This is a genomic window from Gordonia sp. SMJS1 (genome assembly GCF_029866425.1).
Lineage (GTDB): Bacteria > Actinomycetota > Actinomycetes > Mycobacteriales > Mycobacteriaceae > Gordonia > Gordonia hongkongensis.
Map to the genome: position 1 here is coordinate 3,396,257 of NZ_CP123381.1, position 113,566 is coordinate 3,509,822.

The following is a 113,566-nucleotide window of genomic DNA, read 5'->3' on the forward strand; positions in this document are numbered from 1 at the left end:
CATCGACTTGTTGAGGTAGCAGTGTCTGACGAACTTCACATCTGCTTCGTGTGTACGGGCAACATCTGCCGGTCACCGATGGCGCAGAACATCTTCCGAACGGCACTCGACGACGCCGGACTCGGCGGCAAGGTGCGTGTGTCCAGTTGCGGGACGAGCGGCTATCACATCGGTGAGCCGGCCGACAATCGCGCGCGAACCGAATTGGTCGCGCACGGCTACTCCGACGCACATGTCGCCGCGTTGATCGGACCTGAACATTTCGAGGCCGACCTTCTGCTCGCGATGGACGAGGGCCACGTGCGCGAACTCGAACGCAAACGTCTCGGCGACCGCACACGACTGCTGCGCTCGTTCGATCCGTCCGCGCCCGCCGACGACCTCGATCTCGCCGACCCGTACTACGGCACCCCCGACGACTTCGTGGTGACACGCGAACAGATCGAGGGTTCGATGCCGGGCCTGATCGACTGGGTGCGGGCCGAAATAGGGGTGTCCTGATCCGAAAGAACCACAAAACCGCCGGTCTGTCCTCTGCTCCCTGAGGAGCGCTCGGAGCTTGCGGAGGGCGCGTCACGAAGGGTCTGCCGACCGAGGTTGCGAAGACCCTCGTGACGCTCGCAAGTGTCTCGCGTACCTGCGCCGATTTGTGACCGACAGACTTCAACTCGACCCCTGGACCTCGATCGAAGTCTAGGAGTCGAGTTGAAGTCTGCCGGTCGCCGGCAACGCCCTCTCCTCAGCGGCCAAGCAGTGCGGGTGCCGGGAGCCCAGATCTCAAGCCGCCGGCGCGATGAGATTGTGCACGAAGCGGATCTTGGTCAGAACCGTCTCGGGCAGCACGAATGGGTAGAGGTCGGGATGGCCCATCGACCGGTTGATCTGGTTGAGCGCCCACGTCAGCGGTAGCCACTCGTCGATGACCCGGTCGAATCCCACGTCCCCGGGCGGCACCCCGTCGAAGGTCGTGCCCGCGGGCGCCATGGCGAACGCCGCTGCGGTGTCGAGCGTGTCGCGGATGTGCAGGTAGTGCGCGAACGTCTCCGCGAAATCCTCCGCCGGGTGCATCGTCGCGTATGAGGACACGAAGTCCTGCCGCCAGCCCTCGGGAGCGCCCTCGCTGTAGTGGCGGTCGAGAGCCGCCTGATAGTCGTCGTCGGGGTTTCCGAACAGCTCCTCGAAGCCCGCTCGTCGCTCGTCGGTGATGAGGACGAGTTGGTAGTAGTGGCCGATCTCATGCCGGAAGTGCCCGAGGACGGTCCGGTACGGTTCGGCGAGTTCGACGCGCATCTGTTCGCGGTGGACGTCGTCCCCCTCGGCGAGGTCGAGGGTGATGACGCCGTTCGCATGACCGGTGATGACCGACTGCTTCGCACTGGAGAGCAGGTCGAAGGCCAGCCCGGACTCCGGGTTCTCCTCCCGGGTCTCGATGGGGAGCCCGAGTTCGTCGAGTTCCAGGATGAGGCGACGCTTGGCGGTCTCGGTCTGGCCGAAGATGACCAGCGCCTCGGGATCGTCGTCGCCGGGACGGGTACGGGTGAGGCGGCACGACTCACACATGGTCGGCTTGCCGCTCCACTTCACCAGCCAATTGCATTGCGCGACCTTGGTATTGGCACAGCGTTCGAGCAGCACGCCGTCCACCTCCACGCGCGCCTGGTCGTCGAGGACGTGGATGGTCCTGGTCTTCAGCCAGAAGCCGAGCGGGCTCCGGCAGTTCAGACACAGACTGTTCTCGAAGGAGAGACGCTGACCGCACTTCAAGCAGAGGAAGTCTCGCATTTCGATCAGGCTACCCCCGCTCGGTAGCCTGGGCGGTGTGCACGTACTGCGAACGATCCTCCGGCCCGGGTGGATTGCCCTCGGTCTCGTGGTCGCGGCGTTCGCGGTGGCCTGCTTCACCCTGCTCGCGCCCTGGCAGCTGGGCAAGAACTCCGACACCGAACGCCGCAACGACCTGATCCGCACTGCCACGTCGATCGAGACGGCACCGTTGGCGGAGGTGGCGCCGTCGTCGACCTTCGTGCCGTCCTCGGAGTGGCGTTCGGTCGCGGTGACCGGGCGGTACCTGACGGACCGGCAGGCTCTCGTCCGGCTCCGCAACGTCGATCAGCGCCCCGCGGTGGAGGTGCTCACCCCGTTCGCGGTCAGCGGGTCCGACCGGGTCATCCTCGTCAACCGCGGTTTCGTCCGCCCGGTCGAGGGAGCGGTCCCCGACATCCCGGCCCCGCCCGTCGGCGAGCAAACCGTCGACGGCCGCATCCGGGCCGCCGAGAGCGTGAGCACCGACCGCGGCACACGCGTCGAGAACGGCGCACTGACCGTCGCGACCATCAACCCGGGGCTGGTGTCCGCGGCGACGTCCACCCCGATGGACGACTTCTACCTGCAGCTCTCCCCCGACCAGCCGGGCTCGCTCGGCGAGATCCCGCTGCCCCAGCTCGACACCGGCCCCTACCTGTCGTACGGCCTGCAGTGGCTCGCCTTCGGCGTGATGGCCCCCCTCGGCGTCGGCTACTTCCTCTACTCCGAGATCCGCGCCCGTCGCCGGGCTGCCGCTGCGGCCACCGAGACATCGGCGACCGCGGCCGCCGGCACCGCCGTCGACCAGCCGTCCGACCCGGTCGCCGCTGCCACCACGACCGTCGAGTCCCGCTCCCAGCGCCGGCAGCACCGTCGAGAGGAATTGCGGGCCGCCGCCGGGACGACGGTGACCCAGCAGGTCGGCGACATCGGCCATGGCCCGCGCGCCGGTGACGAATCCGGCGACGTCCGCGACAAGCTCACCCGGCGATACGGCGGCTGAGCCGCCTCGCCGCGGCTCCGACGCCCGGTCGTACCACGGCGACGACCGCGCAGGTGAGCACCGTCGCGCGTTGCACGCGCCGCGACAAGGCGACCGCGGCTCGGAGATCGGCCGGCCCCGGCGCCGGTCCGGAACCGAGCGTCGGACGCATCTCGACGCCGTACGGGTAGACGGTCCGACCGCCCAGCTGCACCCCCAGCGCCCCGGCGAACCCGGCTTCGACGACCCCCGCGTTCGGACTCGGGTGGGCACTGCTGTCCCGGCGCCACGCCGCGATCGTCCGCCGCGGGGCGCCGCCGATCACCACCAGCAGCGAACCCGCCAGCCGCGCGGGCAGCAGGTTCACGAGATCGTCGAGGCGCGCGGCCGCCCAGCCGAAGTTCCGGTAGCGCTCACTCCGATAGCCGACCATCGCATCGAGCGTGTTGACCGCCCGATACCCCAGCACTCCGGGGACACCCGCCAGTGCACCCCACACCAGCGGACCGACGGTCGCATCGGAGGTGTTCTCGGCGATCGACTCGAGAGCTGCACGGCAGAGCCCCGCCTCGTCGAGTGACTCCGGGTCCCGGCCGCACAGGCTGGGAATGAGCGCTCGCGCACCCTCGAGGTCCTCGGCCTCCAACGCTTGCGCGACCGCATCGCCGACCCGACACAGCGACGTGCCGCCCAGCGCCACCCACGTCACGCCGCGGTCACCGCGACGTCGACAACGCCTGCAGATCGCCGACCGGGCAACGCCGCGAGCGCCACCGTCGAACCGACCATCACCCCGACCAGCCCGACGCCCGCCGCCCGCGAGTCCCGGTACATACGCCGCTCGACCGCACCCGTCAGCCGTCCGAATCCGGCCACCGGGTGACCGCGCGACGGATCACCGAACAGCTCGTCGAGCACGAACCCGGCCACCAACCCCGCCGCGGTGACGTCACCACGACGGCGATCGGGGTGCGGACTACGGAAACGCGACGGTCTGGGCACCGCGCGATGGTATCCACCCGGGCTCGTGTGCCTCCGGCCCGCTCGCTTCGCTCCCGGCGCCGGCACCCATTCGGCCCGCTCGCTTCGCTCCCGGCGCCGGGCCCGTGCCACACTTGGCCCCCGTGGCCCGGACAACCGCACACCCGACACCCGGTCGGTACGACATCGACACCGGCGTCGCCGAGTTGAGCCCCGACACCATCGCGGGCGGGTGGCTGCTGACCATCAACGGGGCGCACAGCTCGCACATCCACCCCGACGACCCGACCGCGCTCGACTTCGAGTACCTGCGGCAGATGGCGGCCGTCATCGACGAACGGCACCCCACGACCGATCGGCTACGGGTCCTGCATCTCGGTGGGGCCGCCTGCGCGCTGGCGCGCCACCTCGACCACCGCTACCCGGACGCCCGCCAGGTGGCCGTCGAGATCGACGCCGAACTCGCACGCCTCGTGCGGGAGTGGTTCGACCTCCCGCGGGCGCCGAAACTCCGGATACGGGTCGGCGATGCGCGGCAGGTCGTCGAGTCGCTGCAGCCGGGCACCCGCGAGGTCGTCGTGCGGGACGCGTTCGCCGGCGACCGCACGCCACGGCACCTCACGACGCACGAATTCACCGAACGCGTCCGCGACGTCCTCGTCCCCGGCGGCCTGTATCTCGCCAACTGCGGCGACAGCCGGGACCTCGCCGGCGCCCGCGCCGAAGCCGCGACCGTCGGATCGGTGTTCGGCCATCTCGCGCTCGTCGCCGACGCCGCGATGTTCAAGGGTCGACGCACCGGCAACATCGTGATCGCGGGCAGCGACACCCCGCTCGATCCGTCGGCCTCCCTCGTCCGCACCCTGCTCAGCGATCCGCTACCGGCGCAAATCCTCTTCGGTGACCGGGCCCGCGAGTTCGCCCGCGGCGAGGCCCTGACCGACGAGCCGTGAAGCACCGGGGTGGTCGCGCGGCCGCCCGCCGGACGCGGTGTCGTGACCCGGCTGCCGGCACACGCTGCACACCTGTCGTCGCCAATGGATAGGGTTGGGTTCGATCCCGACGCCGAGGAACCGAGGATGACGTGAGCGATCCATCGTCGCGTGCGGGTACGACGCTGGGTCCGTACCGCATCGACAGACTCCTGGGTCGTGGCGGTATGGGTGAGGTCTACGAGGCCTACGACACCGTCCGGGAACGCCGCATCGCCCTGAAACTCCTGCCCCCACACCTGGTGCACGACAAGGACTTCCGCGAGCGCTTCGAGCGGGAGTCGAAGACCGCGGCGAAGCTCTCCGACCCGCACGTCATCCCGATCCACGACTGGGGCGAGAAGGACGGCGTCCTCTTCATCGACATGCGACTCGTCGACGGGCAGGACCTGCGCAAGCTGCTCGCCGCCGGTCCGCTGCCCGCCGCCCGGGCGGTTGCGATCCTCGGCCAGGTGGCGTCGGCTCTCGACGCCGCGCACCGCAACGGCCTCGTCCACCGAGACATCAAGCCGGACAACATTCTCGTCGACGCCGACGACTTCGCCTACCTCGTCGACTTCGGCATCGCGCAGGGCGCGAGCGACAGCCGCCTCACCCAGATCGGGACCGCGCTCGGGACACTCGCCTACATGGCGCCGGAGCGGTTCGGCGACGACCCCGCCGGGCCGAGTTCGGACAACTACGCGTTGGCCTGCGTGTTGTACGAATGTGTCACCGGTCAGACCCCGTATCCGGTGAAAACCGATCAGGGTCTGATGGCCGCGCACATCACCAAGGAACCGCCGACGATGGGCGGTCCGCTCGACCCGGTCATCGCGCGCGGACTCGCCAAGGATCCGGCGCAGCGCTATCCGACGGCGCGCGAACTGATCCGGGCCGCGGCGTCGGCGCTGACCGAACCGCCCGCGTCGTCGGCACCGCCGACGGTGACACCGCGCATCGTGACACCACCCCCGATGGCCCCGCCCACCTACGCGCCCGGAGGGCCCGGCTCGGACGCGTTTCGCAAGCCAGGGAGTCCGGTCCCCTCGGATCGGACGGTCATCTCGCCCGGCACACCCGCGCCCGGACAGCCCGGCGGCGCCCCCGGTTTCGGGCCACCGCCGGGACAGTCCGGCCCGCAACGACTTTCGAGCCCCCAGGCTTATTCGGGACCCCAGTCCTATTCGGGCGCGCGTCCTACCCGGGTCCCCAGCGCTCGGGTCCCCAGTCCTATTCGGGCCCCCAGCACTCCGGCCCGCAACAGTTCTCCGGCCCGCAACAGTTCGCGGGCCCGGGCCAGTGGGGCACCCCGACCGCCCCGCCGCGGAAATCGAACACCGGACGGAATGTGGCCATCGCGGTGGGAGCCGGGCTGGTCGTGATCGCGCTGGCGGTCACCGGCATCATCGTGGTCCTGGCCGGTTCGGGCGATGAGGACCCGGCCCCGCCGAGCACGTCGACCAGTGCGATCCCGGCGGGCACCGTCGCGTGCGACTACCCGACACGAACCGCGGTCGGCGGCATCACCCAGCCCGCTCCCGCCCCAAGCCAACCGAACACCGGAACGGTCGACGCGCAGATCCCCATTGCCGGCCAGGGCACGATCGACCTGACGCTCGACCGTGCCGAGGCGCCCTGCAACGTGGGGGCGATGGTGTCGTTGATCGAGTCCGGTTTCTACGACAACAGCAAGTGTCACCGCGCGTCGCGGCAGTACCTGATCTGCGGCTCGTCCGGCGGCCGGGAGGGCACCAACCCGGGCTGGACCAGCCCGGACGAGCTGCCCGAGAATTTGCCGTCGGCCGGCACCGACGACGACGGCGTACCGCAGGTCACCTACCCACGCGGCACCGTCGGCATCCTCGATCTGCCAGACGACGAAGGCGCGACCGGCTCGACGACGTTCTTCCTGCTCGCCGACGACACCGACCTCCCGCTGACCTACTCGACCGTCGGCACCATCGACCCGTCCGGACTCGCCGTCCTCGACAAGGTCCTGGCAGGCGGTTTCACCCCGAATGCCCCGGGCGCGGCGTCGGGCCGCCGAAGCAGAACCTGCTGATCCAAAAAGCGACCGTCGGCGGGTGACCCGAGGAGTCCATGTGGATCCAGTTGCGGTTTGTCCCGGCAACCGGGACAAACCGCAACCGGAATTCTGGGCCATCACCGATCGGCGCGCGCACAGGCACGGATCGCGGTGCTCTCCGTGAGCTCGACGCCGCGTTGGGTGGGGTTGCCGCCGCTTGGTGGTTGGGCCTCCACCCGAAAGAACCTCGAAAACACCTGGTGTTCACCGGCTCTCACGGAGCGCATTCGCGCTCGTCGGCGACTGCGGTGGTCCGGCACCGCCGCCTGACCGACGCCGACGTCACCACGCACGCCGACCTCAGGGTCACCGCAGCGGCGCTCACCGTCCTCGACGCCTCCGCCGAACTCGGAATCGCTGTCCTCGATTCGGCGCTTCTCTCCGCCTCGGTGAAACTCGCCGACCTACAGGCCGCGCACTTGCGCTACCCCGGGCGGCATGGTTCTCCGGCCATCACTCAGCACTTGCGACTTCTCGGCGACGGCGCGCGATCGGAGGCGGAGCGAATCGTGGCCACGTTGTTTCGCGAGTCGGGCATAGTGAGCTGGACACCGAACGCGGGCGCCGAGGGATACGTCATCGACGTGGCCTTCACCCGGGAGAAGCTGGCTGTCGAAATCGACGGATTCGCCTACCACCGCGATGTCACGACGTTTCAGCGAGATCGGACAAAGCGCAATGCGCTCATCGCCGCGGGCTGGACCGTCCTGAACTTCACCTGGGCCGACATCGTCGAACGCAGTGATCAGGTGGTGACCACGGTGAAAAATGCGTTGAGCCGTTCGGCCGCCTGATCCGGTTGCGACTTGTCCCGCAAAGCGATACAAACCGCAACCGGATCAGCACGAGCCGCAAAGGGCCACCCGACTAGATCACGTAGTTCATCCGGCTCAGGATCGCCTGTCCGAGAGCCTGATCGCCATGCAACTCCACCGCAGACGGATCGGCATCCCGTCGGCCACCGGCGTACCGCGCGAGATTCGTCGCATCCAGCCGGATACGCACGTCGGCGGCGTCGTCGCCGCCGTCGAACTCGTCGACGACACCTGCCCGGTCCGCGACGGCGATTCGCACGGTCCGCGGAGACACCCCGGTGATGTCGAAGAGGACGGTGCTGCCCTTCGGTGCATCGGCTCGCTTCCCGACGACGAAGGGCAACGACGCGCCGATCTCGTCGAGTGCGAACGACGCCGGGCCCCGCTCGGCCACGGCGGAACGATCGGTGCCGTCACGCAGGTCGATCTCGTGCACCCAACAGTCGAAGATCCGAATCCGCATGAATCGCCCGTACGTGTCCGGCCCGGCAGGCGTCATCGCCTCGGCGTCGAAGTCGTTCTGCGACATGGCTTTCAGCGCCTCGGTCCGGACGCCGATGATCTCGTCGAGGGCGGCGACCACCTCGGCACGCGGCTTCGGGCGGTAATGGTCGACCCACTTCTCGTTGAGTTCGCCGATCGGGTTACGGACGTGGTCGAGGGCGCTGACCGTACGGGTGGCCTCGACGTCGCGGCCGTCGAGCATGCTTTCGGTCCCGACGATGTGGGCGACGATGTCGGCATTGGTCCAGCCGGGCAGAACCGACGGCGCCGACCACGCATCGTCGTCGAGCGCGCGGGCCAGTTCGCCGATCACGCCCCACTGCGCGATCAGAGCCTCGGTCACCTCGTCGATCGGCAGGATCGTCGTCGCCATCGTTTCTCCTCGGGTCTGGATCGGCGATCAGGTCGCCGGCGGGTCACTCGGTTCAACCGTATCGGGGACCGTTCGGCGGATCCCGGGACCCGCCGAACGGAGGACACTGCGCGGTGTCGGCCCCGGCGAACGACCCGGGCACCCTACGCTTGTCCGCGTGTCTGCATCCGTGCGCGCCGGCGACCGGCTCGGTCCGTACCTCATCGACGGGTTGATCGGCCGGGGCGGAATGGGCGAGGTGTACCGCGCGACCGACACCCGCAAGGACCGGGTCGTCGCCCTGAAGCTGCTCAGCCCTCAGGTCGCCGACGACCCGGCTTTCCGTGACCGGTTCCACCGCGAGTCGCGCGTTGCCGCCCGCCTCAACGATCCACACGTCATCCCGATCCACGACTGGGGAGAGATCGACGGGCGCCTGTTCATCGACATGCGCCTGGTCGACGGCCGCGACCTACGCACCCTGCTCCTGCAGGACGGACCCCTGCCGGCTGAACGCGCGCTGCGGATCGTCGGTCAGATCGGTGACGCCCTCGATGCTGCGCATCGATCCGGCCTCGTCCACCGCGACGTCAAACCCGACAACATTCTCGTCGACGATCGCGACTTCGCGTACCTCGTGGATTTCGGTCTCGCACAGGCGGACACCGACACACGGTTCACGAGCACCGGCACCGCGGTCGGTTCCTTCGGCTACATGGCGCCGGAGCGGTTCGGCGACGATGCCGTGGGGCCGCCCGCCGACATCTACGCGCTGGCGTGCGTGCTGTTCGAATGTCTCGCCGGAGTGCACCCGTTCGCCTCGGCGACCACCATCGAGCGGTTGATCGCCGCCCACCTCACCGCCCCGCCGCCGCGCCTCGGTGCCGCGATCGATCACGTCATCGCCCGCGGGATGGCGAAAGATCCGTCGCAGCGCCAGCTCTCGGCGGCAGCGCTGGTCGCCGACGCCGGCGCCGCCCTGCGGTCGGAGCCTCTCGGCGGCACGCCGACGATCATCCCGGCCGGACCCCCCACCGTCGTCCCCGTCACCGCGTCGGCATCGACACCCGCCGGTCCGCCCGGGCCGTGGGACGCCACCCGGGCCGCGGTCTGGACCACACCGCCCCGCCGCCGGTCACCTCTGGTTCCCATCGTCGTGGCGACGTCCGTCGTGCTGCTGATCTGCGCCGGCGTCGTCGCCTGGGCGATCATCACGACCGAGCGGGACAACCCGGCGACCACAGCCGCCGACGCATCCGCAGTGTCCACGACCACCGAGGCGGCGCCCCAGCCGACGACGCCGACGCCGGCCGAACCGACACCCCTTCCCGGACCGACTTCGCAACCGGGCCCCGCGTCGCAGCCGGGTCCGGCACCCCGGCCGTCGGCGAGTCCTCAACCCGCAATCGTCCCCGGCGATCTCGGTCTCACCGTGCCGATGACCCGACCGGCGTGTGACGGCACCGGAATCGTCGTGGTCGCGAACGCGATCGCGCCCGGAAACTACCCCGGTGAAGTGCAGTCCTATCTGAACCAGCACCCGGGTGCGGCCTACCTACGCACCGATCAGTCGTGCCCGTCGCTCAAGCAGGAGAGCGATGTCGGCACTCCGATCTATGCCGTCTATTACGTCGCGGGCCGCAGCCTCGAGGACATCTGCACGATGCGCGATCAGATCGGCGGCGATGCGTACGGCCGCTGGCTCGACTACACCACCGACCCGGAATCGCAGATCACCTGCTGACCGCGCCCCTACAGGGACGACGCGACGAACAAGGACCGGACCTGTCCGCATCGTCGGGCAGGATGAGCACATGTTGGAAACCTCCGCGCGATTGCTTGCGTTGCTGTCGCTACTGCAGACACGACGCGAGTGGTCGGGTCCCGAACTCGCCGAGCGCCTGGACATCACCACCCGCACCGTCCGGCGCGACATCGACAAATTGCGCGAACTGGGCTACCCGGTGGACGCCAACGTCGGCTCGCGCGGTGGCTACCGACTGGGCGCCGGCGCGGAGATGCCGCCGCTGCTGCTCGACGACCAGGAGGTCCTCGCGGTCGCCCTAGGTCTCGACGCGGTGACGACCGGTGCGGTCGCCGACATGGCGGAGGCCTCGGCGGGCGCGCTCGCGAAGCTGCGTCAGGTCATGCCGTCGAGGCTGCGCCACCGGCTCGACGCCCTGCGGATCGAGGCCGTCCCGCGTACCGCACCGGCGAGCGCGGTGTCCGCGGACCGGCTCACCGAAATCGCGACCGCATGCCATCGGAACGAGCGGCTGCGGTTCGACTATCGGCGCAACGACGGGGAGGAGAGCCGACGCGAGATCGAACCCTATCGACTCGTCCGCAACGGGAACCGTTGGTATCTGGTCGGTTTCGACATCCAACGCGGCTCCTGGCGGTCGTTCCGGGTCGACCGGATGGAACCGAAGGTGCCGACCGGACCGCGTTTCACCCCGCGCGAACCACCCGAGGGCGGCGCGGCGGCGTTCGTACTGCGCGGTCTCGGGTCCGTCTACCGACGCGTCACGGCGCGGGTGCGTATCCATGCCTCGCTCGACGCGGTGTCGGCGATGGTCCACGAATCGTGGGGTGCACTCGAGTCCGGCGACGAGCACAGTTGCGAGATCACGCTGTACAGCACGTCGCTCGCCGAGATCGCTCGCTGGCTGTACGCCTTCGGCGCGGATTTCACCGTGATCGAACCGGTTGAACTCCGGGCCGAGTTGGTGGCCGCCGCGGAGTACCACGACCGGGTCGCCGAACGGTACCGACGGGCAGTCGTCGCGCAACCGTGACCGTCACCGACGCCGTTACCCGACCGTGACATCGGCACCGTGTCTGTCACATGGACGCTCCCGAGCCGACCGACTCCGCCGATTTTCTCTACCGTCGGTGTCATGCGACTTCTCATCACTGGCGCCACGGGGTACGTCGGTTCCCGCTTGGTGTGCGCACTGCTCAAGCAGGGACACGACGTGGTCGTCACGTCGCGGGACACCCGGAAGCTGGCCAAGTTCGGTTGGTCGGACCAAGTCAGCATGGTGACCATGGACGCCGACGACCCGGCTTCGGTCCAGAAGGCGATGTCGGACGCCGGCCAGATCGACGCGATCTACTACCTCGTCCACGCCATCGGCCAGGCCGACTTCGCGAACGGCGACCGCGACGCCGCACGCAACGTCGCCGAAGCCGCACGCGACGCCGGAGTGGGACGGATCATCTATCTCGGCGGTTTCGTGCCGTCGGACGACAAACTGTCCACCCATCTGCAGAGCCGCGCCGACGTCGCCGACGGACTGGTGGTCGACGGCGGGCCCGAACTAGTGTGGCTGCGCGCCGCAGTGGTCATCGGCGCGGGTTCGACGTCGTTCGAGATCATTCGCTACATGGCCGACCGACTGCCGGTGATCCCCGAACCCGACTGGATCACCAACGAGATGGATCCCATCTCCATCCGCGACGCGGTCCACTATCTGGCCGCGGCGTGCGACTCGTCGGTCCTGCCCGCCGGGAACTACGACATCTCCGGCCCCGACAGCGCGCGCTACATCTCGATCCTGCACGAGTACGTGTCGGCGATCCGGATGCCGAGGCTGCGGCTACCGGTCTTCGGGATCTCGACCCGGCTCGCGGGCCGGGTCGGCGGCATGCTCGTGCCGGTCCCGGCGTCGCTCACCGAGGAGCTCGTCACCTCGCTCGACCATCCGATGACGGCGTCCGAGCACCGCATCCGCGATCTCGTCCCGCCGCCGGCGGGCGGACTGACACCGATGCGCGAGGCCGTCCACGCATCCGTGCGGTCGCCGTATCCCCGCTCGGTGTGCGACCTCGACGACCTCCACCACCTCGCCGACACCGACCCGGCCTGGGCCGGCGGCGACTGGTTGCGGGTCAAGCGCAGCGTCGTCGAGACGATCGGCACGTCCCTCGGGGTGGCCACCAAGGTCGTCGGAGTCCTCCGACCCAGTCGCGCCGATGTAGCGTCGTGAGCGGTGACCGTTAGTCGACCGACTCCCTGACCGATCGAACTAGGTGGTGATGTGCTGGTGACCTCACTGGCGCGCGACCTGTACGACTCCGTCGCCGCGGACCGCGACCCCGATCCCGGCGCCCACTACATCCGACGACGCTGGCTGGTCGGCGTCTTTCTCGTCATCGGTGCGGTGGTTCTCGGCATCTCCCTGCGCGTGGAGCCGGGTGACGCCGCGTTCTACCCGCTGACCATCGGCCTGGCGGCGGTGTGGATCGTCGGTGCGTTCGTCTCCGGACCGCTGCGGCTCGGCGCCTTCAGCCCCACCCCCTCCCGCCCGCCCGACCGGATCGGAGCGATCGGACTCGGCGTCGTCGTCGGCCTGGCCGTGGGCGGCGCGTTCGTGGTCGGCGGCCTGGCGGCACGGATGATCCCCGGCGTCAGCGACCTCGCCAACCAGGTGCTGGCCTTCGCCGACTTCGGCAGCCTCGCCGTGGTCACCGCGATCACCATGCTCAACGGCCTCGCCGAAGAGTTGTTCTTCCGCGGCTCGGTCTACTCGGCGGCCCGCCCGCACAATCCGATCCTCGTGTCGACGGTCATCTACGTGCTGGTCACCATGGCCAGCGGCAACGTGATGCTCGGCTTCGCCGGCGCGGTCCTCGGCACCGTCTGCGCCATCCTGCGGCGCAGTACCGCCGGCGTCCTGGCCCCCGCGATCACCCACGTCATCTGGGGCGCGGTGATGGTCCTGGCCCTTCCGCCCGTCTTCGCCTGACCCTCCGCTCCCCGATCCGCGAGAAGCGACCGCCATTGCTCCCTGAGGTGCGAGGAGCGAAAGCGACGAGCCTCGAAGGGCTGGCGACCCGACCACCCAGACCCGGTTTGAGCGACAGGCATCGGAGCGACTAAATTCGTGTGCGCAGCGCCACGTTCGTCAGCGCGGCACGCGCGTATAGCTCAGCGGTAGAGCTCTGGTCTTACACACCAGCGGTCGTAGGTTCAAATCCTACTGCGCGCACTCTAAAACCGCAGGTAGATACCCTTCTAGGGTATGCGGCTCGTCGAGTGGGACCGCAGTGGGACCGCAGGACCTTAGAGGGGTCGGGTCGATGTCTGCGGTCTCTGCGGTCTCATTGCCAAGGCCTGAGTCTCTTCGTGCGTGAGTGTGAGGGCTGTTGGCCTGTGTGTACCGGCTGCCCTAGCTCTGGGCTCTGTAGGCGCGTGAGGGCTGTACTGGGCTGTGGGTGGTGGGGCTGGTGGTGCGTGGGTGCGCTTGTGTGCGTGGTGGTGCGTAAGCGTGTGGTGGTGCGCTGGGGTTGGGGGTACTGGGCCTAGTACTGGGCCGGTACTGAGTGCCCCTATACGCGAGGGTAGGTGGGGGTTGGCGCTGGGGTGGTGTCGAATCGGGGCGCCTCCTCTACCTCTAGGCCGCGTTCCTGCCGGTACTCGTTGAGTTCGATGAGAAAAAGCGCTGACCGGCGGATATGCGCCCACATAGACCGGATCTCGTATTCGGTTGCGCTGGCCGGATGGACAAGTCGCGGTGAGATGAACGGCGTTGCGCTGGCCGAGGGGCTGTGGTCGATGGCCAAACCGACGAGGTGGTCGGCACGGTCGAGAATCGCGGGCAACCAATCGACGCTCCGCTCGGGCGGTTCGCTGATCTCGCATGCGCGGGCGGCAGAGCCGATGTCGAGGTGAAGCGCCGAGGTGGTCGCGCGGAGTAGGCGGGCATCGTTGCTGACCAGCAGAGATGAGTACACAAAGCGGGTGGTCGTCATGCCGGGGTCTCCTCGGTCGGTTGTGCTGGCGCTGGCCGTTGTCGTGAGAGGACCCGTTGACGGATGTCGTCGAGGTTCGGCGCGTCGAGGCGGCGCAGCTCTTCTACAACCTCGGCGACACCTTTGGCCGCTGGCGCAACAACGATGCGCTGGTCGTACGCGGACGGTCGCGCGGAGGGCGTCCCGATTGCCCATGAGGACCGTGTCGACTCGCTCGGGCGCCACCTGATCGGGCCGTAGAGCGCTTCGGCCTGCTCTTTGGCGCTGGCCATGGTCGGGAACACTTCGGCGCTGGTCGTCGAGGCGACGAGGGCTCCGGCGGTGCCGAGGGTGAGGGTTGTGACTCTGACGGTGGTGGCCATAGTGCTCCTCGTCGGCGCTGGTGGAGGGTTCGGTGCCGGGTTGTGTTGTGCGGCAGCGTATTCCACTAATTGACTAATTGTTTGCGCTGGTAGGCGCGTTTTTCGCAGTATGCCATGACTCCGAGGGGGTGCGTGTTGGCGTCGCGGCGGGTGTCCTCGGGCGGGTCGAGGGGGCGGCGCTGGCCCGGATGACGGTGGCGCTGGCGCTGGCCCTCGGGGTCGGCGAGGTGGTCGTGCTGAGCGGTGCGGTCATCGGGGCGAGGGGGGTCCTCGGGGGCGGGTGGACGTCCTCGGGGTGTTCGGGATCGGTCGGTTGTGCGGGGCGGCGCTGGCGGTCGAGAGGGTCGGGGGCACCTCGGCGAGCGCGTGCGGCGGGGTGCGCTGGGGCGCCGGGGGCGGAGGCTTCTTAGCGCGTGCGCGCGCGAGGGAGGTGCGGGTGCGCGGCCTGAAAATCCACTCCGAGGGGGTGGACAAATTAAGGGGGGTGGACAGGGTGGACACGTGGACAGGGGGTCTGGGTCAAAATTTGAATCCGTATGAGGGTGACCTAATAACCCCAGGTAGTTATATATATGTATGTAAATTCATCTTCTAAAAGGATTCCACCATTCACCCACACCCATTTTTGGTGTCCACCCTGTCCACCTGTCCACCCCTGCCTTGGTCGGGTGGACGCTCATTGTGGGTTGGTGGTGTACCCGTCGGTGTCGTTGCCGGTGATCCACCCGTAGCTAGCGGCGAGCTTGATGGCGGGTTCGTAGGCGTCGCGGTCGCGTGAGTTAAGGGCCTTGCGGAGGTCGCCGCGCTTGATGGGTTTGCCTTCGGCGGTTGCTTGGCTGATCTTGTCGCGGAGGGTTTCGGCGACTCGTTCGGTGCGGTCGTTGTTGCGGACTTTCTCGGCGGCGATCTCTTCGTGGCCTCGGGAGGTGCCTCGGGCGGTGGCGGCGCGTTGGCGTTTGGCTCGGAGGGCGGATTCGATCTTGGTGCGTTGTTCGTCGGATTTGGCCATGACGATGGCGGAGAGGTTCCAGTCTTCTTGGTTCATGTGTCGGCGACCGTCGAGGATGGCCAGCGCAATGGCGACCTTTTCGCGGGCTTGTGCGCGGTGGCCGTCGAGGCCGACACCGCCGAGGATGGCGTCGAGGATTTCTTCTTTGATGTTGGCGGGTACGGGGAACTCGTTGGGCCAGGGTGAGGTCCAGGGGCCTCCGAGGTGGTTGAAGACGCTGCGGTCGAATCGGGGCGGAATCGGCGGCGGGCTGGTCTTGAGGCCGAGGGTTTCGATGCGGCGTTTGTCGCGGGCCTCGGCGAAGATGAAGCGGTGCGGTGTGCCCCCTGCGCGGGCGTCGTCGGTGAAGAGGATGCCGCCGCGTTCGGGCTGGATTCCGACAAGCATCGTGAGGCGATAGGCGTTGCCGGGGACGATGACGCGTTTGTCGTTGGCGGCGACTCCGAATCCGAGTTGTTCGCCGGACCATCCTTTCTTGAGGACTTCGTCGAGGGTTGCGCCGCCGCGTTCGGCGAGCTTTTCGAGGGTGCCGACTTCGCTGGCGTCGAGGTTGACTGCGCGGCGTGCCCATTCGTAGGTGTCGGAGCCGTTGACGTAGGAGTCGATGATGAGGCCGTCCTTCTTGATCTGGGCGGCTCGGGTGGGCGTGATCGGGCGCATGAACTGTTTGACGAGTCCTTCGCCGGTGCCGATGGGTACGTCTTGGTCGCGGTTATGGCCCATGAAGTCGGCTCCGACGCCGGTGGCTTGGCCCTTGCCGCCGCCGGGTTCGGCGACGATGGCGCCGAAGAAGTTGAGACTGCCGGGGCTGCCGACGCGTCCGATGCGTGGGAGGGCGACGGTGTGGGGGACGTCGTGGAGGGCGAAAACCATGCAGCACAGTAGGACTCCCCACGGGGAGGCATAGCCGTTATCGGCGTAGTCGCGGATGTTGCGGAGCGATTGGCGGCGGTCCCAGAACTGCGCGTCCTCGTCGGCGTAGATCGCTTTTGCGGCGGCGGTGTGCGTTGTGGGGTCGGTGAAGGGCGTGGCGGGGTCCTCGGGGTCTTCCGGGTCGGCTGCGGTGGTGTCCGCGTCGGCGTTGTCAGGGGCGTCCATCGCGTCAGCCTCGTCCGTGGTGGTGTTGCTGTCGTCGGCGGTGTCCTGGGGGCCTTCGTCGGTCTCGGGTTGATCCTCGGCGTCCTGGGGGCCGTCGACGGGTGCGGGTTCGTCGGGCTCGTAGTCCGGGACTTCGAGGGGCGCCGGGTCCGGCGTGATGCCGAGGACGTTGTTGGGGAGGACGCTTTTGCCCTCGGCCATCCAGGGGGGCATGTCGACGGTGGAGTCGGTGTTCTCGTCGTCGAAGTCGTCGTTGTAGGCGGGCTCGGCGGTCATTGCGCGCTCGATTCTGTTGCGGTGGACCAGCGGGGCGGGACGAGGCTGGCGGGGCTGGGGCGGAGGTCTCCGCTGTCGATGTCGGCTGCGAGCTTGTCGACGGCGTTGGCGAACTGTCGGTTGAAGTCGCCGAGGGCGGTGGGAGTCGGCTTCGCGTCTAGGAACGCTTCGGCGAGCTTGGTGAGGGCCTTTTGTCCGCCGGGGTGTCCGGGCCACTCTTGGCTGCCGGTGGCGGCGCGGAGGAGGGCGTGCGTGCCCTGGAGGGCTGTGAGGTGACGGCTACCGGCGCCGAGGTCGGTGATGTAGCGGTTGGCGAGTTCGCTGATGTACTCGTCGGGCTCGGAGGTCCAATGCGCGATGTTCTCGGCACACCATGCGTCGGCTGTGTCGGCGCGCTCGGCGTAGGTGGCGCCGCCTCCGCTGGGTTCGCCTGGTGGGCGGAGGTTGGTGCGGCGTCGGGTGTTCGGTGGCTTGATGAGGTATGCGGCCCATGGGTCGGGTAGTTCGGCGAGGGTGTCGACGTTGGGGATGTCGAGGGGGTCGATGACGGTGCCGTCGGTGGCGTGCCAGGTGTAGGTGAGTCCGTCGGCGGTGGTGGGTGCGACGGCGGCGTAGCGGTAGGAGAACGCGATGGTCTCGACGTGCGGGGGGATGTCGCGGAGTTGCAGGAAGTGGTGTCCACGGCGGCTGTAGTACCGCAACGTCCGCTCTCGGAGTCGGTAGAAGCGGATGCCGGTGCGGTGGTGGGGTGCGTCGCTTTGGGGTTCGCGGCGGGTTGACCAGAGGGTTGGGGGCAGTGGCCCTAGCTCGGTTTCGAGTCGGGTGATGGTGGTGCCGCCGCGCTTGTGGACCAATCCGCCGGCTGTTTGAACGTCGTAGGTGTCGATGTCGATGCCAATGATGTTGGCGGGCAGTCGGATTCCTAGTTGGTGGGTGTCGTCCATGGCTGCGATGTGTGCGGCCATGGTGGCGGGTTCGGGGAGGGCGACGGCGCCGGTGGTGCCGGTCTCGGGGATGCGGGCGCCGTCGTGGGCGTAGACCTTGATCGGTATGACGCCAAGGGCCGTGGCGTAGTGGAGGGCTGTGGCCTGCGTGATGTTCGCCGGGGTTACCAGTGCCGCGACCTCCGCTCGCCAGTCAGCGTCGGTGCGGGTGCGGGGATGCGTTAGTGCGTGCGGTTCGATCTTCACTCTGTGTCCTGCCTCTGCCGTTGCGGTGGTGCCTGCTAGCGGTTCGGCGGGTAGAATCGACCGTGCGAGGTGGTGATTCGGTCCCAGACCGTTCCGCTATTTGAAGGCCCGTCGGATGTCTCTCCGGCGGGCTTTCGCTTTGTCTGGGAGGTCTGGGAGGCCTGGGGGTGGTGGGAGTGAGCGGCGGAGCTGCTCGGGCTAGACGGGCACGCGTCCGTTGAAGACGTGCTCTAGTGCCGCCGGGGCGCTATCGGCGTGTACTAGGGCCTCGTCGCGTGCGAAGAGCTTTGCGAACCAGAGGTTGTCCTGTGGGCATGTGCAGTAGCGCGCGGCGCAGTTGGTTCCGATGACGATTCGCTTGTCGAGCGCGGCGGCGTAGCCGATCTCGCTGAGCGTTCCGTATGCGCTGAGTGCGTCGTCGTGGCCAAGCCAGGCGAAGAACAGGTCACAGTCTCGGATGGCCTGGATGCATCGGCCCTTGATGATTCGACGCATGGCTGTGGGGCTATCTGGTGCGAGCAACAGGAGTCGGTGCCGTTGCCGTGCATGCTGCTGCCGTGGGCGCAACCGTGGTCGTCAGAGGTCATGTAGGGGCCGACGTAGGCGTAGTGATCGTTGATCGGGAGCGTTGGCCATGTCGGGAGGTCATAGTGCCGGTCGCTCTCGTAGTAGGTCGCGCCATGTAGACCTGGGACAACGTCGTGTCGCCAGTCGTTCTTGTCAATTTTTCCTGCGAGGTAGATCCGCGTGCGTGTCGTCATGCTGCGACCTCGGTTTCGGTCTCGTCGATCACGGTCGCACCGGCGAGGAGGGCGAAGAACCGTCCGCGCTCGGTCTCGGTCATCGCCAGGTCGGACAGGCCTTTGTCGAGGGCGTTGAGGGCGCGCAGCACCTTCACCTGCCGTCGGAGTTCGTCAGCGTCGGGCCGACCGTGAGCATTCGCGTAGTGGCTGTGGGCAAGCCGTAGCTCGCGTTCGATTGGCGTGGTGGGGGCTCGCATGGGCATTTCTGATCGTTCCTTGTCTTGTTCGGGCTTTCCTTGGACAGTACGCCCGGTCTCATCGGGTTTCAATCACCAGAGTCGTTGTGCGCGTTGGCAATTAATCAAACTCAGGACACTATGCACTCAGTCGATGATCGCGTGCGGATCGGGCGGTAGGCCTTGGTCGCGGCGTTCGGCTTCGGTGCCGATGAGGCCGACCACGATGTCGGCGGCGATGGCGGCGACGGGCACAAGGCGTCGTGCGATGAGGTCGTCTCCGAGGTCGGTGGGGGCGCCTCGGAGGACGGTGAGAATGGTCATCGCGGCGAGAAGCATGTCGCGGCGGTCGAAGTCGCGGGGTGCGTTCTTGCATGCGGCGCGCAGGGCGGCGATGACGCGGAGCTGGTTGCGCGTCGGGGCGTCCTGGAACTCTTGACGTAGGCGCTGGAGAAGCGCGACGAGTACCGGGCGGAGCCGCGTCGGGTCGTCGACGTAGTCGTTGGGGCGGGCGAGTTCGTAGTGGTCTTCGCCGTCGTCGCGGTATGACGAGGTGGTGTCGTCGGCCCACCACACAAGCTGCGACGCGATGGAGTAGTCGACGTCCTGGGGCGGTTTGCTCTTGTCGGTCATCGGGTGATCTCCCCAATGGTCGAGGCCAGCGCAACGGCGGCGCGGGCGGGGTCGGTGGCGGCGAGCGCTTCGTCGAGGCGGGCGCGCAGGTCGGCGAGTACCTCGGGCGCGCCGGTGATGCGGACGACGCTTCGGGCGGATTCCTGACGGCGGCGGTAGGTCGCCGAGTCGACTCGGGCGAGATCGACGAGGTCAGTTGCTACAAGGGCTGATACAATCGGGTGGTCGTTGCGCATGACGGCTCCTGCGGTCCGCGCTTCCCTAGGGGGCGCGGGCCGTTTCATTAGGCGGGCTTCTTCGATGACGTCTTCGGGTACCAATGTGACCGAAACCGTTGTCCCGCAACCACACCGTGAAACGAATTCGTCGGTTGGGATTGCGCCCAACGGCGGCATGCGGCCAGGACTGGACAGCGGGCGCAGGTGGCTTCGGCGTTGGCCAGGCGCTGTCGCCGCTGCCATGTGGTCTCGCCTGGAAGGATGTCAAGGTCGAATCGGTCGGCGTGGCCGATGCAGCTCCCGTTGGCGGACACGGCACGCGGCGGAGGGGTCCGGGCGCGGCGGTTGTAATCCGGCACTCCCCGGCGCCTCAGGCCTCGGTGACGAGGGTCGAGGTGTACGTCTCGGTCAAGTAGTCGCGCAAATCCCCCAGCCGGTATACGAGCTTGTGGCGCAGCACGAAGCTCGGCGGGCCAGACTTGCGGTTGCGCATGGTGCGCAGGGAGCCGACGGAGAAGCCGGTGAGCGCGGAGGCGACGTCGACGGAGACCATCCGCGAATCCGGGGTGTTGTCGTCGACCTCGTCGGGGTCGGTGATGACGGGCCGCGCGATGATCGTCGGTGTTGGGCGTTTGTCGTTGTGTCCCATGCTTTTACAACTTCCTAGTTGGTTGGTGTTGCTCTGTTGTGGGGACATGTTTACGCCTGACTGTGCGAGTTTGTCCAGCACCAAAACCACCTCTGACCAGGCACTATGTCCGGGGCTTGTGCAACTAGCCGTTGTGCTCCTGGGGATTTGGCCTTTAGTTGGCTATTTGCAGCGTCGGTGGAGGGTTCGAGATTTGTTTGAGACCGCAGTAACACCAGCGGTCAATGTGAGGTATTCTGTGGACAACCAAGCAACTCCGGTGCAGACGATGGGGATCCCGATGGCTACGAAGACGACGGCGGCGAAGACCAAGCGCAACGTGAGAAGCGGTGTGCTGGACCGCTGGCACTCGCGGACAGCACTGCCAGAGGGTGAGCGTTGTGGTGGGGCTTGTGCGTCGAAGTTCTCCCCTACTGCGCGGCACGGTAAGGGGCTTCGCTGGCAGGCACGTTTCGTTGCGCGGGATGGTCGTGAGGTGGGTAAGGGGTTCGCGACCAAGGGTGACGCTCAGCGGTGGTTAGACGATCAAATGGCTGACGTGACTCGGCATGAGTACGTGCGCGCGGATCGCAGTGCGATGACGGTGGCCGAGTTCGCCGAGGACGTGTGGTTGCCGTACTTGGCGACGAAGGCGGCGTCGACGGCGTCGAGTTACCGCAATCGCTACAACGCGCACATTCTGCCGCGCTGGGGTGATGTGGCCTTGGTGGATCTCGACTTCGAGGGCATCGCGGCGTGGGTCGGTTCGTTGTCGAGCGGTCGTGCGGCGACGGTTACCGGGGACAAGGGGTTGAGTCGGTCGTCGGTCTCGGAGTGCTTGGTGGTGCTGTCGGGTATCTGCAACGCTGCGGTCAAGGCGGGCCGTCTGCGCCGCAACCCTTGTCGAGATGTCGAGCTGCCGAAGGCGAACCGCGAAGCGATGGAGCGCCGGGTATATCTGACGTCGTCTCAGGTGTTCGAGTTGGCGGCGGCGATGGTCGGTGAGGATGGCGACACGGAGAATGAAACCCTGCTCCTCCTACTCGCCGAGGTGGGCTTGCGTTTCGGCGAGGCGGCGGGTTTGCAGATCGGGGAAATTGATTTCGGCGGTCGGACCGCGTGGATCCGGTTGAACGCGGTGGAGACCTCAGAGGGTGTGAAGCTCGGCTCCCCCAAGTCTGGCAAGCCGCGCCAAGTCAGCCTCTCGGCGTTCATCACAGACCGGCTGCGGGCGGTGTGCGGGGGCCGGAGTCCGCAGTCCTTCGTGTTCCAACAGGGTGGTCGTAAAGCAAAGGGCGAATCGAAGCCACTACGACGAAAGAACTGGGCGACGCGACGCTTTGCGCCTGCGGTGATTGCGGCGGGATTCGTTGATGCCGAGGGTGATCCGCTCATCACTCCGCATGATTTGCGGCATACGGCGGCAGCGGAAATGGTGCGACGAGGGATGCACGTTCACCAGGTCCAACGGCAGTTGGGACACAGCCGCGCGAGCATCACCCTCGACATCTACTCGGACTTGTTCGCGGAGGATCTAAGCCTGATCGGTGAGTCGTGGGATCGCGAGTACGTGAAGCTCATGGGCGAGCGCGCGGGTGGGCAAGTTCTCGTGGTCACTAAGGGCTCGGCGGTTGACACAAAGGTAGATACAATCGGCGCATGACGGCTGAGAGTTTCCTAGCGCTGGCCGGGTCTTCGGACCCGGTCAGCGTTCTGCGTTGTGCGGGGGCCGCTGTGGCGGGCGGTTGGCGTCATGGGTGAGCTGACACGCGGCGACGCCGCGATGCTGGCCCGGATGCGCGCGGCGCAGAACCGGGGCACACCATCCGGTCATCGGCTACCTCTGCCCGATGGCGTCTCGTTCGCCGATGGGAGCGTCCACAAGGCGTTGCGGGCGCGGGGCTATACAGGGTCGTTCCGGGTGGCCAGCGACGACGAGGGCGGGCGGTATGCGGTTCTCGTGGACTTCGACAAGCCGGACGCCTGGCGATGGGATGCGGCGACATGAGCGGGCCAGCGCCGACGTCGGCGGGCGTCGGCCCGCGTGACCGCGTCTTCGCCCTCGTCCATGCGTCGGACGAATCCCTTGTGATCGGCATGGTGAAGGTTGAGCCTGGCCCGGTCATCTACAGGCGTCGCGGCGGTGTCTGGACGCTGGATCGGGCGTTGCGTGCGCAGTTGGGCGCCCGGTCGCGGTCGCGGCGGCGTCCGGTGCTCCGTGAACTCACCGTGCGGTCGATGATCGCTCAGGAGGTCGCGCGCTGGGACGCCGAGGAAGTTCGGCGACAAGCTGCGGCTTCGGGTTTATGCGACGAGCCGGTCGAGCGTGCGCGTCCTTCTGTGCCGTCGAGGGCGGCTGTCCTCGGTGCGCGGCGGATCGCTCGCGCCACTCGGCGTGATGTTGTCGCGGCGCGTGAGGCTGAACTCATCGAGGAGATTTTGGCGGAACGGCGGAGGTCGAGGGAACTGACGCCGATCATGGCCAGCGCCTCGAAGATGACCGGCGAGATGCAGCGCGCGGCCATACTTGAAGAGATGCGTCGGTCGCGGGCGTCTATGGACCGGATGAGCGCGGTTCACGCGGAGTTGCGGGCGGGTGTTCGTTGATGAAGGTGCGTCAGGACTGGGATCACATGCGGCGCTGGCTCATTGAGAGCCTCGAAACGATGGACGACGGCGACATTCTCGACATCGGTGACGGTGAGGCTGTCGAGGATGACGAGCTTGTTGACTGCGCGGATGTCATGCGGGTTGAGGGTGGTTGGATTCTGCGGTTGTCGAGGGTGGCTCTCGTCGATGAGGTTGTCGTCGAGGACCTGGAGCCGGATACCTGGTCCGTAAATGACTTGGCCTCGGATGGCGTGCTCTTGAGTGCCGACGTCGGTCTCGTCGGTGATGCGGTGGTCTGTTGGTTCCGGGATCGGCTTGGTGTCGTGGGTCCGGGGGCTCTGGGGTTCTGCTACTCCGAGGCTGTCTAGCGCGGCTGTGGATTGATCTATCCACAGGCACGCGACTTGTGCATCGTTCTGTGGGTGTGGCCGGACATACTCAATTGCATGACAGAAGAAACCGACGAGGTCGTCCATCCCAGTAATCCCGCCACCGCTCTCTACCGGATCGCAAAGACCGTCTATCTGAAGAACAACGGTGCTTCGTTTTACGCGTCGATGGTGAGTGCCTTCGGGGATGTGCCCTTTGGTTCGACGGAGTTTCTCAGGTGTCACGCCCAGACTCTCAACTTGCTCGATCACGTGAGGCTGATTGTGCAGAGCGATCCGAACCTTAGCGAGCACTTCGATGTCTACCTACCGTCGTGGCACGGGGCGTTCGCGCCGAGTCAGGACTGGTCGTGTGCCGGGAAAGAGATTGCGGGTCCGAATGAGATCCGACCTCTCGGACATCTGGGGACCACCCTTGAGGCCATGCGCGTCGGAGGCGGTCGGTGGGACGCGACGACCCAGAGGGGTTTCGCTGGAATCTTGGAGCATTGGAATGCGGTGCTCACCGACGCGGGCTTACCGGAGCCGGTCGTGCGCGATCTACGGCGGAAGATCGAAGAGCTGCAATGGCTGATGGAGTCCGTTGGCTTGTTCGGGGTTGCTCCGGTCAAGGATGCGGCGGGGAAGCTGGTGACGGCGGGGTCTACGGAGGCGATGAAGCCGACGACCGGGCCTAGTGCGAAGGCGAAGTTGGTCTACGCGGTGGGGATCACCCTGACTTGCTTGGCCACCGCTGATGATGTCGTGAGTGGGTTCGCTGGGGTGCTGGACAGCGCTAACACGGTGGTGACAGAGGTGCGCGAACTTGGCGCGAACCTGTCGAAGTTCTCTTTACCTCCGGTGGCCGAGGATGTCGCACCTGAGCAGTTGCCATCCGACGATGTCATCGACGGCGTGATCGTCGACGAGGAACCGGACGAGGCTGCGTCGTGGTGAGAAGGGTGAAAGTTACTCCACGCGTGTGGTTTTGGTGAGGTCGAATTCGACGGAGACAAACCGGCTGAGTTCGATCTGCTTGCGATTCACGTCGATCTGCACGGAGGCGGTGCTCTCGATGGGCGACAAGAGGATCTTGAGCGACTCGCGGTCGGTGACGGCGAGACCGTTGAGCGGGTAGGCCGGTGAGGTGACCCAGGGGATTCCGCTGCTGTTGAGCGCGAGCGCTAGACGGAGGGCCATGGCGGTGCCTACGTGCAGGACCGGGGCAATCCACGGATGGCGCGCGTAGGCGGCGTTGATGAGGGCGGCGACGGTGTCGACGGGGTCGGCTTGTGCGGCGATGGTCTGGACGTCGGTGTGTGCGATGAACGGGTCATCCGCGTCTTCGACGTCGCTGCCGTGCCAGAGGAGTTTCGCGGCCTGGTACGGGGTCGAGCGGGCCATCGCGGTCGTGACGGCGGCTTCGTACTCGGCGGGCTCGCACCGGGTCGGCACGACCGCATACGCGAGTGCGGCAATGGGGCGCGCTTCGTCGCCGAGGGGCTCGGGCTCTTCGATGACCGGAAGCGGGTACGCGGGTGAGCAGACGTCGACGAGGGCGGTCGAGATGTTGCGGTCGGGGCGGTCGATGACGCGCGGGCCTCGGGTCCATGGGCCGCTGCCCTCTTCGATGGTTAGTGCGTCGAGGATGTCGGCCATGGTGGCTCCTAAGTTGCTAGTTGTCAGGCTGTCGCCTGGTGGAGGGTTTGGCCCGCCGCCTGACCGAGGGTGAGTGAGTTACTTCGGTTAGCTGTCCGCCCCGGAGAGGTGGGGTTTGGCACGCACTCGGTTCTATTGGCCAGGCGACGGGGCTTGGAAGGGACGACCGCAGGGGACGTCGAGGGCGAAGGTCGATAGGTACCGCCCAAGCTGCCGGGACGCGGGCTGCGTGGTCGCGTCTGGCGCTGGCCCCCTTACAGGTTCGTCGGTCCCGTTGACGTGGCCCGCGAACCGGAGGAACGGTCGTCCCAAGTTCTCAGTTGGCCATTGCGGGGGCCTCCTTGTGTGCCGAGACCGCTTCGGCGGCAGTGCGGATGGTCGGCCCGGATCCGGCGATGATGCCTTGGCACAACCACAGGACGGTGCGGGCGCCGACGGAGGCGGCGTCGGCGAGCTTGGTCGGGTCCTGGAAGTAGAGCGAGGCCGATGTCGCGGTGGTTTGCTCGGGGTCGAGGTCGGGCAGGATTCCGCGTCGGCGCAACTCGTCGGTGACGTTGGTCAAATGTTCGAACTCGGCGACGAGTTGAATCGCGCGGAGTCGCCGGTACTCCAGCGAGTGGCGGCTCGGCATGCTGGTCCAGCGTCGGATGTCGTCGGCCATGATCGAGTGTTCCTGCCGGAATTCCTCTGCGGCCATGATCCCCTGCCACTTCCCCGCGACGACGTGGTCGGCGATTGTGTGGGGCTCCTCGGTTAGCTCGGTGACGATGGCCAGCGCCCACGGTCGGAGGAGGTCGACGACGAGAGCGTCGCCAAGGCGGTGCAGGTGATTATGGGCCTCGCGGGCGCGGCGGAACTTGTTTTGGTTGCGCATTTTGGTCAGTTGCCGCGCGGTCTGTGGCGTCGCTCCGGAGATGACGCGGGCGGCGGCTTCGCTGCGCTGTTGGGGGGTGGCGTCTTCGCGCGCAAGGGCGTCGAGGGCGTCGTCGGCGGCGCCGTCGAGGTGGCGGGCAACGTCGGCGATCTCGCTGTCGGTCTGTGCCTCTTCGAGGATGACGTCGGCGAGGGCTTCGCGGGTCGCGGCGACGGCTTTGGTGGGCTGGATGCCGTGTTCGGCGGCTTCGGCGAGGAGTTTGTCGAGGCCGTCGAGCACCTGTTGCGCGCTGTCGAGCGGTCGCGCCGGGTGGTAGCGGACTCCGGGGTTGCGCTTGGTCATCTGTGAGGGCTCCTGTGGTCGGTGGCTAGTCGCTGCGGATGAGTAGCCGCGTGATGTTCGCGGCGGTGCGCGGGTCTCCGCTGGTGGCGGCGAGCATCGCCTCTGCGCGGATGCTGGCTGAGATGGCTCGCTGGCCGGTGGCGGGTCGCGCGGGGGTCGTGGTGAGCCGGTAGCGCAGATACTTCGCGAGGGCGCCGTTGGGGTGGCGCTGGTCGGGCGTTGAGACGTCGGCGAGGGCCTGGAGGGTTTGGGTGCGCCAGGCGGCGAATCGTGGGTCGTCCGGGGTGGCGCCGGTGCGCCACGCGATCTTGGCGCGGTTGGCGGCGGTGCGGAGGATGACGGTCCATTGCAGGAGGGCGGGGTCGCTCATGGCCTGCTGGATTTGTTCGCTCCAGCCGTCGCGGGTGAGGGCTTGGTCCAGGAGCCCCACGAGGGGGTGTTCGGGCGGGAGGGGGTGCGGGCCAGGCAGGACGTCGCGGGGGAAGGGGTCCCAGTCGGCCAGGAGGGCCGTTGGTTGCGGTTCGCGGTGACGTCGAGTCATGGGCTGACCATACGTCCTCGCGTACGCGCGCGCGAGTGTGAGTTCTGTTGTCGGCGTGTCGGTTTCGTGTCCTGAGCTTGAGCAACCTCAGATAATCGCTGGTGGTGTGGGGTGTGGGTTGTTGTTGTGTCTTGCTCTGACACAAGTGAATTGGTTTGCTCCCACATTTTCGCGGGCGCCCGGAGCTTGCGCGCGGCGCGCGCGGCAGTCGTGACCGGGGCAGCACGGCGGCGGAGACCGCAGAGACCGCAGTGAGACCGCAGTACCCAGTTATTCGGGTGTGTTTGGGTGGTTGTTGGTGTTGCTTGTTCTCACTGGTCTCGGCGGGCTAATCCGTTGTGCGCGTTGCCTATGTGCGGTGTTGAGGGTACTTGTTGGGTATTGGAGTCACTTGGTTGCAAACGCCGAGACCAGAGGTCTTACACACCAGCGGTCAGGGGTTCGAATCCCTTTGCGCGCACTCCCCCGATTTCGTAGCTCAGACCCGCGCCCAGCGCGACTCCTATCCGTGAAATCGCTACCGGCTCAACCACTCCCGCGTGTAGACGTCCTGCCAGCGCACCGAGATGTTGCGTCGGGCGGCAGCACTGCTCTCGGTCCCGAGGGTGTCGATCAGCACGTCGTCGACGATGTCGCGCACCTCGTCGGAGAGCGCGGTCAGGTCGTCGGCGTACCGAGCGATCAGGCCGACGCGCACACCGTCGACGGTGTCACCGGTGCCGTCGACCGACGCGAAGACCGTCAGGCGGCCGAGTTCGCGGCGGGTACGCACGGCGATGAGTTGTTTGACGACGCGGTCGCTCGTGTTGACGCGCAGTTCGTCGGTCGCCAGGGTCCGAGCCGGCCGCCGAATCCGTTGCAGGCTGCCCGAGATCGAGGTGATCAGCCGATCGACGTCACCGATGGGTTCGTCGGCGGCGATCTGCTGTGTCGCCTCGACGAGCCAGGCGTCGGCAACGTCGGTGGCCTCGAAGTCGCGTCCGTGCTTGTCAGGCACCGACCTCGCCTCCCTCCGCGTCGTCGACGGTCTCCGTCGGTGTGATTCTCGGTTTACCAGGGTTCCACGGCGCCAAACGGGTCAACAGGAACTTCCGGCTCCGTTGGAGATGACCGCGCACCGATCCCGTGGTGATGCGCAACACCTGTCCGATTTCCTCGAGCGTAAGCCCCTCGACTTCCTTCAGCCACCACGCGGCGCGCGAATTGGCGGGGAGGTTGCCCAATTCGGCGCGCAGCGCATCCATGAGCAGACTCCGTTCGGCCATGTCGGAGGGCAGCGGTCCGGCGGCCTCGAGTTCGGCGAACCGCTCGTCGTCGAACGGGACGTCGCGTCGGCGGCGGTGGTGGTCCACCGCCTTGCGGTGCGCGATGGCGAACATCCAGGTACGGAAGCTGCTCCGGAAAGCGAAGTCGGGCAGCCCCTTCCACGCGTCGAGCAAGGTCTCCTGCGTGAGGTCCTCGCCGGTCTGCTGACTGTCGACCATCCGCAGCATGAATCGCAGCAGACCCGGGGTCACGCGCCGGACGAGCACGTCGAACGCCTCGGTGTCGCCGACGGCCGCCGCGCCGGCGAGTTCGTCATCACCGAGCTGGGAGAGGTCGAGTCCAACTAGGTCGGGCGGCTCCCTGTGAGCTGAATCACCGGTATTCATGCGTGCAACTCCCCCCGTCCGTCCCGACTGACCTTACAGACGGATCGTGAACAGCCTTTGCGATCGCGCATCATCCGAACACGGTCCGTCTACGAAGAAGACACGACGACCGAAGGAGTTCGACATGTCCGCAAGCGCCACCACCAGCAAGGACGCCACCAAGGACGAAGCCACCACCGTCGACGCCACGCGCACCGACGGCGCCGCGGGCCGTGCCCTCGCCCGCCGTGATCCGTCGGGCGACCGGGGACGCACCTCCATTGCCGACATCGTGGTCGCCAAGGTCGCCGGGATCGCCGCACGCGAGATCGACGGTGTCCACGACCTGGGCGGCACCACCGAGCGCGTGGTCGGCCGGGTCCGCGACGTCCTGCCGGGCACGACGGTGAGCACCACCCAGGGTATCGAGGTCGAGGTCGGCGAGCGTCAGGCCGCCGTGGACGTCTCGATCGTGGCCGAGTACGGCGTCGCGATTCATCAACTCGCAGCGGCCATTCGACGGAATGTGGTCTCGGCGATCGAGCAGATGACGGGTCTCGAGGTCACCGAGGTCAACATCACCGTGCACGACATCGCGTTCGGCGACGACGAGCAGGAGTCGAACACCACCCCGCGGGTCCAGTGATGACGTCGGACCTCCCGGCGGCGCGGACCGGCGACGGGGGCCCACTGGCGGAACGCCTCGCCACCGCCGTCCTCGCCGTACCGGGCGTCCGTGACCTGCACAACGGCCTGTTCGGGGAAATCGCCACGTATCTCCCCGGGCGTCGGGTCCCGGGCGTGTCCCTCGCCGACGACCACGGCGAGGTCCACATCGTCGTCGACGCAGCGTACGACCTCCACGGCACTGCCGCGCGGGTACGCGATGTCACCGAGGAGCTCGCCGCGAGACCCGTCACGGTGACCGTGGCAGACATCAGCGTCAGCTCGAAGCCGACTCCGAAAGATGGTGAAGCGCAATAAACAACGCGATCGTGGGCCTGTTCGCCGGCCTGCTCCTCGCTCTGGCCGCCGTCGCCGGCGGGCTGGCCGGTTTCCTGCTGGCCATCGTGCTCGGCGCCGCGGGACTCGTGCTGGGACTCAACCGGGACGGCACCATCGATCTGGGCGCACTCCTGCGGAGCCGGGGTCGTGGCTGAGCACGAATCCGGCGGGCCCGCCCGGGATGCTCACCCGACCGCGGGTGACTCGCCGCCCGGCACGCTCACCGTCGCCGATCGCGTGATCGAGAAGATCGCGGCCCGAGCGGCTCTCGACATCCCGGGGGTCGTCCGCCATCGCGGTGGCGTCGGGTCGGTACTGGGAGTCGGTGAGCGGAACTTTCCCGACGCGGCCGTTCGTGCGGGCGGCGCCAGGATCACCCTGTCCCTCGCCCTCGAATGGCCGTGCGCGGTCGCCGAGGTGTCCCGCACCACACGCGATCACGTCGCCGCCGAGGTCGAGCGACTCGCCGGGATCGTTCCGCTTCGCGTCGACGTGACGGTGTCCAAGTTCGAGTCACGACAGGCGATCCGGCGCCTGCAGAAGGGTTACGTGGACCTGCCGCCGGTCTCCGACGAGCCCGAATACGACGACGTTGACGCCCACATTCGCGACAACGACCCGCGCCCCGACGACCCGGACAACACCGACGCATTCACTCCGACCATCAGCATCGACACGGGGGTACGACGATGACGCAGACCGCACCCGAATCGGGTACCGCTCCTGTCGCGACCCTACGGAACACCGACGCCCAGAACGTCTTCCCACCTGCAGCTCTCCCGGGCGCTGCGAACGCCGGCGCAGCGTTGGGGCTCGCTCTCCTCGCTCTCGGCGCGGCAGCCGTACGCGACATCGCCGTCGACGCGAGCTGGCTCAATGGTCGTCCGTGGTCGGTCACCGCCGCCGAGTGGGTCGCAGAACTGCAGTGGCAGAATTGGATGTGGCCGGCCGCGATCGGGTCGATCTTCGTAGGCCTCGTCCTGCTGTGGATCGCGATCAAGCCTCGTCGCCGGACCCACCTCGAACTCGCCGCTGGCGAGGGGATGTGGACCCGCCCCGGAGACGTCGCCCGACGCTGCAGCGCTGCCGTGTCCGACCTGCCCGGCGTACTCGACGCCGCCACCGTGGTGACGCGACGGAAGGTCACCTGCACCGTCGGGGTGCGGAGACAGGTCGCCGACCGCGCCCTCATCGACAGCACGGTCGCCGCCGTGGCGGCCGATCTCGCCTCGTCACCGCGGGTTGTGGTGCGCGTGCGCGATCGAGGACCGAGGAGCGTCCGATGAATCGTCTTCCCGCAACCGCACATCGGCTGTCGGTCGGACTCGTGGCGCTGCTGCTCATCATCGTCGGCGTCGGAGCCGTGGCATGGAAGGTCGACGCCCAACCGGTGGCCGGGTGGGTCGACCGTCTCGACGAGCGTGCCGCTCTCGACGCCGCGCAGGCGTCCCGGTGGGTCTGGGTATTGGCCGGCGTCACCGTGATCGCGATCGGCTGGGGCCTGTTGTTGCTGGCCACCAACGTACGGCCCCGCGCAGTGGACGACGCTCTGCTCGTCGGTTCCAATCAGACCGGAGCGCTCACCGTCGCACCGAAACTGATCGCGGACGCGGCAGCGACGGAACTGGCCGGGAACCCGCTGTTCCAGAAGGTGACCGCGAGAGCGATCGACGACCGGTCGCGCAGCATCATCCGGCTCGAGGTGTCGGCGACGCCGAATCGGAGCTTCGACGAGGTCACCGCGCCCGTCGCGGAGACCGTCGCCGCCATCCGTACCGCGCTCGGAGAGTCCGGAGTCCATGTCCAGGCTCTGATCCACCTCGACAGGTGACCTCGACCCGATGGCTCCACACAGACCGACAGACCGCCTCGTCCGGGGCGGTCGTCCGAAGAAGAAATGAAGGGAAAGACACGATGGGATTCAGCGACAAGGTCGGCAACAAGGCCGAGGACCTCTCCGGCAAGGCGAAGGAGGCCGCCGGCGATGTGACCGGTGACGACCAGCTAAAGAGCGAGGGCAAGGACGATCAGCTCTCCGCGGCCGTCAAAGACGGCGCGGAGAACGTGAAGGATGCCGCGTCGAACATCAAGGACAAGCTGACCGGCAAGTGATCATCGCCGCCGGCAGCCGAACCTCCCCGCCAGCGGTGACAGGGCGAATCCCGAGGGCGCCCAGCACCTTCGGGATTCGTCCTGTTGTCGGCCAGGAACGGTCGGTCACGTCCCCTTGACGTTGAGGATCTGTCGCAGGGTGTACTCGATGTCCACCAGATCGACGGCGTCGGCCATGACCTGATCGATGTCCTTGTACGCATCCGGGATCTCATCGACCCACTGCTCGCCGTGACGGTACTCGATCCCCGCCATCCGGGCGGCGAGATCGTCGGCGGTGAACCGCCTCCGCGCCTCGCTCCGAGAGAACCGCCGGCCGGCACCGTGCGGCGCCGAGCACAGGCCCGCGGGATTCCCCTTGCCAGCACCACATACGACCGTGTACCCATCGAACCCGGGATGACGCCCCGTACGCCCTCATGGGCGTCGATCGCACCCTTCCGGGTGAGCCAGACGTCCTGGCCCGCGTGCGTCTCCCGCACGGTGTAGTTGTGGTGGCAATTGATCCGGTCCACCTCCAGGGATTCCGTTTCCTCGACGACGCCACCGGAGGCGTTGTCTGCGAACCACTTTCCGAACACCTCGACGAAGCGGTCCATCATCTCGGCGCGGTTCTCGAACGCGAACCGCTGCGCCCAGGACAGATCCCCCAGATAGGCGGTCAGTTCCGGGGTCCCCTGCGGCAGGTATGCGAGGTCGGCGTTCGGCAGCTTGATCCACCACTGGCGGCACAACCGCTGAGCGATCTTGATGTGCTTCTGCGCGATCTTGTTGCCGACGCCCCGCGAACCCGAGTGCAGGAACAGCCACACCACGTCGCCCTCGTCGAGGCACAGCTCGATGAAGTGGTTGCCACCGCCGAGCGAGCCCAGCTGCTCCCGCCACTTCGGCGAATGTGACAGGTCGACACCGTCTTTCGTCGCCTGTTCGGCGAGGGCATCAATGCGTGGCCGGGTGAACTCGAACCGGTCCACACCGCGGTTGTAGTTGCCGGGCGACAGCGGGATCGCGTCCTCGATCGTCCTCCGCAGTCGCCCGAGGTCCATTCCGTCGATGTCCGCGGCGCGCAGGCGCGTCTGCACCGCGATCATGCCGCAGCCGATGTCGACGCCGACGGCCGCGGGAATCACCGCGCCGGTCGTCGGGATGACGGTGCCCACCGCGGAGCCCTTCCCGAAGTGTGCGTCGGGCATGAGGGCGATGTGCGGGTGCACGAACGGCAACCGGGCGGTCTCGGCCGCTTGGGTCAGGGTGTTGTCGTCCACGTGCGATGCATAGTTCAGCACCTTGGGCGACACCTTGGTCGGCATGGAGTTCATCCTCTCGTGTGCGCCCGGGTCAGCGGGCCCACACATCACACCGTCGAATCCCCGGTGCGGCAACCGTATTTCTTCTTCCCGATGCCACCCGGAACTCTCGCCGCCACCCGTCGCGGCGACACGACGGCGCGCAGCACTGACTCACGGGCGACACAGACACACCAGGCGACCCGTCATGTACCGACCCGAGTCGACAGCAGATGGTCAGCCGATGACGCCGAGTGCCTTGTCCCAGACCGCGTTCTCGCGCACCTCACCGGGACCGACCATGTCGGCGAAGACGATCGTGCCGTCCCGATCGACGAGAAAGGTCCCGCGGTTCGCGTAGCCGCGGTCCTCGTTGAACACCCCGTAGGCGCGCGCGGTGTCGCCGTGCGGCCAGAAGTCGGACAGCAGCGGGAACAGGAAACCCTGCGCGGCGGACCACACCTTGTGCGTGGGAGAGGGTCCGACCGAGATGGTCACCGTGGTCACGTCGTCGTTGTCGAAACGGGGCTGCTGGTCGCGGATGTAGCCGAGCTCGCCCTGGCAGGTACCGGTGAACGCGAGCGGGAAGAACACGACGAGCACGTTGCGGTCGGCTCGCAGGGTCGACAGCGACACGAGCTGGTTGTTCTGGTCGCGCAGGGCGAAATCCGGGGCCCGGTCACCGACGGTCAGGGGCGCAGAAGGCAGAGCACCGCTCATGCTTTCTTGCCCGCGCGGCCTTGGGCTGGACCAGTCGGGCCGCCGACCAGTCACCGAGGCTGATGGCCGACGTCTGGGTGAGTCCCGCGGTCGGGGCCGCCTCGGCGATCTCACTCGGATCGACGTAGCCGGACTTGCCGGTCTTCGGCGACAACACCCACACGAAACCGTCTTCGGCGAGCGGGCCGATCGCATCCATGAGGGCGTCGACGAGGTCGCCGTCGCCGTCGCGCCACCAGAGGACCACGACGTCGACGACGTCATCGGCATCCTCGTCGACCATCTCGGCGTCGATCGCGTCCTCGATGTCAGCGCGCAGTTCGTCGTCGGTGTCCTCGTCCCAGCCGAGTTCCTGCACGACCAAGCCTGCGGTCAAGCCCAGTTTCTGGGCGTTGCTACCGTCTGTGGCGGCTACCACCGCGCGTGACCTCCTGAAGATTCGTGGATCGTTCTGTGCGTCGTCTGTGGCGAATCCGCGTGCGCTCCCGCACGCCGTTCGCCTGTCAGCATAGGCAACAGCCTAGAGCCTCACATTGCAAGCCGAACGCCGTCAGGGATTTCGGGCGTTTCGCACCGGTTCCGTGACCGACCCGCCCGATCGTTACCCACAGCGGGGCGGAACAAACCGTACCCAGCGGCGCGAGGCGGACGGCGGCGTCAACCCCCGGGTCGCTCGGCCGACGTCGTGGCGGGAACCGACGGTCGAGGTGTGGCCGAGGACGTGGCCGGGAGCGGCGTGTAGGTACCGCACACATCGAGCAGGCGCTGTTTGGTGCGAGACCACTCGCTCGACACCGGGTTCAGGCCGGCACGCAGTTCGCGACTGATCGCGTTCTCGAGGCGCGCGGTCGACGCGAGGAACGCCCGCGCCGGCGTGGAGACGGCCGCCGGCGACGTCTCGGTGATCTTGGGGCGGATCCCGTCGGCACCGGCGATGAGACTGGCACGTGCCTTCTCGTCGAGATCCCCTACCCCGGCGTAGGTCTGCGCCGCGTTCAGCCGGGCGACGAAGGCGTTGAACCCGCGGACCATCACGACCATCGACGCCATCGACTCGCGGCAGAGCTCGACACCCTCGGCACGCACCTCCGCGGCCGCCGAGGCGGACAGTTCGGAGCGGTACACCGCCACCTCGCCGGGCGCCGGCGCCCCCGCGCCATCGACGGTCGACGCGCACGCCCCCGACAGGGCCGCGCCGAGTGCGATCGTGGCCGCGGTCGCCGACCGGACGGCACGACCCCGGCGCCGCCCGTCGGCCGCGCCTCCTCGATCCGGCATCCACTCCCCCTACTGGTCAGTAACCGTTTCTGGACGCTACCGCATCACGCCGATCGGGACACGCGACACGGATCCACCCGGTGCCAAGCCACCCCACATGGGGCACGATGAGGGTAGGCGCCGCACCACATCGGAGTGCGGTGCCGACGCCATGCGGTCGGACCACCACCCCGAGTTCGGCCTGTCAGAGGGAGTAGGCATCACCGTGACCAACCAGATGGACCAAGCGACACAGGACGTCTCGCCGAGCGCCGCCGGGAACACCGGCCCCAGCTCGAACGGACGTGCCGCCGGACAACGAGTCCGGGTCATCCGTGAAGGAGTCGCGTCCTATCTGCCAGACATCGACCCCGACGAGACCGACGAGTGGCTCGACTCGTTCGACGCCCTCCTCGACGCCGCGGGCCCTGGTCGCGCCCGGTACCTGATGTTGCGTCTGCTCGAACGCGCCGGCGAGAAGCGGGTGTCGATCCCCGCGCTCACCTCCACCGACTACGTCAACACCATCCCCACCGAGGCCGAACCCTGGTTCCCCGGTGACGAGGACGTCGAACGCCGATTCCGCCAGATGATCCGGTGGAACGCCGCGATCATGGTGCACCGCGCACAGCGCCCGGGCGTCGGCGTGGGCGGCCACATCTCCACCTACGCCTCGTCGGCGTCGCTGTACGAGGTCGGCTTCAACCACTTCTTCCGCGGCAAGGACCATTCCGGCGGCGGCGACCACATCTTCATCCAGGGCCACGCCTCCCCGGGCATCTATGCCCGCGCCTACCTCGAGGGCCGCATCGACGAGGCCCGCATGGACGGGTTCCGGCAGGAGCACAGCCACGCCGGCGAGGGCGGCGGTCTGCCGTCGTACCCGCACCCGCGACTGATGCCGGACTTCTGGGAGTTCCCGACGGTGTCGATGGGCATCGGCCCCATGAATGCCGTCTACCAGGCGCGGTTCAACCACTACCTGCACGACCGAGGCATCAAGGACACCTCCGACCAGCACGTGTGGGCCTTCCTCGGCGACGGCGAGATGGACGAGCCGGAATCGCGCGGTTTCGCCAGCTTCGCGGCCACCGAGGGCCTCGACAACCTGACCTTCGTCATCAACTGCAACCTGCAGCGTCTCGACGGCCCCGTGCGCGGCAACGGCAAGATCATCCAGGAGCTCGAGTCGTTCTTCCGCGGTGCGGGCTGGAACGTCATCAAGGTCATCTGGGGCCGCGAGTGGGACTCGTTGCTGCACGCCGACCGTGACGGCGCGCTGGTCAACCTGATGAACACCACCCCCGACGGCGACTTCCAGACCTACAAGGCCAACGACGGCGCGTTCGTCCGCGAGCACTTCTTCAACCGCGACCCGCGCACGAAGGAACTCGTCAAGGACCTCTCCGACGCCGACATCTGGAACCTCAAGCGCGGCGGCCACGACTACCGCAAGATCCACGCCGCCTACGCCGCGGCGATGACCCACAAGGGACAGCCGACGGTCATCCTGGCCCACACCATCAAGGGCTATACGCTCGGCAAGCACTTCGAGGGCCGCAACGCGACGCACCAGATGAAGAAGCTGACGCTCGACGACCTGAAGGCCTTCCGCGACAGCACTCGCATCCCGATCTCCGACGAGCAGCTCGAGAAGGACCCGTACCTGCCGCCGTACTACCACCCCGGCAAGGACTCGCCGGAGCTGCAGTACATGCTCGACCGGCGCAAGACCCTCGGCGGCTTCCTGCCGAGCCGCCGCACCAAGGCGAAGGTGCTGAAGGCCGACATGAGTTCGGCACTGAAGGCCACCGCGAAGGGCTCGGGCAAGCAGCAGGTCGCGACCACCATGGCGCTCGTGCGCGTCTTCAAGGATCTGTTGCGCGACAAGGAGGTCGGCAAGCGGATCGTGCCGATCATCCCGGACGAGGCGCGGACCTTCGGTATGGACTCCTGGTTCCCGACCCTCAAGATCTACAACCGCAACGGACAGCTCTACACCTCGGTCGACGCCGAACTGATGCTCGCCTACAAGGAGAGCCCGGAGGGTCAGATCCTGCACGAGGGCATCAACGAGGCCGGGTCGGCAGCCAGCTTCGCCGCGGTCGGCACGTCGTACTCGACCCACGACGAGCCGATGATCCCGCTGTACATCTTCTATTCGATGTTCGGCTTCCAGCGCACCGGTGACAGCTTCTGGGCCGCCGCCGACCAGATGGCGCGCGGTTTCATCATCGGCGCGACCGCGGGCCGCACCACGCTGACCGGCGAGGGCCTGCAGCACGCCGACGGGCATTCGCCGCTGCTCGCCGCGACCAACCCCGCCGTCGTCTCCTACGATCCGGCCTTCGCCTACGAACTCGGCCACATCGTCGAGAGCGGTATGGAGCGCATGTTCGGCGAGGACCCGGAGAACGTCTTCTACTACCTGACCGTCTACAACGAGCCGATCAGTCAGCCGGCGAAACCTGAGGGACTCGACCCGACCGGCATCGTCAAGGGTGCGTACCGGTTCCAGAAGGCGCCGGAGGGCAAGGAACACCCGGCCAACATCCTCGTGTCCGGTGTGACCATGCCCGACGCACTGCGCGCCGCCGACATGCTCGCGGAGGAATGGAACGTCGGCGCCGACGTCTACTCGGTCACGTCGTGGAGCGAGCTCGCCCGGGACGGGATCCGCGCCGACCGCGAGGTACTGCGTGATCCGGCCGCCGAGCCGGCACCGGCGTACCTGACCAAGCTGCTCGCCGACGCCGCCGGCCCGTTCGTCGGTGTCAGCGACTACATGCGCGGAGTGCAGGAGCAGATCCGGGCATACCTCCCGGGCACCTACCTCACGCTGGGGACGGACGGGTTCGGGTTCTCCGACACGCGCCCGGCGGCGCGACGGTTCTTCAACGTCGACGCTGAGTCCATCGTCGTCGCGGTGCTCGTCGCGCTCGCCCGGGACGGCAACATCGAGATGTCGGTGGCCAAGCAGGCCGCCGACAAGTACCAGATCGACGACGTCTCGGCCGCACCCGAGCAGACCAGCGATCCGGGAGTCGCCTGACCGGTCGCGCCGACGGACACGGCCTCCACTCGCCCTCGGCCGGGGAACCCACCCCGGCCGAGGGGCTAGATTGAGGTCGTGTCCGATGCGCGCGTGAACAGGAAGCAGCCACCGGCTGACGTGTTCGGTGAGCGGGGCGCGCACGTACCGGCCCCCGCCACCGTGCACGACGCGCTGCCGGACACTCTTCTCCGGCGGGTCAAGCAGTACAGCGGCCGACTCGCCACCGAGGCGGTCCATTCGATGCAGGACCAGCTGCCCTATTTCTCCGACCTCGACGCCGCGCAACGCGCGAGTGTGCAACTCGTCGTGCAGACCGCGGTGGTCAACTTCGTCGAGTGGATCCAGGACCCCGAGGGCAACGTGAAGTTCACGGTCCAGGCCTTCCAGGTGGTCCCGCAGGATCTCGCCCGCCGCATCACGCTGCTGCAGACCGTCGAAATGGTCCGCGTGGCCATGGAGTTCTTCGAGAAGTGGCTGCCGCTCCTCGCCCGCAACGATGCCCAGCTCCGTGCGCTGACCGAGTCGGTGCTGCGCTACGGACGCGAGATCGGTTTCGCCGCGGCGGCGATCTACGCCTCGGCCGCGGAATCGCGCGGGGCGTGGGACTCCCGGCTCGAGGCCCTCGTCGTCGACGCGGTGGTCCGCGGCGACACCGGGCCGCAATTGCTCTCTCGCGCAGCGGCGCTCAATTGGGACTCGGATGCCCCGGCCACCGTGATAGTCGGGACGCCGCCGCCGGAACAGAACGTGTCGGTGCCACTGGCGATCCACAACACGGCCAAGTCCTTCGACCGGTCGGCCCTGTCGGTGGTGCAGGGTTCGGTGCTGGTGGCCATCGTGAGCGGTCCCGCCCGTCCGACCGAGAAGTTCGTCGGCGCACTGCTCTCCCACTTCGCCGACGGTCCGGTGGTGATCGGTCCGACCATGCCGAACCTCGGCAGCGCGCACTCGAGTGCCACCGAGGCGATGGCCGGGATCGAGGCGGTGGCCGGCTGGCCGAGCGCACCGCGGCCGGTCCACAGTCTCGAACTGCTACCCGAGCGCGCGCTCAATGGCGATGAGTCAGCGATGACCGCTTTGATCGAATCCCTCGTCCAGCCGCTCGCCGAGGGCGGTGCGACGCTGACCACCACTCTCGAGGCCTACCTCGACTCCGGCGGCTCGGTCGAGTCCTGCGCCCGAATTCTGTACATCCATCCAAATACGGTTCGCTACCGACTGAAGAAAATTTCGGAAATCACAGGACGTGACCCAACTAACCCGCGCGACGCCTACGTTCTGAGGGTCGCGTCGACGGTGGGTCGACTGACACACTTCCGGCACAAATCGCCATCATCTGCCACATGAGTCACACGGGTTTCATGTCCGATTCACCGTTTCCGCTGATAGGAGCTTTAAGAACACAGTTCGGTAACAAATCTCAGACTGGTGACGAACCAGGTGATCTCTAGGTCTCCTTTGTGGGAACCCCACAAAAGCCCGCGACAAGCTTCATGCTTCTCCACACCCACATCCCGCGGGTAAAGGGTGTTCTCTGGTCACGTGCTTTCGATGCTTGCTCCCGGACAGGGTTCTCAGACACCCGGCATGCTCACGCCGTGGCTCGAATTGCCGGGCGCGCGTGACCAGATCGCCACCTGGTCCAAACAGACCCGTCTGGACCTCGAACGCCTCGGCACCACCGCCACGGCGGAGGAGATCACCGACACCGCCGTGACCCAGCCACTCGTCGTCGTCGCCGCACTGCTGGCCTACGACGAGGTGCGCAAGCACGGTGAACTGCCCGCCGACGCCGTGGTCGCCGGCCACTCGGTCGGCGAACTCGCCGCCGCCGCGATCACCGGTGTCATCTCGGCCGACGAGGCCGTCACGCTGGCCGCGCTGCGCGGCTCGGAGATGGCGAAGGCGTGTGCCCTGCAGCCCACGACCATGGCCGCGGTCCTCGGGGGCGACGAGGCGGCCGTCCTCGCACGCCTCGACGAACTCGATCTGGTCCCCGCCAACCGCAACGCCGCCGGGCAGATCGTCGCCGCCGGCGCCGTCGCGCAGATCGACGAGCTCATCGCCTCGCCGCCGGAGAAGGCCCGGATCCGCAAGCTCGCGGTCGCCGGCGCGTTCCACACGCACTTCATGGCCCCGGCGCAGGACGCGGTCGCCGCTGCCGCCGCCCGCATCACCCCCGCCGATCCCACCCGGACCCTGCTGTCGAACTCCGACGGACAGCCGGTGACGAACGGAGCCGACGCGCTCGCCAAGCTGGTGGGACAGGTGACCAGGCCGGTCCGCTGGGATCTGTGCTCGGCGTACCTGCGCGACCACTCGGCCCACGCCCTGGTGGAACTTCCCCCGGCGGGGACGCTGGTGGGCATCGCGAAGCGCGAGCTCAAGGGCACCCCCGCGCTGGCGCTCAAGGAGCCCGGCGACATCGCGAAGATCACCGAACTTGGATAGCGGTCGCGGCTGGTCCGCGACCCCCGGAACGTCGGCTTCGATGTCGGCGTGTCCAAGCGCGCGGACTTCTCCGTCCGTGCTGCGCTCCGGAAATCTCACATCCACGTAGGAAGACGAAAGGGAACCACACAGTGGCTGCCACCCAGGAACAACTCATTGCCGGCATCGCCGAGATCATCGAGGAAGTCACCGGCATCGAGCCGTCCGAGGTGACCCTCGAGAAGTCGTTCGTCGACGACCTCGACATCGACTCGCTGTCCATGGTCGAGATCGCGGTCCAGACCGAGGACAAGTACGGCGTCAAGATCCCCGACGAGGATCTGGCCGGCCTGCGCACGGTCGGCGACGCGGTCGCCTACATCCAGAAGCTCGAGAGCGAGAACCCCGAGGCCGCAGCTGCCATCAAGGCGCAGGTCGAGGCAGACGAGGCCTGATGACCCCCTCTTCCCTCCGCGAGTACTCCACGCTGGGTGGGAACTTCCCGAGTGTGGTGGTCACCTCCATGGTGGCCACCACCTCGTTGGGTGGGGATCTCGACTCGACCTGGAAGAACCTGCTGGCCGGCGAATCGGGCATCCGTGAGCTGACCGACGACTTCATCACCAAGTACAACCTCCCGGTGCGCATCGGTGGTCGTCTCCTCCAGGATCCCGCCGAGGAGGTCACGCGCATCGAATCCCGGCGGATGGCCTACGTCGAGCGCATCTCCCACGTGATGAGCAAGCGCCTCTGGGCGCAGGCCGGCGAACCCGACGTCGACAAGGACCGCCTCGCGGTCGTCATCGGCACCGGTCAGGGTGGCGCCGACGCGATGGTCGACGCAGTCCAGGCCATGGAGGGCACCGGCAACTACCGCAAGGTGTCCCCGCTCGCCGTCTCGATGGCGATGCCGAACGGACCGGCGGCCGTCGCGGGACTCAACGTCGGCGCACGCGCCGGCGTGATCACCCCCGTCTCGGCCTGTTCGTCGGGCGCCGAGGCCATCGCGCACGCCTGGCGGCACATCGTCATGGGTGACGCCGACATGGTCGTCACCGGCGGCGTCGAGGGTCACATCGACGCGGTGCCGATCGCCGCGTTCTCGATGATGCGGGCGATGAGCACCCGTAACGAGGACCCCGCAGCGGCGTCGCGACCGTTCGACAAAGATCGCGACGGTTTCGTGTTCGGCGAGGGTTCGGCGATGCTGATCCTCGAACGCGAGGAACACGCCCGCGCACGCGGTGCACATATCCACGCCCGCCTGCTCGGTACCGGCATCACCTCCGACGGATTCCACCTCGTCGCCCCCGACCCGAGTGGTCAGGGCAACGCGCGGGCCATGACGCGGGCCCTGCAGACCGCTGGTCTGCAGCGCTCCGACATCACCCACATCAACGCGCACGCGACGTCGACCCCCATCGGCGACACCGCCGAGGCCGCCGGCATCCTCGCCGCCATCGGACAGCACGCTGCGGTGTACGCGCCGAAGTCCGCGCTCGGACACTCCATCGGTGCGGTCGGGGCGCTCGAGTCGGTCCTGACGATCAAGAGCGTCGAGGAAGGCGTCATCCCGCCGACCCTCAACCTCGAGAACCTGGACCCGGAATGCGACATCGACGTCGTGCACGGTGAACCCCGGTACGGGCAGATCGATTACGCGATCAACAACTCGTTCGGTTTCGGTGGGCACAACGTGGCGCTCGCCTTCGGTCGCTACTGAGCATCACCGCCACACCCCCCGACACCCAGGAGACATCGATGACGACCTTGGCTCCCGTTGCCGGCCGCGAAGAAGCCGCCGATCCCCGCGACCCGCTGTTGCGGCTGACCAACTTCTTCGACGAAGGCACGATGTCGCTGCTCCATCCGCGCGACAAGTCGGGCGTCCAGGCCGCCGTCGGACTGGTGCACGGGGTCCGTACGGTCTCCTACTGCACCGACGGCACCGTCATGGGCGGCGCCATGGGTGTCGTGGGGTGTGCGCACATCGTCAACGCCATCGACACCGCCATCACCGAACAGGCGCCGGTCATCGGCATCTGGCACTCGGGTGGCGCCCGCCTCGCCGAGGGTGTCGAGGCGTTGCACGCGGTGGGTCAGGTCTTCGAGGCGATGGTGCGTGCCTCGGGCTACATCCCGCAGATCTCGGTGGTCGTCGGCTTCGCCGCCGGCGGCGCCGCCTACGGCCCGGCGCTCACCGACGTCGTGATCATGGCGCCGGCCGGCCGGGTCTTCGTGACCGGCCCGGACGTCGTCAAGAGCGTCACCGGCGAAGAAGTGGACATGGAGTCGCTGGGCGGCCCGACCACCCACGGCAAGAAGTCCGGTGTCTGTCACATCGTCGCCGACTCCGAGCCCGACGCGCTGTGGCGCGCACGGCGTCTGGTGTCGACGTTCACCCAGCAGGGACATTTCGACCGCGAACACGCGCGGGCCGGCGACACCGACCTCAAGGCCCTGCTGCCGGAGTCGAATCGGCGCGCCTACGACGTCCACCCGGTCGTCGAGCAGTTGCTCGACTCCGGTGTCGCGGCCGACGGCGAGACCCAGATCTCGAGTTTCGAAGAGCTGCAAGCCAAATGGGCACCGAACATCGTCGTCGGCTTCGGCCGGTTGTCCGGACGCAGCGTGGGGATCATCGCGAACAACCCGCTGCGGATGGGCGGCTGCCTCAACTCCGAGAGCGCGGAGAAGGCATCGCGTTTCGTCCGCCTCTGCGATGCCTTCGGCATCCCGCTCATCGTCATCACCGATGTGCCGGGTTACTTGCCCGGCGTCGGCCAGGAGTGGAACGGCGTCGTCCGCCGCGGCGCGAAGCTCTTGCACGCGTTCGCCGAGGCCTCGGTCCCCCGGGTCACGCTGGTGACCCGGAAGATCTACGGCGGCGCCTACATCGCGATGAACTCGCGTGCGCTCGGCGCCACCGCGGTGTTCGCCTGGCCGGGCTCCGAGGTCGCCGTGATGGGCGCGAAGTCCGCGGTGGGCATCCTGCACAAGAAAGCTCTCGCCGCAGCGCCCGACGACGAGCGTGAGGCCCTGCACGACCGTCTCGCCGCCGAGCACGAGGCGATCGCCGGCGGTGTCGGCCGCGCACAGTCCATCGGCGTGGTCGACGAGATCATCGACCCGGCGCACACTCGCAGCATCATCGCCGAGGCGCTCGCCGCGGCACCCGCGCGCCGCGGTCGCCACAAGAACATCCCGCTCTGACGCATCGCACAGACGACGAAAGTGCCCCGGTCCACGAGGACCGGGGCACGTCTCGTTGTAGTTCGTCCCCCTGCTAACCCACCCGCTGCTGCAACCAGGTGACCTCGGCGCCGGCACCGCCCATGCGGTACTGCTCGAGCGCGTTGTCCCACGCGGTTCCGAGCGCGCCTTCGAGTTCACCGGCGAGACCGGCGCTGTCGGGCTGCGATTCGATCATCGAACGCAACTGGTTCTCGCCGATGATGACGTCGCCGTTGGCGCTCGTGGAGCCGCGCCAGAGGCCGAGTCCCGGGACGTAGCAGAACCGTTCACCGTCGACACCCTCGCTGGGGTTCTCGGTCACCTCGAAACGCAGCGCCGACCACTCCCGCAGCGCCGTCACCAGACGAGCCGCGGTACCGACCGGACCCGCCCAGTCGACAGTGGCACGCTGCATGCCGGGTTCGGCATCCTGTGCCGACCATTTCAGGTTGGCGCGCGCATTCAGGGTCGACGACAGAGCCCACTCCACATGCGGGCACAGCGCCACCGGCGCCGAGTGGATGTAGACCACTCCTGTTGTCATGTCCGCAAACTGATTCAGATTGCGCACCTTGTTCACCTCCGTTGTCGACGAGGAACGTCTTCCCCAACACACCTCGCGACAGCGGATATCACATTCGTAGGGTCAATTGTGCCCCATGATGCACGTGTTGCGCTAGTTTCTCCTGCGAGAAAAATTCAGTTCTGTGACGAGAGTTCATCAACGACACGATCGTTGAACTCGCTCCACAGCGGCTTCGCCCATGGTCCGAAGAGCCGATCCGTCAGCACGACGCAGGCCGCGTCGAGCGCCGGATCCACCCAGAGAAACGTCCCGGCCTGACCGAAGTGCCCGAACGTCCGCGGGGAGTTCCTCGTCCCGGTCCAGTGCGGCGACTTCTCGGACCTGATCTCGAAGCCGATCCCCCAGTCGTTGGGACGGTGCTTGCCGTACCCGGGGACGAATCCGTCGAGTCCGGGGAACCGCACCGACGTCAGCGTCCCGAAGGTCTCCGGCGCCAGCAGGCGCGGATCCAGCAACTCGCGGGCAAAGGCCGCCAAATCCGCCACGCTCGAGCGGGCGGCATGCCCGGCCGGCCCGTAGAGCGTCGTCGACGACATCTCCAGCGGCGCGCACACGGCTTCGGAGAGATAGCGGCCGAACTCGATACCGGTCGCCTCGGCCACGACCTCGGAGGCCACCTCGAAGCCCGCGCTCGAGTAGATCCGCCGCTCCCCCGGCGGGGCCTCGACCTCGCGGGTGTCGTAGGCCAGGCCGGACGCGTGCGAAAGCAGGTGGGCAAGGGTCGACCCCGACGGCCGGCCGGGTCGTCCAGCTCGACGGCTCCCTCCTCGACGGCGACGAGCACCGCGTAGGCCACCAGCGGCTTCGTGACCGAGGCGAGCTCGTAGACGCGAGCGGGGTCGCCGAACTGGTCGGCGACCCCGTCGCGGGTGATGATCGCCGCCGACACGTGGTCGACGGGCCATTCCGTCAGAGAATCAAGGACAGACACATCGGGTCACGTTACCCGGGTGCTCACCAGTCCTCTTCGGTGTAGCGGATGACTCCGCGGATGTTCTTGCCGTCCAACATGTCCTGGTAGCCCTCATTGATCTGGTCCAGACGGTACTGCCGGGTGATCATGTCGGCGATGTTGAGCTTGCCGATCTTGTACATCGACAGCAGCTGTGGGATGTCGAGCTTCGGGTTGGCACCGCCGAAGATCGAACCCTGCAGATTCTTCTGGAGCAGGGTCAGCATGGCGAGATTGAGGTTGACATCGCTCTCGAGCATGTTGCCCATACCGGTCAGGACGCAGGTGCCACCCTTGGCGGTGATACCCATCCACAGGTCGACGTCCTTGCCGTGGACCTCGCCGACCGTGACGATCACCTTCTGGCACATGCCGCCGTGAGTGGTCTCCGCGATCGCCATGGCCGCCTCTTCGACCGTGGCGAAGGCCGCGGTGGCCCCGAACTTGAGCGCCTGCTCCCGCTTCCACTCCACCGGGTCGATGGCGAACAGGTTGCGGGCGCCGGAGATGACCGCGCCCTGTAGGGCCGCGGTACCCACGCCGCCGACACCCACGATCGCGACGTCCTCCCCCGGTCGTACGTCGCCGCTGCGGGTCGACGAGCCGTAACCGGTGGGGATGCCACAGCCGCAGAGCGCCGCGACCTCGAACGGGATGTCCTTGTCGATCTTCACCGCCGAGGCCTCGTGCACGACCATGTACGGCGCGAAGGTGCCCAGCAGCGTCATCGGGTAGACGTTCTCGCCGGCGGCGGTCTGGATCCGGAAGGTGTTGTCCGACACCGCCTCACCCTGCAGCAGCATGGCGCCGAAGTCGCACAGGTTGGCCATTCCCGACTGACACGACGGACACTTGCCGCACGACGGGATGAACGACAGCACGACGTGGTCGCCGACCTCGAAGTCGGTGACTCCCTCACCGACCTCGGCCACGACGCCCGCACCCTCGTGACCACCGAGGATCGGGAACCCGGCCATCGGGATGCCACCGGTCATCAGGTGATGATCGGAGTGGCACATGCCGGCGGCTTCCATCTTGATCTTGATCTCGTGGGCCTTGGGATCGCCGATCTCGATGTCCTCGATCGCCCACGGCTTGTTGTGCTCCCGCAGCAATGCACCCTTTGTCTTCACTGAACTCCTCCGTTCGAACCCGGCGACGTCTCGCACCGGGAGGATCTACTCACTCCGACGGTTGCCGCCATGACGTGACAGTAGTCACTCAACCACAAAATTGGAACGTGTTCTAGTGCGCGTTTCTTGGCCGCGTCGACGCCGGCGGTGGTCTGGACTGATGAGACCACGACGACCTGGACGCGAGTGCTCGCGCCCAGGTCGGAGGGTGTCGACGTCGCCGAGGCGTCCGACGACAGTGGATACGACGGCGTCAGTCGGCCAGGCCGGCGTCCTTGCTGCCGTAGCTCTGGCGCAGGGTCGGCTTGACGACCTTGCCACCGGCGTTGCGCGGCAACTCGTCGACGATGACGATGTCCTTCGGATGCTTGAACCGCGCGAGGTTCTCGTTGAGGTACGGCTCGAGGTCGGCGAGCGTCAGGTCCTCGACGCCTTCGGCGAGCACGACCACTGCGACCGGCACCTCACCCCACTTCTCGTGTGCGCGACCGATGATCGCCGCCTCGGTGATGCTCGGATGACCGAAGAGGACGTTCTCGACCTCGGCGCAGTAGATGTTCTCGCCACCGGAGATGATCATGTCCTTGGCGCGGTCGACGACGTAGAGGAAGCCCTCCTCATCGGCACGGACCAGGTCACCGGAGTGGAACCAGCCGCCGGCGAAGGCGTCGGCGGTGCCCTGCTCGTTCTGCCAGTACCCCTTCATCATGTTCGGGCCGCGGTAGACCATCTCGCCGACCTCACCCTGCGCGACGTCGTTGCCCTCGGGGTCGACGATGCGCGCGGTCACGGCCGGGACGACCTTGCCGATGGAGCCGATCTTGCGCAGGGCGTCCTTGCCCTCGAGTACGCAGGTGATCGGCGACATCTCGCTCTGTCCGAAGACGGCGACGTTGAGCGCCTCCGGGAAGGTCTCGTTCATCGCGTTCAGGACGGTGTCCGACGCCGGGGCCGCACCCCAGCTGATCACACGTAGCTTGAGATCACGCGGCTTGGCCTGCTGCGCGGCACAGACGGCCTGCCACTGTGCGGGCACCAGGAAGATCGAGGTGGTGCCCTCGCGCTCGATGGTGTCCAGCATGTCGTCGGGGTCGAACGCGCCGAGCGGATGGATCACCGAGAGGGCGCCCATGTAGAACAGGGGCGCCATGGCGCCGAGGCCGGCGATGTGGAACATCGGGGCAACACACGAGCCGATGTCGTCGGAACGGGTCTGCAGGGCCTGCAGACAGGTGACCGCCTGCGCCTGCATGTTCGTGTGAGTGAGCATGGCGCCCTTGGGCTTTCCGGTCGTGCCCGAGGTGTACATGATCAGCGCGACGGTCTCCTCGGGAACGTCGATCTCCTCGAGATCCGACGAATCCTCGGCGACGAGCGCCTCGTAGTCGAGGTGGTTGTCCTTGTCCGAACCGCCGACCACGATGGTGCGCTCGATCGCTCCGGTGGAGGCGGCCGCGGCGTCGGCCAGCGGGGCGAGCAGGGTCTCGGTGACGATCACCTTCGCGCCGCTGTCGTTGACGAGGAACGCGACCTCGGCCGGGCTCATCCGGATGTTCACCGGCACGGGGATGGCCCCGATCAGGTTCGCGCCCAGAACCGCTTCGACGTACTCCGAGCGGTTGAGCAGGACGATCAGCACACGATCGCCGAACTGCACGCCGCGGCGGCTCAGCGCGGCCGCGAAGGCGCGGCTGCGCTCGTCGAGTTCCTTCCAGGTGGTGACGTTGCCCAGGAACTTCAGCGCCGCCTTGTCCGGGGTCATGAAGGCGTGGCGGCGGATCTGGTTGTTCCAGTGGTTGCGGCGCGAACGCAGCGGCTCGGTGGCCAGGTCGCTGAAGGTGTCGACGGTCGCGGTCATACGATCGGTCTCCTCGTTGTCTCTCTGGTGGTGATGGGGTCGGGAACGGTTGTGGTACAGCGATTCCGACGTGTCGCAGTGCTCACTTGGAGGCGCCGGCGAACGCGGTGATGGCCGCCTGGAACTCCGGGGACTGAAGCAGTTCGGTCTGGCCGTCGAGTTCTCGTTCGATCGCGGCCTCGAAACCGGACATCGTGTGCGCGTCGAGCGCGGCCTTCGTGAGCCGGAGCGCCGCGGCGCTCTTGCCGGCGAGCTTGCGGGCGACCTTGCCGACCACCTCGTCGAGCGCGGCACGGTCCTCGACGACGCCGTTGACGAGTCCGGCGTCGAGAGCCTCTGCGGCACGCAGCTTCTCACCGAGCAGCGCCAGCTCGTTGGCTCGCACGCGGCCGACGGCCGTGGCGAACGACATCGAGGCCGCGCCGTCGGGCATCAGACCGATGTTGACGAACGCGAGCAGGAAATACGACCTGGCCGTCGTGTAGATGAGGTCGGCACCGAGTGCGAGCGACGCACCGATCCCGGCGGCCGCACCGTCGACCGAGGCGATCACCGGGACCGGGACCGAACGCACGGCCCGGATGAGATCAGAACCTCCGGAGATGATCTGACGCGCCTGCGTCGGAGTGAACCCGGAGGCGCCGCCCGCGGTCGACTGTTCGGCGAAGCCCCGGACATCGGCGCCCGCACTGAAACTGCCGCCCGCGCCGTCGAGCACGATCACGCGGACGTCGTCGCGAGTCGACAACTCCGCCAACGTGTCCTCGATCGCCTGATGGGCCCCGCCGTCGAGGGCGTTCATCCGTTCCGGACGAGAAATCGTCAGGCGCCCGATCCCGGAGTCGTCCACCGATGTGATGACTCCGCCGCGCGTGATCTCTTCGCTCACTGCTCTCCCCACTCCAGGCCGGCTTCTCGGTAGACACAGCCCCCCGCATCTGTGCCATCGCCTAGATTACTACCACAATGCGACGCAGATCACGAGAATCTCGGTTAACTTATCAGACTCGCAAGCCGGGCTCTCCTGCAGTTTTGCCGGTCGATGCCGAAATCTGTCACGAGAACGTGGTCTCCGGATAGGCTCTGTCGTCATGACCGCACGTCCGCAGACGTCGCGCCCGGACACCGGCGCCCGGCGTCGTCGTCCCGCCGACCGGCGACGCATGATCGTCGACGCCGCGGCGAAGGCCTTCAGCGACGGCGGGTACCACGCGGTGCGGCTCGAGGACATCGCCGACGCCGTCGGCATCTCCACCCCGGCGCTGTACCGGCATTTCCCGAACAAGTACGCACTGTTCGCCGAGACCACCGCCGACCTCGCGACCGGCCTGCGCGACGTTCTCGACACCGTCCCGGAGGGGTCGCCCGAGGAGTTGCCCGCACTCCTCGAGGCGATCACCGCCACCTCGTTCGACAATCGCCGCCGCGGTGGGCTGTACCGGTGGGAGTCGCGCTACCTCGAGCCCGCCGACGCCGCGATCGTCCGCGATGTCGTCGTCCACCAGCATCGTCGTGTGCGTGCCGCCGCCCGCCGGCTGCGCCCGTCGCTGACCGATCTCGACGCCAATCTCGTTGCCGCCGCAATGATCAGCGTCGCGGCGAGTCCGACAACGCATCGCGCCTCGTTGCCGGCCCGCGAGGCGACGGCGTTGATGTCGGCCGCCGCGATCGGCCTGCTCGAAGTCGAGCTGCCAGAGCCGACCGACCCCGAGCCGCCGTCGGTGACCGGACTCGCCCCGGCCGCCAAGCGCGAGGTCATCCTGACCGAAGCGATCGAGCTGTTCGCCGCCCGCGGGTTCCGGGACGTGACGATCGAGGACATCGCACACGCGGCCGACCTGCCGGCATCAGGCGTGTACCGCCACTTCCCCAGCAAGGTCGCCATTCTCGAGGCCTCGTTCTGGCGCGCGACCGACCGGGTCACGTCGGCCATCTCCGACGCGCTGGCGGCGTCGACCACGCCCCGCGAGGCGATCGCCGCGATGGTCGCCTCGTACATCCGGTTATCATCCAGCGCAACCGATCTCATCGCGATCTACGAGACCGAGATCGGGCACACGACTCCACAGGCACGCGAGGAACTACGCAACCAGCAGCGGATCACCGTGGACGAGTTCGCCACCTGGCTCACCCGCGTCCGCGACGAGCTGTCGCTCTCGCAGGCGCGGTTCCTCGTACACGCTTCCCTGAACGTGGTCACCGACCTGTCGCGTCAGTCCCTACCGCCCTCCCCCGACCGGATCGACGCACTGGCGATGCGGATTCTGTTGCACGGCTGACTATCTGATGACCGGCAAGCACGCCGAACCTCGCTCCCTGATCCGAAAGAACTGCAGAACCCGAGAGACGTGCTGTGCCACTGCTCCCTGAGGTGCGAGCGAAGCGAGAGGGTCCTATAGCTTGTCAAGTGCTCCGAGGTCAGTGGTGAGGTCGCGGAACACTTCGCGGGCGATGTAGCGCTTGAGGCAGCGGAGGATGTCTTTCTTCGTTTTGTGTTCGGCGGAACGTCGCTCGACGTAGGCGCGGGTGGGGGCGTGGGATTTCATGCGTCCGACCGCGATCATGTGCAGAGCACTGTTGGCTTGCCGGTCCCCGCCCCGGTTGAGTCGGTGACGGCTGGTTTTGCCTGAGGATGCCGGTAACGGGGCGGCGCCGACGAGTTTGGCGAACCGTGCCTCGGTGCCCATCCGCTCGACGTTGTCACCGGCGGTGATCACCAGGCGGGCGGCGGTGATCGGCCCGATCTGCGGGCGCGAGAGCAGGGTGGGTACCAGCTTGCTCAGCAGTCGTGTGAGTTCGCGGGCCAAAGACCGGGCTTGTTGTTGGGCGAGTCGGTGTCGGTCGAGCAGCGACCGCGCAGCGCGCACGAACGCCGCGGCCGGCCCGGACAGATCAGCTTTCTCGGCTGGTACCGGCAAGTCTTTGATGAATGCTGCCCGCTTGGCGATGGTGCGGGCCTGGCGCGCTTGATCGGCGTACTCGGCTGGTGCGGTGGTACACAGGTCACGGATCTGGTTACCGATGCGGGTGGCTTCCTCGACGGCCGAAGCCCTTGCCACGGTGAGCATCCGAACAGATTCGACCGCGCCGCGGGTGTCTTTGGCCACCGCGGTCGCGCGGCCGGTGATGACTGCCATCGCTGCGGCGTAGGCATCGAGTTGATCGGTCTTACCGTGGGCGTAGCGGCGCGGCAGATCGGGGGTGTTGACCTCGATCACTCGCACCCCTTCGGCGGTGAGCATCCGGGTCAACCCGGCCCCGTAGGAGGCGCTCGATTCCACTGCGGCATCCTCGACGCGGCCGAAGCCACACGCCCACTGCCACAACTGGGTGTAGCCGGCGGTGGTGGTCGGGAACTCGCGATCGGCCAGCGGGCGGCCGTCGATGGCGACGATCGCGGCGTGGTGGGTCTGTTGATGGGTGTCGACTCCGAGTACGACCACTTGCGTGGTCACTGCTGTCTCAGCCATTCTGGCGGTGTCTCCTTCACTGCGGTGGTGGATGACCTCACCGGGGCGGGTGGACAGGACAGTGAAGAGTCACGGCCTACCAGCCAGACAGGGTCCTAATCAGGTCACACCCGCCCCGGTCCTCACAGGTCACTTGGTGCAGGTGATCGACCGGAGTTCCGGGCCGACACATCTCGCCCATGACAGCACCGTCAGCCACGAAGTAAGTCAGACCCAAACCCGGTCAACCACCCACACCCATTCTCACTGCCACGAAGGGCTTCGTAACGTGTCTCACCAGGCCCTTCGTGGCTCGTCGCTAACGCTCCTCGCACCTCAGGGGGCAATGGTCATGTCGTTCTTCGGATTAGGAAGGCGGTGATTGGTCGCGCTCTCCGCAAGCTCCGGGCGCTCCTCAGGGAGCGATAGGACTCGCTTCTTTGGGATCAGGGAGCCGAGGCCTCACAGCACCGCGAAGTCGTCCATCAGCCAGCGACCGTCCTGCTCCACGAGGGTGACTTTCACCCGCGACTGGTACGGGAATCCCTCCGGGAACTCCTGGGCGGTCTGCGGCGATTTCAGGGTCTGGTCCAGGGTGACCAACACAACGGCCTTGCCGTCGTCGACGGACATGAGGCCCGCATTGTCGGCCGTCGCCGTGGACACCGATTCGGCCTCGGCGGATCCGCGGCGGGCGTCCTGCGAGGACTCGATGTAGGTCTGGGTGAACGCCGGCGTGGAGATCTCCCGGATGCGTCGGTCGAGGTCTGCGTAGTCGGCTGAGTTGTAGGTCGAGATCTCGGCCGCGTACCGCCGGGCGGTCTCGAGGAGGGACGTCGTCGTACCGGCCGACGCGCTCGACTCGGCGCGTTCATCGGCATCCACGTAAGCCACGGCGAGCACCGCCGTCGACGCCGCGAGGACGACGACCGCCACGATCAGCGCGATCACCGCCCACGGTCGGCTGCCGACCTTCGAAGTCCAACCGGTCCACCGGCGGGAACCACTCCGACGCGCCGTGGCGGGATCGAGCTTGCGGGGGGTGCGGTCCGAGCCAGGGCGTGGGTCCGCGACCTCGGTCGTGGCGTCGTCGGACCCGTCGGCGTCGTCCGTATCGGCCGGCTCGTCGGCGCCCGTGGGCTCGTCAGCCGGGCGTCGGCGCTCGGCCTTGCGGGCTGCTTTCGCCGCCTTCGCCTCGGCCTCGGCGCGGTACTTGTCGCGGTTGCTGCGATTGGCCTGCAGGAACTCGTTGCCGTCGAGCGGGGTGACCTGCTCGCCCGTCGGCGATGTCTCCTGGTGAGACTCCGCGTCTACGGACTGTTCGGGCTGGTCGGACGTGGAACGCGACTTCGGCATGCGTTCAATGTAGCGAGACGTTCCCGACGGGTTCGTCTCGCTGCCGGATCACGGCCCGTCGGTCAGAGCGCACCGAGGTCCAGGGACACCCACTGTTTCGGTTCGAGGAACAGCTTGGTCTGGGGACCGTGGTCTTTCTCGGCCATCTCCACGTAGGGGTCGACGGCCTGGGGCGGGAGGTAGCGCGCCGCCATCTCCTGCAGGTCGCCGCGGGTGCCCGGCACCATGTCGACCGCATCCCCCGACACGGCCACGTACATCAGCCGCGGCGACACCTCGTCGACCATGAGCGTGAACCGCCCGGCGGTTCGGATGAGCTGCAACTTGCGCGATTCGGTTCCGGTGAGCAGCCAGGGGCGACCGCCCGGCTCGTACTGGTACCACACCGGGACCGTGAGCGGCGCCCGGCCGGGCTCGGCTTCGACCGACAGCGCCGCGACATGGGGTTCGGACAGGAACGCTTCTCGTTCTGGTTTCGTCAGTGCCATGACCCGACGGTAGTCCGGACCACCGACATTCTCCTCCGGGTTCGACGACCCGGAGGAGAGCGGTGTGACTACTTCCAGGGTTCGAGAACCTCGGCGGCGCGTTCGGCGAGCACCATCTGGAAGATCGGTCCGAAACTGACCCGTGCGACACCGAGTTCGGCCAGTGCCGCTTTGGTGTTCTTGGTCGGATGGCCGATCGCGTTGACCGGCAACGGCAGTTCGCTGGTGAGCCGCTTCTGCGCGGCGTCGTCGTGGAAACCGACCGGGTACAGCACGTCTGCGCCGGCATCGGCAGCCAGCTTCATTCGCTCGATCGCCCGGTCGAGGCGGTCGGATTCGTCGCCGACCTGCTTGACGAACAGGTCGGTGCGCGCGTTGATCACCACATGGACATCGGTGGCGTCGGCCGCCGCCCGGAGCGCACCCACGAAATCGGCGTGCTCCTGTGCCTCGCGAAGGCGTCCGCCCTCGCTGTGCACGGTGTCCTCGATGTTCAGACCGACGGCACCAGCGGCGATCAGGCCCTCGATGAGTGTCTTCGGGTCCTCCCCGTAGCCGGACTCGATGTCGACGGAGATCGGGACGTCGACCGCCGCGGTGATCTGCCGGATGCGAGTGGTCAGTTCCTCGAACGTGATTCCTTCGTTGTCGGGCTTGCCGATCGAGTCCGACACCGGGTGACTGCCGACGGTGAGCGCGGTGAACCCGGCGGAGATCGCCAGGTTCGCCGACCAGGCGTCCCACACCGTGGGCAGGATGACCGGGTTTCCCGGCTGGTGGAGTTCGAGCAGAGTAGTGGCCTTGCCGGCGAGTTCCGTCATGGTCCCTACAACTACGCGAGTTCCCGGTCTCATTCCACCGCCATTCCGCTACTTGCGCCAGAACAAATGGTGCGTCACGCCACTGGTGCTCGGGACGGATTCGTGGTGATACCGGCCCTCGAGCTCCTCGGGTGACTCCCAGAGTTTGAGTCCGGCGCCGATCGTGACGGGTGCGACGGCGATGTGGAGGGTGTCGATGAGGTCGGCGTCGAGGAACTCCCGGACGGTGCTCACGCCGCCGCCGATACGTACGTCCTTGCCGTCCGCCGCGGCCTTCGCCTGCTCGGCGGCCTCGGCCGGGGTCGCGTCCAAGAAGTGAAACGTGGTGTCACTCAGCGTGAACGACGGCCGCACATGGTGCGTCAGTACGAAGACGGGAGTGTGGAACGGCGGCTCATCACCCCACCAGCCCTGCCACTCATGGTCGGTCCACGGTCCGCGCTGATAACCGAACTTGTTGCGGCCCATGATCTCCGCACCGATGTTATGAGCGAAGTCGCGGGTGAAATAGTCGTCGAGGCCGCGGGTGCCACCCGGGTCGGTCCGGTTGGGCCAGCTCGCGGTGGCGCCCGCCCACGACATCAGTTCCCACGGTTCGACGCGATCACCGAAGGGACGCTCGAACGTCTGGTTCTCCCCCGCCCCGACCCCATCTTGTGAGATCGAGAAGTTCTGGACTCTGAGTAGCTGTGGCATGGTTCCGCTTCCTTGTCGGCCGGCACGAGCAATCTATGTGGACAGACTCGGTGTCGCAGCCAAACTCATCGATGCGACTCGGCGCGGAGCACGCCGGACGCCGATCGTGCGACGCCGGGTCAGGCGAGCGCCTGCGCGATGACCTCCGCGACGGGGGTCGACGACCGGCCGATGAGCGATCGGAGATCGCCGGAAGTGGTGTCGAGCTCACCGCGGCTGATCCCGGCATCCGCGCCGGCCAGCATCGCGGCGACCGGTTCGGGCAGACCCGCGCTGACGAGAGCGGCCTGGTAGTCGGCTTCGGAGAGGTCGCGGTATTCGACGCTCGACCCGGACACCTCACCGATCGCTTGGGCGAATTCGCCGTAGGTCAGCCGCTCGTCGCCACCCAACTCGTAGACCTTGCCGACCTGGTCGGTGTCGGCGGTGAGGACCGCTGCGGCCGCAGCCGCGTAGTCGGCGCGAGCGGCGGCAGCGAGTCTCCCCTCACCCGCGGCACCCAGGAGTGTTCCGGTCGACGCCGCCTGCGGGATGGCGGCCAGGTAGTTCTCCCAATACCAGCCGTTGCGCAGGATCACGGCGGGCACCGACGACTCGTTCAGCCGGGCTTCGGTGGCGACGTGCTCGGGAGCCAGACCCAGACCGCTCGTGTCGGCGTGCAGCAGGCTGGTGTAGGCGATCAGTTCGACGGAGTTGGCCTCCGCCGCCTCGATCACGTTGGTGTGCTGGGCAACACGCTGCCCGACCGCCGAACCCGAGACCAGCAGCAACTTGTCGACGCCGGCGAGGGCGTCGACAAGTGATGCCGGATCGTCGTAGTCGGCGACACGGACCGAAACGCCTTGCGACACAAGATTCGAGGCCTTCGACTCGTCGCGGACGATCGCCACCACGTCGGGGGCGGCAATGCCCCGGGCGAGTAGTTCGTCGATCACGAGTCCGCCGAGCTGCCCCGTCGCGCCGGTCACTGCTGTGGTCATCTGATTCCTCATCTCTGTCGGTTGGACGACTCCCAGTATGCACTTACTTTTCGTAAGTGCAACACGAACTGTTAGCAAGGTCTCGTAGATTCGGCTACCGTTGAGCACATGACCGAGATGAGCGACCAGTCCCTCGAGGCGGACGTCTTCGCCCGGGACTGCTCGTCCCGGACGACACTGCAGACAGTCACCGGACGGTGGGGCAGCCTCGTGCTGATCGCTCTGGGAGAGAGCAACTATCGATTCAGCGCGCTGCGGCGACGCGTCGACGGCGTGAGCGAACGGATGCTCTCGCAGACCCTCCAGAGCCTCGAACGCGACGGCATGATCGTGCGCACCGTCCTCGAAGCCATCCCGCCGAAGGTCGAGTACCACCTCACTCCGCTCGGCAGGCAGGTCGCCGACCAGTTGAGCGGCCTGATCGAACTCGTGCAAGACAACATGCCGGCCGTCCGCGACGCCCAGGCCGACTACGACGAGCGACGCGGCGGCGACTGAAACCGCTCTCGTCGGGTACACGTGGAGACGTAGGAGTTCGACGACGAGAGGAGCGTCCCGATGACGTCACCGGAAGCCGACCTGCCGGTCGAGGCCAACGAGGCCGATGCACTCGAGCAGGCCCAGACGGCAGCGCCCGACCCCGCTGAAGGTGTCAACCCCAGCGTGCCGTTCGAAGCCGACGACGCCGACGCCGCCGAACAGGCCACCGAGGTCGAGATCGACCCCGAGGACTACCCCCGGGAGTAGCGCAGCGGGCGGCCTGGCCGCCGCATGCGGCTGACCGCCCGTTTTGTCGTCCGACATGACCATGCGCTAAAGTCTGTCCTCGGTCCTGATGACGCGCTCCACGAGCGCCGAGCAGGTCCGAGGCAGTCCCCCATAGCTCAATTGGCAGAGCATTCGACTGTTAATCGAACGGTTACTGGTTCGAGTCCAGTTGGGGGAGCAGAGAAATAGCAGGTCAGGCCCGGTTTTCACCGGGCCTTTCTTGTTTCGTACGGAATACGTGCGGAAACGTCCGAGCGGGTCGCCGACATACAAGTCGGCCCCGCTCGGTGCTACGAACACCGCCGGGGCCTCGATCCACGGAGGCACCCGTGAACCGTTCCCGCACTCTATCCCTCGTCGCCGGTGTGGCGACATTCCTCCTCGGGATCTACTTCGTCCCGATCGCTGTCATGGCCGCGTGCATCGAGCTGGGGTGGCACGCATGACCCCCATAACGCCCGAACCCGTCGAAACACTGATCCGTCACGCCTGGGACCTCTACGAGCAGGACTCCGAGTGCGACCACGCCGCCCACCTGCGTCAAGCTGTCTGGCAGCTCGAGGAAGCCGTCGACTACGGCCACGACGACGTCGAAGCACTTGCTCGCCGTGTCATCCAGGCGCTCTCCGTTGCGACCGGCGAAGAGGTCGGTGACATCCTGTCACCAACTCCATCCGTTGCCGCATGGTTGGAGTCAGACCAGTGAGCGCGTACAACGCCGGGGTGCGTGCCGCCCGCGAGGAACTCGCAGAACGCGCGGGCGCGTCGGGTGATGACAAACGGTGCGTCGCAGAGCAGATGCTGGCGACGATGACGCTGCGAGACGACGACGATTTCGAACGGGGCTACCGCGACGAGCTTGCCCACGTCCTAAACCGCTTGTGCAAGCACTGTGATCGAGTGTTCGCCGTCCCCAACTATTGGCGGACGTGCCCCGAGTGTCTGCCCATCGAGTACGCCGATGGGGAGGGATACACGCTTCTTGACGACCACCGCATATTCGAGATGGTCGACGGCTACTTCATTCACACGCTCATCGGGTCCGAGGGCGGCGAACTGCTCTACGTCGTTGATGGCGATGACAAGAATGCACCCTGCAAAGGCCTTCCAGTCCCGGACCACGAACGCCTCGGCAAACTCCCCGCCAAGTACACGATCAAGGTGTTGCGCGCGAAGTGTGGCCGTATGACCCGCTCGGGCAAGCCATGCCGCAACGGACCGTGGTGCCGGGTCCACCGATCACCTTCTCAGGGGCATCCCTGACACCAGTTCCCGACTCCGGGAAGTGGCACCTCCCATCCAGCTCTGACGGTCAACCGCGGTGCTCATCACCGCGGTTGCCGGGTTCAACTCCCGGCAGGGCACCAAGTAGGAGCGGATTCCAAATCCGAACCCCGTCGTCCTTGCAGAGCCCGACGCAAACCAGCCTGCTCCCTGTAGCCCAGTCGTACGCCGGGGACGTACGCCACCGCTCGCGTCGTCGCGAAACACGAGCCGGTGCCATGACGACAACACCTGTCCATCGGACACGGTGCTAGCAGTCGTGGCCTGACGCGATAGGTAGGCAAGGCTCGTGGGTCGAACGGGATGGGGTAGCTTCTGCCACCCTTGGGGTGTCCGTTGGCTGTGAACGAACTCCGCTCTCGAAGACACGGTTAAACGATGAACTCAAGTGGGGACCTGGACTGGCGTGACGCTAGTGGTTGCTACGCACCCGACTTGCGGAACCGGCCAGCGTCGAACGAGACCACCGTGTCGTCACCCTCCGACGCCGGCGCCGCCTTCTTCTTCGCGGAAGCCTCAGCCGCCCGCAAACGCATAATCTCGGCCTTCACACGCTCCAGCTGACCGTTCATGTTGCCGCGCAGCTGGGGCATGTCCGTGAAGGTCTCGGCCAGTAGGTCGTACCGGATCTCAGCCTCGGCGAGCTCGTCGCCAGCGGCCATCGCAGCGCTCAGGGTCGTGTACTTGTCAGCCATAACTTTTGGTCTCCCAGATGAATCGAGGGTTCACATACGTCGGACGGGCGGGTGGCCCTGCAGGTGGACGGCCTGTCGATTTCTCGCGGTTGCACTGCCGGCACACACCAACACAGTTGTCCAACGCGTCGGCCTCAACCTCTGACCAACCCATAGCGCGAGCCGCATCAGACGACACGATGTGATCCACCTGAAAAGACCTCGGATCAATTGGCGCAGCCTCGTACTCGATCTGCCCATCGACTGCCTGACAGTCAGCCGTGATCTGCAAGGCACACGGGGCGTCGCCGTCACGTCTACGGACCTCAGCGCGCCGACGATTGCGGATAGTGGTCGAAGCGAACGGCATCAGCTTTCAGTGCCTCTCTGCGGAGTTGCCAGACCCGGCGAAAAGTGCGGAAGTCCGCACTTTTCGCCAAGGGGGGTAGGGGGGGTCACACACACGGAGGCCTATGGCCAAGAGAGGCCGGATTCGTGGTGGTCGAGGGGACCTGCCCCTGGGGGGTTGTTGAGGGTGCGCGACCGGGGCGCAGAGCCATCCTCGGGCATCGGAACTGGCCCTCGTCGTGGGGTGGTCTTGCCGTGCTCTCATGTGGGTCACGGGTTGACGCCCTCGGTCGCGCGGTCTGTGTCGTCTTACTCGGGTGCGGTGACGGTGAATTTGCCGATGCGGTTGGGTTTGACGACGTTGGCTCCGAAGCGCCAGATGCAGCGGACTGCGATGCTGTCGGCGGCGAAGTAGGCGTGCTCGGAGATGGAGACCTCGACGTTGCCGACGGCGGAGACGACGGCGGTCTTGTCGACGACGAGACCGCTTCCGCTCGGTGCTGCCGGGGTGACGAGGACGGGAAGGTCGAGCAGGAACTTCTGGGCGTCGGTGGCGCCGGTGCCGAGCAGGCTGGTGTTGTAGTCCGCTGCGGTCTTGAACTTGCGCAGTGATGCCCAGGCGGTGGGTGACAGCACGATGTGCGACGGGTCAGCGCCGTTGCCCGCGAGGGTGGCGAGCAGGTCGACGAGACCGTCGAGGCTGTCAGCTACAGCTCCACCGTTGACGATGCCGGGGATGTTGAGCAGACCTGCAGGTGGTGTGACCGCGGGACTGGTCGGCGCTGCCTGGGCGATGTAGGCGGTGTTGCCGGCCTTGGTGACTGCTCGACGCACGCTGTCCGATAGGAGTTCTTGTGCGTTCGGCTGGACGAACTGCTCGCGGCTGAGGCGGATGATCTGGGCGACCTTGCCGGTGTGCACGAGGGCTTCGCTCAGGCCGGGGTTGGCCTCGTCGATGGTCACACCTTCGGCGGTGAAGGTGGCGGTGGCGTCGTCGACGTACTGGACGCGGACGGCGGGGGCGTCGCCCTCGATGGTGCCGGAGACGGTGGACGTCTCGAGGATGAGTGCGTCGGGTACGGCGTCGGCCGGGGGTACGGCGGTGAGGTCGGGGCTCCAGGCTTTGGTGCTGGTGATTGTGGTTTCGACAGCCATGGTTGTTGTGTCCTTACGGGTCTCGGATACGCGGCGAGCCGCGCACCTGTGAGTGGATTCTCTCGGTGCGCGGCTCGCGTCGTCCGGTGCCCGCGTGGGCTGTGTGTCGTCGAACCCTGGTGTCGCACCAGAGGTTCTGACTCCAGTCTACTTGGTGAACGCTTCTTTCCAAGCGTTGCGTTCTGAGCGGTTTATGCCGGTTCCTTCGCGGGGCACGACGGGGCCGCGCTTCTTGCGTTCGGCCGCACCGATCTCGAGTCCCAGCGTGTCCTTGGCAGCATGGGCGGCGGCGGCCACCTTGTCGGGGTCAACGAGACCGTCGTCGTCAAGGAGATCGGCAAGCGTGGTGTCGGTTGCCCACAGTGCCGCGGGCTTGCCGATGACGTCGGCGGCGAGGCGCTCGACTTCCGCGCGCTGCATCGTTTCGACGCGGCCGGCGAGGGTGTCGCGTTCGGCTTCGGTCTCGCGCAACTGGACCCGGTACCGCGCTTCCCGTTTGCTCTGCGGCTCAGGCGTTTCGGGGCTGTCGGGATCGGTGGTGTTGTCCTCCGGCTGGGGAGTTTCCCCGGTCGGCGGCGTGTCGGTGGTTTCGTTGTTGTCAATCATGTTGTCGGACATTGTGTTTCCTTTCCGGTTGTGTTGTCAGGCTGGATAGTCTCGTAGTTCTCGGATTCTTCGGGTTCCTCAGGTTTGAGGACGACCGCGGCGGCGTACCAGCGTGGTCCGCGCCAGCAGCGGACGGTGGTCATCTGTTGCGCTTCCATTCGGGAGTGCAGTTCTCGCTGTAGTTGCCGAGCCATTGAGGGGGTGCTGCGAGGTCGCCGTCGCGGCGCGATTGCTCCCGGCAGGTGCGTGTGTTCCAGGGCTCGCCGCGCCGTTCCACCCGCTCCTTGGTCGCACTGAGCCACGCGACGTGAGCGTTCAGAATTTCGATCATCTCGGCTTGTCGGGCGTGGGCGGCGTCGAGGTGTTCGATCGTCCCGTCCCACGGCCGACCCGTGTACTGCTCACAATTGCGGTTGAAGCGGTCGAACTGGTCGCGGTTCATTGGTGTGCCTTTCCGAGGCTTTCGAGGACGGGTGGCTTGCCATCGCTGGGGTCCAGGGTGGACGCAAGGTCCACCCCCTCTGAACTGCTGTTTTCATGGGTGGACCCCCGGTCCAGGGTGGACCGCTCAGGGAGTCGATAGCGGGTCCCGCGGTCTACCCGAATCTCAGTCACCGTTCCGTTGGCGACGAGGTCCGCCAGTGCCGCGGACACCTGGTCGCGCCAGTCCGACCGAGCCCGCGACCGCAGCTCGTTCCGGGGTAGCTCACCGTCGCGTTCAAGCCACCTGAGAACGCCGGCCTTGGCGCGTTCGAGTTTGCGCTCGGACACCACTTCATCCCGCTCTGCGACCGCGTGCGCCTTGGCCCGATTTGAGCGGCGAGCAGAGTCCCGCAGGACCGCGGCGATCCGTTCCCGGGTGCGGTCGGACTCTCGCATAAGCGTGCCGGCCAGCTCCCAGTCCTCATCGCTGATGCCGTCAGTGCGGGCGTCCAGAAGCATGAAACCGGCCGCGACCTTCAACCGGGTGAACATTGCGTGCCCGTCGAGCGGGTCCACTTCGCCTGAATCGGTGAGGACATGCCAGCGATGCTCGGCCAGAGCGTCACGGGCAATGTCCGGGATTTCGATCGTCCCGCCAACCCCATCGACGTTGACCGAGATCGGATCAGGGAGCGGGGGTCTCGCGCGGGGTGCGTCAGGATCACTGACGGGCATCCAGAGCGTCCTCTGCGCGGTACCTGCACGGTCGCCGAGTAGGGCGTCGGCGCGCTCAGGCTGGACCCCCACGGAGATGATGGCGCGGTAGGAGTGCGCGGGTGCGTACCGCCGTGCCGCGGCGTTCAACTGTCCGATGGGCTCACCGGACCAGACCTGTCTGATAGTCGACATGATCGTCGACCCCTGCCGCTTGGCGAGCGCGGCAAGACCATCGACCTCGTGAACGTCGATGACAGCGGAGCGGCACGCTTGGTCGCCGTCCTTGTCAGTAGCGAACAGAGCGGCGAGTCCTTCGCCTGAACCGATCGACCACCGTTCGACGTTGCCGCCGCGCGGGAATCGCACAGCGTGCTGTGCGGCTCGTTCTCCGCGTCCCTTCCCTGCTCCTGACTGGCCGACGAACGCGATGCACAGGTTGAGCGATCCGCCGTCGGGGAGTTGGAGGTCGGGATCGGTGGATGCGATGGCGTTGCCGATGACGCCGGCCAGGACCGCGACGGGGCCGGCGCCGCTCGCGCGGGCGTAGTCGCGGATGTGACGCAGTACGGGACGTGCTTCCCAGAGGTCAGTCATCATGCACCCACCCGCTCGATGTAGGCCCCGGACTTGAGAGCCTGGTCCCGGTCGCGAACTCGGCGTGCAACGGCGGCCCAATCGTCGGCCTGGGAGACCTCAACTGCGGCTTCCTTGATGGCCTGACGGCGGTCAGCGAGCGCGGCGAGGCTGTCCTCGAGAACTGCCCGCGTGCCGGCATGCAGCACGGCCAAGAGCTTGGCTCGGTCGCCGTCGGTGAGCGCGCACCATGCGGATGATCCGGCTGCGGGCGCAGGACCGCCGTGCGTGCCAACGATGCGCTGGACGTACGAACGAACTTCGGTGTATGCGTCAGTCATGGCGCACCGCCTTGCGCCGGCACTTCGGACCTACAACCGCTGCAACGGATTTCGGTGCAGTCAGCGGATGCCCGCACACACGGCACGGGATCGACACCGTGTAGCCCAGGTCGGTTGCGGCCTGGATGACAGCGTGTTTGTAAATCTCGTCGGCGGTGGGCGACGTGATGCGGAGATCGGGGTTATGCTTGTCGTGATCCGCCGCCCAAGTGGATTTCCGAGCCCCGCCGTTCGCCCCGGCGGGGTTTCGTTTTCTGGTCATTCGATGTCACCGCCAATTTCGTTGGCGTCACCGAAAAGGCCCACGTCTGCCTGATCTTCAAGTTGCGTGTAGTCGGGGTCAGTCATGCGGCACCGCCGAACGGACGCATTGCGGCATCAACCTCGTTGAGATCCAAGCGAATTAGGCGTTTTCCGCTGCGGTAACCGGTGAGGCGGCCATCGGCGATCATCTGCCGGACCGTGCGATCGGTGACGCCGATATAGTCGGCTGTCGCCTGGATGGAAGCCCAACGCCGATTGGCGCGGGCGACAAGTCTGGACACGTGATACTCCAAAGTCAAGAAAGATTTGGGTGAGGACCCGTCATTGACCGTTGACGTACACGTATCCAGAGAGTCGAGGCTCTGGGCGCCAATTGACCGTGGGCGCTGCCACGTAGTTGTTGCCGACTAAGACCGACCGTATCAGCAATTTTCCGCTTAGTGCCGCACCAGGTCTATTGCGTGTCGCCACCGATGAGTTTCGAGAGCGCCTCGGCGATCTTCTTATCGCGGCCTTTGGCGGCATGCTGATACTTCATCGCGGCCGATACTGTCGAATGTCCAAGTCGCTGTTGCAATTCCGCGAGCGTTGCACCAGTGAGGGCGGCCAGGACCGCGCCAGTGTGACGCAAATCGTGAAACCTGAGATCGTCGCGGCCCGCGGCCCGACGGGCTGGGTAGAACCAGCGATAGAGCGAAGTCGGGGTGAGGTAGCCGCCGTTTCCGGCCTCGAATAGCAGCGCATCGCGGCCGCGGCCGACGTGTTGCTCGAGGTGCTCGGTAGCGAGCGGGATCAGGTGAGGCGGCATGTGGACCACGCGGACGCCGGCCTCGGACTTCGGGGTGGTCACGACGTACTGACCATCGGCCCGTCTGATCGCTGCACGTGTGACCGACACGGTGCCCTGCGCGAGGTCGATGTCACTCCGACGCAACTCGATGAGCTCGCCGTACCGAAGGGCGCACCAGGCGGCGAACTGCACCATCAGTCGCAACCGTTCGGGCATGTTCTCGACGATGGTCATCAGCTCTTCGACGGTGGCCGGAGTGGTGCGTGACTTTCGCTGGGCTGACCCGGCGCCCTCGACGCGGCAGGGGTTGGCGTCGATGTACTCGGCGCTCACTGCTGAGGACATGATGGTCCGCATCAGGCTGTAGGCGTGCGCCCGCATCGTGGCCTTGGTGGGCAGGAGATGCGCGTGCCACTGGCGAACCATCGCCGGGGTGATGCCGTCGAGGGGGGAGTCCCCGAACTCGGGGATGAGGTGTCTGTCGAGTAGTTCGCGGTAGTGGTCGCGGGTGCGGGTCTTGAGCGGGCGGCCACGCACGGTGCGGGTCTCGAGCCATTCGTCGGCGTAGTCACCGAACATCGGCACGGCAGGTCGGTCGGCGTCGACCGGGTTCCACAGATTGCGGTCGATCTCACGTCGACGGTCGGCGAGCCACGCCTCCGCGTCGAGCTTGGTCTCGAATGTTGAGGGTGCTTTGTGCAGCGCGCCGTCGGGCCCGGTGTAGTTCGCCTGCCACCGTCCGCTCGGGAGCTTTCGAAGCCCGCCGAACGCACGCCGAGTTCGCTTCGTCGCCATGCTTGTCCCCCTCGGCGTGCAGATTACGTGCAGAATCAGCCTACAGAATCTTCCCCTTGCTTCCGCAACGCTCACAAGTTACTGTCAGGCGTGTTGGCAGGTCACAGACGTGAAACCGCTGACTAGCGGCCCGATCGGCACTCCGCTTCGTTCACTGGTTCGAGTCCAGTTGGGGGAGCAAGAGGCCCGTCACCCGCGTCGGCAGGTGACGGGTTTTCTCGTCTTCGGCAGTCGTGCCGGTCCGCATTCATATGACCGTCGCCCGTGCGGTAATGTCCAGCAGCGGGCTCTCGGGCCCACGGGGCGGTAGCTCAGTCGGTTAGAGCCGCGGACTCATAATCCGTAGGTCGCGGGTTCGAGCCCCGCCCGCCCCACGCACGAAAAGCGTTGTAGCACAGAGCGAGAGCAAACAATCCCCCGGCCGGGCCCGCAGCGCTCACTCACCCACTGTGGGTGGCACATCGGTCGAGTCGGCCATCACCGCAGAGCCACTGAGTGTCTCGTTGGCGCGGCGCTCGACCAGCAGCGGCACGAAGTCGCGCACGTCGGTGCCGTCGAAGTGTCGGTACGCGGCTTCGACCGCATCGGCCACTTCCTCGGGTTTTCTGTCGCCGTACATCCCGATCAGGCGGTGCTGAACCTCGGTGACCTGCCGGCGCTCGTCATTCGCGTCCACGCTCCCACGCTAGGCAGCGACCGGTCGTCTCCCAGTGTGGGAGGCAAACCGTCGTCGACTGTTCAGCTGAAGTTCGTCGCCGGCCGCCGCCACCGGGCTCATCGTTCGACGCGACACCAGTACTCGGTCTCACCGGGAATGGGCGTGAGTCTGACCTCTCCGCCCTCGGGACGGTCGAACAGCCGGATGCCCGCCCCCAGGAACACCGGGACGAAGAACACGAGCACCTCGTCGAGCAGCCCGTGATCGATCATCTGTCGCGCGACGTCGGCGCCGATGACGGTGACGTAACCATCGCCGGCCGTCCGGGCGGCGAGGTCGACCGCCTCGTGCAGATCCGAGACGAACGTGAAGCCGTCGACGGGGTCCGCCGGCGGGTTGTGTGTGAGAACGACGGCGGGACCGTCGTATTCGCCGCCGAACGCACCCTCGCGGTCGGTGCCCTTGTTGGGGTCATCGCCGCGGAACGACCGGTTGCCGACCAACACCGCGCCGGTACCACGCATCAACCGGTCGGCCGCGTCGTCGGCTGCCCGGTTCTGTCCCTCGGCGGGGACGTCGAAGAACCGGGTCAGCCACGACATGTCCCCGCCGGGGCCCGCGATGTACCCGTCGAGCGATGCGGTCGCCGAATAGATGGTGGTCGCCATGATCAGTGCCCTTCGTAGCGGTGTCGACAGATAGACCGGCGCCACCACGCGAACTCATCGGCCCGGCGGGGGCTTCGACTCGGCTCAACCCACAGCGCCGGCGCGACCGGCAGGACTCAGCCCGCGTCGACGATGGGGTCGACCGCCTGTTCCAGCAGGCTCCGACGGTAGGCCTCGAGGGCGACGAGATCGCCGAAGACCGCGTTGTACCCGTCCGGGTCGTCGCTGGGTGCCATCCGGCGCAGACGCGACTTGATGTCGGCGATCTGGGAACCGACCCACACCTCTTGCAGCCGGGCGAGCACGCTCGTGATGTAGCGCGCGATGTTGTCCTCGTCGACCGGCATCGACTCGACCGCCAGCTCGGTCACCAGCGGGTCGATGACGGGGTCGTCGACGGCATTGCGCACGGCGTCGACCCAGGCCGCGCCACCCAGCCCGGCCGACGTGCCCCCGAGGCCGGTCATCGCCTGCCGGATGATGGCGTAGGCCGGCTCGTTGAAGCACTCGACGGGCAGCGAGTCGAAGACCGTGCCGGCGATCGCCGGATACTGCAGCGCCGCCTTCAGTGCTTCCCGCTGCGGCCACAGGCGCGGGTCGTTGGGCTGGGGGCGGGCGGACGTCGGCGCGGCCTCCGCCTCCGGCCGATTACGAGCACCGCGACCGCTCCCCCGACTGCCGGAGTTACTGACGCCCTGCGCCTTTCGGATTCTCGCGCCTTCTTCGCGGACTCTGCCGAGAACCTGGGAGACCTCCTCCCAACCGACCCAACCCGCCAGCTGGCGGGCGTACTCGTCACGCAGCGCGATGTCCTTGATCCGGGCGACCACCGGGACGGTGTCGCGCAACGCGTGGACGCGGCCCTCGGCGGTGTCGAGGTCGTGGCCGGCGAGGAGGGCCTTGATCGCGAACTCGAACATCGGCACCCGACGCGCGACCAGGTCGCGGACGGCGGCGTCGCCCTTCTCCTGCCGGAGTTCGCAGGGGTCCATGCCGTCGGGCGCGATCGCCACGAACGTCTGCCCCGAGATGGACTGTTCGCCCTCGAAGGCCTTGAGCGCGGCTGCTTTTCCGGCATCGTCCCCGTCGAACGTGTAGATCACCTCGCCGCGGAAGTACGAGTCGTCCATCATCAGCCGCCGGATGAGGGCGAGGTGGTCCTCACCGAAGGCGGTCCCACACGAGGCGACCGCGGTGGTGACGCCGGCCAGATGCATCGCCATGACGTCGGTGTAGCCCTCGACGACCACCACCTGATGTCCCTTGGCGATGCTCTTCTTCGCGTGATCGAGACCGAACAGCACCTGAGACTTCTTGTACAGCATGGTTTCCGGCGTGTTCATGTACTTGCCGAGGTTGTCGTCGTCGAACAGTTTGCGGGCGCCGAAGCCGATGATGTCCCCGCCGAGGTTGCGGATCGGCCACAGGAGACGGCGATGGAAGCGGTCGATCGGCGCCTTGCGTCCTTGTTTGGACAGGCCGGCGGCCTCTAGTTCGCTGAACTCGAAGCCCTGCGACAGCAGCGCCTTGGTCATCGTGTCCCAGCCGGCAGGTGCGTAACCGCAACCGAATTGGACGGCCGCCACCGCGTCGAAGTCGCGTTCCTTGAGGTAGTCGCGCGCCGGCTGCGCCTCGGGTGACTGCAGCGCGGCCGCGTAGAACTTGGCCGCGGCGGCGTTGGCGGCCACCAATCGCGCGCGGGTGCCGCGGTCCCGCTTGATGGCGGTACCGCCGCCCTCGTAGTTGATCTGGTAGCCGATCCGATCGGCGAGCTGCTCGACCGCCTCGACGAAGCTGATGTGCTCCTGCTTCTGCAAGAAGCTGTAGACGTCGCCGCCCTCGCCGCAGCCGAAGCAGTGGAAGTGGCCGTGATTGGGACGGACGTGGAACGACGGCGACTTCTCGTCGTGGAAGGGGCACAGACCCTTGAGGCTGTCGGCACCGGCGCGCCGGAGGGCGACGTAGTCGCCGACGATGTCCTCGATCCTCGTCTGCTCACGGATCGCCGTGATGTCGCGATCGGGAATTCGGCCTGCCACGCGACCAGTGTAGTGACGCCGGTGAGGCCGCCCGGCCGGTGCTTCGTCGACCACGCCCGGCCTACCCCAGATGCGCCTGGGCCCCCGAATTGTGCTTGTCGGTGCGCTCGAGCCGGCCTTCGGTCATGGACGCGATCTGGTCGACGATGACCCGCATCCGGGCGGCATCGTCGGACGCGGCGTTCCACCACGGCACGAAGATCGGGTCCAGGCCCCCGGGCGCCGCCTCGGCGAACCAGTTCGCGACCCGGTGGATGCGTTCCCGCTGACGACGCTGCGTCGCCTTGTGCCGCTCGTTGGAGAAGATGAAACGCAGTGCCAGGGTCTTGAGCATCGACACCTCGGCGGCGATGAGTTCCGGCACCTCGAGGTCGGCGTCGTAGCGCGAGACCGGCCGGTCGCCGACCACCTCGCGGGTGCCGGTGATCGCGGCCGACGCGAAGCGGCCGATGAACTCACTGGTCAACCTCTTGAGCGCGACGTAGGAGTCGAGCGTGCCGTCGAAGACACCCACCGACCGCACGATGTCCATGCGGTGCAGGCGGGCGGCGGCGTCGACGAGGGCCTCAGGGTCGAGACCCGGGAATTCCTTGGCGCCGATGTCGGCGAGCGCGCGTTGGTCCTGCGGATCGCCGAGGGTCCGCAGGTCGATTCGGCCACCGATGACGCCGTCCTCGAGGTCGTGCACGGAGTACGCCACGTCGTCGGACCAGTCCATGATCTGGGCCTCGACGCACTGTCGGGTCCCGGGCGCCTCCCGACGAATCCACGCCAGCATGGCGGCATCGTCGTCGTAGGCGCCGAACTTGCCTCCGGGCGTGCGTCGGGTCCACGGATACTTCAGGGTCGCGTCCAGCGACGCGCGGGTGAGGTTGAGGCCGGCGCTGCGCCCGTCGGCATCGAGCAGCTTGGGTTCGAGCCGCGTCAGGATGCGCAGGTTCTGGGCATTGCCCTCGAAACCACCGTGCTCCGCCGCCACCTCGTCGAGCGCGCGTTCGCCGTTGTGTCCGTAGGGCGGATGCCCGATGTCGTGGGCGAGTCCGGCGAGTTCGACAAGGTCGGGTTCGGCGCCGAGACCGATGGCGATCCCCCGGCCGATCTGCCCGACCTCGAGCGAATGTGTGAGCCGGGTACGGGGCGTGTCGCCCTCGCGCGGACCGACGACCTGCGTCTTGTCGGCCAGCCTGCGCAGGGCGGCCGAGTGCAGGACCCGCGCACGGTCCCGCGCGAAGTCGCTTCGATGGTCGGTCCGGGTGCCGGGCAGGCTCGCGACCTTGGCGCCCTCGGGCACGAACCGCTCGACGGCCTCTTCGCCGTAGGTTGCCACCGTCGGGAGCACATGCCCGACCGTCTCGGGACCCTGTCGGGTGCTAGTCAAGCACCCAGCCCCGGGCGACGGCGAAGTCGGTGACCCGCTGCCTGATCGCCACGATCTGACGAGCCGTGAGGGCGCCGTCGGCGTCGAGGAGCAGCTCGGTGAGCTCTTCGGTGAACGCGGCGGCATCCAGCGAGCCGCCCCCGCCGCGCGGACGACGACTGCCGCGGTCGTCGTGACGTCCGCGGTCGCCCCGGTCGCCTCGGTCACGGTCGCGGCCGTGGTGCTCGTCGCGGCGGTGCGCCCGTGCGCCGGCGGTGTCGTCGGCCGGCGCGGCCTCGGTCACCGCGACGTTGACGGCCTTGGAACCGCGGTCGGTCTCCTCGATGTCGAAGGACACCTTGGCACCCGGTTTCAACGAGTTCTCGTCGATGTCGATGTCGTTGATGTGGAGGAACACATCGGCGCCGCCCGATTCCGGCGCCAAGAACCCGAATCCCCGATTCGCGTCGTAATGAACGACTTTCCCGCTGACAGACACGACTCCACTCACTCTCTCGTCGCGCGCACGACGGACCCCATGCCCTACTCCACGCGACAACTCGTCATCGATTGTGACAGACATCCGCAGGTCAGGCGGAATCGTGAACACCCGGCCCGCGCGGCCGGGAGCGGGATCACGCGCCGAGCAGCTTGCCGCCGAGATACTCGGCGACCTTGTCGAGCGCGACCCGCTCCTGGCTCATGGTGTCCCGTTCGCGCACCGTGACGGCCTGGTCGTCGAGGGTGTCGAAGTCGACCGTCACGCAGAACGGCGTGCCGATCTCGTCCTGCCGGCGGTACCGCTTGCCGATGCCCTGTGCGTCGTCGAACTCGACGTTCCAGTGCTTGCGGAGTTCGGCGGCGAGGTCGCGGGCTTTCGGCGAGAGCTTCTCGTTGCGCGAGAGCGGCAGCACGGCGACCTTGATCGGGGCCAGCCGGCGGTCGAGCCGCAGCACCGTCCGAGTGTCGGTGCCGCCCTTCGCGTTCGGCACCTCCTCCTCGGTGTAGGCGTCGCACAGGAAGGCCATCAGCGAGCGGGTCAGGCCGGCCGCCGGCTCGATGACGAACGGGGTGTAGCGCTCACCCGACGCCTGGTCGAAGAACGACAGGTCCTCACCCGAGTGCTTGCTGTGGGTGGACAGGTCGTAGTCGGTGCGGTTGGCGACACCCTCGAGCTCACCCCACGGGTTGCCGGTGAAGCCGAACTTGTACTCCACGTCCACGGTCCGCTTGGAGTAGTGCGACAACTTCTCCTTCGGGTGGTCGTAGAGCCGCAGGTTCTCCGGATCGATGCCCAGGTTGACGTACCAGTCGAAGCGCTGGTCGATCCAGTACTGGTGCCATTCCTCGTCCTCGCCCGGCTTGACGAAGAATTCCATCTCCATCTGCTCGAACTCGCGGGTGCGGAAGATGAAGTTGCCCGGCGTGATCTCGTTGCGGAAGCTCTTGCCGATCTGCGCGATGCCGAACGGCGGCTTCTTGCGGGCGGTGGTCATCACGTTCTTGAAGTTCACGAAGATGCCCTGCGCGGTCTCGGGACGCAGGTAGTGCAGACCCTCTTCGTCGTCGACGGGCCCGAGGAACGTCTTCATCAGACCGCTGAACGCCTTGGGCTCGGTCCAGTTGCCGGGCTGCCCGGTCTCCGGGTCGTTGATGTCGGCCAGACCGTTGGCCGGCGGGTGCCCGTGCTTGGCCTCGTAGGCCTCGATGAGATGGTCGGCGCGGTAGCGCTTGTGGGTGTGCAGCGACTCGACCAGCGGGTCGGTGAACACCTCGACGTGGCCCGAGGCCTCCCACACCTGACGCGGCAGGATGACCGACGAGTCGAGGCCGACGACGTCCTCGCGGCTGATGACCATCGTGCGCCACCACTGCCGCTTGATGTTCTCCTTGAGTTCGACGCCGAGCGGGCCGTAGTCCCACGCCGATTTGGTACCGCCGTAGATCTCACCGCACTGGTACACCAGGCCCCGGCGCTTGGCGAGGTTGACGACGGATTCCACATTGGACTGGGCGGCCACGGTTAACTGCTCTCCACGGGTTGAGGTGTTCGGCTGGGACGGTCGTGCTGACGCTCGGTGCTCGACGTGCATCCACCAGATGCGGGCGGCAACCCGTACAGACTACCGAGCACATGTGCCGTTTCCCGAAACCACCGGCAACGGTGCACCCGTCGGACCCACATGCACGGACGGGAACTGCCAGAGTGGCAGGGTGATCGTTCGCATACGACGACGCGTCGGCGTCCCCCCATCGGCCCGCGGGCGTCGGCCTGTCCTCGCCTCGACCGGCCTCGCACTGACACTGGCACTGGCCGTGGGGTGTTCGTCCGAGCAGCCCGCCGAGCCCCAGCGACCCTCGTCGGCACCGGTGTCGACGCCCTCTCCCGAACCACCGATCGACGAGGTCACCCCGGCCGCGCTGGCCGACGCCGTCACCCTCGACAACGTGATGGCGCACGTTCGCGCACTGGCCCAGATCGCCGACAACAACGGCGGCAACCGCGCGGCCGGCACACCCGGGTACGACGCCTCGCTGGACTACGTCGCCGGGCTCCTCCGCACGGCGGGCTTCGACGTGACGACGCCGCCCGTCGAGTACGAGCGCTTCGACGCCGGTCCGGTCAGCCTCACCGCCGACGGCCTGAAGGTCGCCACCCGCGTCGTCGAGTATTCGGCCGGAACCGGCGACACCCCGGTCACCGGGGCCCCGGTTGCCGTCAACGGCCTCGGATGCGCGAACACCGACTTTCCGGCCACGACGCGTGGCGCGATCGCCGTCATCACCCAAGGTACCTGCACCTTCGCCGACAAGGCACGGAACGCCGAGTCGGCCGGCGCGGTCGGGGTCGTCATGGCCAACAACGAGCCCGGCCCGCTCACCGGCGCCACCCTGGGGCCGGACGACCGCCCGGGGATCCCGGTCCTCGGCATCGCGGGCGACGACGCCGATCGGGTGCGGTCGGCGCGATCGGTCGCGCTTGCGGTCGAGGCGAAGACCACCGGCATCACCACGCGAAACCTGATCGCCGAGACCCGGACGGGCACCGGCGACGACGTCGTCATGGCCGGGGCACACCTCGACAGCGTCGCCGACGGACCCGGCATGAACGACAACGCCAGCGGCTCCGCGGCCGCGCTCGAGACGGCTCTGCGACTCGGGTCGTCGCCGCGGGTCCCGCACCGCGTGCGATTCGCGTTCTGGGGCGCGGAGGAGGACGGGCTCGTGGGTTCCACCGAGTACGTCCGGGGACTCGACCCGGCCGCGCGTACGGCAGTGGCCCTCTACCTGAACTTCGACATGCTCGCCTCACCCAACGGCGGGTACTTCACCTACGACGGCGACGACTCCGAGCGTCAGGGAGCCGGCCCCGGCCCGGACGGCTCCGGGGGCATCGAGCGGACCTTCGAGAAGTTCTACGCCGATCGCGGCATCCCCCTCGCCCCCGACGACTTCGACGGCCGTTCCGATTACGGCCCGTTCATCGCGGTGGGCATCCCCTCCGGCGGGGTGTTCACCGGCGCGGAAACAAAGAAGGACGAAGCGCAGGCGGAGATGTGGGGCGGCCGGGCCGGAGAACCCTTCGACCCCGACTACCACACCGCACGCGACACCCTCGACAACCTGAACACCGACCTGCTGGCCGTCAACTCGGCTGCGGTCGCGTCCGCGGTCGCGACCTACGCGTTGTCGACCGCAGGTGCGGACGGGGTCCCGCCGCCGGCCGAGCGCCGACGTGCAGACGAGGGCTGACCAGCGGCGACACCGGTGGCACGGATTGAAAACCATTTCCGATAGAATGGCCGGATCAGTGGCGCGAGCCAGGCGAGGAGGAGCGTGATGTCGACGCAACCGTTGGACGGGCCCGGACCGATCGAAGCGGCCGATGCCGCGGCGCGGGAAGCCGCCGCCGACCTCCTGCGCGCCCTCGCCTCCCCCACTCGCGTCGCCATCGTGCTGTCCCTGCGGGAGCGGGTGCAGTGCGTCCACGAACTCGTCGGGCACCTGGGCTTGAGTCAGCCACTGGTCAGCCAGCACCTGCGCGTGCTCAAGGACGCCGGTGTGGTGCGAGGCCAGCGCAACGGCCGCGAGATCACCTACGAACTCCTCGACGACCACGTCGCGCACATCGTCGGCGATGCGCTGATCCACGCGAACGAGACCACCGACGGCCGCGCCGTGCCGTCCGATGCGTCCCGGGCGGTGAACGAATGAGTGGCGTCGCATCGGGGCCGCAGCCGGTCACCGGCATCCGGTCGACGCGCCAACGCGCTGCGATCGCCGACGCCCTGGCCGGCACCGAGGACTTCTGCTCCGCGCAGGAACTCCACGAGATCCTCAAGGCCCGGGGCGAATCCATCGGCCTGACGACGGTGTACCGCAATCTGCAGGCACTGAGCCAGGCCGGGCAGATCGATGTCCTGTGGGACGGCTCCGGTGAGACCCGCTACCGCCACTGCTCGTCGGGACACCACCACCACCTCGTCTGCCGGGAGTGCGGCACCACCGTCGAGGTCCAGGCCGAACCGGTCGAACGCTGGGCCGCGAAGATCGCCACCCAGCACGGCTTCACCGACATCAACCACACCGTCGAGGTCTTCGGGCGCTGTGGGGACTGCCGAACCGCCGAGAAGGACTGAGCTTTCAGCGCCCCCTGATCCGAAAGACCACACCCCACTGGTCCCTGATCCGAAAGAACCACACACCGCTGGTCTGTGGCGTGCGAGCGATGCCCCTCCCACTGCTCCCTGAGGTGCGAGGAGCGCTAGCGACGAGCCACGAAGGGTCCTGGCGAGACACGTTGCGGCCCTTCGTGGCTCGCTTCGCGCGCACCTCAGGGAGCATAGGTCGCGCTCAACGCCTCAGGGAGCATTGGTCGTGCTCAACGCTTCTCAGTCCTCAGGGAGCGGGATCCGATGTCGCCAGACTCAAGCAGAAGCCGGGCCCACCAGCCGTTCGGCGGCGTCGACACCGGCGGCGAGGACGATGTGCAGGACCGTCAGCAGCGGCACGTCGTCGAGCTGGCTCGCCGGAAACGTGTAGTACTGCAACACATCTGTGGTGACCCCCGCACGGTCGGAGCGTCGGAGGCTGCCGAAGCTGAGCTGGGCGGCGCACGCCTCGACGTCGTCCCGGAGCGTCGGGGTGTTGGGCAGGTCCATCGCAACCATCTGCGTCAGGGCCAGTACGTCGAGCCCGTCGGCCAGCGTGAGCACGCGGATGGAGGCACGCGTCGGACCGACCTGCACGACGAGGGAGTCGGCGTCGGGTCGGTCGACGGGACCGAGTTCGGCGACGATCTGCGCGGTCCGGTCGAGGAGCGCGGCGGCGTCGGTCACGACGGCTTCACCCCGCCGAATCGCCGGTCGCGCGATGCGTATTCGAGGCAGGCTGCCCACAGGTCACGCCGGTCGAAGTCCGGGAAGAGCTTCTCCTGGTAGACCATCTCGGCGTACGCCGACTGCCACAGCAGGAAGTTCGAGATCCGCTGCTCCCCCGACGGACGCAGGAACAGGTCGACGTCGGGCATGTCCGGCTCGTCCAGGTACCGCGCGAAGGTCGACTCCGAGATGCGCTCCGGGTCGATCTCGCCGCGCGCCGCGCGTCGCGCGATCTCCCGTGCGGCGTCGGCGATCTCGGCACGACCGCCGTAGTTGACGCACATCGTGAGCGTCATGACGGTGTTGTCGCGGGTCATCTCCTCGGCGATCTCGAGTTCCCGGATCACGCTGCGCCACAACCGGGGTCGGCGTCCGGCCCAGCGCACCCGGACGCCCATCTCGTGCATCTCATCGCGTCGACGGCGGATGACGTCGCGGTTGAAGCCCATGAGGAACTTCACCTCGTCGGGGCTGCGCGACCAGTTCTCGGTGGAGAACGCGTAGGCGGAGAGCCAGCCGACCCCCAATTCGATACAGCCGCAGACGGTGTCCATCAACACGGCCTCGCCGCGCTTGTGCCCCTCGGTGCGCGGGAGCCCGCGATCGGTGGCCCAGCGCCCGTTCCCGTCCATCACCAGCGCCACGTGCTTGGGCACGAACTCGGCGGGGATCGCCGGGGGCCGGGCACCGCTCGGATGTGGACCGGGGGGACGGACATCCGTCCGGAGGCTCGCGGCCTTGCGTCCCTTCGCCGAACTACCCGGCCGCAACGCCATCGTCGACCCTCCTCACGCCCGTGTCCACACCCGTCTCCATCAGCCTATGAGGGGCGGTGCGTTCGATCAGCGGCAGGGTTCGGAGCTGGCGTTCCAGATGCCACTGCAGATGCGCGGCGGTGAGTCCGCTGGCCTGGCGACGCAGCGACGGCGTGGCGTCGACGACCTCATCCCACCGACCGCGGAACAGGGCTTCCATGAGGTCGAGCACGCCGGGCGAGGGGGTCGCCGATCCGGGTGGCCGGCACGGCAGACAGACGGCGCCGCCGGCGGCGACGTGGAAAGCGCGGTGGGGGCCGGGCGTCGCGCACCGCGCGCACTCCTCGAGCGCCGGCATCCAGCCCGCGCTGTACATCGCGCGCAGCAGGTAGGCGTCGAGGATCAGTTCTCGCGGCCGGCGGTCGTCGGCCAGCGCGGCCAGCGCCCCGACCGTCAGCCGGTGCAGCTGACGGGTGGGCGCTCGTTCCTCGCCTGCGAGCCGTTCGGCGGTCTCAAGGACCGCGCAGGCCGTGGTGTAGCGCCCGTAGTCGGCGACGATGGCGTCGGCGAAGGCGTGCAGGCTGTGGACCTGGGTGACCACGTCGAGGCTGCGGCCGGGATACAGATGTACGTCGATATGGGCGAAGGGTTCGAGCCGGGCGCCGAACTTCGACCGCGTCCGCCGCACGCCCTTGGCGACCGCGCGCACGAGACCGTGTTCGGCGGTGAGCAGCGTGATGATGCGGTCGGCTTCGCCCAGCTTGTGCTGGCGCAGCACGACGGCCTCATCCCGGTAGAACCTCACCGCGACATTCTCCCATCGGGTACCGACACGACGTGCCCCGACATGCCCGCCGGCCTACCCCGGATCGATGTCGAACGAGGTCAGCGGCCGCAGCAGCGAGCGCTTCTTCTCGACGTGACCACCCATCCGGTCGAGGATCGACGTCAACGCCTCGATGGCCTCGACGATGTAGGGCCCCTTGTTCAGCATCACGCCCTCCGCACGCCGGCTCATCGCGGCGTCGGTGACCTCGGCCCGGGACGGCACGCCCTTCTTGGCCAGTCCGTCGAGCACCTGCGTCGCCCAGATGACCGGCACATGCGCTGCCTCACACAGCCAGAGGATCTCCTCCTGCACTTCGGCGAGCCGGCCGAACCCGACCTCGACGGCGAGGTCGCCGCGAGCGATCATGACCCCGACCGCGTCCCAGCGCATCGCCTCGAGCAGCATCTGCGGGAGCGACTCGAAGGCCGCCCGGGTCTCGATCTTCAGCACGATGCCCACATCGGACGCACCGCGACGGTTCAGTTCGCCGATGAGGTCGGCCACGTCCTCCGGCGACCGGACGAACGAGCAGTTCACCATGTCGGCATGTGCCGCGACGAACTCGAGGTCATCGCGGTCCGACGCGGTGAGCGCCGGGATGTGCAGTGTCGTGTCCGGGAGGTTGATGCCTTTCTCGGCGCGGAGTTTCGTCCCGTCCGGCGCGGCACGCTCGACGTCGACCACGATCTCGCCATCGACCTTCTCCCGCACTCGCCCGGCGATCTTGCCGTCGTCGAACAACACCCGATGGCCCGCCTCGACGTCGTCGAAGGCGTCCCCGAGCTCGCATCCGATCCGGTGCGGCCCGGTCCGGGTCGCCGGGGTCGGCGTGAGGTCGCGCTGCAACCGGAGCTCGTCACCGGTGCGCACGAGCAGATGCTGACGCTTCTCGGGCAGATCGTCGACGACGATCGGAGCGGCGTCGGCAGAGCCCGACAACCCGATCGGCGTACCCGTCTCGTAGTAGACGGTGCGATCGCATTCGACGTCGATCCCCGCCTCGGACACCGCGACCACCTCGAGTCGCCGTCGGCGACCACGAGCGTCCCGTAGGCGCAACCGGTCTCCCTGCACGACGTCGGCGAGTGCGCGTACCGGGATGACCGCGTCGATGCCGTCGGGCAGGCGTGCGCCGGGGTCGAACGGTGCGGCACTGAGCCGCACCCGCGACCGCCGTTCGACGGTGCCATCGTCGGCGCGGACCGGTTTGACCTTGATCACCTTCGGTCCCGGTTCGAGCGGGCCGGTGCGCAACTTCGGACCGGCGAGATCCATGGCCACCCGCACCCGGCCGGGTAGAGCACGCACCGACTCGATCATCCGCGCCCATTCGGCCGGGCCGTCGTGTGCGCAGTTCACCCGCGCGACGTCCATTCCGGCGGCACCCATGGCGCGGACGAGGTCGGGGTCGTCGGCGGCCTGGGTCGGCATCGTGACCATCACACGGGTGGCCCGCTCGCCGTGCTCGTCACCGGGTCCGTCGGCGATGGCGTCATCGCCGCCACCGGGGTGCACGCGCCCGAGGAGCCGGTCGCGATTACGCGTCAGGGTCCGCACCCCGCCCGCGAGGTCACCCCAGATCGGATGCCGGGTGCGACCCTCGGCCAAGGCGTCCACCGTTTCGATCACCGTCTCGATCCACGAATAGACGATCGACTCCATCCGGCCGAGACTCGACAGTCCGTGCGCGGACATCGACTCCTGCAGCGGACGCAGATCGCGGCGTCGTACCGCGACGTAGTGCACGAGGTTGCGGGCGCTGTCCCGGTGCTGGTCGGCGACGGCGGCGATGAGCGATTCGGCCTGCACCTCGGCGCGGTCGAGGTCGTCGCGCAGTTCGTGCAGGGCCGAGGACAATTCGGGGATCGACATGACGACGGGGGTACCCATCCGGCCACCGTGTCAGACCCAGGTGAACGGTCGGGGCGAGGCGGCGCCGCCCGTGTCAGCCGGCGTTGACGATCTTGTCCAGCTTCGGCGGCAGCGTCATCCCACCCGGGTATCGGTGCCAGCCCTTGCGGTCGTAGAACTTGGTGCCGAGCAGACCGAGGAGCACGCCGACGAGCAAGCCGATGAAGCACTGGATGATCGATCGGCCCAACCCCGCCGACAGGTCGGCGTCGAAGTACAGGACCGCACGCACACCGAGGTAGATCACGTGCATCGGCTCGATCGCGGCGATCCACTCGAAGAGGCGGGGACTCGCCTCCAGCGGTAGCGTCCCGCCCGACGACGGCAGGCCGAACACCACGAAGAAGAGCAGATTGAACAGCAGACCGGGGTTGCCGAACACCGCCATCATCGCGCTCGCGCTCACGCCGACGGCGAAGATGCCGAGGACCGAGAGCATCCAGAGCACGAAGCCGTTCGGGATCGACGTCCCGACCATCGCGCCGACGGCGATGAACAAGGTCGAGAGCACCACCGCGACCAGGAACATGATCGTCCACTTCGCCGCGAGCGTCGCCCACCGGCTGATCGCGAGCCGCTCGCGCAGCTGATAGAACGGCCCGTATTCGATGGGGGTCTGGCCGAGCATGCCGTCGACCACGATGCTGACCATCATCGCCCCGGTGAAGCCGGCGAGCACGAGCAGCAGGGTCAGGTAGAACGCTGACAATCCATTGCCCGCACCCTCCGGGAGCGGAGTCGGCTCGGACACCTCGACGGCCACCGGGCTCGCGAGCGCGAGCTGCGCCGCGCCGGTGAAGGTGATGTCGTTGCGCTCGAGCTGGGTACGCACCTGTTCGGTCAGCTGCGCGCCCACCTGCTCGTTGACCCGTTCACGGACCTGATCGGCGAGGGTGGTGGTGATCGACGACGCGAACGCCCCGGAGCCCCGGTTGATGAAGATGTCGATGGTCGGTTTCGCCGGTTCGGCGGTGAGGACCGTCGACCGGCCCAGTGCGACCGCCCGATTCGTGAAATTGGACCCGACGACGATGACGCCGTACACCTTGCCGCTGTTGAGTTCGGACAGCGCGGTCGAGCGGTCGGTGCGGGTCACGACGATCCCATTCTGCGCCGCCGAGGAGATGATGCCCTCGGCGACCTGGTCGCCGAAGTTCTGCGGCGTGGACTGTCCGTCTGCGTTCTGCACCTCACCACCCGCGTCCTCCTGCACCAGGGCGACGGGGAAGTCGTGGAGGTGACGCTGCGGGTCGACCACCGCCGCCATGTACAGCGCGGCCATCAGCGAGAACATCACTGCGACGAGAGCCAACGGTGCCAGCCAGAAACGCGGCGATCCGAGGACGCCGGCGATCGTGCGACCGGTCGGCTGGTCGGTGTCTGGCGCCTCGTGCGCTCCCCTACCGGTATCGTCCCCCGGCTGTTGTGGCGATTCGTGCGTTCCCATCGGCGTACCTCCCCGCAGGCCGCCCCTGCCGGCGCCAGGCCGTCAGGAACACGCTGCTAGAAACCCAATCGACGCAACTGCTTGGGGTCGCGTTGCCAGTCCTTGGCGACCTTCACGTGCAGATCCAGGTACACCTTGGTGCCCAGCAGCCGCTCGATCTGTGCGCGGGCAACTGTACCGACCTCCTTCAGACGCGCGCCCTTGCGGCCGATGATGATGCCCTTCTGGCTGTCGCGTTCGACGAACAGCACGGCGTGGACATCGACCATCGGCGGTAGGTCGGGGTCGCGGTCCTCACGATCGATGACCTCTTCGATGACGACGGCCAGCGAGTGCGGCAGCTCGTCGTGCACCCCCTCGAGCGCGGCCTCGCGGATGAACTCCGCCATCAGCACCTGTTCGGGTTCGTCGGTGAGTTCGCCGTCCGGGTAGAACGCGGGGCCTTCCTCCATGAGGCTCACGAGCACGTCGGACAGCACGTCGAGCTGCTTGCCCGACTTCGCCGACACCGGAATCACTTCCGAGTCCGGCCCGAGTACCTGCGACAGTGCGAGCAGCTGTTTGGCGACCTGCTCCGGCCCGACCCGGTCGATCTTGGTGACCACCCCGACGATCGTCGTGCGCGGCGCCATCTCGCGGACCTGCGAGATGATCCACCGGTCACCCGGACCGATGGCCTCGTCGGCCGGTATGCAGACTCCGATCACGTCGACCTCGGAGTAGGTGTCGCGGACGAGGTCGTTCAGGCGCTGACCCAGCAGGGTGCGCGGTCGGTGCAGGCCCGGGGTGTCGACGAGGATCAGCTGGGCGTCGGGCCGGTTGACGATCCCGCGGATGGTGTGGCGGGTGGTCTGCGGACGATTCGAGGTGATCGCGATCTTCTCGCCGACCAGGGCGTTGGTGAGCGTGGATTTGCCGGTGTTGGGCCGGCCCACGAAACAGACGAAGCCCGAACGGAACTCAGGCATCCGCGCGCCCCAGCCGCTGCTGAGGACGACCCGCGGTGTCGGTGAGGACCGCATAGGCCTCCGGGCTCAGCTCGTGCAGGGTGTCCAGGCCCGGGTCGCCGGCGTCACCGTTGACGACGACCGCCGCCTCGAAGGAGCGGGCGCCGCTCGAGATCGCCGACGCCACCGCGACCTGGAGTCCGGTGAGGGTCAGCGAGCGGGTCCGCACGTCGGCCCCGGCGTAGGTGCGACCGTCGCCGTCCCGGACCGCCGCGCCCGAGGGCGACTCGGCGCGCGCCAGCGCACCTCGGGCGAGCACCACGAGCTTGCGATCCTCGTCGGAGAGGGTCTCGGTCACTGGTTCATCCTTGCTCTCGACTCGCCTGCGCGCTCCTGGCCGGCGGTGTCCGTGTCCTGGTCCTCGTGGGCGTTGCCCGTGGTGCGCTCGGCACGTCCCTGCGATCGACTCGACTGCCCGCCGTGCTCGTCGCGTCGGGAATCCTCGTCCGGGTCGGGGACCCGGGTGACCAGCACCGTGATGATGCGTTGGCGCCCTTGGCGATTGGGCCCACCCTCGGCCACCAGCTGCAGCCCGTGCGACTCGACCCGGGCGCCGGGCAGTGGCACCCGCCCCAGTTCCAGACCGACGAGTCCGCCGACCGTCTCGACCTCTTCCTCGGCGATCTCGACACCGAACAGCTCGCCGAGATCCTCCACCGGCAGTCGTGCCGACACCCGGTACGACCCGTCGCCCAGGTCTTCGACCGGTGCGAGTTCGTCGATGTCGTACTCGTCGGTGATCTCGCCGACGATCTCCTCCAGCACGTCCTCGATGGTCACCAGCCCGGCGATGCCGCCGTACTCGTCGACGAGCATCGCCATGTGGTTGCGCTCGCGCTGCATGTCGGCGAGGACCCGGTCCAGTGGCTTGGAGTCGGGGATGAACTCGGCCTCGCGCATCACGTCGACCACGCGGAGGGTCGTGGGATCGATCCGCTGGGCGACCGTGCGCGCCACCAGATCCTTGAGGTACACGATGCCCAGGACGTCGTCGGTGTTCTCCCCGATCACCGGGATCCGCGAATGTCCGGACCGCGTCGCGAGACTCGTGGCCTGCAGCGCGGTCTTGTCAGCCTCGATCCACACCATCTCCGGGCGCGGGACCATCACCTCGCGGGCACTGGTGTCGCCGAGGTCGAAGACCGACTGGATCATCCGGCGCTCGTCGGCCGCGACGACGCCCGAGGCCTCGGCCAGGTCGACGACCTCGCGCAACTCGACCTCGGTGGCGAACGGACCGTTGCGGAACCCGCGACCCGGGGTGAGGGCGTTACCGATCAGGATCAACAGCCGGGTCAGCGGTTTGAGCAGCACGCCGAGCGCGAACAACAGGTACGACGACGACAGCGCGATCGTGTACGCGTGCTGCCGGCCGAGCGTGCGGGGGCCGACGCCGACGGCGACGTACGAGACGACCGTCATGGCGGCGATGGCCACCGCCAGTCCCCCGCCGACGCCGATCAGCTGCGTCGCGGCGACCGCGACGAGCGCGACCGCCGCGGTCTCGCACACGACTCGGAGCAGCACCACGAGGCCGACATAGGTCGCACGCGCCTCGAGGATGCCCGCCAGGCGGCGCGCACCGGCCCGCCCTTCCCGGACCATGTCGTCGACCCGGGCGTTCGACACCGTCGACACCGCGGTGTCGACGGCCGCGAAGACGCCGCCCACCACGATCAACACGACTGCCGCCACGATGAACCAGTAGTCGGAGGTCACCCTCGGTCCTCCTCGGACCGCGACTGCTCGGGCACCGACTGGGCACCGGGGGTCGGTGAATCTCCCTCGGCTCCGGTGAACCCGATGTTGGACAGCAGCCGGGAATCGCGGTCGGTCTGTCGTTGCTCCTGGGCGCGACGGTGACGTTCGGCGTAGAACGCGTCGAGGATGCGGTTCTGCAGTCCGAACATCTCGCGCTCCTCCTCCGGCTCGGCATGGTCGTAGCCGAGGAGGTGGAGCACTCCGTGGATGGTCAGCATGGCGAGCTCGTGCTCGAAGGACCGCTTGGCCTCGCGCGCCTGTTTCCGGGCGAAGTCCGGGCACAACACGATGTCCCCGAGAATCGCCGGACCCGGGTCGGTCGCATCCGGCCGGCCGCCGGGCACCAGTTCGTCCATCGGGAAACTCATGACATCGGTCGGACCGGGCAGGTCCATCCACTGGACGTGCATGTCGGCCATGGTGTCCTCGTCGACACACAGCACCGACAGCAATGCGGCCGGGTTCACGTCCATCGCGGTGACCGCGAAACGCGCGGCGTCGATGATCAACTCGGCCGGGACCTCGACCCCGGATTCGTTGGCCAGTTCGATGCTCATGAGCGACGACCCTGCGCCGCTGCCCGGCGTGCGGCGCGATTGCCGCCGATGGCCGTGTTGGGCAGACCCCGCTGCGCCTCCTCGGCTCGCCCGTAGGCGTCGACGATGTCGGCGACCAGGCGGTGCCGGACCACGTCCTGGCTGGTGAGGCGGGCGAAGTGGATGTCGTCGATGCCCTCGAGGATCTCCGACGCGGCGAGGAGACCGCTGCGGGCGCCGCCGGGCAGGTCCACCTGCGTTACGTCACCGGTCACGACGACCTTGGAACCGAAACCGAGGCGCGTGAGGAACATCTTCATCTGCTCGCTCGTGGTGTTCTGCGCCTCGTCGAGGATGATGAACGCGTCGTTCAGGGTGCGGCCGCGCATGTAGGCCAGCGGCGCGACCTCGATGACCCCGGCCGCCATCAGCTTCGGGATCGCGTCGGGGTCCATCATGTCGTGCAGCGCGTCGTACAGCGGGCGCAGGTACGGGTCGATCTTCTCGCTCAGCGTGCCCGGCAGGAAGCCGAGACGTTCGCCGGCCTCGACCGCCGGCCGCGTCAGGATGATGCGGTTGACCGACTTCGACTGCAGCGCCTGCACGGCCTTGGCCATGGCCAGATAGGTCTTGCCGGTGCCGGCCGGGCCCAGTCCGAAGACGATGGTGTGCTCGTCGATCGCGTCGACATAGTGCTTCTGGTTGAGTGTCTTGGGCCGAATCGTCTTGCCGCGGCGCGACAGGATGTCCAGTGACAGCACGTCGGCGGGCGATTCCTCGGTGCCGTCGGACAGCATCGAGACGCTGTGCCGGACGAGATCTGGTGTCAGCGGGGTTCCGCGCCCGACGAGGTCGACGAGTTCGGCGATGACGCGCTCGGACGCGGCTACCTCGGCGGGTTCACCGGTCAAGGTCACCTGGTTGCCGCGGACGTGGATGTCGGCGGGCAGGAGCTGCTCGAGGGTACGCAGGTTGACGTCACTCGCGCCGAGCAGCCCGAACACGACTCCGGGAGAGACTTCGACAGTGGATGTGACCCCAGACCGGCGCGGCTGCGTACGGCTGGATTGCCCGCTCTGGTCGGGGTTGTCGTCACTCACGTATGAAATCACTCCTGGTGTTCTGGTCCGGATGGATGTTCGGTTCTGGATGCGGCGCCCCCGGACGACGCGGTCGCGGCGGCTGGGGTGTGGTCAGTGTATCGCGGTGCAACAGCCGATCAGCAGGCAATATTTCCGTCAGATCCCGAGCACGCGGATCGTCTGTCGCGTGCCGACGCTGCGCGGGTCGACGAAGGCGTCGTGCCCCTCACCGGGGACGACGATGAGTTCGGCGGACTGTCCGCGTGCGATCGCGGCGTCGACGTACCGGCGGCTGGACTCGACCGGGATCAGGTCATCGGCGTCGCCGTGGATCGCGACGACGTGGGCGTCGACCACCGGTGCCAGCAGTGGTGAGGCGTCGGAGTAGCGGCGCGGCGACTCGCTGAACGGCCGACCCATGAACGCCCGCACCGACTCCCGGTCCGCTGCGCCGACGGTGTCGAGCACGGCCGCCTGGGCGATCACGGTGGTGATGGTGGCCGTGGCGGTCCGGGCTCCGAGCTGACCGACGGCCCAGACCGCGAGCTGACCACCCGCGGAATGCCCGACGACCGCGGTCGAGGCGAAGTCGACAGCGCCGGGCGGGAGCAGGTCGCGGACGGGACCGTCCAGGGCACCGAGCGCGTCGAGGACATCCCGGCCGGTATTCGGCCACCCGCCGCCCTCTTCACCCACCCGGCGGTACTCGATGTTCCACACCGCCGCCCCGCGTTCGGCGAGCATCCGGGCGATCGCGGTCTGGGTCGTCGACCCGAACTCGACAGACCAGGACCCGCCGTGGACAAGCACCACGAGCCGCGTCGGCGTCGCGGCGTCGAGCCCCTCGGAAGGCACGTACAGGTGCCCGAATTGGGAAGGCGCAGAGCCGTATTCGATCTTGGTCCGACGCACCGAACGGCGTCCGACGACACTCATCGGGCCCACCGGCGGGTGAGCACCCCGATCGCACCGAGGGCCACCGCGGCGGCCGTCGACGTACGCAACACCTCGGGGCCGAGCACGACCGAGTGCGCACCGAGCGCGGTCAGGTCGGCGACCTCGCCGGCGTCGAGTCCGCCCTCGGGCCCGACCACGAGCAGGATCTCGGTGGCGTCGGCGAGGGGTAGCCGGGCCAGGGGCTGCGCGGCTTCCTCGTGCAGGACGGCGACGACCCCTCCCCGCGCGACGACGTCCGCGCAGCGGGCCCGGACGTCGATGGTGGTCGCGAGGTCGGTGATCTCCGGAATCCATGGTCGACGGCTCTGTTTGGCAGCTGCCGAGGCCGCGGCCCGCCATTTGGCAACGCCCTTGTCCGCCTTGCCCGTCCACCGCGACACGCACCGCAGCGCCTGCCACGGCACGATGACGTCGGCGCCGGCCTCGGTGGCGAGGTCGACCGCGAGCTCGGACCGCTCCGACTTCGGGAGCGCCTGCACCACGGTCACCTGCGGGGTCGGGCGAGCCTCGAACGCGAGGTCGTGGACGGTCGCCACCAGTGTGTCCTTGGCGGTGATCTCCCGGATCTCGCAACCGCCGACCGAGCCGGCGCCGTCGCCGACGAGGACCCGTTCGCCGACGCCCAGCCGGGCGACGGTGACCGCGTGACGACCCTCGGGACCGCTCAGGATCAGGTCAGCGCCGGGCGCGGGCACGGAGTCCGCCCAGAACAGCGGTGGACTCACCGCGTACCCGCCGTCCCGAACGCGAACATCCACTCGGAGATCGCCGCCGCGGACACCAGGTGCCTACTTCCCGGCGAACGCGTTGCGCAGCCGCGAGAAGAGGCCGCCGGGCGCCGCGGCCGCCGAGGTGTTGACGACCTCGATCTCGTCGGCGGCGATCTTGCGGTACTTCTTCAGTGCTTCGGTCTGCGCCGCATCGAGTCTGGTCGGTACGACGACGTCGAGGTGGACGTGCATGGTGCCGCGCACACCGGAACTGACGTGCGGCATGCCCTGCCCGCGCAGCTTCACGATCTGGCCCGGCTGCGTGCCGGGCGCGACCGTCACGGTGACCGGATCGCCGAGAATCGTCTCCACCTCGAACTCGGCACCGAGCGCGGCGTCGGCCATCGGGACCTTGACGGTGCAGTGCAGGTCGTCTTTGTCGCGCAGGAACACCTCGTGCGGCCGTTCGGCGACCTCGACGTACAGATCGCCGGCCGGGCCGCCGCCGAGACCCACCTCACCCTGCCCGGTGAGGCGAACCCGCATGCCGTTCTCGATCCCGGCGGGGATGCGCACGGTCATCGTGCGTCGCGAGCGGTAGCGTCCGTCGCCGCCGCACTTGTGGCAGGGGTCGGGGATGACCTCGCCGACGCCGTGGCAGGTCGGGCACTCGCGCACGGTCATGACCTGCCCGAGGAAGGAGCGCTGCACCGACTGGATCTCCCCGGCGCCCTTGCAGATGTCGCAGGTGACCGGCTTGCTGTCGCCGTTGGTTCCCGAGCCGGTACACACGTCGCAGAGGACCGCGGTGTCGACGGTGATCTCCTTGGCGACCCCCTTGGCGCACTCGGCGAGATCCAGGGTCACGTTCACCAGCGCCGGCTCACCCGGCTGGACACGGGACTTGGGTCCGCGGCCCGAGCCGAAGCCCCCGCCACCGCCACCGAACGCACCGCCGTTGCCGAAGAACGCCTCGAAGACGTCCCCGAATCCGCCGCCGCCACCGAAACCGCCGAAGCCGCCCGCACCGGCGCCGGCCAGCGGATCACCGCCGGCGTCGACGATGCGACGCTTCTCCGGATCGGTCAGCACCTCGTAGGCGGTGCTGACCTCTTTGAACTCGTCTTCTTTGCCCGGGTTGACGTCGGGGTGCAGCTCCCGCGCCTTCTTGCGGTAGGCGCGCTTGAGCTCCTGATCACTGGCGCCCTTCGCCACTCCCAGGATTGCGTAGTAGTCACGTGCCACGGTTGTAGTGATCCTTCGGTCTCAGTTGGTGCCTGGCGGCGGGTGCTCTCACGATCGCGCGACGCGCGGGTGGACCGGCCGTCCCCGTCGTCGTCCCGGCTCGGTGTCGCGAGCGGCCGCCGTCGACGCTGCGGTATGCCCGACAGCGATCATGGAAAAACAGCGATCATCGTTCGGCGAGCACCTCGCCGATGTACTTGGCAACGGCCGCCACCGAGGCGATGGTTCCCGGATAGTCCATCCGTGTGGGGCCGAGCACACCGACGCCGCCGAACACGGTTCCCGAAGCACCGTACCCTGTCGACACGACCGAGGTGCCACGCAGGTTCTCGGTCCGGGTCTCCTCGCCGATCTGCACCGTGACCTGGCCCATGTCCTGGGTCGTCGCCAAGATCTTGAGCACCACCACCTGCTCCTCGAGCGCCTCGAGAACGGTGTCCATCCCGCCGACGACGGGGGTGAAGTCGGCCGCCGACCGCGCGAGGTTCGACGTGCCGCCGAGCACCAGCCGGTCGTCACCGCGTTCGACGAGGGTCTCCACCAGCACGGTGGCGATGTTGAGGACCGCTCCGCGCAGATCCTCAGGCGCGGAATTGGCGAGCTCGGCCACCGCGGCCGACGCGGCTTCGAGGCGTTTGCCGTGCAGTGCGGCCGAGAACAGATCGCGCAACCGGGCGATCTCGTCCTCATCGTGGTCTTCGTTCAGCGCCACCATGCGCTGTTCGACCCGGCCGTTGTCGACGATGACGACCAGCAGCAGGCGCGACGGCGACAGGGTGACGACCTCGAGGTGACGCACGGTCGCCGCCGACAAGACCGGGTACTGGATGACCGCGACCTGTCTCGTCAGCTGGGCAAGGAGCCGCACCGAGCGCCGGAGCACGTCGTCGAGGTCGACGCCGGAGTCGAGCACCGAGAGGATCGCCCGGCGCTCGGCGGCCGACAGCGGCTTGATCTCGCTGATCCGATCGACGAACATCCGGTAGCCCTTGTCGGTGGGTACCCGGCCGGAGCTGGTGTGCGGCTGGGTGATGTATCCCTCTGCCTCCAGGACCGCCATGTCGTTGCGGACGGTGGCACTCGACACCCCCAGCTGGTGTCGCTCCACGAGCGCCTTCGAACCGATCGGTTCCTGCGTGTCGACGTAGTCGGTCACGATCGCACGCAAGATCTCGAAGCGACGATCATCGGTGGTAGACACGCGGCACACCTCCTGACTCGGGTCCCTGCCATACAGTTGGGTGCGTTCCATAGTACGAAATGGGATCGCGATCACCGTGCCACGGCGTGGTGTCGCGCACTGACCGTCGACGCGTCGTCGCAGATCAGCAATCGTCGAGGCACGGGCGTCGGAGGAGTTCGCATGATCTTCAAGGGGGTGCGGGAGGGCAAGCCCTATCCCGACCACGGGCTGTCGACGCGCGGCTGGGCCAAGATCCCGCCGCGGCAACTCCGGCTCGACCAGCTGACGCCGATCACCAAGGTCCTCGCCTTGGACAAGCTCCTCAGCGAGGACTCCACCTTCTACGGCGACCTGTTCGCCCACGTCGTGCGGTGGGAGGGCGAGCTCTACCTCGAGGACGGACTGCATCGCGCGGTGCGGTCGGCGCTGCGCAACCGGCACATCATCCACGCGCGCACCCTCGACCTCGACGCCCTGGACCTGTCCGACGTGGCCAAACCCCTCGACGAGCAACTCGAGGACACCGCCGAGATCCCGGCGCGCCGGCCCCCGACCACGCCCGACGGCCCCGGTGCGCATCGGCGCGGTGCGCGATCGACGGGCTGGACGAGTCCGCCTCGCCCCGATCAGAGCTGGTAGGCCGACAACCGGCCCCGCGTCAGCCCCAGAGCACGCGGCGGATCACGCCGTCGGCCAGCAACCGACCCGCGTCGGTGAGCACGTAGGCGTCGTCGGCCGCGGTGAGCAGTCCATCGGCAGAGAGTTGCTCGGCATGCGCAGTCTCGGCGTCGTCGAGGAGATCGCGCGGCAGTCCGCTGCGGCATCGGGTGGTCAGCATGACGGCCTCGAGGTGTCGGTCCGCGGGGGTCAGCTGTTCTGCCGAAGCGATCGGCAAGACCCCGTCCGCCAGCGACTTCGCATAGCGCGCGGGATGTTTGGCGTTCAGCCAGCGCACGCCCGCGACGTGGGAATGCGCCCCCGGACCGATGCCCCACCAGTCGTGGCTGTGCCAGTAGGCGATGTTGTGACGACACACCGACTTCTCGCCGCGCGCCCAGTTCGACACCTCGTACCAGTCGAGTCCGTCCGCACGCAGACGACGGTCGAGGATCTGATAGCGGTCGGCAAGGACGTCGTCGTCGGGTGCGGGCATCTCCCCGCGCCGGATGCGGCGAGCGAGCGCGGTGCCGTCCTCGACGATCAGCGCGTAGGCCGACACATGGTCGACCCCGGCGTCGAGCACCGCATCAACGGTGGCGTGCAGGTCGGCGTCGGTCTCGCCGGGCGTGCCGTAGATCAGGTCGAGGTTGACGTCGTCGAACCCGGCCGCTCGTGCCTCCCTGGCGGCCGCAACCGCCCGACCCGGGGTGTGCGTGCGATCGAGCAGCCGGAGCACGTGTGCGGCGGCCGACTGCATGCCGAGCGAGATGCGGGTGAAACCGGCGGAGCGGAGGTCGTCGAAGAACTCCGGCGAGGTCGACTCCGGATTCGACTCGGTGGTGATCTCGACGTCGTCGGACAGGTCGAAGTGGACCCGGACGGCGTCGAGGAGTCGTGTGAGGCCGTCGCCGCCGAGCAGCGACGGCGTGCCCCCGCCGACGAAGATCGTCGAGACCGGCCGGCCGGGGGCCAGCATCCGCGACGCCGCCTCGAGTTCGCGGGCGACCGCGTGCTGCCACGATTCCGGCGACGACGACGAACCGAGTTCGCCCGCCGTATAGGTGTTGAAGTCGCAGTATCCACACCGGGTCGCGCAGAACGGGACGTGCAGGTACAGCGCGAGAGGCACGTCCGCGTCGACGTCGCGGCACGCAGCGGCGACCAGGTCGGCTGCGATGGTGGTGGTGTCGACCTTCACCGTTCCATGATGCCGATCGCGGCGGCGTGGGAGGAAATCGTCGCCCCGATCGGGAACAGCGCGGTCCTCGACGGCGTTGTGCGGCGCAGGCAGGTGTGGAGGCCGGCCCGGTTTCCATCATCATGATGGAAAATAACCCCAAGTAGACGAGCCGATAGGGAGCGTGGCACTATGGACCGCGTGATTTTCCCCGGGGTGTGGCTCGCAGCTCGCCGCCACATTGATCTCAAGCGCGTCAACAGCGCTTTCTGTCGCATCTAGCGACGTCTCGGCCCCGATTTGTCCCCGATTCCCTGGGGATGCCGGCACGTTTCAGCCCGTAACTCGTGCAACGAACGCCGGCCCTGTGCGCCGGCACAGGAGAGTTCATGACGTCCACCACCGACGCCCCCGCCGCTTCCGGTCCGGGTGCACCGAACGACGCTGCCGCTGCAGAGCCGGCCGCCGCGAAGCCCGCGCGCCCGGCCCGCAAGGCCCGTCCGACCAAGCGCCGCGCCGAGGGTCAGTGGAAGCTCGGTTATCGCGAGCCGCTGAACCCCAACGAGCAGGTCAAGAAGGACGACAACCCGCTCAACGTGCGTGCGCGCATCGAGAACATCTATTCCAAGCAGGGTTTCGACTCGATCGACAAACAGGACCTGCGCGGCCGGATGCGCTGGTGGGGTCTCTACACCCAGCGCGCCGAGGGTTACGACGGCACCTGGACCGGCGACGAGAACATCGACATCCTCGAGGACAGCCACTTCATGATGCGGGTGCGCTGCGACGGCGGTGCGCTCAACGTCGCTCAGCTGCGCACCCTCGGTGAGATCTCCACCGAGTTCGCCCGCGACACCGCCGACCTCTCCGACCGGGAGAACGTCCAGTACCACTGGATCCGCATCGAGGACGTCCCGACCATCTGGGAGCGCCTCGAGGGCGTGGGGCTGCAGACCACCGAGGCCTGCGGCGACTGCCCCCGCGTCGTGCTGGGTTCGCCGCTCGCCGGCGAGTCCCTCGACGAGGTCCTCGACCCCACCCCGGCCATCGACGAGATCGTCCGCCGCTACATCGGCGACCCGAAGTACTCGAACCTGCCGCGCAAGTTCAAGACCGCGATCTCGGGCCAGCAGGACGTGGTCCACGAGATCAACGACGTCGCGTTCGTCGGCGTCGTGCATCCCGAGCACGGCCCCGGACTGGACCTCTGGGTCGGCGGCGGATTGTCCACCAACCCGATGCTCGCCCAGCGCGTCGGCGCCTGGGTGCCGCTCGACGAGGTGCCCGACGTCTGGGAGGCCGTGGTCTCGATCTTCCGCGACTACGGGTACCGGCGTCTGCGCGCCAAGGCGCGGCTGAAGTTCCTCATCAAGGACTGGGGCATCGAGAAGTTCCGCCAGGTGCTCGAGGACGAATATATGGGGCGCAAGCTGATCGACGGCCCGGCGCCGGAAAAGCCGGAGCGTCCGATCGACCACATCGGTGTGCAGAAGCTGAGCAACGGACTCAACGCGATCGGCTTCTCCCCCATCGCCGGTCGCGTCTCGGGCACGATCCTGACCAAGACCGCCGACGCGGTCGCCGCGGCCGGTTCCGACCGTGTGCGCTTCACCCCGTACCAGAAGCTGATCGTCCTCGACGTCCCCGACGACAAGGTCGAGTGGCTGATCGACGAGCTCAAGCCGCTCGGCCTGCACGGCCGGCCCACGCGGTGGCGCCGGAACCTGCTGGCGTGCAGCGGCATCGAGTTCTGCAAGCTGTCGTTCACCGAGACCCGCAAGCGCTCGCAGGTCCTCGCCCCGGAACTGGACGAGCGGCTGGCCGACATCAACGCGAAGCTCGACGTGCCGATCACGGTGAACATCAACGGCTGCCCCAACTCCTGCGGACGGTCGCAGATCGCCGACATCGGCTTCAAGGGACAGCTCGTCGAGGACGCCGACGGCAACCAGACCGACGGCTTCCAGGTCCACCTCGGCGGCAGCCTGGGCCTGGACTCGGGTTTCGGTCGCAAGTTGCGCCAGCACAAGGTGCTGGGTACCGAACTGGGCGACTACATCGAGCGCGTGGTCCGCAACTTCGTCGACCAACGCGAAGAGGGTGAACGGTTCGCGCAGTGGGCCGTTCGTGCCGATGAGGAGGCGCTGCGATGACCATCGAGACCACCACCCGTACGGGCCGGCGCTTCAGCGAGGACCAGCTGCGGGACATCGCCGAGAAGGGTGCTGCGGACCTCGGTTCCGACGCCACCCCGGAGGAATTGATCCGCTGGACCGCGCAGACCTTCGGCACCAACTTCGTCGTCGCGTCGAACATGCAGGACGCGGCCCTGGTCGACCTCGCCGTGAAGAACATCGACCGTGAGTTGCTCGACGGCGACCCGGTCAAGGTGCTCTTCCTCGACACCGGGTACCACTTCGCCGAGACCATCGGCACCCGCGACGCCGTCGAGCAGGTCTATAACCATTCTGCCCCTCGCTTCGCTCGACCGGGCGTGGAGATGGTGAACCTGACCCCCGAGCACAGCGTCGCCGAGCAGGACGAACTGTTGGGCCGCAACCTCTTCGCCCGCGACCCGGGCGAATGCTGCCGACTGCGGAAGGTTGTGCCGCTCAAGGCCGGGCTCGCCGGGTACGACGCGTGGATCACAGGCATCCGTCGTGTGGAGGCACCGACTCGGGCCAACGCCCCGCTCATCTCCTTCGACGAGGGCTTCGGACTGGTCAAGATCAATCCGATCGCGGCCTGGTCCGACGAGACGATGCAGGACTACATCGACACCAACGGCGTGCTGGTGAATCCGCTCGTCGACGAGGGATATCCCTCGATCGGGTGCGCACCGTGCACCGCCAAACCCGAACCCGGATCCGATCCGCGCAGCGGCCGCTGGGCCGGTCGCGCCAAGACAGAATGTGGGCTGCACGCATGACCGTGACCGAAACACCGTCCGTTCCGGCGACGCCCGGCGTGGCCGCTGCCCAGACGAGCGGCGCCGCCGCGGAGGCCGACGAGTTCACCACACTCGACGCCCTGGAGTCCGAGGCGATCCACATCTTCCGCGAGGTCGCGGGAGAGTTCGAGCGGCCGGTGATCCTGTTCTCCGGCGGCAAGGACTCCACCGTGCTCCTGCACGTCGCGCTCAAGGCGTTCTGGCCTGCGCCCCTGCCCTTCTCGCTGCTGCACGTCGACACCGGGCACAACCTGCCCGAGGTCCTCGAGTTCCGTGACCAGGTCGTGGAACGGCACAACCTGCGGCTGCACGTGGCCAAGGTGGAGGACTACCTCGCCGACGGCCGGCTCACCGAGCGCCCCGACGGGGTCCGCAACCCGCTGCAGACCATCCCCCTGCTCGACGCGATCACCGAGAACCGTTTCGACGCGGTGTTCGGCGGTGGTCGGCGCGACGAGGAGCGGTCGCGCGCCAAGGAGCGGATCTTCTCGCTGCGCAACGCCTTCGGCCAGTGGGACCCGAAGCGACAGCGCCCCGAGCTGTGGAACCTCTACAACGGCCGCCACGCCCCGGGCGAGCACGTGCGGGTGTTCCCGCTGTCGAACTGGACCGAGCTCGACATCTGGCGCTACATCGCTCGCGAACAGGTGCTTCTCCCGTCGATCTACTACGCCCACGAGCGCGAGGTCTACCAGCGCGACGGCATGTGGATGACCTCGGGAGTCTGGGGCGGTCCCCGCGAAGGCGAAGAGGTGCAGCGACTCTCGGTGCGCTACCGCACCGTCGGCGACGGCTCCTCGACCGGCGCGGTCCTGTCCGACGCCACGGACAACGAGGCCGTGCTCGCCGAGGTCGCCGCGTCGCGGCTGACCGAGCGTGGCGCCACCCGTGGCGACGACCGGGTCTCCGAGGCCGCCATGGAAGACCGTAAGCGCGAAGGATATTTCTGATGAAGCACGCTCCTGATCTCCTCCGCATCGCGACCGCGGGCAGCGTCGACGACGGTAAGTCCACGCTGGTGGGCCGCCTGCTGTACGACACGAAATCCGTTCTGGCCGACCAGATCGACGCGGTCACGAAGGCGTCGGTGGACCGCGGTCTCGACACCCCGGACCTGTCGCTGCTCGTCGACGGGCTGCGGGCCGAGCGCGAACAGGGCATCACCATCGATGTCGCCTACCGCTACTTCGCCACTCCCGCGCGCTCGTTCGTGCTCGCCGACACCCCCGGGCACGTCCAGTACACCCGCAACACGGTGTCGGGTGCGTCGACTGCGCAGCTGGTGATCCTGCTCGTCGACGCCCGCACCGGCGTCGTCGCCCAGACCCGCCGCCACGCCGCGGTGATGGCCCTCCTCGGCGTGCCCCAGCTGGTGCTCGCGGTCAACAAGATCGACCTCGTCACCGATCAGGCGTCGGTGTTCGCCGAGATCTCCGCTGAATTCGCCGAACTCACCCGGTCGCTGGGCTGGTCCGACGAGCAGGTCACCGCGATCCCGGTGTCGGCGCTGCACGGCGACAACGTGGCCCACCGCTCGGAGACCACCGCCTTCTACGACGGGCCGACACTCATCGAGCATCTCGAGACCGTGCCCAATCTGGTGGAGCGCAACGACGTCGGCCTGCGGTTCCCGGTCCAGTACGTCATCCGTCCCCGCACGCCGGAACACCCCGACTACCGTGGTTACGCGGGTCAGATCGCCGCCGGCCGGGTCTCCGTCGGCGACGAGGTGGTCGTCCTGCCGTCGGGGCAGCGGACCACCGTCAGCCAGATCGACACCGCCGACGGCGAATTGCCCACCGCGCACACCGGACGCAGTGTCACGATTCTGCTGGCAGACGACGTCGACATCTCGCGCGGCGACCTCATCGCCGCCGCCGCTGACGCCCCGGAACCGTTGCAGCAGTTCAGCGCAACGGTCTGTTGGCTCGCCGAGAAGCCGCTGCGCCCGGGCGCTCGCCTGCTCCTCAAGCACGGCACCAAGACCACCCAGGCGATCGTCGGCGCCCTCGACGCGCTGTTCGACGAGCAGAACCTCGCCCTGGTGGAGGCTCCGGAATCGGTGGAGCTCAACCAGATCGTGCGGATCTCGGTGCAGACCGCCGAGCCGATCCCGGCCGACGACTACCAGGTCAACCGGGAGTCGGGCAGCTTCCTGGTCATCGACCCGCAGGGCGGGAACACGCTGGCCGCGGGCCTCGTGGGCGACGCCTTGGCGCCGCTCCATCTCAAAGAGTTGGTGTGACACCGACTCTCGTCCTCGCCGCACACGGCAGTCGCGATCCGCGCTTCGGCGCGACCGCGCGCCGTGTGCGGAACGCCGTCGCGTCGAGCCTGCCCGGTGTCGAGGTGGTGCTTTCCTATCTCGACCTCGACGAGCCACTCGTGGGCGACGTTCTCGGACAGCTCGACGGGGCGCATTCGACGCACCACGGTCCGGTCGTCGTACCGATGCTGCTGTCGGCGGGGTACCACCACAAGATCGACCTACCGTCGATCATCGCGTCGCGACGACCGACCGCCCGGCAGACCGACGTCATGGGGACCCGGTCGTTGGCCGGGGCACTGGCGGACCGTCTGATCGAGGCCGGCCTCGGCCCGCACGACGGTGTGATCCTGTCCGCGGTCGGGTCCTCCGACCCGGCCGCCGATCGTTCGGTGCGCCTACGGGCGATCGAACTGTCGACACGGCTCCACCGTCCGGTCGAGGTGGTCTTCGCGACCAAGCTGGGGCCGCACGATCGCGCCGTCGTCTCGGCCGTGCGCCGACTCCGCGCCGGCGGTGCCCGACGTATCGCGGTGAGTCCGTACTTCCTGTCGGCCGGACTGCTCACCGAGCGGGTCGAGTCGGCGCTCGACGCCCTGGTCGACGACACCCTCGTCGCCGGTCCCCTCGGCACCCATCCGGACGTCATCGAGGCGATCGGGTCGCTCTACCGCACGGCGGCGGATCAACGAGTGGTGCCCGCTGGGTACCACCCCGCTCCTTGAGGGGACCCTCAGGTCCCAGCCCCTGCTCCCTGAGGTGCGAGGAGCGCAAGCCGCCGGGCCGAGCAAGCGACGAAGGAGCGCGTCGAGGTCGACGAGCCACGAAGGGCGGGCGAGGCACGTCACCACCCCCTTCGTGGCTCGCTTCGCTCGCACCTCAGGGAGCATGAGAAACAAGCCGCGAAGCGGATGACGCTCAGCCCGTGACAAGCCAGGCGATGATGACCAGGACCAGCAGCGCCAGCAGCGCGAAGGTGACCGGCGAGCGCAGTATCTTCTTCACAATCCGGTCCCGTCGTCGTCAGCGAAGCGGCGTCGGTCGACCAGCGTGGCAGCGGCGTCGACCAGCAAACTGAGCACGTAGGCGATGAGGATCGCCACCGGGATCACGACGGCGACGGTCACCAGCAACTGGGGCACGAAGGACAGGCCCGTGAGCCACTCCTCCACGCTGTCCCACCAGTCGAAGAACGCCGACACCTCATCACCCCGTCATCTGTGCATCCGTTCCCGCGGGCAGCCGTATATCCGTCCGCGGCGTCTGCGTCGCTCCGAGTCCGTGATCACCGCCACTGTCTCCCTCACGGGAGCCGAGTGGCGTCGGCGAGAACCCGTCGCGATGATGGAACTCATGTCTGTCGCAGATGACTCCACCGTAACGTCCCTGCCGACCGTGCCGCCGCGGGCATCCGGGACCGCGGCCGACGTCTCCCCGGCGGCTCCTCCGGCTCCGTCGCACACGAGCGCCTTCCCGCCGATCGGCGACTACGCGTTCCTGTCCGACACCGAGACCAACTGTCTCATCGCGCGCAACGGCTCCGTCGAGTGGATGTGCATACCCCGGCCCGATTCACCGAGCGTCTTCGGCGCCATCCTCGACCGTAGTGCCGGCCACTTCCGACTGGCGCCCTACGGCGTGAACGTCCCGGTGGATCGGCGCTACCTGCCCGGCAGCCTGATGGTCGAGACCACCTGGCAGACCGACACCGGTTGGATCATCGTCCGTGACGCACTGGTCATGGGTCCGTGGCACGACAACGAACGTCGTTCGAAGACGCACCGCCGGACGCCCACCGACTGGGACGCCGAGCACATCCTGCTGCGCACCGTGCGCTGCGTGTCCGGCACCGTCGAACTGCACATGAGTTGCGAACCCGCCTTCGACTACCACCGCGGGACGACGAAGTGGGAGTACTCGGGCCCGGCCTACGGCGAGGCGATCGCGACCGCCAAGGACACCGATGCCGACACGCCCACCTTGAAACTCACCACGGACCTCCGGCTGGGTCTGGAGGGTCGCGAAGCGCGGGCACGTACCCGGCTCGTCGAAGGCGACAACCGCTTCGTCGCACTCAGCTGGTCCCGGCAGCCGGCGCCGCAGAACTTCGAGGAAGCCGCCCAGAAGATGTGGGCGACAAGCGAGTCGTGGCGGCAGTGGATCAACATCGGCAGCTTCCCCGATCATCCGTGGCGCTCACATCTGCAGCGTTCGGCCCTCACGCTGAAGGGACTCACCTACTCCCCGACCGGCGCGCTGCTCGCCGCCGCGACCACGTCGCTGCCGGAAACGCCTCAGGGCGAGCGCAACTGGGACTACCGCTATGCGTGGGTGCGGGACTCGACCTTCGCCCTGTGGGGTCTGTACACGCTCGGTCTCGACCGCGAGGCCGACGACTTCTTCTCCTTCATCGCCGATGTCTCGGGCATCACCAACGGGGAACGTCATCCGCTGCAGGTGATGTACGGCGTCGGCGGCGAACGCACCCTGGAAGAGGAAGAGCTGACCCATCTCTCGGGCTACGACGGCGCCCGGCCGGTCCGTATCGGCAACGGCGCGTACAACCAGGCACAGCACGACATCTGGGGCACGATGCTCGACTCGGTGTACCTCAACATCAAGTCGCACGAAGCGGTGCCGGAGACGTTGTGGCCCGTGCTGAAGGCCCAGGTCGAAGAAGCGATCAAGCACTGGAAGGATCCCGACCGCGGCATCTGGGAGGTGCGCGGGGAGCCGCAGCATTTCACGTCCTCGAAGGTCATGTGCTGGGTCGCCCTCGACCGCGGGTCACGCCTCGCGACGATGCACGGCGAGCAGGCCCACGCGCGCGAGTGGGCCGCGATCGCGGAGGAGATCAAGGCCGACGTCCTGGCGCACGGGGTCAACGAGCGCGGGGTGTTCACCCAGCGTTACGGCGACGACGCGCTCGATGCCTCGTTACTACTCGTCCCGCTGCTGCGATTCCTGCCGCCGGACGACCCCCGGGTGCGCGCAACGGTTCTCGCGATCGCCGACGAACTCACCGAGAACGAACTGGTGCTCCGCTACCGGGTCGAGGAGACCGACGACGGCCTCAGCGGCGAAGAGGGTACGTTCACCATCTGCTCGTTCTGGCTGGTGTCGGCCCTCGTCGAGATCGGCGAACTGCCACGGGCGAAGACGCTGTGTGAACGACTGCTGTCCTACTCGAGCCCGCTCAAGCTGTACGCCGAGGAGATCGACGCCAAGACCGGACAGCACCTCGGCAACTTCCCGCAGGCGTTCACCCACCTCGCCCTCATCAACGCGGTGATGCATGTGATCCGCGCCGAGGAAGCCGCCCACCAGGCCACCTTCCAGCCGGCGAATCACTGAGCGCGACGAGCCGAAACGCGCTCAGTCCAACCGCCAGTCCTCGTAGGCGCGTGGGTCGTTGATCGGTTCGACATGCAGGGTCACGGTGAGATCGTCGACCGCGGCGCGGAGTTCGTCCTCGATCGTCTCGGCCAGATCGTGCGCGCGCTGCACCGACCAGTCACCGGGGACGAGCATGTGCAACTGGACGAACCGTTCGTGGCCGGCCTCCCGCGTGCGGACGTCGTGGAAGTCGATCCGGTCGGCGCGGTGACGCGCGAGGACGGCGTCGATCGCGGCGCGCAGGTCGTCGGGCAGCGCCGAGTCCATCAGTCCCGCACCGGATCGCCAGACCAACCGTCCGCCCACGACGAGGATGTTGGCAGCCACCGCGATGGCGATCAGCGGGTCGAGCGGCAGCCAGCCGGTCACGGCGACCAGGAACACACCGACCACCACGCCGGCCGTCGTCCACACGTCGGTCATGAGATGCCGGCCGTCGGCTTCGAGGGTCAGCGACCGATGACGTCGACCGGCGCGGATGAGCACCCAGCCGACGACCGCGTTGACCACCGTCGCGCCCACCGAGATCGCCAGTCCCATGCCGACTTCGTCCAGTTCCTCCGGGTGGAGCAGGCGGTCGACGGCCGTCGCGACGATGACGACCGCCGCGACGACGATCATCACCCCCTCGAACACCGCCGAGAGGTATTCCGCCTTGGTGTGCCCGAAGTTGTGGCTCCGGTCCGGTGGCTTCGCCGCCACCCGCAGCGCGACGAACGCACCGATCGCCGCAACGAGGTTGACGGTGGACTCCAGCGCGTCGGAGAGCAGACCGACCGAGCCGGTGACCCGCCAGGCGATTAGTTTGAGACCGATCACGACGATCGCGGTCACGATGCTCAGCACCGCGAACGCCGACAGGTCCCGGCGCGGGGTGCGCGTCGTCGTCATGACCGGGACCCGATCAGGCCGCGAGCCCCCGGCGCCGCAGCAGCGGTTCGATACGCGGCCGGCGACCGATCAGGCCCTCATGTGCGACAAGCGGATCCACGCTGTCGCCGCGGGAGAGAGTGGCGTCGGCGAACCGGCGGCCGTTCTCGCGACGCAGCCCGCCCTCGGCAAGGAACCACTGCTCGGTCTCGGCGTCGAGTACCTCCGACCAGATGTAGCTGTAGTAGCCGGCGGAGTAGCCGCCACCGAAGATGTGGTTGAAGTACGAGCTCCGGTAGCGCGGCGGGATCAGTTCGGTGTGCAGGCCCGCGTCGGTGAGCGCCCGCGCCTCGAAGGCCTCGACATCGGCCACCGCCTCGGCCTCCGCCACCGACAACCGGTGCCAGGCCAGGTCCAGCGAGGATGCGGCGAGGTATTCGATGGTGCCGTGCGCGGACTCGGCTCCCGCCGACTCCCGCGCCGCATCGGCGAGCTCGGCCGGGATCGGCTCTCCGGTCTCGTGATGCCGGGCATAGTTCGCCAGCACGTCCGGGTGCAGCGCCCACATCTCGTTCACCTGCGACGGGAACTCGACGAAGTCCCGCGGTACCGACGTCCCGGATTGCGACGGGTAGTCGACCGACGACAGCAACCCGTGCAGGGCGTGCCCGAACTCGTGGAAGAGCGTGGTGAGCTGATCCATCGTGAGCAGACACGGTTGTCCGGCATCGGGTTTGGTCAGGTTCAGCACGTTCACGATGATCGGCTGGGTGTGCAGGACCGACGACTGGTCGACGATGTTGTTCATCCACGCCCCGCCGCGTTTCGACGGTCGGGCGAAGAAGTCGCCGAGGAAGAGCCCGATACCGACGCCCGCGTCGTCGCGTACCTCCCAGGCGCGCACATCCGGGTGGTACAGCGGGAGATCGGTGATCTCCCGAAAGCTGAGGCCGTACAGCTTGTTCGCGGCGAAGAAGACACCCCTGGTCAGCACCGCGTCCAGTTCGCAATAGTTCGCGAAGTCGTCGAGCGGCACCGCCGAGTGCGACCGCTTCTCCCGATCGAGCCAGAAGGTGAGATCGGCGGGGCCGATCGGCGCGTCACCCGCGAACTCGGTGAGCCGGGTGAGTTCGCGGCCACCGGCACGCATGGCCGAGGAGTTGAGCTCGCGCAGCATGTCGTCGACGGCCCCCGGGTCCGGCGCCGTCTGCTCGGCGATCACGTATTCGGCGTGGTCCCGGTAGCCGAGCATCTCTGCTCGGCGTGCCCGCAGGCGGACGATCTCGAGGACCAGTTCCCGGGTGTCGTGTTCGTTGCCTCGGGCGCACCGCCCCACCGACGCGTCGAACACCCGCCGGCGCACATCGGCATTCGTCACTTCGGTGAGCACCGACTGACTCGTCGGCAGTTCGAGCGTGAGGAGGTATCCGCTGTCGTGCCCGGCCTCGCCGGCGGCACGGCTGGCGGCGGCGATCTGTCCGGCCGACAGACCGTCCAGTTCGGCGGCATCGTCGACGAGCACCGCCGAGTCGTTGGTGTCGTCGAGGATCTTCTGGGAGAACGTCGTCGTGAGATAGGCCAGGCGGGAAGCGATCTCCCGCATCTCACCCTGTGCGTCGGGGTCGAGTCCGGCTCCGGCGCGGACCGATTCCCGGTACCGCTTGTCGAGCAGCCGGCGCTGGGCTTCGGTGAGATCGAGTTCGTCGGCGCGCGAGTGGAGGTCGGAGATCCGTTCGAAGAGAACCGGATTCATTGCGATCGTGTTCGAGTGATCGGTCAGGAGCGTCGACAGCTCCTGGGAGATCGCGTTGCGTCTGGGGTTCGTGTCGGGTCCGACGAGGTTGAAGAAGATCCCCGACGCGCAGGCCAGGTCGCGCCCCGACAACTCCAGGGCTTCGATCGTGTTGGTGAAGGTGGGCGCCGCGGGATCGGCCGCGATCGCCTGCACCTCGGCCACATGCGACGCCATGGCCTCGGTGAACGCCGGCAGGAAGTCGTCGTCGGAGATCGACGCGAAGTCGGGGAGGTCGTAGGGCAGGCCGCTTTGCGCCAGTACCGGATTGGCGCCCTGTGCTGCGGTCATCGTCTCCCGCTCCCGGTCTGCCCGTCGCCCATCACTTCCCCTTCGGCTTGTCACCCACCGCGTCGGTGGAGAGCGCGGCCACGAAGGCCTCCTGCGGGACCTCGACGCGGCCGATGGTCTTCATCCGCTTCTTGCCCTCTTTCTGCTTCTCGAGCAGTTTGCGCTTACGGCTGATGTCGCCGCCGTAGCACTTCGCGAGCACATCCTTGCGGATGGCTCGGATGTTCTCGCGCGCAATGATCTTCGAGCCGACGGCGGCCTGCACCGGAACCTCGAACTGCTGGCGCGGGATGAGCTCCTTGAGCTTGATCGCCATCCGGTTGCCGTAGGCATAGGCGGCGTCCTTGTGGACGATCGCACTGAACGCGTCGACGGCCTCGCCCTGGAGCAGGATGTCGACCTTCACCAGATCGGCTTCCTGCTCGCCCGCCTCCTCGTAGTCGAGGCTGGCATAGCCACGCGTCCGCGACTTCAAGGCGTCGAAGAAGTCGAAGATGATCTCGGCCATGGGCAGCGTGTACCGCAGTTCCACGCGCGTCTCCGACAGGTAGTCCATCCCGCCGAGCTCACCTCGACGCGACTGACACAGCTCCATGATCGCGCCGATGAACTCGCTCGGCGCGATCACGGTGGTCTTGACGATGGGTTCGTAGATGTGCCGGGTCTTGCCTTCCGGCCAGTCCGACGGGTTGGTCACCACATGCTCCGAACCGTCTTCCATGACCACCCGGTAGACGACGTTTGGGGCCGTCGAGATCAGGTCGAGGTTGAATTCGCGCTCGAGACGCTCGCGGGTGATCTCCATGTGCAGCAGACCGAGGAAGCCGCAGCGGAAGCCGAACCCAAGCGCGACCGAGGTCTCCGGCTCGAAGGTCAGTGCGGCGTCGTTGAGCTGCAACTTCTCGAGCGCCTCGCGCAACACCGGGTAGTCGGACCCGTCGAGCGGGTACAGCCCCGAATAGACCATCGGTCGCGGCTCGCGGTACCCCGTCAGCGCCTGCTCGGCACCCCGGCGGGCGGTGGTGACGGTGTCACCGACCTTCGACTGGCGAACGTCCTTCACACCCGTGATCAGGTAACCGACCTCGCCGACACCCAGCCCCGTGGTCGGCTTCGGTTCCGGGGACACGATGCCCACCTCCAGCAGTTCATGCGTGGTGCCGGTCGACATCATCAGGATCTTCTCCCGCGGCACGATCTTGCCGTCGACGACACGGACGTAGGTGACCACGCCGCGATAGGTGTCGTACACCGAGTCGAAGATCATCGCCCGCGCCGGGGCGTCGGAATCGCCCACCGGAGCCGGCACCTTCCGGATGACCTCGTCGAGCAGCTCGGTGACCCCGACGCCGGTCTTGCCCGACACACGCAGCACGTCTTCCGGCTCGCAACCCACGATGTGCGCGAGTTCGGCCGCGTAGCGCTCGGGGTCGGCCGCGGGCAGGTCGATCTTGTTGAGCACCGGGATGATGGTGAGGTCGTTCTCCATCGCCAGATACAGGTTGGCGAGGGTCTGGGCCTCGATGCCCTGCGCGGCGTCGACGAGCAGGACAGCTCCCTCGCACGCCTCCAGAGCGCGGGACACCTCGTAGGTGAAGTCGACGTGCCCGGGGGTGTCGATGAGGTGCAGGACGTAGTCCTCGTCGCCCTCCGCCGACTTCACCGTCCAGGGCAGACGGACGTTCTGCGCCTTGATGGTGATGCCGCGCTCGCGCTCGATGTCCATTCGATCGAGGTACTGCGCCCGCATCTGCCGCTCTTCGACGACGCCGGTGAGCTGCAGCATCCGGTCTGCCAGCGTCGACTTGCCGTGGTCGATGTGGGCGATGATGCAGAAGTTCCGGATACGTGCCGGATCGGTGAAGGTGGTGTCGGCGAAGGTGGGAATGGAACTACTCCTCGAACGAGAACTTCGGTAGAGAACGGGTACGGATACGGGTTGTCCTCCAGTTTCTCATGAGCACCCCGCGTGGCGCGTCCGGCCACGTCGCACCCTTCGAGACGGCCCTCCGCAGGCTCCGGGCCTCCTCAGGGATCGGAGAAGTCCGCGAGCACCTCCGAAGGCGCTACGGTGGCAGCCGTGTCCGCGTCCACCGTCACCACCATCGAGTCCGACGACGTCGCCGCCGAGGTACACCGGCCGGGGATCCCGGCACGTGCCACGCTCGTCCTCGCCCACGGCGCAGGCGGCAACCGCGACGCCGTGATCCTGCGCGCCCTGGCCGAGGAACTGTGCGACCGCGGGTTCGTCGTCGCCCGGATCGACCTGCCGTATCGACGGCGCCGACCCAAGGGCCCGCCCAGCCCGTCCGCCGCCGCCGCCGACCGGGACGGCATCCGTGCCGCATGCGCAACGTTGCGCGCCGAGTCCGACGGGCCGCTGATCGTCGGTGGGCACTCCTATGGCGGGCGACAGTCCTCGATGGCCGTCGCCGAGGACGGAACAGCTCTGGCCGACGGCCTGCTGCTGACGTCGTATCCGCTGCATCCGCCGGGCAAGCCCGACCGGCTGCGCACCGAACACCTGCCGTCGATCACCGTCCCGACCCTCGTGGTCCACGGGAGCACCGACCCGTTCGGCACCACCGACGAGATGACCCGCGCGATCGGCCTCATCGATGCGCCGACACACATCGTCGAACTCGAGAAGGTCGGACACGACCTCAACCCGAAGAGAAAACCCACCGCAGCCCTCACCGCGGACGCGGTCGAGGACTTCCTGCTACCCCACATCTCCGGAGAGGACTCCTGACGATGACCAGTCGCGACGCCCGGCCCGCACTTCGGCCGACAACCGATCTCGCCCGCACCATCAGCTATTCCCCCGACCTCGACGGCGACGCCGACCCCGGCGAGATCGTGTGGACCTGGGTCGCCTACGAGGACGACCCGAACCAGGGAAAGGACCGGCCGGTCCTGGTCGTGGGCCGGGACGCCCGCGCCGACCGATCCGACACCGTGCTCGGGCTCATGCTGTCGAGCAAGGACCACCGGGACGACGGCAACTGGCTCCCCGTCGGGTCGGGCGGATGGGATTCCCAGGGCCGGCCGAGCTTCGTGCGCCTCGACCGTGTACTCGTCGTCGACGACGACGGCATCCGCCGGGAAGGCGCGATCCTCGACCGCACGACGTTCGACGCCGTCGCGCAGGAACTCCGCGGGCACTACGGCTGGCGGTGACCCGGAGGACGAAACCCTAGGCGAGCCGGGTGATCTCGACGATGACGTCGAGGTCGGTCGCGCCGCCGCCGGTGTAGATACCCTTCAGCGGCGACACATCGGCGTAGTCACGACCAACGCCCACCGACACATGCTGCTCGGTGATCGGGGTGTCGTTGGTCGGGTCGTAGCCCCACCAGCCGCCCGTCCACGCCTCGATCCAGGCGTGACTCTGACCCTGCACCGTCTTGTCGATCTCGGCGTCGGGTTCGGGATGGAGATACCCCGACACGTACCGGGCGGGGATGCCCAGCCCGCGGAGCATCAGCAGGGTGAGGTGCGCGTAGTCCTGACACACGCCCTTGCGGTCGGTCCACGCGTCGACCGCGGTGGTGTGCACGCCCGTCGTGCCGGGGACGTACTCCATCTCGGTGTGGATGAAGCGACACACCGCCTCCACCGCCTCCTCGGGGGTGAGCCCCTTGGTCACCTTCTTCGCGGTCGACAACAGTGACCGGTTGCGGGCGACATACGGTGTGTAAGACAGCATCTCGTCATATCGGTCGATGACGTGATCGCTGTTCACGTCGTCCCACGAGACCTGATCCTCCTCGTCGGGGCGTTGTCCGGCCTCGGTTTCGACGACCGACAGCCCCGAGACCTCGAGTTCGTTGTGCGGCGCGTGCAGATCGAAGGCGGTGACCGCGGTACCCCAATAGTCGGTGTACCGGTAGGACCTCGTCGCCGGGACGGTCTCGACCCGGTTGACGATCACGTTCTGGCGGGCGTCGCTGCGCGGGGTGAGCCGGGCCTCGTTGTACGACGAGGTGACCGGACTGTGGTAGGCGAAGCCCGTGGAATGGACAACACGCAGACGCCAGCTCACAGCTCACTCTCCTCGATGACATGCCCGTCGCTGACGCGGGCGTCGGCCCACGAGACATAGGGCGACACATGGAAATACTGCTTCGTGACCGCCTCGTTGACCGCGCGGCAGGTGTCCTGCAGGTCGACGAGCCGGTCCTGCAGATCGTCGAGCAACTTCCCGGGCTCGAGGAACTCGAGCGAGCTGCGCGCGCGGCCCAGCAACAACTGCGCCTCGGCCTGGGCCCCGACCCGGCTCGGCCCACTCTCGAGCTGGCCCAGATTGCGCTCGGCGACGCTGAGGGCGTGGAAGATGGACCGCGGGAACAACCGGTCGAGAAGCATGAACTCGACGATGTTCTCCGCGTCCAGCACACCGCGGTAGGTCCGCAGGAAGGTGTCGTGCCCGCCGGCGGACACGAGGACGTTCACCCAGGCCGGCGACGTCGTCCGATCTCCGGCGCGGGACAGCAACATCCGGATGGTCATGTCGACCCGCTCCACCGACCGGCCCAGCAGCAGGTACCGGTAGCCGTCGTCGTGGCTGAGGGTGGCGTCCGCGAGGCCCGCGAACATCGCCGCCCGGTTCTTCACGTACGACAGGAACTCGTGGGGACCGAGGCGACGCGAGCGCCGTTCGGCGCCGTCGAGTCCGTTGTAGGTGGTGTTGAGGCATTCCCACAACTCGCTGGACGTGACTTCGCGTGCGCCCCGGGCGTTTTCCCGCGCCGCCCGGATCAGGTCGACGATCGACCCCACCGCGTCGGCGTCGTAGGCGACGCGTTCGGTCAGCGACCAGACATCGAGCTCGTCGTCGTCCTCCGGCGTGGTGAGCCCGAGCACCTGGATGATCAGGCGTGCCTGCCGGTCGACGTCGACCGTGGTGTCCTCGAGGATCTGGTGGATCGCGACATCGAGGATGCGCGCCATGTCGTCGGCGCGCTCGACGTATCTGCCGATCCAGTAGAGCGATTCGGCGTTCCGCGCCAGCATCATCGGACGTCACCGCCCTGCTGCTGTGTCATGTCGCCGGACGTGGCCGTCGGACTCGGTTGCGGCGTCATGCCATCCATCTGCTGCGTCCCACCCAACTGCTGCATCATGGAGCCCATCTGCTGCATCATCGAACCCTGCTGTTGCTGTTGAGTCTGCGTGTGCACCGGGTCGGGGGCGCTCTCCGCCGGCCGGGCGGCGGCGACACCGCTCGTCGTCACGACCTTCGCGCCCGACAACTCCCGGTCCCCCTCGGAGGCGCGCGAGGCCAGCACCCAGGTGTCCTTGGAACCGCCGCCCTGGCTCGAGTTGACGACGAGCGATCCCTCCGGCAGCGCCACCCGGGTCAGGCCACCGGGCAGGACCCACACGGACTCACCGTCGTTGACCGCGAACGGACGCAGGTCGACGTGGCGTGGTCGGATGTCGTCACCGATCTTCGTCGGTACCGTCGACAGCTGCACGACCGGCTGTGCGATCCACCCGCGCGGATCGTTGCGGACCTTGCGTGCCAGTGCGTCCAACTCGGCGCCGGTCGCGTCGGGGCCGAAGACGATGCCGTAACCACCCGATCCCTCAACGGGTTTCACGACGAGTTCGTCGATGCGGTCGAGCACCTCCTCGCACTCGTCGGGGAGCCAGCAGCGCAGGGTGTCGACGTTCTGGAGACTCGGCTTCTCGCCGAGGTAGTACTGGATGATCTCCGGCACGTAAGTGTAGATCAGCTTGTCGTCGCCGACGCCGTTGCCGACCGCACTGGAGATCACCACGTTGCCCGCGCGTGCGGCGTTCAGCAGCCCCGCCACGCCGAGCATCGAATCCGGCCGGAACTGCATGGGATCCAGGAAGTCGTCGTCGATGCGGCGATAGATGACGTCGACCCGCTGCTCCCCCTCGGTCGTGCGCATGTACACGACATTGTCGCGGCAGAACAGGTCACGACCCTCGACCAGCTCGACGCCCATCAGGCGTGCGAGGAGCGAGTGCTCGAAGTAGGCCGAGTTGGCCACGCCCGGGGTCAGCACGACGATGTTCGGGTCGGCCTCGTTGAACGCCGCCGACGCGCGCAGCGCGCGCAGGAGGTGGCTCGGATAGTCGGCGACCGCACGCACCTTGTGTTTGGAGAACAGGTCCGGGAAGACGCGGGCCATCGCGCGCCGGTTCTCGAGCACATAGGAGACGCCCGACGGCGACCGCAGATTGTCCTCGAGGACCCGGAAGTCGCCGTTCTCGTCGCGGATCAGATCGATACCCGCGACGTGGATGCGAACACCGTTGGGCGGCCGAATGTTTGCCGCCTGTCGATGGAAGTGCTCACAGGAGTGGACGAGTCGCTTGGGCAACACCCCGTCGCGCAGGATCTCCTGCTCGCCGTAGATGTCGTCGAGGAAGAGTTCCAGCGCCTGTACGCGCTGGGTGATACCCGCCTCGAGCTTGTTCCACTCCGCGGCCGAGATCACCCGTGGTACAACATCCAACGGGAAGGGGCGTTCCTTGCCGGACAGCGAGAACGTCACACCCTGGTCGAGATAGGCACGCCCGAGGGCCTCCACACGGGCCTCCACGAGGTCGGACTGATCCTCGTCAGCCATGGCCTTGTAGATACCGCGGTACGGTGTCCGCACCTCACCGGCGGCATCGAACATCTCGTCATATGCCTTGCCGTACGGGCCTTTTGCGTACCCGCCGAAATTGCCGGTGAAGTTCTCCCCGGTGGTCGCGTCGCCCGCGCCCTTCGCCGACCGGCTGCCGGAACCGGAACCCTTGGTCGAACCGGACTTGGCGGAGGCCGTCCGTCCCGACGAGGTGGACGACGCCGCTTTCGCGGCTGCGGACTTACGCGCCGCCTTCTTGGCTGGCGCACTTGTCGATGCGGGGGTCATAAACTGCCATGGTGCTACAGAATGCCGAAATCGGCAGGACGTCGACCGGCCGTGTCATCGACGAAGCCGCACCGCCGATCCGGGGCCACCGATCAGGATGATCGGCGCGCGGCGATCACCCGCCGCTTGACCCGGCGCACCACATTCGCCGCCCGCGTCCGCGCACGGGGTCCGACCTTGGGCAAGGGCGCCGCGAGCACCATCGCCGCGATCGTGTCGAGCGCGACGTCGAGCACCTCGCCGTCCGACGGCGGCGGTACGTCGCCTGCGTCGTGTTCGGGCGACACCACCAGATCGTCGAGGTCACCGACGACGTCGTAGCCGGCGTCGCGGACCGCCGCGACCATCCGCCGGGACTCCCCCGCCGCCCACTCCCGGCTCTTGTCCGAGAGTCCCTGCGGTGGGCCGGACGGTGCCTCGAACAGGATCTCCCCGATCACCTGCCCCTTGATGATCCGCTCGTATCGGCGCCACTCGATGACGTCCGGCTGCAGGCGGCGGTTGAGGCCGCGCAGGAACTCGGCCTGCGGCGCGGACAGCGAGCTGTTCAGGCTGGGGACCGGGATCCGCAGCGGGACCGGATCGATGTTCATCACGCGCAGGAACCGATCCCAGAGCGTGTCGCCCGGCGCTGCCCCGCGGGGCGGCACCGTGACGATGTGGACACGCTCGGGTCCGACGGCACGCGACCAGCGTTCCAGGATGCCGACGTAGTCCTGGAACTCCCAGAACGGCTCCTCGTCGACCTCGTCGGCCGGGGAATCGTCAGCGGGGGTGCTGACGATGACGGGACCGCCGGTCCGGCGCCCCTCGGAAGCGAAGGCCACCGAATCCACGAACTCGTCGAACGACGCCCGCCGCTGGTTCTTCACGTTCTCCTGCCACACGGACGGGAGCTGGCGGCCGAGGTCGCGGACGGTCGCGATCACGTGGACCTCGTCGGCGAAGGACAGGTCGGCCATCAGCCGTTCGATCTGGTCGACGGTCGCGGTGCTGTACAGCTCGTGCGACAGCAACGAGATCTGCGGCCAGGCCCGGATCTGACCGAGGAGCGTCGGCCATGTCCCGGCGAAGGCGGGATCGACCCAGTCGAGGTATCGCTCCGGCTGCAGGTGCACCGCGGCATGGAAGTGATCGGAGATCACGTTGCCCGGGTACAGCAGCCCGGAGGACTGCAAGGCCAGGTCGCGGTTTCGCCAGAGGCGATCCTGGAGGTGTGTGGTCCCGGTCTTGGGAAGGCCGATGTGTACGTAAACGACGGACATGATGGGTCCACCGTAGACATAAGTTCACGATGATTCTTATTGGCCGACGCGGCGGCCCGCCGTTCCCGACGCACGGATTTTGGCGGGCTGACCCCGGCTGGTAATGTTGTGCGCTGTTGCGGTGACGCCGTGAAGATGCTTCACGTGCCGACACCGCCCGGTGCGAGTTCAGCCCCAGGGCCGACCGTCCGACCCGAACAGACAGACATATCCACCAGCAACGACAGAGGTAACACGCGTGGCAAACATCAAGTCTCAGATCAAGCGCAATCGCACCAATGAAGCGAACCGCCAGCGCAACCAGTCGGTGAAGTCGGCCCTTCGTACCGCGATCCGCAGCTTCCGTGAGGCTGTCGAGTCCGGCGACAAGGCGAAGGCCGCCGAGCTCGGCCAGACCGCCAGCCGCAAGCTCGACAAGGCTGCCAGCAAGGGCGTCATCCACGCCAACCAGGCCGCCAACAAGAAGTCGGCCATCGCCCTCGCGGTCAACAAGCTCTGATCTGACGCCGACCCCGGTCGGCCCGACGGTTGATCCGTCGCCACATCTCCATACCTCGATCACCCCGGCAGCATCCACGCGGTTGCCGGGGTGATCGACGTTTCTGTCTGGCGCCCTACCGCTGGTTGAGCCGGCCCCGAGCGGAGCGAGGCGCCGAGTCGAAGCCACTCCCGTCCGACGGCCGACTCAAGACCGGCCGCGTGGCGTCAGCTCCGCCGACGCCCGTCCGGCCGGAGGTCGGCGACCGTGGCGACGGCGTGGGTCAGGCTGTAATCGGGGTCGGCGGCCTGCCCCTTCACATCCGCGTTGAGCGCCGCGACCACGCCGACCGCCCGCGCGATCGACTCCGCGTCCCACGCCTTGGCCTTCGCCTGCACGTTCTTGACCCGGTTGGGCGGCATGCCGAGTTCGCGGGCCGCATCGAAGTGGTTGATCGACCCCATGGGCCGGATGCGAGCGATGGCGTGGACGGCCTCGGCGAGGGCGTCGGCCAGCAGCACCCGCGGTACGCCGTGGTGCAGTGCCCAGGCCAGGGATTCCAGCGCGCCGGCACGGTCGCCCGTCACAGCCCGGTCGGCCACCTCGAATCCGGTCACCTCGGGGCGGCCCTGGTAGTACAGGCGCACGGTGTCGCGATCGACCTTGCCGCCGGTGTCGGCCACGAGTTGCGCGCACGCGGCGGCCAGCTCGCGCAGTTCCGATCCGACGCCCTCGACCACCTGCTCGACGACATCGGCGCCGACCTTCACGCCCAGCGAACGAAACTCGTTGCGCACGAACGTCATTCGCTCCGACGGCCACTTCGGGGCGGTCGTCTCGTGTTCGACGGCGCCGGCCTTCTTCAACGCGGGGACCATCGACTTCGCGCGGCCTCCGCCGTGATGGATCACCATCAGCGTGATGCCCTCGGGCAGCGACGACGCGGTCGCGGCGATGAGCGCGGCCGGCTCCTTGCCCGCGTCGGCAGCGGCCTCGACGACGACGATCCGCTCTTCGGCGAACAGCGACGGACTGAGCAGCTCTGCGAGTTCGTGTTCGCTCACGTCGCCGGCACGTACCCGGGTCACCGGCACCGGGGTACCCGCCGCTTTCGACGCGGCGTCGACCACGGCCGAGATCACCCGGCCGGTGAGGAAGTCGTCATCTCCGAGCAGCAGGTGCAGGCGATCGGTCACGGCGACAATGGTGCCAGACGGCGCCGACACGGTCGCAGCGCCCGACGCCGGCGGTCGGCCACGCGACACGACGGAGCGTCGCAGGCCTCATCCGAACGGGGACCACACCTCCACACTCGCCCAGCCCACGCCACCAAGGGTGCGCGCGCACACGACCATCCACCACAGTTCGGGGGCGAGGGCGCGCACCAGCAGTTCACCCACGAGCGCGCCGACGCCGTCGGGCGGCCCGATCGCGCCGATGAGTGCGGCGAGGGTGCCGACGACGCTGATCACCGCGACCACCGGGGCGACCAGGAGATTCGCGACGATCCCCACCACCGAGAACGTACCGGTCACCACGACCACGATCGGCGCCGTCACCACCTGCGCGGTGACCGCCATCGCAAACACCTCGGCGACACCCGGCGGACAACGCCACTCGCGCAACCGGTCACGGAGTCGTGGAGCCCACAGCACGATGGCGGCGGTGGCGGCCACCGACAAGGCGAACCCCGGTTGCAGCGCCAGCTCGGGCCACCACAGGAGTCCGCCGACGACCGCCGCACCGAGCGCCGGGAACGCCTGCGCCCGACGAGAGGCGAAGAGCGCCAACACACCCACCGCTCCCATCAACGCGGCACGCACGACACTAGGCGACGGCCGGACGAGCACCACGAATGCCAGGATCACCACCAGCCCGACGACCGCGGCCGCCCGCGGTGGCACACCCGCACTGCGAACCACGAGAAGCGCTGCCCCGCAGACGATCGCGAAATTGCTGCCGCTCACCGCGGTCAGATGGCTCAGGCCGGCGTCGCGGAAATCGTCCCGCAGGCCGTCGTCGAGGGAGCTCTCGTCGCCGAGCACGAGGCCGGGCAGGAGTCCGGCCGCGTCCTCGTCGAGCGCCCGCGCGGCCAACACCTGCAACCGTTCCCGGATCGCACCGGCCACCTGCTGGTGGGCGGGCGGCGAGCCGACGACCCGGGGCTGCTGCGCAGTCAGGGTCGCCACCAGCAGCGAGTGCTCGGGCGGCGGCCGCACCCGCGCGACCGTGAGCACCCGTTGCCCGGGCAACAGTCCCGACCACTCCCCGAGATCCCCCATCAGGTCGGCGGAAGCCGTCGGAACACGATGCGAACCAACCTGTTCCACGTCGACGCGCAGACGGACGCGTCCGGCCGACGAGGGCCCGACAACCACCGGGTCCCCACGCACGGTAAGTACGACCGTCGACTTCCCGGTCGACGCGGCCAGCGGGTGATCGGAGCGGACCTCCTGCCGGATCGCCAAGGAAGTCGCGCACACCGCGGCGAGTCCGGCCACGACGATGATTAAACCGACCGCGTCCCATCCGAACCGGCCGCCGGCACAGACCAGCGTGCCGACCGAGGCCACCGCGCCCGAACAGATCGCCAGCCCGAGCGTGTACCCGGGCGGCATCACCAGCCCGAACGCCGTCACCGACCACACCGCCACCGCCGGTACCAGCAGGCGGTAGTCCACCCGTCAGACCGTCACGAGATCGCGCAGTCTGGCCAGGCGTGCCGGACCGATCCCGTCGACCTCGGCGAGCTGGTCCACGGAGCTGAAGCGCCCGTTGCGATCCCTCCACGACAGGATGGCCTTCGCGGTCACCGGCCCCACCCCGGGCAACTCGTCGAGGTCGGCCTCGGTGGCGGTGTTGAGGTTCACGAGTCCGCCGGTGGCCGGCGGACCACCCGAACCGCCGGCGGGCGCCCCTGCATCTGCCGGGGGTGCACCCGCGGGTGCGGGCGGCGCGCCGGAAGCCCCGACGACGGCGCTGCGCAGCGACATCTCGCCCTGCCCGCCCGCGTAGCCGACGAGGATCTGATCGCCGTCCCGGAGGACCTGCGCGAGGTTCAGCGACAGCAGATCCGCGTTCTTGCGCGCACCTCCCGCCCGGTCGATCGCGTCGGCGACCCGCGCCCCGGGCGTGAGTTGCACCAGACCCGGCGTGTGCACCAAACCG

113 protein-coding genes, 3 tRNA genes and 5 pseudogenes (1 of these 121 only partly in view) are annotated in these 113,566 nt (G+C 67.7%); 48 read left to right on the forward strand and 73 right to left on the reverse strand.

The features are described 5' to 3' along the window. Positions 1-21: 21 nt before the first annotated feature. A complete protein-coding gene (locus QAD21_RS15415) occupies positions 22-501 on the forward strand; it encodes a low molecular weight protein-tyrosine-phosphatase (RefSeq protein WP_068971674.1) in 480 nt (159 codons plus the stop codon). A gap of 276 nt (positions 502-777) precedes the next feature. On the opposite strand, the gene QAD21_RS15420 is transcribed toward QAD21_RS15415, so the two are convergent. After that, positions 778-1,782, reverse strand: a complete 1,005-nt coding sequence (locus QAD21_RS15420) for a putative zinc-binding metallopeptidase (protein ID WP_058253129.1) — start codon at positions 1,780-1,782, stop codon at positions 778-780. Positions 1,783-1,819: 37 nt separating this feature from the next. Here QAD21_RS15420 and QAD21_RS15425 point away from each other — a divergent pair, with 37 nt between their 5' ends. Beyond that, positions 1,820-2,806 carry an SURF1 family cytochrome oxidase biogenesis protein gene (locus QAD21_RS15425; protein ID WP_171011517.1) on the forward strand — a complete coding sequence of 329 codons (987 nt, stop codon included), beginning with the start codon at positions 1,820-1,822 and terminating at the stop codon, positions 2,804-2,806. Here QAD21_RS15425 and QAD21_RS15430 read toward each other — a convergent pair. After that, positions 2,784-3,718: pseudogene (locus QAD21_RS15430) on the reverse strand (cobalamin biosynthesis protein). The gene QAD21_RS15425 and the pseudogene QAD21_RS15430 overlap by 23 nt on opposite strands. A 191-nt stretch (positions 3,719-3,909) precedes the next feature. On the opposite strand from QAD21_RS15430, the gene QAD21_RS15435 reads away from it, so the two are divergent. From QAD21_RS15435 to QAD21_RS15445, 3 genes and pseudogenes are all read left to right on the forward strand, one after another. Then, positions 3,910-4,719, forward strand: coding sequence for a fused MFS/spermidine synthase (locus tag QAD21_RS15435; RefSeq protein WP_277243710.1), 810 nt, complete (start codon positions 3,910-3,912; stop codon positions 4,717-4,719). A gap of 131 nt (positions 4,720-4,850) precedes the next feature. Further along, positions 4,851-6,828, forward strand: a pseudogene (locus QAD21_RS15440) (protein kinase). Between the two features lie 64 nt (positions 6,829-6,892). Then, a pseudogene (locus QAD21_RS15445) lies at positions 6,893-7,620 on the forward strand (DUF559 domain-containing protein); the annotation flags it as partial. 73 nt (positions 7,621-7,693) lie between these two features. Here QAD21_RS15445 and QAD21_RS15450 read toward each other — a convergent pair. Beyond that, on the reverse strand, positions 7,694-8,518 hold the full coding sequence (locus QAD21_RS15450) for a maleylpyruvate isomerase family mycothiol-dependent enzyme (RefSeq protein WP_159371085.1): 825 nt from the start codon (positions 8,516-8,518) through the stop codon (positions 7,694-7,696). 157 nt (positions 8,519-8,675) lie between these two features. Between QAD21_RS15450 and QAD21_RS15455 the strand changes: the two genes are divergently transcribed. The 5 genes from QAD21_RS15455 to QAD21_RS15475 all read left to right on the forward strand — a co-directional run bounded on the left by QAD21_RS15455 (position 8,676) and on the right by QAD21_RS15475 (position 13,491). Beyond that, a complete protein-coding gene (locus QAD21_RS15455) occupies positions 8,676-10,241 on the forward strand; it encodes a serine/threonine-protein kinase (RefSeq protein ID WP_159371086.1) in 1,566 nt (521 codons plus the stop codon). Between the two features lie 70 nt (positions 10,242-10,311). After that, a complete protein-coding gene (locus QAD21_RS15460; protein WP_277243705.1) occupies positions 10,312-11,295 on the forward strand; it encodes a YafY family protein in 984 nt (327 codons plus the stop codon). A 102-nt stretch (positions 11,296-11,397) separates the two neighbouring features. Then, positions 11,398-12,489, forward strand: coding sequence for an NAD(P)H-binding protein (locus QAD21_RS15465; RefSeq protein WP_280359825.1), 1,092 nt, complete (start codon positions 11,398-11,400; stop codon positions 12,487-12,489). A gap of 51 nt (positions 12,490-12,540) precedes the next feature. Further along, entirely contained in the window at positions 12,541-13,248 is a 708-nt protein-coding gene (locus QAD21_RS15470) for a type II CAAX endopeptidase family protein (RefSeq protein WP_068971554.1), read from the forward strand. 171 nt (positions 13,249-13,419) lie between these two features. Continuing rightward, a tRNA-Val gene (locus QAD21_RS15475) sits at positions 13,420-13,491 on the forward strand. A 340-nt stretch (positions 13,492-13,831) separates the two neighbouring features. Here the strand turns inward: QAD21_RS15475 and QAD21_RS15480 are convergent. From QAD21_RS15480 to QAD21_RS15520, 9 genes are all read right to left on the reverse strand, one after another. After that, positions 13,832-14,254, reverse strand: coding sequence for a hypothetical protein (locus QAD21_RS15480; RefSeq protein ID WP_068971553.1), 423 nt, complete (start codon positions 14,252-14,254; stop codon positions 13,832-13,834). Continuing rightward, positions 14,251-14,616, reverse strand: coding sequence for a hypothetical protein (locus QAD21_RS15485; protein ID WP_068971552.1), 366 nt, complete (start codon positions 14,614-14,616; stop codon positions 14,251-14,253). Before QAD21_RS15485 ends, QAD21_RS15480 begins: the two co-directional genes overlap by 4 nt. 676 nt (positions 14,617-15,292) lie before the next feature. After that, the gene (locus tag QAD21_RS15490) at positions 15,293-16,999 is read right to left on the reverse strand and encodes a hypothetical protein (RefSeq protein WP_137811078.1); all 1,707 of its coding nucleotides are present in this window, start codon (positions 16,997-16,999) and stop codon (positions 15,293-15,295) included. Continuing rightward, the gene (locus QAD21_RS15495; RefSeq protein WP_068971548.1) at positions 16,996-18,189 is read right to left on the reverse strand and encodes a hypothetical protein; all 1,194 of its coding nucleotides are present in this window, start codon (positions 18,187-18,189) and stop codon (positions 16,996-16,998) included. Before QAD21_RS15495 ends, QAD21_RS15490 begins: the two co-directional genes overlap by 4 nt. A 198-nt stretch (positions 18,190-18,387) precedes the next feature. Next, positions 18,388-18,684: a nucleoside 2-deoxyribosyltransferase gene (locus QAD21_RS15500; RefSeq protein WP_280359828.1), complete on the reverse strand. Its 297-nt coding sequence runs from the start codon at positions 18,682-18,684 to the stop codon at positions 18,388-18,390. A 262-nt stretch (positions 18,685-18,946) separates the two neighbouring features. Beyond that, entirely contained in the window at positions 18,947-19,195 is a 249-nt protein-coding gene (locus QAD21_RS15505) for a hypothetical protein (RefSeq protein WP_137811022.1), read from the reverse strand. A 120-nt stretch (positions 19,196-19,315) separates the two neighbouring features. After that, complete coding sequence (locus QAD21_RS15510) at positions 19,316-19,801, reverse strand: hypothetical protein (RefSeq protein WP_068971546.1); 486 nt, start codon at positions 19,799-19,801, stop codon at positions 19,316-19,318. Continuing rightward, entirely contained in the window at positions 19,798-20,037 is a 240-nt protein-coding gene (locus QAD21_RS15515) for a hypothetical protein (RefSeq protein ID WP_068971545.1), read from the reverse strand. The genes QAD21_RS15510 and QAD21_RS15515 overlap by 4 nt, the downstream gene beginning before the upstream one ends. Before the next feature lie 352 nt (positions 20,038-20,389). Next, entirely contained in the window at positions 20,390-20,668 is a 279-nt protein-coding gene (locus QAD21_RS15520) for a hypothetical protein (RefSeq protein ID WP_068971544.1), read from the reverse strand. Between the two features lie 238 nt (positions 20,669-20,906). Between QAD21_RS15520 and QAD21_RS15525 the strand changes: the two genes are divergently transcribed. The 5 genes from QAD21_RS15525 (at position 20,907) to QAD21_RS15545 (ending at position 24,582) form a co-directional block, all read left to right on the forward strand. Next, the gene (locus QAD21_RS15525; protein WP_171011716.1) at positions 20,907-22,310 is read left to right on the forward strand and encodes a site-specific integrase; all 1,404 of its coding nucleotides are present in this window, start codon (positions 20,907-20,909) and stop codon (positions 22,308-22,310) included. Positions 22,311-22,400: 90 nt separating this feature from the next. Next, positions 22,401-22,655, forward strand: coding sequence for a hypothetical protein (locus QAD21_RS15530; protein ID WP_068971542.1), 255 nt, complete (start codon positions 22,401-22,403; stop codon positions 22,653-22,655). Next, on the forward strand, positions 22,652-23,254 hold the full coding sequence (locus QAD21_RS15535) for a hypothetical protein (protein ID WP_068971541.1): 603 nt from the start codon (positions 22,652-22,654) through the stop codon (positions 23,252-23,254). Before QAD21_RS15530 ends, QAD21_RS15535 begins: the two co-directional genes overlap by 4 nt. Next, positions 23,254-23,625 carry a hypothetical protein gene (locus QAD21_RS15540; protein WP_068971540.1) on the forward strand — a complete coding sequence of 124 codons (372 nt, stop codon included), beginning with the start codon at positions 23,254-23,256 and terminating at the stop codon, positions 23,623-23,625. Before QAD21_RS15535 ends, QAD21_RS15540 begins: the two co-directional genes overlap by 1 nt. A 78-nt stretch (positions 23,626-23,703) precedes the next feature. Beyond that, positions 23,704-24,582: a hypothetical protein gene (locus QAD21_RS15545; RefSeq protein ID WP_068971539.1), complete on the forward strand. Its 879-nt coding sequence runs from the start codon at positions 23,704-23,706 to the stop codon at positions 24,580-24,582. A gap of 12 nt (positions 24,583-24,594) precedes the next feature. Here QAD21_RS15545 and QAD21_RS15550 read toward each other — a convergent pair whose 3' ends face one another. From QAD21_RS15550 to QAD21_RS15570, 5 genes are all read right to left on the reverse strand, one after another. Next, positions 24,595-25,284 (reverse strand): hypothetical protein, encoded by a 690-nt coding sequence (locus tag QAD21_RS15550; protein ID WP_068971538.1) that lies wholly within the window; start codon positions 25,282-25,284, stop codon positions 24,595-24,597. A 316-nt stretch (positions 25,285-25,600) separates the two neighbouring features. After that, positions 25,601-26,500, reverse strand: coding sequence for a hypothetical protein (locus QAD21_RS15555; protein WP_068971537.1), 900 nt, complete (start codon positions 26,498-26,500; stop codon positions 25,601-25,603). A 25-nt stretch (positions 26,501-26,525) separates the two neighbouring features. Further along, positions 26,526-27,041, reverse strand: a complete 516-nt coding sequence (locus tag QAD21_RS15560) for a hypothetical protein (protein WP_139115554.1) — start codon at positions 27,039-27,041, stop codon at positions 26,526-26,528. Between the two features lie 517 nt (positions 27,042-27,558). Beyond that, positions 27,559-28,038: a hypothetical protein gene (locus tag QAD21_RS15565; protein ID WP_068971535.1), complete on the reverse strand. Its 480-nt coding sequence runs from the start codon at positions 28,036-28,038 to the stop codon at positions 27,559-27,561. Beyond that, positions 28,031-28,693, reverse strand: coding sequence for a sigma-70 family RNA polymerase sigma factor (locus QAD21_RS15570; protein ID WP_068971534.1), 663 nt, complete (start codon positions 28,691-28,693; stop codon positions 28,031-28,033). The genes QAD21_RS15565 and QAD21_RS15570 overlap by 8 nt, the downstream gene beginning before the upstream one ends. 124 nt (positions 28,694-28,817) lie before the next feature. Here QAD21_RS15570 and QAD21_RS15575 point away from each other — a divergent pair, with 124 nt between their 5' ends. The 7 genes from QAD21_RS15575 (at position 28,818) to QAD21_RS15605 (ending at position 31,789) form a co-directional block, all read left to right on the forward strand. Next, complete coding sequence (locus QAD21_RS15575; RefSeq protein WP_068971533.1) at positions 28,818-29,318, forward strand: Asp23/Gls24 family envelope stress response protein; 501 nt, start codon at positions 28,818-28,820, stop codon at positions 29,316-29,318. Next, complete coding sequence (locus QAD21_RS15580) at positions 29,318-29,656, forward strand: hypothetical protein (protein WP_068971532.1); 339 nt, start codon at positions 29,318-29,320, stop codon at positions 29,654-29,656. The genes QAD21_RS15575 and QAD21_RS15580 overlap by 1 nt, the downstream gene beginning before the upstream one ends. Further along, positions 29,653-29,832 (forward strand): DUF2273 domain-containing protein, encoded by a 180-nt coding sequence (locus QAD21_RS15585; protein WP_065630080.1) that lies wholly within the window; start codon positions 29,653-29,655, stop codon positions 29,830-29,832. Before QAD21_RS15580 ends, QAD21_RS15585 begins: the two co-directional genes overlap by 4 nt. Then, positions 29,825-30,370: an Asp23/Gls24 family envelope stress response protein gene (locus tag QAD21_RS15590; RefSeq protein WP_068971531.1), complete on the forward strand. Its 546-nt coding sequence runs from the start codon at positions 29,825-29,827 to the stop codon at positions 30,368-30,370. The genes QAD21_RS15585 and QAD21_RS15590 overlap by 8 nt, the downstream gene beginning before the upstream one ends. Beyond that, on the forward strand, positions 30,367-30,963 hold the full coding sequence (locus QAD21_RS15595) for a DUF6286 domain-containing protein (protein WP_068971530.1): 597 nt from the start codon (positions 30,367-30,369) through the stop codon (positions 30,961-30,963). The genes QAD21_RS15590 and QAD21_RS15595 overlap by 4 nt, the downstream gene beginning before the upstream one ends. Next, positions 30,960-31,508, forward strand: a complete 549-nt coding sequence (locus QAD21_RS15600) for a hypothetical protein (protein WP_068971529.1) — start codon at positions 30,960-30,962, stop codon at positions 31,506-31,508. The genes QAD21_RS15595 and QAD21_RS15600 overlap by 4 nt, the downstream gene beginning before the upstream one ends. A gap of 83 nt (positions 31,509-31,591) precedes the next feature. Continuing rightward, positions 31,592-31,789 carry a CsbD family protein gene (locus QAD21_RS15605; RefSeq protein ID WP_068971528.1) on the forward strand — a complete coding sequence of 66 codons (198 nt, stop codon included), beginning with the start codon at positions 31,592-31,594 and terminating at the stop codon, positions 31,787-31,789. A 105-nt stretch (positions 31,790-31,894) separates the two neighbouring features. Here QAD21_RS15605 and QAD21_RS15610 read toward each other — a convergent pair. The 4 genes and pseudogenes from QAD21_RS15610 to QAD21_RS15625 all read right to left on the reverse strand — a co-directional run bounded on the left by QAD21_RS15610 (position 31,895) and on the right by QAD21_RS15625 (position 35,073). After that, a pseudogene (locus tag QAD21_RS15610) lies at positions 31,895-33,099 on the reverse strand (RtcB family protein). A gap of 213 nt (positions 33,100-33,312) precedes the next feature. Continuing rightward, positions 33,313-33,795 (reverse strand): peroxiredoxin, encoded by a 483-nt coding sequence (locus QAD21_RS15615; RefSeq protein WP_068971527.1) that lies wholly within the window; start codon positions 33,793-33,795, stop codon positions 33,313-33,315. Continuing rightward, a complete protein-coding gene (locus tag QAD21_RS15620) occupies positions 33,755-34,213 on the reverse strand; it encodes a DUF3052 domain-containing protein (RefSeq protein ID WP_280359829.1) in 459 nt (152 codons plus the stop codon). The genes QAD21_RS15615 and QAD21_RS15620 overlap by 41 nt, the downstream gene beginning before the upstream one ends. A gap of 239 nt (positions 34,214-34,452) precedes the next feature. Beyond that, positions 34,453-35,073, reverse strand: coding sequence for a hypothetical protein (locus QAD21_RS15625; protein ID WP_058252049.1), 621 nt, complete (start codon positions 35,071-35,073; stop codon positions 34,453-34,455). Between the two features lie 151 nt (positions 35,074-35,224). Here QAD21_RS15625 and aceE point away from each other — a divergent pair, with 151 nt between their 5' ends. The 6 genes from aceE to QAD21_RS15655 all read left to right on the forward strand — a co-directional run bounded on the left by aceE (position 35,225) and on the right by QAD21_RS15655 (position 43,750). Then, a complete protein-coding gene (aceE, locus tag QAD21_RS15630; RefSeq protein WP_068971526.1) occupies positions 35,225-38,104 on the forward strand; it encodes a pyruvate dehydrogenase (acetyl-transferring), homodimeric type in 2,880 nt (959 codons plus the stop codon). A 78-nt stretch (positions 38,105-38,182) separates the two neighbouring features. After that, entirely contained in the window at positions 38,183-39,454 is a 1,272-nt protein-coding gene (locus tag QAD21_RS15635; RefSeq protein WP_068971890.1) for a helix-turn-helix domain-containing protein, read from the forward strand. 195 nt (positions 39,455-39,649) lie between these two features. Continuing rightward, the gene (locus QAD21_RS15640) at positions 39,650-40,558 is read left to right on the forward strand and encodes an ACP S-malonyltransferase (RefSeq protein ID WP_137810264.1); all 909 of its coding nucleotides are present in this window, start codon (positions 39,650-39,652) and stop codon (positions 40,556-40,558) included. A gap of 131 nt (positions 40,559-40,689) precedes the next feature. Next, positions 40,690-40,992, forward strand: a complete 303-nt coding sequence (gene acpM, locus QAD21_RS15645) for a meromycolate extension acyl carrier protein AcpM (protein ID WP_058252053.1) — start codon at positions 40,690-40,692, stop codon at positions 40,990-40,992. Then, positions 40,992-42,260 (forward strand): KasA/KasB family beta-ketoacyl-ACP synthase, encoded by a 1,269-nt coding sequence (locus tag QAD21_RS15650; RefSeq protein ID WP_065630088.1) that lies wholly within the window; start codon positions 40,992-40,994, stop codon positions 42,258-42,260. Before acpM ends, QAD21_RS15650 begins: the two co-directional genes overlap by 1 nt. Before the next feature lie 38 nt (positions 42,261-42,298). Continuing rightward, the gene (locus QAD21_RS15655) at positions 42,299-43,750 is read left to right on the forward strand and encodes a carboxyl transferase domain-containing protein (protein ID WP_137810265.1); all 1,452 of its coding nucleotides are present in this window, start codon (positions 42,299-42,301) and stop codon (positions 43,748-43,750) included. A 73-nt stretch (positions 43,751-43,823) separates the two neighbouring features. Here QAD21_RS15655 and QAD21_RS15660 read toward each other — a convergent pair whose 3' ends face one another. The 5 genes and pseudogenes from QAD21_RS15660 to QAD21_RS15680 all read right to left on the reverse strand — a co-directional run bounded on the left by QAD21_RS15660 (position 43,824) and on the right by QAD21_RS15680 (position 49,189). After that, complete coding sequence (locus tag QAD21_RS15660) at positions 43,824-44,342, reverse strand: DUF3145 domain-containing protein (protein ID WP_010841193.1); 519 nt, start codon at positions 44,340-44,342, stop codon at positions 43,824-43,826. Between the two features lie 128 nt (positions 44,343-44,470). Next, positions 44,471-45,288, reverse strand: a pseudogene (locus tag QAD21_RS15665) (serine hydrolase domain-containing protein). 23 nt (positions 45,289-45,311) lie between these two features. Then, a complete protein-coding gene (locus QAD21_RS15670) occupies positions 45,312-46,442 on the reverse strand; it encodes an NDMA-dependent alcohol dehydrogenase (RefSeq protein WP_065630090.1) in 1,131 nt (376 codons plus the stop codon). A gap of 253 nt (positions 46,443-46,695) precedes the next feature. Further along, complete coding sequence (fadD5, locus tag QAD21_RS15675) at positions 46,696-48,300, reverse strand: fatty-acid--CoA ligase FadD5 (protein WP_068971888.1); 1,605 nt, start codon at positions 48,298-48,300, stop codon at positions 46,696-46,698. A gap of 82 nt (positions 48,301-48,382) precedes the next feature. Further along, positions 48,383-49,189 (reverse strand): enoyl-CoA hydratase-related protein, encoded by an 807-nt coding sequence (locus QAD21_RS15680; protein ID WP_205333892.1) that lies wholly within the window; start codon positions 49,187-49,189, stop codon positions 48,383-48,385. A gap of 202 nt (positions 49,190-49,391) precedes the next feature. On the opposite strand from QAD21_RS15680, the gene QAD21_RS15685 reads away from it, so the two are divergent. Further along, positions 49,392-50,579: a TetR/AcrR family transcriptional regulator gene (locus QAD21_RS15685; RefSeq protein ID WP_068971887.1), complete on the forward strand. Its 1,188-nt coding sequence runs from the start codon at positions 49,392-49,394 to the stop codon at positions 50,577-50,579. 114 nt (positions 50,580-50,693) lie between these two features. On the opposite strand, the gene QAD21_RS15690 is transcribed toward QAD21_RS15685, so the two are convergent. From QAD21_RS15690 to QAD21_RS15715, 6 genes are all read right to left on the reverse strand, one after another. After that, positions 50,694-51,770 carry an IS110 family transposase gene (locus QAD21_RS15690; protein WP_068971204.1) on the reverse strand — a complete coding sequence of 359 codons (1,077 nt, stop codon included), beginning with the start codon at positions 51,768-51,770 and terminating at the stop codon, positions 50,694-50,696. Between the two features lie 441 nt (positions 51,771-52,211). Next, entirely contained in the window at positions 52,212-53,105 is an 894-nt protein-coding gene (locus QAD21_RS15695; RefSeq protein WP_068971886.1) for a hypothetical protein, read from the reverse strand. A gap of 62 nt (positions 53,106-53,167) precedes the next feature. Further along, the gene (locus tag QAD21_RS15700) at positions 53,168-53,593 is read right to left on the reverse strand and encodes a pyridoxamine 5'-phosphate oxidase family protein (RefSeq protein ID WP_068971885.1); all 426 of its coding nucleotides are present in this window, start codon (positions 53,591-53,593) and stop codon (positions 53,168-53,170) included. Positions 53,594-53,661: 68 nt separating this feature from the next. Beyond that, entirely contained in the window at positions 53,662-54,414 is a 753-nt protein-coding gene (locus QAD21_RS15705; RefSeq protein WP_068971884.1) for an isocitrate lyase/phosphoenolpyruvate mutase family protein, read from the reverse strand. Positions 54,415-54,462: 48 nt separating this feature from the next. After that, positions 54,463-55,110: a dihydrofolate reductase family protein gene (locus tag QAD21_RS15710; protein ID WP_058252064.1), complete on the reverse strand. Its 648-nt coding sequence runs from the start codon at positions 55,108-55,110 to the stop codon at positions 54,463-54,465. Between the two features lie 119 nt (positions 55,111-55,229). Continuing rightward, positions 55,230-56,090 carry an SDR family oxidoreductase gene (locus QAD21_RS15715; RefSeq protein ID WP_165629866.1) on the reverse strand — a complete coding sequence of 287 codons (861 nt, stop codon included), beginning with the start codon at positions 56,088-56,090 and terminating at the stop codon, positions 55,230-55,232. Positions 56,091-56,198: 108 nt separating this feature from the next. Between QAD21_RS15715 and QAD21_RS15720 the strand changes: the two genes are divergently transcribed. From QAD21_RS15720 to QAD21_RS15740, 5 genes are all read left to right on the forward strand, one after another. Beyond that, positions 56,199-56,588, forward strand: coding sequence for a helix-turn-helix domain-containing protein (locus tag QAD21_RS15720; RefSeq protein WP_068971883.1), 390 nt, complete (start codon positions 56,199-56,201; stop codon positions 56,586-56,588). Positions 56,589-56,648: 60 nt separating this feature from the next. Beyond that, positions 56,649-56,837 carry a hypothetical protein gene (locus QAD21_RS15725; protein WP_058252067.1) on the forward strand — a complete coding sequence of 63 codons (189 nt, stop codon included), beginning with the start codon at positions 56,649-56,651 and terminating at the stop codon, positions 56,835-56,837. A gap of 126 nt (positions 56,838-56,963) precedes the next feature. Beyond that, a tRNA-Asn gene (locus QAD21_RS15730) sits at positions 56,964-57,036 on the forward strand. Positions 57,037-57,300: 264 nt separating this feature from the next. Continuing rightward, positions 57,301-57,564: a hypothetical protein gene (locus QAD21_RS15735; protein WP_280359832.1), complete on the forward strand. Its 264-nt coding sequence runs from the start codon at positions 57,301-57,303 to the stop codon at positions 57,562-57,564. Then, positions 57,561-58,121 carry a hypothetical protein gene (locus QAD21_RS15740; protein ID WP_280359833.1) on the forward strand — a complete coding sequence of 187 codons (561 nt, stop codon included), beginning with the start codon at positions 57,561-57,563 and terminating at the stop codon, positions 58,119-58,121. Before QAD21_RS15735 ends, QAD21_RS15740 begins: the two co-directional genes overlap by 4 nt. Positions 58,122-58,564: 443 nt before the next feature. On the opposite strand, the gene QAD21_RS15745 is transcribed toward QAD21_RS15740, so the two are convergent. The 9 genes from QAD21_RS15745 to QAD21_RS15785 form a co-directional block, all read right to left on the reverse strand. Continuing rightward, a complete protein-coding gene (locus QAD21_RS15745; protein ID WP_280359834.1) occupies positions 58,565-58,837 on the reverse strand; it encodes a hypothetical protein in 273 nt (90 codons plus the stop codon). Between the two features lie 636 nt (positions 58,838-59,473). Continuing rightward, the gene (locus QAD21_RS15750) at positions 59,474-60,319 is read right to left on the reverse strand and encodes a phage major capsid protein (protein ID WP_280359836.1); all 846 of its coding nucleotides are present in this window, start codon (positions 60,317-60,319) and stop codon (positions 59,474-59,476) included. Positions 60,320-60,466: 147 nt separating this feature from the next. After that, positions 60,467-60,937 (reverse strand): hypothetical protein, encoded by a 471-nt coding sequence (locus QAD21_RS15755; RefSeq protein ID WP_280359837.1) that lies wholly within the window; start codon positions 60,935-60,937, stop codon positions 60,467-60,469. 127 nt (positions 60,938-61,064) lie between these two features. Further along, a complete protein-coding gene (locus QAD21_RS15760; RefSeq protein WP_280359838.1) occupies positions 61,065-61,367 on the reverse strand; it encodes a hypothetical protein in 303 nt (100 codons plus the stop codon). Continuing rightward, positions 61,364-62,431: a hypothetical protein gene (locus QAD21_RS15765; RefSeq protein ID WP_280359839.1), complete on the reverse strand. Its 1,068-nt coding sequence runs from the start codon at positions 62,429-62,431 to the stop codon at positions 61,364-61,366. The genes QAD21_RS15760 and QAD21_RS15765 overlap by 4 nt, the downstream gene beginning before the upstream one ends. 227 nt (positions 62,432-62,658) lie before the next feature. Next, complete coding sequence (locus QAD21_RS15770) at positions 62,659-62,979, reverse strand: DUF2742 domain-containing protein (RefSeq protein ID WP_280359840.1); 321 nt, start codon at positions 62,977-62,979, stop codon at positions 62,659-62,661. Further along, positions 62,972-63,241: a DUF6011 domain-containing protein gene (locus QAD21_RS15775; RefSeq protein ID WP_280359841.1), complete on the reverse strand. Its 270-nt coding sequence runs from the start codon at positions 63,239-63,241 to the stop codon at positions 62,972-62,974. Before QAD21_RS15775 ends, QAD21_RS15770 begins: the two co-directional genes overlap by 8 nt. 82 nt (positions 63,242-63,323) lie before the next feature. Beyond that, a complete protein-coding gene (locus tag QAD21_RS15780) occupies positions 63,324-63,524 on the reverse strand; it encodes an excisionase family DNA-binding protein (RefSeq protein ID WP_280359842.1) in 201 nt (66 codons plus the stop codon). Positions 63,525-63,697: 173 nt separating this feature from the next. Further along, positions 63,698-64,828 carry a site-specific integrase gene (locus QAD21_RS15785; RefSeq protein WP_280359843.1) on the reverse strand — a complete coding sequence of 377 codons (1,131 nt, stop codon included), beginning with the start codon at positions 64,826-64,828 and terminating at the stop codon, positions 63,698-63,700. 300 nt (positions 64,829-65,128) lie between these two features. On the opposite strand from QAD21_RS15785, the gene QAD21_RS15790 reads away from it, so the two are divergent. Continuing rightward, positions 65,129-65,202: transfer RNA gene (locus tag QAD21_RS15790), tRNA-Ile, on the forward strand. Positions 65,203-65,264: 62 nt separating this feature from the next. Here the strand turns inward: QAD21_RS15790 and QAD21_RS15795 are convergent. From QAD21_RS15795 to QAD21_RS15820, 6 genes are all read right to left on the reverse strand, one after another. Beyond that, complete coding sequence (locus QAD21_RS15795) at positions 65,265-65,504, reverse strand: hypothetical protein (RefSeq protein WP_058252068.1); 240 nt, start codon at positions 65,502-65,504, stop codon at positions 65,265-65,267. Between the two features lie 98 nt (positions 65,505-65,602). After that, complete coding sequence (locus QAD21_RS15800) at positions 65,603-66,154, reverse strand: dihydrofolate reductase family protein (RefSeq protein WP_068970370.1); 552 nt, start codon at positions 66,152-66,154, stop codon at positions 65,603-65,605. Between the two features lie 116 nt (positions 66,155-66,270). Continuing rightward, on the reverse strand, positions 66,271-68,193 hold the full coding sequence (gene dnaG / locus QAD21_RS15805) for a DNA primase (RefSeq protein WP_280359844.1): 1,923 nt from the start codon (positions 68,191-68,193) through the stop codon (positions 66,271-66,273). 61 nt (positions 68,194-68,254) lie between these two features. Beyond that, complete coding sequence (locus QAD21_RS15810; RefSeq protein WP_165629865.1) at positions 68,255-69,571, reverse strand: deoxyguanosinetriphosphate triphosphohydrolase; 1,317 nt, start codon at positions 69,569-69,571, stop codon at positions 68,255-68,257. Next, positions 69,564-70,049: a cold shock domain-containing protein gene (locus QAD21_RS15815; RefSeq protein WP_058252071.1), complete on the reverse strand. Its 486-nt coding sequence runs from the start codon at positions 70,047-70,049 to the stop codon at positions 69,564-69,566. The genes QAD21_RS15810 and QAD21_RS15815 overlap by 8 nt, the downstream gene beginning before the upstream one ends. Before the next feature lie 136 nt (positions 70,050-70,185). Then, the gene (locus QAD21_RS15820) at positions 70,186-71,571 is read right to left on the reverse strand and encodes a glycine--tRNA ligase (RefSeq protein WP_004023004.1); all 1,386 of its coding nucleotides are present in this window, start codon (positions 71,569-71,571) and stop codon (positions 70,186-70,188) included. 193 nt (positions 71,572-71,764) lie between these two features. Between QAD21_RS15820 and QAD21_RS15825 the strand changes: the two genes are divergently transcribed. The 3 genes from QAD21_RS15825 to QAD21_RS15835 all read left to right on the forward strand — a co-directional run bounded on the left by QAD21_RS15825 (position 71,765) and on the right by QAD21_RS15835 (position 74,190). Continuing rightward, a complete protein-coding gene (locus tag QAD21_RS15825; protein ID WP_280359845.1) occupies positions 71,765-73,303 on the forward strand; it encodes a M28 family peptidase in 1,539 nt (512 codons plus the stop codon). An 87-nt stretch (positions 73,304-73,390) separates the two neighbouring features. Beyond that, entirely contained in the window at positions 73,391-73,765 is a 375-nt protein-coding gene (locus QAD21_RS15830) for a metalloregulator ArsR/SmtB family transcription factor (RefSeq protein WP_065631461.1), read from the forward strand. Beyond that, positions 73,762-74,190, forward strand: a complete 429-nt coding sequence (locus QAD21_RS15835) for a Fur family transcriptional regulator (RefSeq protein WP_068970367.1) — start codon at positions 73,762-73,764, stop codon at positions 74,188-74,190. Before QAD21_RS15830 ends, QAD21_RS15835 begins: the two co-directional genes overlap by 4 nt. A gap of 288 nt (positions 74,191-74,478) precedes the next feature. Here QAD21_RS15835 and QAD21_RS15840 read toward each other — a convergent pair whose 3' ends face one another. The 14 genes from QAD21_RS15840 to hrcA form a co-directional block, all read right to left on the reverse strand. Then, entirely contained in the window at positions 74,479-74,889 is a 411-nt protein-coding gene (locus tag QAD21_RS15840; protein WP_068970366.1) for a hypothetical protein, read from the reverse strand. Next, complete coding sequence (locus tag QAD21_RS15845; protein ID WP_205333891.1) at positions 74,886-75,707, reverse strand: isoprenyl transferase; 822 nt, start codon at positions 75,705-75,707, stop codon at positions 74,886-74,888. The genes QAD21_RS15840 and QAD21_RS15845 overlap by 4 nt, the downstream gene beginning before the upstream one ends. Further along, positions 75,688-76,491 carry a DNA repair protein RecO gene (gene recO, locus QAD21_RS15850; RefSeq protein WP_055475472.1) on the reverse strand — a complete coding sequence of 268 codons (804 nt, stop codon included), beginning with the start codon at positions 76,489-76,491 and terminating at the stop codon, positions 75,688-75,690. Before recO ends, QAD21_RS15845 begins: the two co-directional genes overlap by 20 nt. 54 nt (positions 76,492-76,545) lie before the next feature. Then, positions 76,546-78,405: a pyruvate kinase gene (locus QAD21_RS15855; RefSeq protein WP_205333890.1), complete on the reverse strand. Its 1,860-nt coding sequence runs from the start codon at positions 78,403-78,405 to the stop codon at positions 76,546-76,548. 55 nt (positions 78,406-78,460) lie between these two features. Beyond that, positions 78,461-79,873: a DUF3533 domain-containing protein gene (locus tag QAD21_RS15860; protein ID WP_205333889.1), complete on the reverse strand. Its 1,413-nt coding sequence runs from the start codon at positions 79,871-79,873 to the stop codon at positions 78,461-78,463. 56 nt (positions 79,874-79,929) lie between these two features. Beyond that, positions 79,930-80,841 (reverse strand): GTPase Era, encoded by a 912-nt coding sequence (gene era, locus QAD21_RS15865; RefSeq protein WP_205333888.1) that lies wholly within the window; start codon positions 80,839-80,841, stop codon positions 79,930-79,932. Beyond that, complete coding sequence (locus QAD21_RS15870; RefSeq protein ID WP_078112894.1) at positions 80,834-81,178, reverse strand: hypothetical protein; 345 nt, start codon at positions 81,176-81,178, stop codon at positions 80,834-80,836. The genes era and QAD21_RS15870 overlap by 8 nt, the downstream gene beginning before the upstream one ends. Continuing rightward, a complete protein-coding gene (locus tag QAD21_RS15875; protein ID WP_205333887.1) occupies positions 81,175-82,599 on the reverse strand; it encodes a hemolysin family protein in 1,425 nt (474 codons plus the stop codon). The genes QAD21_RS15870 and QAD21_RS15875 overlap by 4 nt, the downstream gene beginning before the upstream one ends. Further along, the gene (gene ybeY, locus QAD21_RS15880) at positions 82,596-83,198 is read right to left on the reverse strand and encodes an rRNA maturation RNase YbeY (protein ID WP_165629855.1); all 603 of its coding nucleotides are present in this window, start codon (positions 83,196-83,198) and stop codon (positions 82,596-82,598) included. The genes QAD21_RS15875 and ybeY overlap by 4 nt, the downstream gene beginning before the upstream one ends. Next, the gene (locus tag QAD21_RS15885; protein WP_055475523.1) at positions 83,195-84,277 is read right to left on the reverse strand and encodes a PhoH family protein; all 1,083 of its coding nucleotides are present in this window, start codon (positions 84,275-84,277) and stop codon (positions 83,195-83,197) included. Before QAD21_RS15885 ends, ybeY begins: the two co-directional genes overlap by 4 nt. 138 nt (positions 84,278-84,415) lie before the next feature. Further along, complete coding sequence (locus QAD21_RS15890; RefSeq protein WP_159371111.1) at positions 84,416-85,195, reverse strand: alpha/beta hydrolase; 780 nt, start codon at positions 85,193-85,195, stop codon at positions 84,416-84,418. After that, entirely contained in the window at positions 85,192-85,941 is a 750-nt protein-coding gene (locus tag QAD21_RS15895) for a 16S rRNA (uracil(1498)-N(3))-methyltransferase (protein WP_205333893.1), read from the reverse strand. The genes QAD21_RS15890 and QAD21_RS15895 overlap by 4 nt, the downstream gene beginning before the upstream one ends. Positions 85,942-86,004: 63 nt before the next feature. Beyond that, on the reverse strand, positions 86,005-87,171 hold the full coding sequence (dnaJ, locus tag QAD21_RS15900; RefSeq protein WP_205333886.1) for a molecular chaperone DnaJ: 1,167 nt from the start codon (positions 87,169-87,171) through the stop codon (positions 86,005-86,007). Between the two features lie 166 nt (positions 87,172-87,337). Continuing rightward, the gene (gene hrcA / locus QAD21_RS15905) at positions 87,338-88,372 is read right to left on the reverse strand and encodes a heat-inducible transcriptional repressor HrcA (RefSeq protein WP_010841232.1); all 1,035 of its coding nucleotides are present in this window, start codon (positions 88,370-88,372) and stop codon (positions 87,338-87,340) included. Between the two features lie 162 nt (positions 88,373-88,534). Between hrcA and QAD21_RS15910 the strand changes: the two genes are divergently transcribed. Beyond that, a complete protein-coding gene (locus tag QAD21_RS15910; RefSeq protein ID WP_205333885.1) occupies positions 88,535-88,993 on the forward strand; it encodes a type II toxin-antitoxin system VapB family antitoxin in 459 nt (152 codons plus the stop codon). A 19-nt stretch (positions 88,994-89,012) separates the two neighbouring features. Here QAD21_RS15910 and hemW read toward each other — a convergent pair whose 3' ends face one another. Further along, on the reverse strand, positions 89,013-90,212 hold the full coding sequence (hemW, locus tag QAD21_RS15915) for a radical SAM family heme chaperone HemW (protein ID WP_205333884.1): 1,200 nt from the start codon (positions 90,210-90,212) through the stop codon (positions 89,013-89,015). A 368-nt stretch (positions 90,213-90,580) separates the two neighbouring features. Here hemW and QAD21_RS15920 point away from each other — a divergent pair, with 368 nt between their 5' ends. From QAD21_RS15920 to QAD21_RS15940, 5 genes are read left to right on the forward strand one after another with little or no spacing between them, the layout of a single operon-like run. Next, on the forward strand, positions 90,581-92,344 hold the full coding sequence (locus QAD21_RS15920) for a nitrite/sulfite reductase (RefSeq protein ID WP_205333883.1): 1,764 nt from the start codon (positions 90,581-90,583) through the stop codon (positions 92,342-92,344). Then, positions 92,341-93,120, forward strand: coding sequence for a phosphoadenylyl-sulfate reductase (locus QAD21_RS15925; protein WP_055475483.1), 780 nt, complete (start codon positions 92,341-92,343; stop codon positions 93,118-93,120). Before QAD21_RS15920 ends, QAD21_RS15925 begins: the two co-directional genes overlap by 4 nt. Then, entirely contained in the window at positions 93,102-94,091 is a 990-nt protein-coding gene (gene cysD / locus QAD21_RS15930) for a sulfate adenylyltransferase subunit CysD (RefSeq protein ID WP_176455919.1), read from the forward strand. Before QAD21_RS15925 ends, cysD begins: the two co-directional genes overlap by 19 nt. Next, positions 94,091-95,386, forward strand: coding sequence for a GTP-binding protein (locus QAD21_RS15935; RefSeq protein ID WP_078112901.1), 1,296 nt, complete (start codon positions 94,091-94,093; stop codon positions 95,384-95,386). The genes cysD and QAD21_RS15935 overlap by 1 nt, the downstream gene beginning before the upstream one ends. Continuing rightward, positions 95,383-96,132 carry a CbiX/SirB N-terminal domain-containing protein gene (locus QAD21_RS15940; RefSeq protein WP_055475486.1) on the forward strand — a complete coding sequence of 250 codons (750 nt, stop codon included), beginning with the start codon at positions 95,383-95,385 and terminating at the stop codon, positions 96,130-96,132. The genes QAD21_RS15935 and QAD21_RS15940 overlap by 4 nt, the downstream gene beginning before the upstream one ends. A 276-nt stretch (positions 96,133-96,408) precedes the next feature. On the opposite strand, the gene QAD21_RS15945 is transcribed toward QAD21_RS15940, so the two are convergent. Further along, positions 96,409-96,609, reverse strand: a complete 201-nt coding sequence (locus QAD21_RS15945) for a hypothetical protein (RefSeq protein ID WP_055475487.1) — start codon at positions 96,607-96,609, stop codon at positions 96,409-96,411. A gap of 151 nt (positions 96,610-96,760) precedes the next feature. Here QAD21_RS15945 and QAD21_RS15950 point away from each other — a divergent pair, with 151 nt between their 5' ends. Further along, on the forward strand, positions 96,761-98,761 hold the full coding sequence (locus tag QAD21_RS15950; protein WP_055475526.1) for a glycoside hydrolase family 15 protein: 2,001 nt from the start codon (positions 96,761-96,763) through the stop codon (positions 98,759-98,761). A gap of 21 nt (positions 98,762-98,782) precedes the next feature. Here QAD21_RS15950 and QAD21_RS15955 read toward each other — a convergent pair whose 3' ends face one another. From QAD21_RS15955 to lepA, 3 genes are read right to left on the reverse strand one after another with little or no spacing between them, the layout of a single operon-like run. After that, complete coding sequence (locus QAD21_RS15955; RefSeq protein ID WP_055475488.1) at positions 98,783-99,694, reverse strand: cation diffusion facilitator family transporter; 912 nt, start codon at positions 99,692-99,694, stop codon at positions 98,783-98,785. A 13-nt stretch (positions 99,695-99,707) separates the two neighbouring features. Further along, entirely contained in the window at positions 99,708-101,756 is a 2,049-nt protein-coding gene (locus QAD21_RS15960; RefSeq protein WP_205333496.1) for a M3 family metallopeptidase, read from the reverse strand. Positions 101,757-101,787: 31 nt separating this feature from the next. Next, positions 101,788-103,644: a translation elongation factor 4 gene (gene lepA, locus QAD21_RS15965; protein WP_078112904.1), complete on the reverse strand. Its 1,857-nt coding sequence runs from the start codon at positions 103,642-103,644 to the stop codon at positions 101,788-101,790. 183 nt (positions 103,645-103,827) lie between these two features. On the opposite strand from lepA, the gene QAD21_RS15970 reads away from it, so the two are divergent. After that, complete coding sequence (locus QAD21_RS15970) at positions 103,828-104,508, forward strand: alpha/beta fold hydrolase (RefSeq protein WP_205333495.1); 681 nt, start codon at positions 103,828-103,830, stop codon at positions 104,506-104,508. 2 nt (positions 104,509-104,510) lie between these two features. Continuing rightward, on the forward strand, positions 104,511-104,936 hold the full coding sequence (locus tag QAD21_RS15975) for a type II toxin-antitoxin system PemK/MazF family toxin (protein ID WP_205333494.1): 426 nt from the start codon (positions 104,511-104,513) through the stop codon (positions 104,934-104,936). 16 nt (positions 104,937-104,952) lie between these two features. On the opposite strand, the gene QAD21_RS15980 is transcribed toward QAD21_RS15975, so the two are convergent. From QAD21_RS15980 to QAD21_RS15995, 4 genes are all read right to left on the reverse strand, one after another. Beyond that, complete coding sequence (locus QAD21_RS15980) at positions 104,953-105,801, reverse strand: transglutaminase family protein (protein ID WP_058252095.1); 849 nt, start codon at positions 105,799-105,801, stop codon at positions 104,953-104,955. Beyond that, complete coding sequence (locus QAD21_RS15985) at positions 105,798-106,775, reverse strand: alpha-E domain-containing protein (protein WP_205333493.1); 978 nt, start codon at positions 106,773-106,775, stop codon at positions 105,798-105,800. Before QAD21_RS15985 ends, QAD21_RS15980 begins: the two co-directional genes overlap by 4 nt. Then, positions 106,772-108,655, reverse strand: coding sequence for a circularly permuted type 2 ATP-grasp protein (locus QAD21_RS15990; RefSeq protein WP_205333492.1), 1,884 nt, complete (start codon positions 108,653-108,655; stop codon positions 106,772-106,774). The genes QAD21_RS15985 and QAD21_RS15990 overlap by 4 nt, the downstream gene beginning before the upstream one ends. Positions 108,656-108,747: 92 nt before the next feature. Continuing rightward, complete coding sequence (locus tag QAD21_RS15995) at positions 108,748-109,920, reverse strand: hypothetical protein (RefSeq protein ID WP_068970225.1); 1,173 nt, start codon at positions 109,918-109,920, stop codon at positions 108,748-108,750. A 238-nt stretch (positions 109,921-110,158) separates the two neighbouring features. On the opposite strand from QAD21_RS15995, the gene rpsT reads away from it, so the two are divergent. Further along, the gene (rpsT, locus tag QAD21_RS16000) at positions 110,159-110,419 is read left to right on the forward strand and encodes a 30S ribosomal protein S20 (protein ID WP_004023072.1); all 261 of its coding nucleotides are present in this window, start codon (positions 110,159-110,161) and stop codon (positions 110,417-110,419) included. Between the two features lie 206 nt (positions 110,420-110,625). Here the strand turns inward: rpsT and holA are convergent, their stop codons facing one another. The 3 genes from holA to QAD21_RS16015 all read right to left on the reverse strand — a co-directional run. Further along, positions 110,626-111,594, reverse strand: a complete 969-nt coding sequence (holA, locus tag QAD21_RS16005; RefSeq protein ID WP_068970238.1) for a DNA polymerase III subunit delta — start codon at positions 111,592-111,594, stop codon at positions 110,626-110,628. 87 nt (positions 111,595-111,681) lie between these two features. After that, positions 111,682-113,079: a ComEC/Rec2 family competence protein gene (locus QAD21_RS16010; RefSeq protein ID WP_205333491.1), complete on the reverse strand. Its 1,398-nt coding sequence runs from the start codon at positions 113,077-113,079 to the stop codon at positions 111,682-111,684. Between the two features lie 3 nt (positions 113,080-113,082). Beyond that, positions 113,083-113,566, reverse strand: the 3' end of a protein-coding gene (locus tag QAD21_RS16015; protein WP_205333490.1) for a ComEA family DNA-binding protein. Its footprint extends 518 nt past the window's final position; the window shows 484 of its 1,002 coding nt (coding positions 519-1,002); its start codon lies beyond the right edge, outside the window; its stop codon occupies positions 113,083-113,085.

What these genes read in the sequence shown, in the direction of transcription:
- QAD21_RS15420 (WP_058253129.1), bottom strand. Translation starts at nt 1,782, where the DNA reads ATGCGAGACTTCCTCTGCTTGAAGTGCGGTCAGCGTCTCTCCTTCGAG.
- QAD21_RS15450 (WP_159371085.1), bottom strand. Translation starts at nt 8,518, where the DNA reads ATGGCGACGACGATCCTGCCGATCGACGAGGTGACCGAGGCTCTGATC.
- QAD21_RS15460 (WP_277243705.1), top strand. Translation starts at nt 10,312, where the DNA reads ATGTTGGAAACCTCCGCGCGATTGCTTGCGTTGCTGTCGCTACTGCAG.
- QAD21_RS15465 (WP_280359825.1), top strand. Translation starts at nt 11,398, where the DNA reads ATGCGACTTCTCATCACTGGCGCCACGGGGTACGTCGGTTCCCGCTTG.
- QAD21_RS15480 (WP_068971553.1), bottom strand. Translation starts at nt 14,254, where the DNA reads ATGACGACCACCCGCTTTGTGTACTCATCTCTGCTGGTCAGCAACGAT.
- QAD21_RS15485 (WP_068971552.1), bottom strand. Translation starts at nt 14,616, where the DNA reads ATGGCCACCACCGTCAGAGTCACAACCCTCACCCTCGGCACCGCCGGA.
- QAD21_RS15490 (WP_137811078.1), bottom strand. Translation starts at nt 16,999, where the DNA reads ATGACCGCCGAGCCCGCCTACAACGACGACTTCGACGACGAGAACACC.
- QAD21_RS15500 (WP_280359828.1), bottom strand. Translation starts at nt 18,684, where the DNA reads ATGCGTCGAATCATCAAGGGCCGATGCATCCAGGCCATCCGAGACTGT.
- QAD21_RS15505 (WP_137811022.1), bottom strand. Translation starts at nt 19,195, where the DNA reads ATGCCCATGCGAGCCCCCACCACGCCAATCGAACGCGAGCTACGGCTT.
- QAD21_RS15510 (WP_068971546.1), bottom strand. Translation starts at nt 19,801, where the DNA reads ATGACCGACAAGAGCAAACCGCCCCAGGACGTCGACTACTCCATCGCG.
- QAD21_RS15515 (WP_068971545.1), bottom strand. Translation starts at nt 20,037, where the DNA reads ATGCGCAACGACCACCCGATTGTATCAGCCCTTGTAGCAACTGACCTC.
- QAD21_RS15520 (WP_068971544.1), bottom strand. Translation starts at nt 20,668, where the DNA reads ATGGGACACAACGACAAACGCCCAACACCGACGATCATCGCGCGGCCC.
- QAD21_RS15530 (WP_068971542.1), top strand. Translation starts at nt 22,401, where the DNA reads ATGGGTGAGCTGACACGCGGCGACGCCGCGATGCTGGCCCGGATGCGC.
- QAD21_RS15535 (WP_068971541.1), top strand. Translation starts at nt 22,652, where the DNA reads ATGAGCGGGCCAGCGCCGACGTCGGCGGGCGTCGGCCCGCGTGACCGC.
- QAD21_RS15540 (WP_068971540.1), top strand. Translation starts at nt 23,254, where the DNA reads ATGAAGGTGCGTCAGGACTGGGATCACATGCGGCGCTGGCTCATTGAG.
- QAD21_RS15545 (WP_068971539.1), top strand. Translation starts at nt 23,704, where the DNA reads ATGACAGAAGAAACCGACGAGGTCGTCCATCCCAGTAATCCCGCCACC.
- QAD21_RS15550 (WP_068971538.1), bottom strand. Translation starts at nt 25,284, where the DNA reads ATGGCCGACATCCTCGACGCACTAACCATCGAAGAGGGCAGCGGCCCA.
- QAD21_RS15555 (WP_068971537.1), bottom strand. Translation starts at nt 26,500, where the DNA reads ATGACCAAGCGCAACCCCGGAGTCCGCTACCACCCGGCGCGACCGCTC.
- QAD21_RS15560 (WP_139115554.1), bottom strand. Translation starts at nt 27,041, where the DNA reads ATGACTCGACGTCACCGCGAACCGCAACCAACGGCCCTCCTGGCCGAC.
- QAD21_RS15570 (WP_068971534.1), bottom strand. Translation starts at nt 28,693, where the DNA reads ATGAATACCGGTGATTCAGCTCACAGGGAGCCGCCCGACCTAGTTGGA.
- QAD21_RS15575 (WP_068971533.1), top strand. Translation starts at nt 28,818, where the DNA reads ATGTCCGCAAGCGCCACCACCAGCAAGGACGCCACCAAGGACGAAGCC.
- QAD21_RS15580 (WP_068971532.1), top strand. Translation starts at nt 29,318, where the DNA reads ATGACGTCGGACCTCCCGGCGGCGCGGACCGGCGACGGGGGCCCACTG.
- QAD21_RS15595 (WP_068971530.1), top strand. Translation starts at nt 30,367, where the DNA reads ATGACGCAGACCGCACCCGAATCGGGTACCGCTCCTGTCGCGACCCTA.
- QAD21_RS15600 (WP_068971529.1), top strand. Translation starts at nt 30,960, where the DNA reads ATGAATCGTCTTCCCGCAACCGCACATCGGCTGTCGGTCGGACTCGTG.
- QAD21_RS15605 (WP_068971528.1), top strand. Translation starts at nt 31,592, where the DNA reads ATGGGATTCAGCGACAAGGTCGGCAACAAGGCCGAGGACCTCTCCGGC.
- QAD21_RS15615 (WP_068971527.1), bottom strand. Translation starts at nt 33,795, where the DNA reads ATGAGCGGTGCTCTGCCTTCTGCGCCCCTGACCGTCGGTGACCGGGCC.
- QAD21_RS15625 (WP_058252049.1), bottom strand. Translation starts at nt 35,073, where the DNA reads ATGCCGGATCGAGGAGGCGCGGCCGACGGGCGGCGCCGGGGTCGTGCC.
- aceE (WP_068971526.1), top strand. Translation starts at nt 35,225, where the DNA reads ATGCGGTCGGACCACCACCCCGAGTTCGGCCTGTCAGAGGGAGTAGGC.
- QAD21_RS15650 (WP_065630088.1), top strand. Translation starts at nt 40,992, where the DNA reads ATGACCCCCTCTTCCCTCCGCGAGTACTCCACGCTGGGTGGGAACTTC.
- QAD21_RS15655 (WP_137810265.1), top strand. Translation starts at nt 42,299, where the DNA reads ATGACGACCTTGGCTCCCGTTGCCGGCCGCGAAGAAGCCGCCGATCCC.
- fadD5 (WP_068971888.1), bottom strand. Translation starts at nt 48,300, where the DNA reads ATGACCGCGACCGTCGACACCTTCAGCGACCTGGCCACCGAGCCGCTG.
- QAD21_RS15685 (WP_068971887.1), top strand. Translation starts at nt 49,392, where the DNA reads ATGACCGCACGTCCGCAGACGTCGCGCCCGGACACCGGCGCCCGGCGT.
- QAD21_RS15690 (WP_068971204.1), bottom strand. Translation starts at nt 51,770, where the DNA reads ATGGCTGAGACAGCAGTGACCACGCAAGTGGTCGTACTCGGAGTCGAC.
- QAD21_RS15695 (WP_068971886.1), bottom strand. Translation starts at nt 53,105, where the DNA reads ATGCCGAAGTCGCGTTCCACGTCCGACCAGCCCGAACAGTCCGTAGAC.
- QAD21_RS15700 (WP_068971885.1), bottom strand. Translation starts at nt 53,593, where the DNA reads ATGGCACTGACGAAACCAGAACGAGAAGCGTTCCTGTCCGAACCCCAT.
- QAD21_RS15705 (WP_068971884.1), bottom strand. Translation starts at nt 54,414, where the DNA reads ATGACGGAACTCGCCGGCAAGGCCACTACTCTGCTCGAACTCCACCAG.
- QAD21_RS15710 (WP_058252064.1), bottom strand. Translation starts at nt 55,110, where the DNA reads ATGCCACAGCTACTCAGAGTCCAGAACTTCTCGATCTCACAAGATGGG.
- QAD21_RS15715 (WP_165629866.1), bottom strand. Translation starts at nt 56,090, where the DNA reads ATGACCACAGCAGTGACCGGCGCGACGGGGCAGCTCGGCGGACTCGTG.
- QAD21_RS15720 (WP_068971883.1), top strand. Translation starts at nt 56,199, where the DNA reads ATGACCGAGATGAGCGACCAGTCCCTCGAGGCGGACGTCTTCGCCCGG.
- QAD21_RS15725 (WP_058252067.1), top strand. Translation starts at nt 56,649, where the DNA reads ATGACGTCACCGGAAGCCGACCTGCCGGTCGAGGCCAACGAGGCCGAT.
- QAD21_RS15735 (WP_280359832.1), top strand. Translation starts at nt 57,301, where the DNA reads ATGACCCCCATAACGCCCGAACCCGTCGAAACACTGATCCGTCACGCC.
- QAD21_RS15745 (WP_280359834.1), bottom strand. Translation starts at nt 58,837, where the DNA reads ATGGCTGACAAGTACACGACCCTGAGCGCTGCGATGGCCGCTGGCGAC.
- QAD21_RS15750 (WP_280359836.1), bottom strand. Translation starts at nt 60,319, where the DNA reads ATGGCTGTCGAAACCACAATCACCAGCACCAAAGCCTGGAGCCCCGAC.
- QAD21_RS15755 (WP_280359837.1), bottom strand. Translation starts at nt 60,937, where the DNA reads ATGTCCGACAACATGATTGACAACAACGAAACCACCGACACGCCGCCG.
- QAD21_RS15760 (WP_280359838.1), bottom strand. Translation starts at nt 61,367, where the DNA reads ATGAACCGCGACCAGTTCGACCGCTTCAACCGCAATTGTGAGCAGTAC.
- QAD21_RS15770 (WP_280359840.1), bottom strand. Translation starts at nt 62,979, where the DNA reads ATGACTGACGCATACACCGAAGTTCGTTCGTACGTCCAGCGCATCGTT.
- QAD21_RS15775 (WP_280359841.1), bottom strand. Translation starts at nt 63,241, where the DNA reads ATGACCAGAAAACGAAACCCCGCCGGGGCGAACGGCGGGGCTCGGAAA.
- QAD21_RS15785 (WP_280359843.1), bottom strand. Translation starts at nt 64,828, where the DNA reads ATGGCGACGAAGCGAACTCGGCGTGCGTTCGGCGGGCTTCGAAAGCTC.
- QAD21_RS15800 (WP_068970370.1), bottom strand. Translation starts at nt 66,154, where the DNA reads ATGGCGACCACCATCTATTCGGCGACCGCATCGCTCGACGGGTACATC.
- QAD21_RS15830 (WP_065631461.1), top strand. Translation starts at nt 73,391, where the DNA reads ATGTCGACGCAACCGTTGGACGGGCCCGGACCGATCGAAGCGGCCGAT.
- QAD21_RS15835 (WP_068970367.1), top strand. Translation starts at nt 73,762, where the DNA reads ATGAGTGGCGTCGCATCGGGGCCGCAGCCGGTCACCGGCATCCGGTCG.
- QAD21_RS15845 (WP_205333891.1), bottom strand. Translation starts at nt 75,707, where the DNA reads ATGGCGTTGCGGCCGGGTAGTTCGGCGAAGGGACGCAAGGCCGCGAGC.
- QAD21_RS15855 (WP_205333890.1), bottom strand. Translation starts at nt 78,405, where the DNA reads ATGGGTACCCCCGTCGTCATGTCGATCCCCGAATTGTCCTCGGCCCTG.
- QAD21_RS15860 (WP_205333889.1), bottom strand. Translation starts at nt 79,873, where the DNA reads ATGGGAACGCACGAATCGCCACAACAGCCGGGGGACGATACCGGTAGG.
- era (WP_205333888.1), bottom strand. Translation starts at nt 80,841, where the DNA reads ATGCCTGAGTTCCGTTCGGGCTTCGTCTGTTTCGTGGGCCGGCCCAAC.
- ybeY (WP_165629855.1), bottom strand. Translation starts at nt 83,198, where the DNA reads ATGAGCATCGAACTGGCCAACGAATCCGGGGTCGAGGTCCCGGCCGAG.
- QAD21_RS15890 (WP_159371111.1), bottom strand. Translation starts at nt 85,195, where the DNA reads ATGAGTGTCGTCGGACGCCGTTCGGTGCGTCGGACCAAGATCGAATAC.
- QAD21_RS15910 (WP_205333885.1), top strand. Translation starts at nt 88,535, where the DNA reads ATGATCTTCAAGGGGGTGCGGGAGGGCAAGCCCTATCCCGACCACGGG.
- QAD21_RS15920 (WP_205333883.1), top strand. Translation starts at nt 90,581, where the DNA reads ATGACGTCCACCACCGACGCCCCCGCCGCTTCCGGTCCGGGTGCACCG.
- QAD21_RS15925 (WP_055475483.1), top strand. Translation starts at nt 92,341, where the DNA reads ATGACCATCGAGACCACCACCCGTACGGGCCGGCGCTTCAGCGAGGAC.
- cysD (WP_176455919.1), top strand. Translation starts at nt 93,102, where the DNA reads ATGTGGGCTGCACGCATGACCGTGACCGAAACACCGTCCGTTCCGGCG.
- QAD21_RS15935 (WP_078112901.1), top strand. Translation starts at nt 94,091, where the DNA reads ATGAAGCACGCTCCTGATCTCCTCCGCATCGCGACCGCGGGCAGCGTC.
- QAD21_RS15950 (WP_055475526.1), top strand. Translation starts at nt 96,761, where the DNA reads ATGTCTGTCGCAGATGACTCCACCGTAACGTCCCTGCCGACCGTGCCG.
- QAD21_RS15955 (WP_055475488.1), bottom strand. Translation starts at nt 99,694, where the DNA reads ATGACGACGACGCGCACCCCGCGCCGGGACCTGTCGGCGTTCGCGGTG.
- QAD21_RS15960 (WP_205333496.1), bottom strand. Translation starts at nt 101,756, where the DNA reads ATGACCGCAGCACAGGGCGCCAATCCGGTACTGGCGCAAAGCGGCCTG.
- QAD21_RS15975 (WP_205333494.1), top strand. Translation starts at nt 104,511, where the DNA reads ATGACCAGTCGCGACGCCCGGCCCGCACTTCGGCCGACAACCGATCTC.
- QAD21_RS15985 (WP_205333493.1), bottom strand. Translation starts at nt 106,775, where the DNA reads ATGATGCTGGCGCGGAACGCCGAATCGCTCTACTGGATCGGCAGATAC.
- QAD21_RS15990 (WP_205333492.1), bottom strand. Translation starts at nt 108,655, where the DNA reads ATGACCCCCGCATCGACAAGTGCGCCAGCCAAGAAGGCGGCGCGTAAG.
- QAD21_RS15995 (WP_068970225.1), bottom strand. Translation starts at nt 109,920, where the DNA reads ATGTCCGTCGTTTACGTACACATCGGCCTTCCCAAGACCGGGACCACA.